Here is a 113,528-nt window from a genome sequence, read left to right as displayed (position 1 = left end):
GTTCAGGATATCGGTCAGCGGACCGTTGATTTCGTACTGAATGCCTCCGCAGAGACAGCTACCTGTTTGCTTCATGTACTACCTCCTTGTGTGATATCAGCTATAAGCGGCGGCTGAAAGCTGCTTGGTGAAGGAGCCTTAAGCCCAGTCCTTTGCGCATGCGCTTGTTGGACTTCATCGGTAAGCAACATTTACGTTCTAACGGGTAAGACCTGACCTCGATCCAGAAAGGTCATCATCAGCTCCTGGCCATTGATGGTAGGCCAATCGAATTATGGCTGCCTGTCATAGACTGCCACACCCTCAGGTATGGAATACCAGTCCTGCTTCTCGCTGACCCAGACATGGGCGGTCGGTTTGATGATGCTGGTATCGGACAGATTTGATGGTTTGAGCTTTATCTTGTCAGGCTGGTCGGGGTTAAAGTGATAGATGCGGTTACCACAGGTCGGGCAAAACATGGCCCCGTTTATATTGCCGCTTTCCGCAACCCGTCTCCACTCCACCATCTCGCCCTGAAACTCGATGGCGGTCGCATCCACAACCGCCGTGATGCTGAACGCACTGGTCGAGAGTTTCTGGCACTCCTTGCAGTGACAGGCCATCACCAACAGAGGCTCAGCGAGCAATTGATAGGTTACGCCCCCACACTGGCAGGATCCTTCGATGGGATAGTTCATGTCTGTCTCATCCTTCACAGTTCCGACTCAAAAATCCGGTTCAGTTCAGTCTGGGGTATCTGGTCCTTCGCATAGGAGAAGGTGCCGTGTTCCAGCATCTCCTGCGCGGCCGCGCGTAGCTGAAAATAGAGGGCACGGGCCAGGCTGCCACCGATGCTGACCCGGCGGACGCCCAGGTCACGCAATTGCGCGAGGCTTACGTCGCTGCCGCTCAGCCCCATGACCACGTTCAGGGGGCCGGTCAGTTCACGAACCAGCTCGCCCACGGTTTCGACATCACTGGCGCCGGGCGCGAACAGACAGTCAGCGCCCGCCTCCCGGTAGAGGTTGGCCCTTTCTATGGCTTCCGCCAGGCCACCCGGTTTCCCGATGTTGAAGCGATCGGTCCGGGCCACAAGCACAAACGGGATCCCACTCTCATCAATCGCGCGCCGCGCCGCTGCTATGCGCTCGACGGCGAGTGAGCGGTCGTAGAGAGGATGCGTCTCATCGCCTGTGTAGTCTTCAATGTTGCCGCCAACGGCTCCAGCCTCAATGGCACGCCGGATGGAGTCGGCAACCGCTTCCGGAGAATCGCCGAACCCACTCTCCAGATCGGCATTGACGGGCACTGACACGGATTCACAGATGGCTGAGACCTCCGCAAGCATGGCATCGCGGTCCATTCTTGCGTCGGGAGAGCAGAAACCATTGTCAGGCTTGCCCCGTGAAAAGGCGATGCCTGCGCTTGTGGTGCCGATAGCATCGAACCCGGACGCGACCAGCATCTTGGCACTGCCGGGATCCCAGGCATTGGGCATCAGAAAACAGCCATCGTCCTGATGGCGCTCCAGGAAGCTTTCCGCTTTTTGTTTCTGAGCGTCATTCATGCCTGGGCCTTCCTGTGTTGTGGAACTTCAAGCCGCAACAAGCTTCTTCACGTTGAGTTCCTTACGGTGTTGTTCGGCATGCCAAAGCTCATACTGGGACTGCTGATTCAGCCAGCTTTCCGCCGAGGTATCAAAAGCGATAGAGAGCCGAATAGCCATTTCGGGACTAATGCCCGCCTTGCCATTCAGAACAGCGCTCAGGGTTTTGCGGCTAACGCCCAACGCCTCTGCGGCCGCCGTGACGGAAAGGCCAAGGGGCTCAAGACATAGCTCCCGCAATACTTCGCCGGGGTGGGGAGGGTTGTGCATCAACATTGGTAGCACCTCAATGATAGTCTTCGTAATTCACGATCTCGGCATCTCCGTCCTCGAACCGGAAAGTCACTCGCCAGTTACCGCTGACGGTCACTGACCAGATTCCAGCACGATTACCAGAAAGCTCGTGCAAGCGAAGACCGGGCAGGTCCATATCCCTGGCATCCGACGCTGCATTTAGTCTACCGAGAATGAGCCGAAGCCTCTTGGCGTGCGCGGCCTGAATCCCTGCGGTATTGCCGGACTTGAAAAACTTCGCCAATCCCTTGTGTTTGAAGCTTCGAATCATTCCTTAAATGTAACCTGTAACGTATCGGGTGTCAAGGTCCGTAAAGCATAGGCTCAGGTATCGGTTGGGATCAAAATCTGGCAGATCCTCGACGGGCACCAGGCCACTCAAACCACCCGAACCAGTTCCCCCTTTTCCCAACCAAGACGTCCGGTTTCCACCACCTGCCGACGCATGCCCGGCACCGGGCGGATCATGAACAGGTCGCCGTTGCGGCCGAGCAGGGCCTTGGGCACGCCGCATTCCCGCGCCAGGCCGGCGTGGGCGTCCATGTGTTCGGCTTCGCCGTGTACGGGGATGGCCACGCCCGGCTGCACCCACTGGTACATCGCGCGCAGTTCGTCCCGGGCAGGGTGGCCGGAGGCGTGGATGGGCAGGTCGGCGGCTTCGGCGGTGATCACTTCCACACCCTGTTCCCTGAGGCTGGCGATGAGTGCATCGATGGCGTCTTCGTTGCCGGGGATGGCCCGGGCGCTGAAGATCACCCGGTCACCCGGCTCCAGCTCCACCTCGGGATGCGAGCCCATGGCCATGCGGCGCAGGGCGGTGCGCGGTTCACCCTGGCTACCGGTGGCGACGGCCAGCACCTCCTCCCGTGGAAGATAGCCCAGGTGGGCAGGGGGTATAAGGTGGTCGTCCGCGTTCCAGACGCCAGCGGCCTTTGCCGCGCCGGCCATGTTGATCAGCGAGCGCCCCAGCAGCCCCATGTAGCGGCCGGTGGCCCGGGCCACGTTGGCCAGGGTGTGCAGCCGGGCGATGTTGCTGCCGAAGCAGGCGACGATGACCCTCCCCGGCGCGCCTTCAATTGCAGCCAGCAACCCCTTCTCCAGCGTCGACTCGGACACGGAGTGCCCCGCCACCGTGGCGTTGGTGGAATCACACACCATGGCCGTCACGCCTTCGTTCGCCAGGGCCTTGAAGGTGCCCGACGTGTAGCCGTGGCCCACCAGTGGCTCCTCGTCCAGCTTCCAGTCGCCGCTGTGGAAGATATGGCCCGCCGGGGTGCGGATCATCAGGGCGTTGGGATCGGGGATGGAGTGGGTCAGCGCCAGCCACTGCACCTCGAACGGGCCGATGGTGCGACGTTCGTCCACGTCCACCACGTGGATCGGCACCCGGTGCAGCAGGTCGAACTCCGCCAGCTTGCGGCGCAGGATCTCGGCGGTAAAGCGGCTGGTGTAGATTGGACATTGCAGCAGCGGCCACAGGTAGGGCACCGCGCCGATGTGGTCCTCATGGGCATGGGTGATGATCAGCCCGGCGAGCTGCTCGCGGCGGTCGGCGATAAAGGCGGGATCGGCCATCTGCACTGGCGGTTCGCCACGCCCGTGTACCGTGCCGTCGGCAATCACCCGACCGGGCCGGGGAAAGGTCACCCCGCAGTCCACCATCAGCCACTGGCCGTCGTGGCCGTAGAGGTTGAGGTTCATGCCGATTTCACCAGTGCCGCCGAGGGGCAGGAACCAGAGGTCGTTGTGGTCGGGCGTCATGGGGGCCTTATTGCTTCCGGGAAGTGAGATCAACGGGCAGTGTAACCCAGAATCCTGCGGGGGCCGCGGCGTTTAAGCGAGCTCATACGGTCAGATCTTGCGTTTTGATGTCCTCCCAGTTCCGGGGCTGGCCGTGTGTGCTAGGCTGAAAACAGTTCTGCTGTCGGCCGGTACCGACAGTTCTGACCAACCGTTACGGCATCCCCAATGGCAGTCAGGGCAATGATCCGTTTCCCCCCAGTAGCTGTGCTGCTCCGCAATGTAGTAGCACTGGCTTTCGTGGTGTTGGTTCTCGCGGGATGTGCCAGCTACCGTCCTCCCGTACCTATGTTCAGCGCCAACTGCACCACCGCCTGGGAAGATGTCGACCGGCAGTTGCACCTGGCGGGTATCGAAGATGCCCAGGGTACGGAAATTCCGGGTTACCCCTATCTGAGGGTCAATCGGACCCTGGTGCATGTTGACCTGAAATCATTGGACCCGGGACAACGGCAGGACTGGTTAGATCACGCGCTGGCCAACGGTGAGAGCGCGTTGCGCGCACGCCTGAAACGCCTGGAGTCTCCCCACGGGTTTGATCCGGCCCGGCTGATGCAGTGTGCCCGGCGGCAGGTGGAGGCGCTGGCCGCCGATTCCCGCCGTTGGCAGGCACTGGTGCCTGAGGTACATCAACCGGATGCTTACCTTGACTGGCGCCGGGTTGTCGGTGTCTATCCGCTGGTGCGGCCGATATTGTCTTACCAGGTGGGTCAGCTTGAAGAGGAGCAGGTCGGGCTCTTCGGCACCTCCGTTGACGGTCCCGATGCTCGCCTCTTTGGCCCGGCCCCGTTGGCACCCGCCCCGGCGAAGGTAAGGGCCATTCTCGGCCGTGAGCAGGCATGGGACGACGTGGGGATGCCGTCGTTCGAGCCGGAGGAGCTATCACAGTTACTCGCTTATCATGCGCCCTACCTGATGATGGCAAGCAGCAAACCCTACGACATACCGGGCAGCCCCCATTGGAACGACAGCCAGTGGCAGGTGACGCCACCGGCCAGGGCCTACACCCTGCTTTCCCGGGTCCGCTGGCAGCACCAATGGCTGCCGCAGTTGGTGTATGTGTTCTGGTTCGACAGTCGGCCCCGGCCCCATTCCCTGGATCTGTATGGTGGTCGCCTCGACGGCCTGATCTGGCGGGTAACGCTGGACCGGAACGCCGATGTGCTGATGTACGAAAGTGTGCACCCCTGTGGCTGCTACCTGCAGTGGTACCCCAACCCGGACCGGCTCCGGCTGGTGCCTGAATCCGTGGGTGACGAGATCATGTCAGTTCTGCCCATAGTGCCACCCGCGAACGATGCCACCACTGCACGGGCAACCCTCCACCTTCAGAGTGGCACCCACTACGTCACCGATGTCCGGTTCGGGTCGCCATCAGCGTCGGGCAAAGCCGCGACCCGGTACCAGATGCTGGACTATGACCAGCTCCGCGCGTTACCGGATGGCCAGGGCGGACATCGGAGCCTGTTCCTCCCCAACGGTCTGGTGCCCGGTACCGCCCGCCTGGAACGGTTCCTGCTCTGGCCCACCGGCGTGCTTTCCCCGGGCGCCATGCGTCAGTGGGGGCACCACGCAACAGCCTTCATCGGCAAGCGCCATTTTGACGATCCGGATCTGCTCAACCGCTACTTCGAACCGGTGCCATAGGGCACGGTCGCTGCTGTCGTGGTGTTCGAGCGGGTTCCCTGAGGCAGCGGCCAGACGATGTGCCGGACACCCATCCCCAAGGCGCCACTTTCCCGGTATGCTGGTCTAGTGTCCCGTCTGGCTAATTCCTTAATCTACTGCAAGCCCTTCGGGAGCTCCTGAAAAGCCGAATAGCGTCGTTCTGCTGTCTCGACTTGGAACCACCAAACCTTCACCAGCACGTCTAGCTCTTCGGCTTTTCAGAAGCTCAGTAGGTTAAGGAATTAGCCAGACGGGACACTAGTTACTACAACAATCATAAGGAAAACAACGATGGCCGAGGCGTTATTCCTGCGTGATGGCGAAGCCTACCTGCCCACCGAGAATGCCAGCGGGCCCTGGAGCCCGGATTACCTGCACGGTGGTCCGCCCACCGGGCTGCTGGCGTGGGCGCTGGAGCAGGCAGCCGCCGGCAGTGGCCTGCGGCTGGCGAGACTGACCACCGACCTGCTTCGTCCGGTGCCGTCAAAGCCGCTCACCGTCAGGGTCGAGACGGTGCGCACTGGTCGCAGGCTCCGCGTGCTGCAGGCCGATCTGCTGGCGGACGACGTGGTGGTCAGCCGGGCCACGGCACTGTACCTGGAACAGGCGCCGCTGGACGTCCCCGGGCACGCCCGCTTTCCCGACGACACCCTGCCGGCCCGCGAGGGCCCGGCACAGACGCTGGTACAGATTTCCGAACGCGGCCGCGACGTGCCGCAGCTGACACTCACCGGGCTGCACACCACCGCCGAGGTCCACCTGATCGACGGCGTGCAGGGCCGTGGGGTAGGGCGGGTCTGGATGCGGTTGCCGATTCCGGTGGTGGCCGGCGAGCCCTGCTCAACCACCGTGCAGGCGGCCACCCTGGCGGACTTCGGCAACGGTATCGGGCAACTGCACGTGGCCGACAACGTGGGCAGTATCAATGCCGACATCAGCCTATACCTGACACGCCCGCCCTGCGGCGAATGGATAGGATTCGATGCGCGGGCCCGCATGGGCGACAACGGCAATGGCCTGGTGGAGACCCGGCTGTTTGACGACAAGGGGGGAATTGGCCGGGTAACGCAGGCTACGTTGGCTATGCCGGTTTATGGTGGTTGATGCGCTGATGGGAAAGTCGCCGGCTGGGGGCAAAATGCGTCGGCGACCTCTGTTGTTCAGTGAGAAATCATGAAAGTTGGAGCTAGACAGAATTTCTGTATTCAGGCCTTGGTTTTAATCTGTTGATCTTTCATTGCAACTTCCGAGAAAAACCCTCTCGGGAATTGCTCCGATACCGTCGTCACTATAGATCTCGAAGTAGTTTACCTGCTCCAAAGCCTGGGACTTGGTCCCAACATAGAGGCTCTTGCTGTAAATGTTGCAATGCCTGACCGGTTGAATCTCCGAAATGCCCCCGCCAAAGACATAAGTCTCCTCCTCGGCGCGATTTTCACTGGTGTCATGAAGGCTGGTTGTCCAGCGCCCGGTGATGGGGTGCAAGTCATCGTTTTCCCCGTCGTAGAAGAAGCGGATATTGTCGCTGGCTGTTCGCCCGGGGTTGGGGCCGCCCTGAGTAAGCAGAACGCCGCTGTCAGGGATCTGGTATACCCGGGTTCCGTCTTCCGTCAATGGAGGCTCGCCAGACTGGATGCCAAAGACGATATGGAACGATCCCACGTAGTCTTCCGGGATGACATAGCGTTCCGGATGCCGTGTTTCGTCCGACTGCGCACAACCTACTATAAAGATGGTGGCCAGAAAGATGCGGGCGGTGTGGCCCAGTAGGCGGTTTAGAAAGGCTCCGGTCATAGACGAGGGTGTTCCTTGTGCCTGTTATGCCTGTCCATTCTTTTGGTGTGTCTGTCCATCAATCACAGCTGATGTCTTTACCGCTTTAAGGCCAAAGCTCACTTGCCGCTTTGGAGCGTAGCGGAAAAGCGGTCAGTTGCAGCACCTTGTTGGGCGGGGCTACCAATCTACAAGCTCACCGGAACCACCACCTTCAGATGGAAAATCCTTAAAATGGGGTAGTTCATCAACGACAGGCAGGACGGCGTACTGACATTGAACGTGAAGTTGTGGATTGAATTCCCCCTTTGGCAACAGAAACGCATTCACGCTTCGAAGACCCGCTCTAGTGATCTCTGAGAACAGATGCGTACCGCAAGTCTTGCAACGCATTCTTTGAGTCGTCTTCACCACGATAGGAGCGGGAGTTCCGTGAACCACTTTAACTGCTGTCGCAGGGTAAGTGGACGATGCAACATACGCGGCACCATGGGCTACTCGACAATCATCACAGTGACAGTACGCTTGTACAACTGGTGGTTCTTCGATCTCCAGGCTAACTTCACCACAACGGCAATGTACCTCTAGTGTCTTCAAGTTCCTTTCCTCTCAGTGGTCACTGGCGTTCAACATTTGTATATAGGTCCCCACGACCACTTTTCCGGCGACTCATATCTCCATCAAGAATATCTCAAAATTAGGCAGAAAGGCACGCCAGGTCAATGCATTACCAAAGCCGGGTCAATCTACGACCCATGTAAAATGATCAACATCCCAAATTCTTGGTGTCGCCATAGCTTTCTGATTTAAAGAGGAAAAAGAATCCAGCCAACGAGCCCCCCAGTTCATGGTCGCCGCGACCGTTTTTCCAGCCGAGCGTGCTGATCAGGCCCTGGCCAGCAATGCCCGTATTTCGTCGTAAATAGCCGGCGCCGTAATCACGTTGTCCTTACCCCAAAGATCCTCCGGATACCCCTCAGGCACTTCCGAGAAATGCCCAGCCCTGGCCCCAGCCTCCCGAGCAATCAACTTAGCCGCCGCAAAGTCCCACGGACTCACAGTTTCATAGTAGGCATCCAGCCGCCCGCAGGCGACCCAGCAGATGTCCAGTGCAGCGGAGCCGATGCGGCGCAGGTCGCGGCAGTGGTGGATCATCACGTCCAGGCGGCGGACCAGGGGTTCCAGGTTGTCCTTGGTGTAGGGGAAGCCGGTGGCGAACAGGGACTGGCGCAGGTCGGTGGCGCCGCTGTGTTTGATGGGCTCGCCGTTGAGGGTGGCGCCCTGGCCTTTTTCGGCGCGGAAGGTTTCGTTGGAGAAGGGCGCGTGCACCACGCCCACCTGGACGCGGCCTTTCTCGGCCCAGGCGATGGACACGGCCACCTGGGAGTGGCCGTAGGCGTAGTTCACGGTGCCGTCGATGGGGTCGACGATCCACAGTGGGGTGTCCAGTTCCTCCGCCTGGGTGAGGTCGGGCATGGTTTCCTCGGAGAGGATGCGGTGGTCCGGGTAGGCCTGGCGGATGGCGTTGGTGATGTATTCGTCGGCCATCACGTCGGCGTGGGTGACCAGCTCGGTCTGCTGTTTGTAGTCGGTGCGCAGGGTGTTCTGTTCCCGTTCCCGGCGGATCAGTTCGCCGGCCTCACGGGCGATGAGTTCGGCGAAGTCGGCAATCTCGGACATGGGGCGGCTCTCCCTGATGGTGTGACGGAAAGGTCTCACCATTGCAGGAAGCGCCCCGGGAATCAATCGGCCGGCTGATCCGTGGCGATGGCGACCACCACCATCATGCCGGGGCTCAGCAGGTGGCGGTCGCCCTCGTCCACGGAGATGCGCACCGGGATGCGCTGGGTGACCTTGGTGAAGTTGCCGGAGGGGTTGGAGCTGGGGATCAGCGCGAACTCGCTGGTGGCGGAGCGGCCAATGGTCCGCACCTGGCCGGAGAAGTTGCGGTCCGGCCAGGCGTCCACGTGGATATTTACCTTCTGGCCCACGGCCAGATTGCGCACGTCGGTTTCCTTCACCTTCGCCTCGATCCAGATGTTGTCCGGCTGGTACATCATCAGGATGGGCTGGCCGGCGGACAGGTATTCGCCGGTTTCCACAAAGGTGCGGGCGACCACGCCGGCGGCTGGCGCGGTGATGGTCATGTCCTCCAGCCGGGCTTGCTGTTTGCGTACATCCGCCTTCGCTTCCGCCAGTTCCTGCCGGGTGATGGCGGTCTGGGCCTCCAGCAGTTCCGGGGTGGGCAGGGTCATGGTGCTGCCGGAGAACAGGCCGAGGGCGGCGCTGTCCCGCTGGGACTGGCTCAGGGCCACCTGCTGCCTGGCGGTCTCCAGCCGGGCCTGGGCGGCAAGTCGGTTGTAGTAGTCACGGTCCCGCTGCTGTTTCGACAGGGAGCCGGACTGGAACAGGGTGTCGGCCCGCTGCCAGGCCTGCTCCGCGTCTTCCAGTTCCACTTCCGCCACTTTCAGGTCGGCCCGGGCCGCGGCCAGTTGCTGTTCGGCGTTGGCGATGCCGCCCTGCAACTGCCGGCGTGCCTGTTCGGCCTGCTGCTGTTCAAAGGCCAGTTGTGCCTCCATGCGGGCCACCCGGGCCTGGCGCTGCTCCAGCTCCAGTTGTTCCGGCCGGCTGTACAGGTTCGCCACGGTCTGGCCGGCGTCCAGCTCGTCACCATTGTCCAGGGTGAAGGTGTCCACCCGGCCGGGCAGGCGGGAGGAGACGGTGACCAGGTCGGTGGTCACGCTGGCGTTGTCCTCCACCACGTGGGTGGTGCGGTACCACAGCCACTGGCCCAGCCATACCAGGCCGGCCACCACCAGCACGGCCAGCAGCAACAGCCGGGCCATACGGCCGGGGCGCATGGCGGGCCTGCGATTGCTGGCGGCGGGGTTGTTGTTATTGTCATCAACCATGGAGTAAGTCCGTGTCGGGGCAGTCTGTTGCGTGTTGGGGTGTCCGGCTCCAGCGGCTCAGCAGCCAGGCCGGGATCACCACGAAGGTGAGCGACACCATTACCAGCCAGAAGCCGTCCTGGTAGGCCATGATGGTGGCCCAGAACTGTTCAGTGGCGCCGAGTTTCTGGAGGGCGGCGGTGGTCTGCCAGGCGTCCGGTACGCCGGTGCCCGCCAGCAGGTCCCGCCAGTGGTCGGTAGTGGCCATGGCGGTGTCGTTGCCCGGTGTTACCGCGGTGCTGATATGGCTGCCGTGCCAGGTGATGCGCCGGTCCATCATCAATACCAGGGCGGCGGTCCCGAAGGCCCCGCCCATCTGCAGCATGAAGTTGATCACGCCGGAACCGTAGCCGGTCAGCGCCGGTGGCAGCGAGCCGATGGCCCCGGACAGTGTGGGCGGCGGAAACGAGGCCATGCCCATGCTCATCAGGGTCAGCGCCAGGGCCAGGTAGAAGAACGAGGTGTAGGCATCGGACAGGGAGAACAGGTACACCGCAAAGATCGCAAAGGCCAGCCCCGGCAGGGTCATGTAGTGGGCCGGGTAGCGGTCACTCAGGCGACCGACAATGGGCACCAGTACCGCCAGTACCAGGGTGGAGGGCAGGAACAGCAGTCCCGTGGTCACCGGCCGGAAGTGCAGGACGCCCTGGGAGAACAGGGGCAGCAGGTACATGATGGCGTAGAAGGCGCCGCCGAACACGAAGATGGCCAGGCAGCCCGCCACGAAGGCCCGGTGGCGGAAGATGCCCAGGTCCAGCAGCGGAAAGGCAGTGCGCCGCTGCCACCATACGAACCCGGCCCCCAGCAACAGTGACAGCGCCACCAGCCCCACCACCGCCAGGCTGTCCCAGCCCCAGCGCTGGCCGTTGGACAGGGCGGTAAGCAGGGCAAAGATGCAGGCGAACAGGCCCACGGCGCCGGGCCAGTCGAAGGGCGGCCGGGGGCCGGTCTCCTCCCGGGTCGGCAGGAACAGGTAGCCCATCACCATGGCCGCCAGGCACATGGGCGGGGTCACGAAGAACACATAGCGCCAGGTGAAGGTCTCCACCAGCCAGCCGCCGATGACCGTGGCCAGGGTCAGGGGCAGCCCCAGGCACATGCCGTAGATGGCGGTGGCCATGCCCCGTTCACCGGCCGGGAACACCGAGAACATGGCGTCCAGGGCCAGAGGGCGGATCAGGCCGGTCATCGCGCCCTGGACCACCCGGGCCGCGACGATGGCGGCCATACTGGTGGCCAGGCCACCGATGATCGATGCCACCACAAAGGTGGCCAGCAGCCCTACGAAGGTGGCCCGTTGACCAAAGGCCCGCACCAGCCAGGGTGCAACCAGCAGGGCCACGGTGGTGGCGGCCAGGAAGCCGGTGGAGATCCACTGCACCTGCACATCGCTCAGCCCCAGGGAGCCCTTGATATAGGGCGTGGCCACGTTGACGATGGTAATGGACATGCCCAGCGCCACCAGCCCCAGCAGCATGGTGAGGGTAACGAGCCACTTGTATTTGGGCCCGTAACGCTGGAACATCAATTCCACTTGAGACATGGGGCATCCGGATGGGTGTGGAATGAGCTGAAAGGTCAGGGTTTCTGGCCCATTGGATAGCGTAGATCCGGTGGTGCTGGCAGACTTCGTCGTTTCCGACGATTTAGCAAGCTGATCAATTATAGAGTAGAGACAAGCGCTTGAAAAACCAGGAACTGACACTGCTGTACATTTTCGACGCCATCATGACCGAGGGCTCCATCACCCGGGCGGCGGAGCGCCTGTCCATGACCCAGCCGGCGGTGTCCAACGCCGTGTCGCGCATGCGCCACGCCTGGAAAGATCCGGTGTTCGTCAAGAAGGGCCGTCAGATTGAGCCCACCTCCTACGCTCTCAGTCTGTGGGATCAGGTGCGCAACCCCATGCACGAGTTGTCCCGGGCAGTAAGTACCAGTGCTTTCGATCCGGCCAGTTCACGCCGCAAGTTCCGTATTGCCCTGGTGGACATGATGTTGGATCTGCTGTGGCCGGCACTGGTCGGCAAGCTGGAACGGGACGCCCCCGGGGTGGACCTGCACGCGGTGCCCTACACCCTGGGCGGCGCCCATATGCAGCTTCGGGAAGCCCACGTGGACCTGGCCATCGGCATGTTGGAGGAACACGACCACAGCCTGCGCAGTACCTGGCTGGCTGAGAGCGGCTATGTGCTGGCCATGCGGGAGGATCACCCGCTGGCTGGGCGCCCCATCAGCCTGGAGGAATTCCTGGACGCCCGTCACCTTTTGATCTCGCCGACCGGCGACACCCATGGCCCGGTGGACTCAGCCCTGGATGCCATGGGGCTCAGTCGGCGGGTGGCGGTAACGGTCAACCACTTTCCCGCCATTCCGCAGCTGCTGAAAACCTCGGACCTGGTCACCGCCCTGCCGGACGGCATGATGCAGGATGAACAGCTGCGGGAGGGGCTCTGGCTGACACAGCTCCCTATCGATGTCGACCCCATCAGCATGTACCTGATCTGGCACGCCCGACATGACCGGGAACCGGGGCTGATCTGGATGCGCTCGCTGGTGGAGTTCCTGGTTCGCGAACGGTGGCAGGACCTGGTGGAGAAATGACTGACCGGCGATAATCGGCCCTTTTATTCATCATTTAATATGATGTGACGAATACCGTTTAACAATTTTTTTGATTGGCGCAACTCCTCAATAATACAACCATCGAGATCAGCCAAGAGCTTCAAGCGCTGATACCCGACGAGTTCAATTATTCGTTTCTGAGGAGTTCAATCATGTTCGGTATCAATGCAAACCTGAAGAAAACCGCCGCCATCGCCGCTATCGCCGTTGCCGGTGTGATGGGCGCCGCTAATGCCAGTGCCCAGCAGTACTGGATGGAAGAAGTTCTGGAGCAGCAGCTCGCCGAAAAGGCCGCCCAGGAAGCCAAGGCAGCGGAAGCCGCTGACCAGCAAGCGGAAGAGAAAGCCGACAGCAACGCTTCATGAGTTGCTGAACGGGCCCTGACCAATCCGGCCAGGGCCCGACGTTTTTATTGCCCCTCTTTTTACAGTCCTTTCAGCCAGGATTCGATCCGCTCCATGGCCTTGACCAGCTTCGGGCTGGCCTGCTGGACGAAGTCCTCTCCCTCTGCAAGATCCTGGTCCGCAAACTCGCCGGCGGCGAGCTTCAGGGCCTCCGCACCATCGAAATCCACGAACGCCAGGCGCGCGCTGAGCTGATCCGGCACGAAACCGAAGTCGCTGGCCGGCAGCATGGCGACACCGGTGTCTTCCAGCAGTCGTTTGCAGAAGGCCGCACTGGTCTTGATGTCATGCCTTGCCAGGCCGTCACGATAGGCGGAGAAGTCCGGGAACAGGTAGAAGGCCCCCTCCGGCTTGCGCACATCCACGTCCATGTCTGTCAGCCGACGGTGGACGAACTCGCCGATGGCTTTCAGAACCCGACGGGAGTGCCTGAGGTACTCGTCAATGTCCTCGCCCCCATTGAAAGCGGTAATGCCCGCATACTGGATAGGCGCCGCGGTGGAGGTGAAGGTCTCGCTGGCGATAATCGCCATGGCATCCTGCAAGGGCCGCAGCTCCGGCGGGAAGATAAACGCCCCCAGGCGCCAACCGCCTGCCCCCAGCCATTTGCTCATACCGGTGCTGATAATGGTGCCTTCGGGGTAGTAGCGGGCAATGGACTTGTGGCGGCCATCGAACTGGACTTCCCCGTAGATCTCATCCGACAGCAGGATCAGCCGGTACTTGCGGGCGACGTTGGCAATGGCCAGCAACTGGTCGTCGGTGTAAGTGCATCCCGTGGGGTTGGACGGGTAGTTGAGGATCAGGATGCGGGGGCGGGTGGGGTCGTCCCGGCAGATGATGTCCAGCTCGTCGGCGGTAAGCTGCCAGTTGTTCTCGGCATGGGTCGGCAGCCAGTGCACCGACCGCCCGATAATCCGCGCCTGGGGTGCGTAGGACACCCAGCTCGGACGGGGGATCAGCAGGTCGCCGTAGTAGGCCAGTTGCAGGATGAACAGCAACTCCTTCGAGCCGGGACCAATCAGCACATCCTCCCAGTTGCAGCGCATGCGCTCGGCCCGGTTGATGTAGCCGGAAATGGCCTCCCGCAGGCCCTTCAGGCCCTTCACCGGTAGGTAGTCCTTCTCGGCGGCATGTTCCTGCAGCGCCGCCACCACCCGGTCAGGCACCGGGAAGGGCGACTGGCCCAGGCCCAGCTTGATGATATCCCGGCCCTCGGCACGCAGCTGGTTGCTCAGCTCGTTGATGCGAAGGGTGGCGGAGGGCTGGATGCCCCGTACGTTGAGGTTGATGGCGTAGCGGTGTTCGTTGTGGATATCCATGGGCCTATACTTGCGGTGATCGTTAAATGGCTGACACCCGCAGTATAGGCAACATCAGTTGTTGCGCGAGATGGTTTTCCGGTAGGTGATTGCCGAAGGTGGCACCGTTACGGGCTATTGGCAGTCTGCATTCAGGTCCCGGGTCAACTCTGCCAGTTGTCGGTTGAACACCCGGTCGTTCTCGCTGTAGTCCACGGGCACATCTACCAGGTGTACGCCGCCTTCCAGCATGGCTCGCTCCAGCGTGGGTTGCAGGTCGTCGGCGCGGGTTACCCGGTGCCCGCTGGCGCCGTAGGACTCGGCGTAGCGGACGAAATCCGGGTTGCCGTAGTCCAGGCCGAAGTTGGGGAATCCATCCTGGGCCTGCTTCCACTTGATCATGCCATAGGCGTTGTCGTTGATGATCAGGATCACCAGGTTCAGCTTCAGCCGCACGGCGGTTTCCAGCTCCTGGCTGTTCATCATGAAGCCGCCGTCGCCACAGATGGCCATCACCTTCTGTTGCGGATACAGCATGGCCGCCATCATGGCGCTGGGCAGGCCGGCGCCCATGGACGCCAGGGCGTTGTCCAGCAGCACCGTGTTGTTGTCGTAGGCCTTGTAGTTGCGGGCGAACCACAGTTTGTACATACCGTTGTCCAGGGCGATGATGCCATCATCCGGCATTACCCGGCGCACATCCCGCACAATGCGCTGGGGAATCACCGGGAATCCGTTGTCCTCGCAGCGGTCCTCCAAATGGGCTTCCAGGGCATCCTTGACCCGCAGGAATTCGGTGAAGTCGTGGTTGGCGCAGCGGCCGCAGTTGTCCGCCAGCCATTCCACGGTGTTGGCGATGTCCCCCACCACCTCGTGCTGGGGGAAGTACACCGGGTCCACGTCGGCACCGCTGAAGTTGATGTGGATGACCTGCTTGCCACCGGGGTGCATGAAGAAGGGGGGCTTTTCCACCACATCGTGGCCCACGTTGATCACCAGGTCGGCGTGGTCGATGGCGCAGTGGACAAAGTCGCCGCTGGAGAGGGCGGCGTTGCCGATGTAACGGGAATGGCGCTCGTCCACCACGCCCTTGCCCATCTGGGTGGTGAAGAAGGGAATGTCTGTGGTGTTCACCAGGTGGATCAGGGCCTGGGACACCCGCTTGCGGTTGGCACCGGCGCCGATCATGATCAGCGGGTGCCTCGCCTCGCGGATCATTTCCGCGGCCTTCTGCAGGCTCTTTTCACTGGCGGTGGGGCGGCGGGCGTCACTGGGCGAGAAGATATGGGTGTCCGGCGTGGCCAGCTCCGCGGCAATGTCCTCCGGCAGTTCCAGGTGTACCGCGCCGGGGCGTTCCTCCGCCGCCAGGCGGAAGGCCTCCCGCAGTTTGGCGGGGATGGTGTTGGCGTTGCTGATCTGCCGGGTGTACTTGGTCAGCGGCCGCATCAGGTCCACCACGTCGAGGATCTGGAACAGCCCCTGCTTGGACGACTTGATGGGCTTCTGGCCGGAAATCATCATCATGGGCATGGCGCCAAGCTGGGCATAGGCCGCGGCGGTGACCAGGTTGGTGGCCCCCGGGCCCAGGGTGGACAGACACACACCGACCCGGCCGGTCAGGCGCCCGTAGGTGGCGGCCATGAAGCCCGCCGCCTGTTCGTGGCGGTTCAGCACCAGTTCGATGGACGACTCCCGAAGGGCTTCCAGCAGGTCAAGGTTTTCCTCCCCCGGCACGCCGAAGATATAACGCACACCTTCTTTCTCCAGGACGCGGACAAAGAGCTGTGCGCCGGTGAGGGCTCCTTCGGTGCGGGTTTCGTCAGTCATGGATCCAGCCTCCTGATGGTCGTCGCTCAATTCGGATGTTCGTGGCGTTGATGCCCCGGTGGTCAACGTTACCGGTTACTGCTGGAAGCGGTGGGCCTGCAACTCGATGTGCTCCACCCGCTGCCCCAGCATGATGATACGGCCAAGATAACGTTCCTCACCCGTGGTGGTGAAATCAAACAAGAACCGCCGCCATACCCGCAACTGTCCCTGCCGGTCCCGCTTGAACCAGAGGCCCCGCAGGTACACGGCGTCGTCCAGCAGCATCACGTCCATGCGTTTGCAGTAGTTCCGGGCGGCGGCCAGCACGGAATCCTTGATGGCCTTGGCCCGCCACCAGTACCAGATGGCGAATCCGGCAATGAAGAGCCAGGTCAGGGTGGATAGGGTCACGGGTTGCTTCCATGTCTTGGGGTCATTCGAAAGCCTACACTCCCGCGCGGAAGGTGAAAAGACGGCAGCATGAAAGCGGCCCGGAATATGACGCGCTGTCATTCATCTGCCGCCCGGGGCGTGTAGAATCGGATCGGAACATACCGGAGAGACTCTGCATGCAATGGATTCTGGGGCTTGCGCTTGCCGCCCTGCTTTTCTATGTCCTCAAGCGATGGGGTGCCCTGGACCCCACACAGAAGAAAGCCGCCACCTGGAAGATCGTGCTGGCGGTGGCCGGTGTGCTGCTGGTGTTCATGGTGCTCACCGGGCGGGTGCACGTGCTGACCGCCGCGGTGGCGGCGCTGATTCCCCTGCTGCGCAAGCTGCCGTCGCTGCTGCAGTTCCTGCCCCATGTGCGGCGCCTGTTTGGTGAGGGTGACTCTGGTGAGGGCCCCGGGGAAGGGCAGCAGCGCCGGCATCAACAGGCAGCATCCTCCGGGCAGATGTCCGAGCGGGAAGCCTGTGAAATTCTCAACGTGGAGCCGGGCTGCAGCCGTGATGAGATCGTGGCGGCCCACCGGCGGCTGATGCAGAAGATCCATCCGGATCGTGGTGGCAACGATTACCTCGCCGCCAAGGTCAATGAGGCCAAGTCCGTGCTGCTGGGCAAGCGCGGCGCTCCTTAAACTCTGTTCACCTCCATCGGGACAGTGGCGGAGTTGCGCTGGGGTGACTAGTTTTAGGGAAAGTCAGCGAAATCAAGGATCGACGCCATGGGTTTGCTTGCGTTTGTGTTTGTGGTTCTGGGGCTGGGCCTGATTATTGGCGGCGGCTGGCTGCTCAGCCTGGGAGGCAGCCTCTATTACCTGGTGGCCGGCCTGGTGCTGGTGGTGGTTGGCATCATGGCACCCAGGCGCCGGACCGCGGCCCAGGGCCTCTACGCCCTGTTCCTGATCGCCACGGCAGCCTGGAGTGTCTGGGAGTCGGGCTATGACTGGTGGCCCCTGGCCACCCGCATCGGCTGGTTCCTGTTACTGGCCATTCCGCTGCTGATCCCGGCCTCCCGTAACGACCGGGGCCCGGCCCTGGGGCTGGGTGCGGTCTGGGCGGTGACCGGCGTGGCCCTGCTGGCCAGTATGCTGAACGATCCCCATCGTATCGAGGGGCGCCTGGGCGAGCAGGTGGTCATGGAGGAGCCCCGCCTCGGAGAGAGCCCGGAAGAGGACTGGCTGGCCTGGGGGCGGACCAACCTTGGCCAGCGCTATTCGCCCCTGGATCAGATCACCCCGGACAATGTCGACAACCTGGAACTGGCCTGGCGTTACCAGACCGGTGACGTCAAACAGCCCGAGGACACCGGCGAGACCACCTACGAGGTGACACCGCTCAAGGTGGGCAACACCCTCTACCTGTGCACGCCCCACAACTGGCTGGTGGCCCTGAACGCGGACACCGGCGAGGAGCGCTGGGTCTACAAGGCGGGCATCGAGCCTAACAACCAGCGCCAGCACCAGACCTGCCGGGGTGTTTCCTACCTGCCCCCCGAGGCTGGACCGGGCACCGCCCCCGCCGTGCGGACGGTCAGTGGTCCGGCCGAGGACCAGTCACCGGTGAGTTGCGATGCCCACCTGTACCTGCCCACCGCCGATGCCCGCCTGCTGGCGCTGGACCCGTCCACCGGGGCCCGCTGTCAGGACTTTGCGGACAATGGCGAACTGGACCTGCAGCACAACATGCCGTTCACCCAGTCCGGCTTCTACTACTCCACATCGCCGCCGGTGGTGGCCAGCGGAGTGGTGGTCGTCGCCGGTTCGGTGAACGACAACTACGACATCAACTCCCCCTCCGGCGTGATCCGCGCCTATGATACCCACACCGGGGAGCTGGTCTGGAACTGGGATTCCGGCAACCCGGAGCAGACCGATCCCATCGCCGACGACGAAACCTACACCACCAGTTCCCCCAACAGCTGGTCCGTGGCCAGCGCCGACGAGGAACTGGGGCTGGTCTATTTCCCCATGGGCAACCGTACCCCGGACCAGCTTGGCATGTACCGCTCCGAGCATGAGGAGCGCTTCTCCAGTTCGGTGGTGGCGCTGGAACTGGACACCGGCCAGGTGGCCTGGGTGCGGCAGTTCGTCCACCACGACCTGTGGGACATGGACACCCCGGCACAGCCCAGCCTGCTGGACCTGGAAACCGACGACGGTGTCCAGCCGGCCCTGGTGGTGCCCACCAAGCAGGGGGATGTCTACGTGCTAAACCGGGAAACCGGCGAGCCGATCCATCCGGTCACCGAGGAACCGGCGCCCCAGGGCGCCATCGAGGGGGACTACACCGCGCCGACGCAGCCGGTGTCCGCCCTCAATTTCAACCCGCCGCCGTTGCGGGAGGCGGATATGTGGGGGGCGACGCCTTTCGACCAGTTGGCCTGCCGTATCCAGTTCCGTTCCCTCAGGTATGAGGGGCGCTACACGCCACCCAGTGAGCAGGGCACCATCGTGTATCCCGGCAACTTCGGGGTCTTCAACTGGGGCAGTATCGCGGTGGATCCGAAGCGGCAGGTGATGTTCGGCATGCCCCTGTATATGGCCTTTGTCTCAAGGCTGGTTCCCAACGAGGAGGGTGTGACGCCGGAAGGTCCGGTCAACCAGGGTGAGCAGGGCCTGAACAGCAACACTGGAGCCCCTTATTCGGTGGAACTGAAACCATTGATGTCGCCCCTGGGCATTCCCTGCCAGCAGCCTCCGTGGGGTTATGTGGCCGGTGCTGACCTGCGTACCGGGGAGGTGGTCTGGAAGCATCGCAACGGCACCGTGCGCGACATGAGCCCCCTGCCGGTCCCCTTCAGGCTCGGCGTGCCGGGCATTGGCGGGCCGGTGATCACCGAGGGCGGCGTGGTGTTCCTGGCCGCCACCGTGGACGACTACCTGCGGGCCTACGACCTGACCACCGGCGAGCAGTTGTGGCGGGCCCGGTTGCCGGCGGGTGGCCAGGCCACCCCCATGACCTACCTGAACAGCCAGGGTGAGCAGATGGTGGTGCAGGTGGCCGGTGGTCACGGCTCCATCGGCACGACCCTGGGGGATTATGTGGTGGCCTACAAACTGGCGGAGGATGCAGACAACTGATCACCGGGTCTGCGTAATGGCCGCTAAAGCGTTATGATGATGTCCCCGTGGCAGGCAGTCTGCCCGCTACTCATACAATAACGTTTAGGGAGTCGCGGCCCCTTCCTTGCCGGTGGGCCGGTAGCAGGATTCTTTCACCTGCGCCGGCTGCCGGCCCGCGATTCCCGACAGGAACAGGAGGTCAGGACAACGCATGCCCAGCCAGGAAACACCCCAACGTCTCTACGGTGTACCCCATTCCCTGTACACCGGAATCGCCCGCTGCTACCTGAGGACCCAGGGCATTCCCTACACTGAGATTCCCACGTCCCACCCGGACTTTGCCGAACGCATCATGCCCGTTATCCAGCGCAGCATCATTCCGGTACTGGAAACGCCGGAGGGGGAGGTTGTCCAGGACAGCCTGGATATCATCGACCACTTCGAGCAGCAGGGCGTGCGTTATTCCGCCTATCCCCAGGGGCTCTTGCAACGGGTGCTGGCGGTGATCATCGCGTACTACGGTACCCAGGCGATGCTGCCCCACGCCATGCATTACCGCTGGACCTACCGGGACGACCAGGAGGGCTTCCTGCGGGACCAGTTTGCGGCGGGCTCCGGCGAGGCCCTGGCGGACAAGATCATGTCGCGGATGAACTCCTACCTGCCGCAACTGGGGGTGAATGATCACACCATTCCCGAGATCGAGGCTTCCTACGAGCAGTTGCTGGACACCCTGAACGTGCATTTCGCGGAGCACCCGTACCTGTTCGGCGGGCGTCCGTCCATCGCCGACTACGGCCTGATCGGCCCCATGTTCGCCCACCTGGGCCGGGACCCGGTGCCCGGCAATATCATGAAGACGCGGGCGCCCAAGGTGTTCCGCTGGGTGGAGCGGATGACCGCGCCGGGTCTGGATACCCCCGAGTTCCCGGGTTACGGCGACGACTTCCTGGCGGACGACGCCATCCCGGAAACCCTGGAGCCGCTGTTGCGCCAGATTGCCGATGAGATCTTCCCGATGCTGACGGACAAGCTGGCGTTCATGGACGGCCTGATCCAGGAGCAGCAACCGGAAGATGGCCAGCCGGTATCACCGAAGCCTCACCAGCGCTATGTGGGCGCGGTGGAAACCTCCTTCCGGGGCGTACCGGTGCAGGCGGGCATCCAGCCCTATCTGGTCTATGTGCTGCGCAAGGCGGATGAGGCGCTGGCAACGGCGCCGGGCGAGGACCAGCGGCGGGTGCACGAGGCGCTGGCCGACCGGGGCCTGGCCGGCGCGCTGCCCGGGGAGCGGGGCTACAGTGTCGACCGGCGCAACCACATCGAAGTTTGGGAACGCCGCTGAGGCCCCTGGCCGGTGTTGCCAGCCCTTGATGTGGAACCACCACATCGGCGGACTGGCGCCTTGGCCAGGGGCCTCAGTGCCTGGCCGGGACTGACTGTTACACCGCCAGTTCAGTGAGCAGGGCCTGGCGGCGTGCCTCCGGCATGAAGGCCGCCTCCAGGGCGTTGCGGGCCAGTTGGCGGAAGGTCTCCTGGCCCCAGCCGAAGGCGCTGTGGCAGGCCCGGTAGTTGTCCAGTACACCACCGCCGAAGTAGGCGGGGTCATCGGAATTGATGGTCAGGGTCAGGCCGGCCGCCAGCAGGCGCGGCAGCGGGTGGTCGGTCATCCGCTCCACCACCTTGAGGCGCACGTTGGACAGGGGGCAGACCGTCAGGGGGACGCGTTCCTCCTTCAGTCGCCGGACCAGGCCCGGGTCTTCCAGGCAGCGCACACCGTGGTCCACCCGGATCACCTGCAGGTCATCCAGGGCGCCTTGGATGTACTCCGGCGGGCCTTCCTCGCCGGCATGGGCCACACCCGGAATGCCCAACTCCCGGGCCCGGCGGAACACTTCTGCAAAGGGCCCGGGCGGGTAGCCCATTTCAGCACTGTCCAGCCCCACCGCATCGATACGATCCAGCCAGGGCTGTGCCTGCTCCAGCACCTCGGCGGCACTGGCCACCGGTTCATCCCGCAGGAAGCTCAGGATCAGCCCGGTACTGAGGTCCAGTTCCCTTTCCGCCTCATCCATCGCGCCGAGCAGCCCCTCCATCTGCACATCAAGACCGATACCCCGCTTAAGGTGGGCCTGGGGATCGAAGGACAGGTCCACGTGCACCACGCCTTCCGAGGCCGCCCGGCGGAAGTAGTCCATGGCCAGGTCATGGAAGTCCCGGGGTGTCTGCAGTACCGCCATGCCCTGGTAGTACAGGTCCAGGAAGGATTGCAGGTCGCTGAAATCGTACGCCGCCCGCACTTCCTCCACGGACTGGTAGGGCAGGTCGACGCCATTGCGCCGGGCCAGCCCGAACATCAGCTCCGGTTCCAGGGAACCCTCGATGTGCAGGTGCAGTTCGGCCTTGGGCAGGGCCTTGAGGAAGGTGTCCATGATGGTCTCCGCAAATTGACTATTCTGGCAGCCACGGTTCCGGCTGTCATCGCGTTCCGGGTTTATCAGGTGGCGTAGCGGCCGGACAGTTCTCGCAGTTCCTCCGCCAGTGCCGCCTGGTCACGGGTCACCTGGTTGATCTCCCGGGAGCCGGCCAGGGTCTGCTGGGAGGCTTCCCGGACACTGTCCATGCCACGGGCGATGTCCTGGGTCACCGCTTCCTGTTCCTCCGCAGCGGTGGCGATCTGGCTCGCCATGCCGGAGATCCGGGCCACGTCGCCGTTGATGGCGGCAAAGGTGTCGGCCAGCTCGCCGGCCTGCCGGGCGGTATCCAGGGCCTGTTGGTGACTGGTCCCCATGGCCTGGTGGGCGTTGTCGGCAATATTCCGGAAACGGGTAATGATGTCTTCGATCTCCACCGTGGATTCGTGGGTCTGGCGGGCCAGCGTCCTGACCTCATCGGCCACCACCGAGAAGCCGCGACCGTGTTCCCCGGCCCGGGCCGCCTCGATGGCGGCGTTCAGGGCCAGCAGGTTGGTCTGATCGGCCACTTTCCTGATCATGTCCACCATGTTTGTGATCTCCAGGCTGGCGGTGCGCAGGTCTTCCATGGTGCCGCTCACCAACTGGATGGACGCCGCCAGTTGCTTCACCTGGGCCAGGCTCTGTTGCACCACCGTCTGCCCCCGCTGGTTGCGCTCGGTGGCGGTATTCGCGGCGGTGGCCACGTCCTGGGTATTGCTCGAGATCTCGGCGGACGTGGCCGCCATCTGCTCGATGGCTGTCGCCGCCTGTTCCACTTCCCCTTGCTGGCGGCTGACCCGGTCCACGGCCTGGTTCGCCGTGGTGCTGGTCTGCTCGGTGGCACTGGCCAGTTGTACGCTGGCCTGGTCGATCCGGGTGATGGCCTCCCCGAAGGTTGCCAGCAACCGGTTGAGGGCGTGGCCGATACGTCCCATTTCATCCCGGCTGGTCACTGTGGTGCGGACACCCAGGGTGCGCTGTTCGGTGACGGTATCGATATCGGTGAGCAGGGTACGGACCTGTCGGCTGATACTGCGCATAAGCAGCAGGGCAACGGCAGCAAAGATCACCACGGCAATGACCGTAATTACCAGCAATTGCCGCTGCCCGGCCTTGGCCGTGGCCAGGCTTTGCGACGCCTGGGCGGCCATGGTGGTGACAACGTCGTTCTTGAGGGCGTAGAACTGGTCGATGCGGGCCGTGGCCAGGTCGAACCATTCGATACCGGCCATGCCGATGTACCCGAATTCCGACGACACCAGCTGCTCCCGCTGGCCAACAAAGGCCTGTGCCTCGTCGGAGGCGGCAAGATCCTTTAGGCGGCGGTCGGTTTCCGGTCCCAGCAGGTCACCGGTGGTTTCCAGCAGGGCCAGCTGTCTCCCGGCCAACTGGCTCAGGGCGGCGTAGGCCGCAAAGTCCGTCATGCCGGAGCGGATAATGGCGGCACCGGCGGCGCGTTCCCGGCCGGCCCATTCCGCGGCCATGGTCAGGGCGTGGTAACCGCTGAGCGTACGGCTGAGTCGCCCGTCGTGGATCCGGGCCAGGATGTCAGGGGTTATTCCGATCATGTCCATGATGATGGCGGAGTAGCGACCCGTCGCCTCGGGAATGGTCAGGCTGTTGCTGTCTGCCGCGCTGCGAAGCCCCGGCAGGCCGGCAAGCTCTGCCTGCACCGACTCCAGGCGCTCGCGGGTGGGGCTATCGGTTGGCAACAGCTCGATCAATGATGACCGTTCCTGCCGGAATGCCGCCAGTTGCTGGTCGGTGATCGCGCGCTGCTCCGCCAGACGTTCCACCGCGCGGGAATCGCTGCCACCGGAGGCCAGCATCAGGGCTGTGAGGCCCCGTTCCTTCTGCAGGTGTTCGATCAGGGGATCGGCGGCCTGGGTGATGGCCACCCGGTCCAGCAGGGCCCGGGTATTGTCCACCCTGACCGAGCTGGACCAGAAGGCCGACAGGGAAAACCAGAGGATGGCCACCAGGGCCGGAAGGATAAGCAGCAGTAGCTTTCCACGCATGGAAAGATGGTTCAGCCAGGACAAGGTTACCTCCATAACACGGTGACAACGCTCCAGGATGGAGCACAACCTGTGTCGCCTTGCTTCTGCGCCTTGTCCTGGTGCGTCTGTGGAGCGAGGGGATCCGCGACGAACCGGGGACAGGCGTGCCCCGGCGATGAGGCCGGGGCGAAAGAGCGACTCGCAAGGTAGGAGGCTAAGCAGTCATCGTGCCAGGTGGCTGCTTCAGAGGATGTCGACTTTCACTTCAAATTGCTGGTTTTCCTGGCGACTGCCGCCAACCTGGTAGGTGATGCCGGACTGCTGGCCCTGCTGGGTGGTTTCGGTGCCGCCCACGTCGACCCATTCACCGGGGGCGACCCGGCGCTGGGTGACTACCGCGTCGGTTTCATAGCCGTCCATGCCGGAGTCCGGCATGTTCTCGAAGGCGGTGATGCTGAGCTCCACCTGCTGGTCGGAAATGCGCTGGGGGGTGACGATAAAGCCACTGCGGATATCCACCTGCTGGTAGATGGCCGCCGGGTTGCGCCCGCCCCGGATGGCCAGCGGCAGGGTACGTACCTGGCCGGAGCTGATATGGGCGGATTGTCCGTCCTGTACCACCACGTTCCGTTCCTGGCGACTCTGGGTGCTGATGGTCCGGCTCTCACCCTGGATGGTGACCACGTTGCCGTGGCCGGTACTGACACCGCCGCCGGAGCGTTTGCCCTGGACCTGACCGCCGCTGCGGACAGTGATGCGTAGCTGTACCGGTGCCACGTCCATGGTCTGGATAAGCTGTCCGATCTCATCCAGCACCTCCGGGTCGCCACGGGTAACCAGTTGGCTGCCCTGGGCGGCCATGGTCAGTTCGCTCTCCGGGTAGAGGGACCTGAGCTGGTCCGCCACCTCCCGGGCCGGCCGGTTTTCGAGGGTGAAGGTGCGGTTCTCGGGCGCCGCCAGCACCAGGGCGGGCAACAGGGTCAGAAGCAGGATCAGGATTCGGGCAGGAGCACTGGCCATGGACATCTCCGCAGAAAATTGTAGGCAGCGGTTGCAAACCGGGAAAGCCGGGGAGTATATTGTTGATCATGAATACGACTAATGCACCCTGTCAATTGCACGCATCTCATCAACGGAGTGTCACGACACACTTCGGAGACAGCGCCCTGACACGCTTCGCGAATGCGACGGCGGGTGTTTCCGTGTTCTTCTGGTGGTTTTTTGGTTATGGCTTTTATTTTAGCCAGAGCCGAGGCCGCCTGTAGCACACGCAAGACAGATTCAGGAAAAGGCAGCCCGGCACCGACCCCAGGCTGCCACCGGACAAAAAAGCCCCGACTGGTAGCCTCCCAGCCGGGGCTTTTTCGTTTCCAACTGGCAAAAACGAGAAGGATTTGAACAACATGAACATGCCGCTGGAAGTCCGGACGACACAGGAGGCCAATCCCGTGGAAGCACCTGCGGATCCGCAACCCGATCCGTCGGGGAAAACCGCCACACCCTTGCCCACACCCGCCACATTGCGCCGGGACATTCCGGTGCCGGACTACCTGGCGTCCCAGATCGATCAACACCGCCAGGAGATCCGCGCCATTCTCAATGGTGACGACGACCGCCTGCTGATGGTGGTGGGGCCCTGTTCCATCCACGATGAAGTGGCCGCCCTGGAATATGGCGAGAAGCTGGCGGCGCTGGCGGACGAGGTCAGCGATCGCATGCTGATCGTCATGCGGGCCTACCTGGAGAAACCCCGTACCACCGTGGGCTGGAAGGGCCTGTTATACGACCCGGAGCGCACCGGCGAGGGCAACCTGGGCGAGGGGCTGGTGCGCTCCCGCCGGCTGCTGGTGAACCTGGCCCACCTGGGGCTGCCCCTGGCGACGGAGGCACTCAGCCCCCTGGCCATGGACTACCTGGACGACCTGGTGAGCTGGACCGCCATCGGCGCCCGCACCACCGAATCCCAGATCCATCGGGAACTGGTCAGCGGCCTGCCCATGCCCACCGGCTTCAAGAATGGCACCGACGGCTCTGTCGGTGTGGCGGTCAACGCCATGAAGTCCGCCGCCCACGGCCACCACCGGCTGGGTTTCGATGCCCATGGGCAGCCGTCGATGATCACCACCCGGGGGAATCGCGATACCCACCTGGTACTCCGGGGCGGGCGCGGTATCACCAACTACGATGCCGACAGCATTGGTACAGCCGTGGAGACCCTGACCGCCGCCGGTGTCCGTACCGCGGTGATGGTGGATTGCAGCCATGACAATGCCTGCAAGCAGCCGGAGCGGCAGCCGGGCATCGCCCGCGAGGTGGTGGCTCAGCGCCAGGCCGGTAACCGGGCCATCAAGGGCCTGATGATCGAGAGTTTCCTGCAGCAGGGCCGGCAGGACGATGGCGACGAGCTGGCCTACGGCCTGTCCATCACCGACCCCTGCCTGGGCTGGGACGAGACGGAAGCCCTGTTGCGGTCGCTCTGACCGCCCGGGCTGCCGTGGAGTGATTTGCTAGTTCCGGGCTGGGGTGCTGTCACCGCTATCACCGGATATGGTGGAGAACAGCAATTGCCCCGCCAGGACCAGCAGGACGCCGCCCATCAGCCGGTCCAGCCAGTGACCGAAGCGGTCAAACGCCCTCCGCATCCGGGGCAGGGTGAAGAACACCGCCACCCCGGCAAACCATAGGCCGGTGACGATGGCCATATAGAGCCCGTAGCCTGCCTGCACGGCAACCGGCGTACCGGGGCTGATTACCACGGAAAACAGCGACACGAAGAACAGCGTGGCCTTGGGATTCAGGGTATTGGTCAGGAAACCCAGCCGGAAGGCCGCCGGCCCGGATTGCGTCTTCACACCATGGGTGTCCACATGAACACCTCCCGCCCTTGATCTCAGACACTGTATCGCAATCCAGGTCAGGTAGAGTGCACCAATGACTTTAAGGATCGTAAACAGGGTCAGGGACTGCTGGATCAGCAGGCCGATGCCGAGCAGTGAGTAGGTTACGTGCACCAGGATGGCCAGGCCGATTCCCACGGCCGTCAGCAGCGCATTGCGGCGGCTCTGGCAGAGCGCCTGGCGCAGCATGATGGCAAAGTCGGGCCCCGGGCTGGCGACCGCCAGCAGGTGAACAATGGCAACGGTTGCAAATTCGGCCCAGTAGGCAGACACATTTCACCCCGCGTTTGAATTCCGGAAAAGTGGGCAGCATAGAGGTAAATATCGGTTTTCGCCACAGAACGGGGTTGAGTGGGCCGCCGTGCCAGCTATGTTTATAGGCGGGATCGTAGTCCAGACAGGAGAACGCCAGTGGTCAAACGCAGCAAGGTTGAAGTCGCCATCCTGGGGGCCGGCACGGCGGGCATGGGAGCCTATCGGGCGGCCCGCAAGCACACCGACAGCCTGGCCCTGATCGAAGGCGCCCACTATGGCACCACTTGTGCCCGGGTGGGGTGTATGCCCAGCAAGTTGCTGATCGCGGCAGCGGAGGCGGCCCAGGATACACGCCACGCGGACCTGTTCGGGGTTCGCACCGGCGGGGTTACCATCGATGGCCCGGCGGTGATGAAGCGGGTGCGGGCGGAGCGCGACCGCTTCGTCGGTTTCGTGCTGGAGGCGGTGGAGGGCTTCCCGGAAGCCCATCGTTTCCGGGGCCATGCCCGCTTCCTGTCTCCCCATCGCCTGCGGGTGGGTGATAACCATGAGATCGAGGCGGACCGGATTGTGATCGCCACCGGCTCCCGTCCCAATATCCCCGGCTTCCTGAAGGCGGCGGAAAACCGGCTGGTGGTGAATGATGACATTTTCGAGTGGCAGGACCTGCCGGACTCCGTGGCCGTGTTCGGTCCCGGGGTGATCGGACTGGAGCTGGGTCAGGCCCTGAGCCGTCTGGGGGTACGGGTACGGATGTTCGGTGCCGGCGGCGCCATCGGCCCGATCCAGGATCCGGAGATCCGCCAGTGTGCGCTGGACACCTTTAACGACGAATTTCCCCTGAACCCGGATGCCGACACCCGCAAGATCGAACACCGGCCGGATGGCGTGGCCATCACCTTTGTTGACGGGGACGGGGACGTGGTCACGGAAACCTTCGATTACCTGCTGGCGGCCACCGGTCGGCGGCCCAATATCGACGGGCTCGATATCCAGAACGCCGACCTGGAACTGGACGACCGGGGCACCCCGGTGTTCGATCGTTACACCCTTCGTTGTGGCGACAGCCATATCTTTATTGCCGGTGACGTCAACAACGAGCTGCCACTGCTGCACGAGGCGGCGGACGAGGGGCGTATTGCCGGAAATAACGCAGGACAGTACCCGGAGGTGAGGGCCGGGTTCCGCCGGGTACCGCTGTCCGTGGTGTTCACAGACCCGCAGATCGCCACCGTGGGCAAGACCATCCAGCAGGTGGACAAGGACTGTCGCGGTTGTTTCGCCGTAGGGTCCGTATCCTTCGAAGGCCAGGGGCGTAGTCGGGTGATCGGTCGCAACAGGGGGCTGCTACGGGTCTATGGCGAGCATGGCACCGGCCTGTTCATGGGGGCGGAGATGTTCTGCCCGGCGGCGGAGCATATCGGCCACCTTCTGGCCTGGGCGGCGCAGCAACGCATGACCGTGTCCGCGATGCTGGACATGCCGTTCTACCATCCGGTAATCGAAGAGGGCGTGCGGACCGCGCTCCGGGACCTGAACCGCCGGCTGAGCATGGGCCCTGAGGTGGTGGAGAATTGCCTGGATTGCGGACCGGGAGGCTGATCGGCGGGCATGAAAAAGCCGGCGACGGAGCGCCGGCAAACCTGGGGCCGCCACATTTCGGGGTAGGAAGGGTCAGGCCGTGGTCACGCCCTGGTGATCATACCCGGAGGGTTGCGCCTGGCGACACTGTGCCCTGCTGGCCCAGATTTTCTCATGGAAGAAGTAGGCCACGGTGTTGATCGCCGGCTCAACCATCGCGATCAGGCTGCCGATCAGGATATCACCGGTCAGTACAAAGGCGACGGTGAACGCCACGGTGAAGTGTGTGATGGCGAAGGTGATGGTCTTGGTCAGGGAGTTGTCACCCTCCCGACCGTGGTCGTGGAAAAACAGCTTCAGAGCACTCATGGCCAGCTCCCGCCTGATGATTGAACACACTCCCATTGAAAGACAACGGATAATCACTGTTAAGTAAATTAATTCTTGGAGCCTGATAGTGTGAGGTAATTGATTCGAGGCGACCTGGGTGAAGTTATGGTTTATCGGTGCTCTTTCGCCCATTGTCAAAACCTATCAAAGGTATTGTAAGACTCTGCTTTTGCAGGAAAAACCGCTGGGGTATATTGAACGTAATCAAGTGAGACAATCACCAAGGATCAAGGAGTTAACTCTATGGGTACAAATTTCATCGGCCTCGACACAGCCAAGACGGAAAAGCTGGCGGCGACACTCAACGAACTGCTGTCGAATTACCAGATCTTCTACATGAACGTGCGCGGCTACCACTGGAATATCAAGGGCGACAACTTTTTCGAACTGCACGCCAAGTTCGAGGAGCTGTACGACGACCTGCTGCTGAAGATTGACGAGATTGCCGAGCGGATCCTGACGTTGGGGCATCGTCCCGCCCACGCCTACAGTACCTACATTGAGAAATCGGACGTTCCCGAGCGCAAGGATGTCTCCGATGGCAAGGAGGCGGTGGAGAATATCGTGGAAAGTTTTGCCAAGCTGATTGGCAAGCAGCGGGAACTGCTGTCACTGGCCGGTGATGCCGATGACGAGGGCACCGTTGCCCTGATGAGCGACTACATTTCCCAGCAGGAAAAGACCGTCTGGATGTATCGCAGTTACCTGGGCGAGTAAGTCGGGTTCCCGAACTTCCCTTTCGCAACACCCCTTCCCTGGCGGCCATTCGGCCGCCTTTTTTCTGACATGAATCTGCAGCCTTGTTGACCCTCTCCTGTCACATTTGGTGAATATCCTTGCCGGATCTACATATCTGAAAAGGCGATAGTTTATGGTTTTCAGGGCGTATCTGGTTTGCGGGTTTCTGGCGGCGACGGTGGGAATGTCGGGTTGCGCGAGCGATAAGGCGTCGCATCCGACGGGGTCTGTTGACGGAGGCCGGACAATCGAACTGGAAATGCTCGGAACCTGGCAGTCCGGGGGCGATGTCTTTGATGAATCCGCCGCTGAGATCGTGGCCCATGACCCCATGAATCAGCGTCTGTTTGTTGTCAACGCCAACGACAAGACCGTGGATGTGCTGGATCTGCGGGACCCCGCCCACCTGACCCGGGTAGCCACCATCGATGCGACCAGGGAGGGCGGCGCCGCAAACAGCGTCGCGGTAAGGAATGGACTGGTTGCGGTGGCTATTGAAGCCTCTGACAAACAGGCTAACGGCAAGGTGGTTTTCTATGATGCCGATACCCTGGGCAAGCTTGGCGAGGTGAAGGTCGGCGCACTCACCGACATGCTGACCTTTACACCGGACGGCACGAAAGTGCTGGTCGCCAATGAGGGCGAGCCCAATGACGCCTACGACGTTGACCCGGAAGGATCGGTCAGCGTGATCGATCTCTCCGGCGGCGTGGCCTCGGCCCGGGTCGACACGGCTGACTTTCGGGGATTCGATGGCCGGGAGGAAGAACTCCGCCGTCGGGGCGTCCGTATTTTCGGGCCGGCGGCCCGGGCATCACAGGATATGGAACCGGAATACATTGCGGTCTCCCCGGACGGTGACCATGCCTGGGTTACGCTGCAGGAAAACAACGCTATCGGGGTATTGGACATCAACAGCGCCAGTATCGTCGACGTGATTCCTCTTGGCTTCAAGGATCACAGCCTGCCGGGCAATGAACTGGATGCCAGTAACCGGGACAACGGCATTGATATCCGCAACTGGCCAGTCAGGGGGATGTACCTGCCGGATGCCCTGGCCAGCTACAGCATCCAGGGAAAGACCTATTACATCACCGCCAATGAGGGCGACTCGAGGGATTATGACGGATTCGGTGAGGAATACCGCGTTGGTGACCTGCGCCTCAAGGATGGCGTATTTCCGGAGGGTATCCAGGACGATGCCCGGCTGGGCCGACTGAAGGTGACATCAACGCTTGGTGTGGCCAACGGCTGTCAGCCTTCAGACCCCGCGACCGACGTCGAGGCGGACTGCGTTTTCGATGAACTCTACGCCTATGGTGGCCGCTCATTCTCGATCTGGTCCGAGGATGGTGACCAGTTGTATGACAGCGGCAGCGAGTTTGAACGGATTACGGCGGAACGGTTGCCCAACGGTTTCAACAGCACCAATGACGAGAATGCCTTCGATAACCGGTCCGACGACAAGGGGCCGGAACCCGAGGCCGTGACCATCGGTACGATCGACGGACGGGTCTATGCCTTCATTGGTCTGGAGCGCGTGGGCGGACTGATGGTTTATGACGTGACCGATCCGGAGCACCCGGCGTTTGTCCAGTACATGAATAACCGTGATTTCGGGGCGACGGACGAACAACTGAAGGAGGGTCATGCCGGAGATCTGGGGCCGGAAGGGCTCGCCTTCATAGCGGAGTCGGACAGCCCCACCGGACATCCGATGCTGGCGGTTGGCAATGAAGTCAGTGGTACCACAACCCTGTATGGAATCCGGTTGATGAATCAGGATGAACGCTGATTATTTCGAAGTGATATCCCTGTAAATCCTGATTCATAGAAAGACCATGGCCGGAGAGTATTATTCTCCGGCTTTTTTGCCATTATTCTTTCATTTCACGTTATTTTGCATTTCGAGATGTTTATTTAATTTATCTGTAACTTTGGTTTTTAATAATGAAGTTGAAGTTTTGGTGTCGGGCTTGTGATTGCGTCTTTCTGCAGTAAAGAACGGCTTTTGGCAACTCCGAGCGACTTCAGAATGTGATTATTTGAGTTGACTTTGTTTCCGGAGCTATGCTCCGGATTTTTTTGGGCACATGTCCTTTTTATGATGAAATAATTCGTTAATAAACAGTGTATATGATCTCTCGAGATTGAGTTATTTCCTGACTGGCGTAAGTATTGATGTCTTATTGTTCAAGGTTTTTTCCGGCAACGTTATTCACCTTTATTTTAGTTTTTGTCGCGCCTGTTTATGCCGACGTGACGCTTCGCCTCGGTGAGGGCGTGGAGCTAAAGGCCATTAATGGCGGGCTTTCTGGGCGAGAAGGGCGTGAGCTTTCCCTCCGGAATGGTCCCAGTCAGATCCTTGTCGAGTATACGACGGAACTTGGCCGTAATGACGACGACAGCGTTCTCGATACATCGGATGCTTTCGTGATTATTTTCAATTCCGAAGACCAGTATTTGACCCTTGAGGCCCCGGATATATCCACCCGTCACGAAATGAGGGCGTTCAATGATTCTGCCAGATGGATTTTGAAGGATGCCGATGGTAACCCTAACCCGTTCAAATCCGATGTTCTGGATAAGGATGGTTTTCAGTTTGCCAGGAATTATGAACAGGAATTGTCTGATTATAATCGGGCCGGCTCTGGGTCGGCTGCTATTGTCGGCCTGAAAGGTAGCGATAACCGGTTTTTTGATAACCCTGATCGTAACGATGAATTTCCAGTGGCTCGGGACCAGGAAATGGTGAGGGAAATGCTTCGCTATTGGTACTTGAAAGCCGATGAGAATACTAAGCGTGAGATGAAGCGCTGGATTAATTCCAGCGATTAAATAAACCGACGTACCCAAACCAAATGGAGTATCAATAAATGAAGAAACTTCTCCTGGCTGTCGCTGTGACTGCCGCCGCCGGTTCCGCTAACGCCGTCACCGTATACGAGAATGATGGCTTCACCTACAAGCTCAATGGCGACCTTCAGGTTCAGCTGCGTCGGGACATCGGCGAAGACGAGAGCGAATACGTTGATTTCGACGACCTGGAGCTGAAGAACTATTTCAGCTACGACCTGAACAACGACATGACCGCCTTTGGTCGTGTGGATTTTGATTTCAAGGACGAGGCCAACGGCAAGGATAACGTTACCCCCCTGGAGGAAGCCTATGTCGGTATCCGCTACGGTGTAACCTCATTCTCCTTCGGTAAGCAGAACTTTGCTTCCGATGAGTTCGGTGTCGAGGAAGCCTACGAGGCGCCGCTGGATGAAGATCAGTTTGATGCGGTAGGCACTGATGGCGATGACACCTTCCGTGTCGACGTGGAGCTGGAGAACATCTACCTGGTATCCAGTTATGAACTGGAAGCTGAGGACAAAGGTGGCATTGAAGGTGAATTCTTCGACATTTTTGCCTTTACCGACATTGCCGGGCTGAAACTGGGCGGCGGTTACCAGAAGCACACCCCGCTGGGTGGCGATTCACTGGATACCTGGGGTCTGAGCGCCGGTTACGATTTTGGTATCTTCGGGCTTGCTGCGGACTACAGTGTCACTGATGACGGCAACACGGATCTGGATACCGAACTGTACAACATTGCCGCCACCCTTGATGTAACCAACACCACTGGCGTCGCTATCGGTATGCAGAACCAGGAACAGGATGAAGCCGATGACGTAACAGCCTGGTATGCCAACGTCACGTACAAGTTCCCGACCCAGAAGAACGTCAGCGTGTTTGCCGAAATCGCCGACAATGATATCGACGACACCGACCTGGGCATGCTGGCCGGTATGCGGGTGAAGTTCTGATCGTTGGAGTCATCCAACGTTCTTGCATGAAACGTGCGATTTGAGTTGACGACACTTCGCCGGGCCCCGTGGCCCGGCTTTTTCGTTTTCAGGCCGGTCGCCAGTAGGCGGTTTCCCGACCGGCGACGGTGGGTTGGGGCAGGTCCAGGGGCGGCACCTGCTGGTGGAGGAACCAGCGTTCCGCCACCACCCGGCGGGTGAACCAGTGGGATTTCATCAGGCTGGCGGCCAGGGGCATCTTGACCCAGTCGGGGACCTGTACCGGCGTGTCCCGGTGCATGGACCGGGTGCCGAAACGCCTGGCGATGGCCTCGCCGTAGGGTTGCAGGCTGCGGGCGGAGAGGTCGGGTTCCGAGCGAATCACGTTGGCGGCCATCAGCGCCGATTCCACCGCCGGGCGGATACCCTCGCCGCTCTGATTGAAGGCCAGGCCGGCGGCATCCCCAAGCAGCATGACGCCGTCGTCCACCAGCGGTCGTTCGGCGTGGTCGTAGAGCAGGTAGGCGTGGTCCTTGAACTGGCCGGGCAGGTTATCAGGTATACGGCCCTGGGCCTGCATATGGGTGACAAAGCGCTCCAGGTGTCGGGATAGCCCGCGGGAGTCCTCCCGTCCCAGCCCCACGTTCAGGTGGTTGCCCTTGCGAAAGATCCAGGCGTATCCCTTCAGGTCACGGCAGAACCACAGCTCCGGGCGGTCGCCCCGGGCATTGCAGGTGTTGGCCTGTTCCGGGGTCATCCCGAACTCCATCTCCCGGGCGCTGACCACGGTCTCGTGGCTGCCGGGGCCGGCTCCCAGGTATCGTGCCACCGGACAGGCATGGCCCCCGGCGCCAATAAGCAGTGGGGTTTCCCAGCGTTCGTTGATTGCCCAGTTGCCGTTGGCCTGGCGCAGGGAACTGATGGGCATGCCCAGTGCCTGGTCGGTGTGGGCCCGGCTGAGCAGGTAGTGGTCAAACTCACTGCGGCGCACGCCATAGCTGACGTTTTCACCATGGTCGTTCTCCACCGCCCGGTGGCCGATCATGCCGATGCGGAAACCGCGGATGGGTTCCAGCAGGTGGTCCCGACCGTAGTCGGTGGGATCGATCTGGAGGGCATCGAACACAGCGGGGGTGACCCAGCCGGCACAACTCTTGTCCCTGGGGAAGTGGGCCTGGTCGATCAGCAGGATACGTTTGCCGGTATTCTGCAGGGCCCACGCCAGGGTGGAGCCCGCCGGCCCGCCACCCACGATGATCAGGTCGTAGTAGTCCATCAGTGGGACCCCGTCCACGCCAGGCACAATAGCGACATCGGATCTGCTCCGGTATAGGAGCCCCTGAACAGGCAAGGTGTTGTTCAGAGGTTCCTTTATTCTTGTTGGTTATGTTCGGCGGCCCGGAGATCGGTTTATTCCCGCGCACGCCGATGCCTGAACAGTATAGAAAATGATCGCCGTTTGTCACCTGTTACCTGATGGCCGGGTACGGCTTCACCCTCCTCCCAACCGACTGAACCAGGCGACAACCAGTCCGGTGGCAAGGGACAGGGCCATGGGGGCGCCTACCTGCCAGCCCAGGCGACGGGTGCCGATGGTAGCCGCCATGATGGATTTGACCAGATTGTTCACCGAGGCGGCGATCACGATGCCCAGGACAGCGGTGCCAGCGGCAATGCTGCCGAGGGACATGCGGGTCAGGGACAGGGTGATGGCATCCACGTCGGTAATCCCCGAGGTGGCGGCCAGCACGTAGATGCCCAGGTTTCCCAGCCATTGTCGCAGCCACTCCCCGAGCACCAGGATAACCGTCAGCAGGACCCCGAAAACCAGCGCGAATTTCAGGTCCAGCGGGTTCTGGTTCAGCTCCGGCTGGGCCACTCGGATATGGTGGCGGTGCCGCACCCAGATCACCCCGGCGCAGGCATAGAGCACCACTGCCATGGCGGTGACCGGCCACACCAGTGCGGGCAACAGGGCGCGGTTGATAATGGCGCCGTAGATCAGGATACGGGGGAACATCGTGCCGCAGGCGATCAGGATGCCAGCCGCGTACATGGGCGTCAGGGTATCGGACAGGCGGGACTGGCGGGAGAAATGCAGGGTCAGGGCGGTGGACGAGCTCAGGCCGGCGAACAGGCTGGTAAATAGGATGCCCTTCTCGGCGCCGCCCACGCGGATGGCGAAATAGCCCACGAAGGAGACCGAGGCAATCAGCACCACCATCCACCAGATCTGGTAGGGGTTGAGGACCTCCCCCGGGCCCATGCCCTGGTCCGGCAGCAGGGGCAGCATGACCACGGTGATCAGCAGCAGTTTCAGGGCGGCGCCCAGTTCGTGGGACTGGAGACGCCTGAGGATCCCGTGGATCTCCTCCTTGTTGTCCAGGATGATGGCGGTAATAACGGCGGAAGCGGCCGCCACGGCCATGTCCACGGCCACCACCATGGCGCCGAAACAGAAGGTCAGCAACAGGCCGACGATGCCGGTGATGCTGTAGTCACCGCTTGTGGGGGCCCGGGCGCGGTAGGACACCAGGTTCAGGCCCACCAGGCCGAGGAACATTACCGGGAAGGCCCAGGCCGTCAGGGCCTGATTCAGCAACGCGGCAATGGCACCCAGCAGGCCGACCAGGGCATGGGTACGGATGCCGGCAATACGTTCCCCGGGTTCCCGGTGGCGGGCTTCCCAGCCCCGTTCCAGTCCGATCAGAGCCCCCAGCAGCAGCGCGACGGCGAGTTGGATGGCCACCTGGTTGCTGTCGAGGAATGCAGTTGCGAGTTCGTCCATTTTTTCTGCTTGTCCAATGGCATAGACAGTGTGTGGTACTGTTACTGGCAGTATAGCGGCTGTATCGGTCGCCTGAACGCTGCCCGATACGCGGAACGGGACGGCACGAATACCACGAGGACAGCCATGACCCTGCCGGATCTCGGTATTATCGAAGGTTTCTATGGCCCATTGTGGACCATGGACGAGCGACGGGCCCTGGTACGCCAGCTCGGGGCCCATGGCTATGGTTTCTATCTGTATGCCCCCAAGGCGGACCCTTACCTGCGGCGCCGCTGGGAGCAGGACCATCCGGAGCACCTGGCCCGGGAACTGGCGGCGTTCGCCGGCTTCTGTCGGGAGCAGGGGGTGCGCTTCGGCATCGGCCTGAGTCCGTTCGAGATTTTCAACCGGTTCGACGATGGGGCCCGTCAGGCGCTGGCCCGCAAGCTGGCGTTCCTGGACGGCATGGGCATCGATGAGCTGGCCATCCTGTTCGATGACATGCACAGCGACACCCCGGACCTGGCCCGTACCCAGGCGGAGATCATGCATTGGGTCATGGCCCATTCCGGGGCAAACCGGTTCATCATGTGCCCCAGCTACTATTCCGACGACCCGGTGCTGGACCGGGTGTTCGGCCAGCGCCCGGACGATTACCTGGAGGTGCTGGGGGAGACGCTGGATCCCGCCGTGGATGTGTTCTGGACCGGTGAGGAGGTCTGTTCCCGGGAAATTTCTCCCGGCCACCTGCGCCGGGTGGCAGGTCAGCTCCGCCGCAAGCCGCTGCTGTGGGACAACTACCCGGTCAACGACGGTGACCGCATGTCCCGGCATCTGCACCTGCGCGGGTTCACCGGGCGCCCGGCCGCCAATGCCGGGGAGATTGCCGGCCACGCCATCAACCCCGCCCTGCAACCCACGCTGACCGCCATCCCGGCCCTGACCCTGGCGCAAAGCTACGGCCAGGGAGAAGACTACTGTTATGGTGAGGCCTTCAGGACCGCCGCCCGGGAGGTGGTCGGACCTGACCTGGCGGAGCAACTGCTGGCGGACCTGCTGGTGCTCCAGGACGCAGGCCTTCACCGTATCAGCGAGGAGCGGATGGCCAGCCTGACGGCCGCCTACGGTGAGGCGGAACACCCGGCGGCCCGGGAAATCCTGCGCTGGCTCGCTGGGGAGTACCAGGTGACCGATGAGATGGTGCAGACCCAGTAGGTTGTTCGGCTAGTCGCAGGTCAGTTCACGGGCCCGGCCGAAACGCTCCATCATCGCTGCCTGTTCCCGTTCCCCGTCCCGGTACCGGACCGGCAGGGGCCAGAGATCGTAGCGGAAGTCGCCAGCGGCGATGGCCGGCAGGGGCTCCAGAGATCCATCGTCCACGGGCATGTACGGGGTAATTACCCGGATATCCAGCTCCGGGGCCTGTTGTTCCAGCACGGCTACCAGGCCCTGGCGACCCTCGCTGTGGAAGGCGCCGGCCACCATCAGTACCTGGTGGTCCGGGTGGGTTGCCAGGGCCTCCAGGATCCGGTCGGCCATGGTGCTGTCCCGCAGCAGTTGCGCCTGGTAGGTGTTGTCCAGTCGCCGCTTCCCTTCTTCCGTCGATTCCCCATGGCCGCTGTGCCCCAGGGTGTCCATGAACCGTTCCCGGTAGCCCGGCACCTCGGGAAAGGGCTGTTCCGGCAGGGCGTCACGTTCCGTTTCCGGCAGGGTGTCCAGGTAGGACGCACCCTCCCGCCCGACACAGCGCACCACGCCGGATGGCGCATTGGCGGCGACCACCGGCAGGTCATGGCGACGGGCGAACTCCACCAGGGGGCGGTACGACGCCTGGTAGTTCTCCCAGGCAGCAGCGTCCTCCATCATTTCCTCCTCGCCCAGTTTCCCCGCCAGATACTGATCAAGATGGGCCTGGTGGTCCAGGTTGAAGGCTTCCAGGGCCAGGATCTGGTCAGGGTTGCGGTGGTACAGGGCCGCCTGCAGGCGGGCCTCGAGAAGGTGGGCGCCCTGGTGGCCATGGAGCTCCCCGATCACGACCACATCGGCATGGTCCAGACGAGAGGCCAGCCCGGGAGTGGTCAGGGGCTGGCCCGAGGCGTCCGCCAGGCGGGTGTCATAGAACGTCGCCGGTGGTGTATCGGGCGGCGAGTGGTGCACGGCGCAGCCGGCGAGGAAAGCGGCAGCAGCAATGCAGGACAGCTTGGTCAGCGGAAATGGCAGGCTCATGGGTGGCAACCGGGCTGGTCAGGGTTTGCGGCCATGTTACGTAAACGGGCCGGTCCGGCGCCAGTATACGAGGCAGGTGGCGTGTCCGCGATGGTCCACTGAGGGGACGTTTACAGCGGCCAGTGAAGTTGCAGGTTGCCACCCCCGAAGCCTGCGGTGTGCAGGTAGAACGTCGGGTTGATGGTCAGCACGGCGTTATCGGAAGCCGATAGCTGGATGTCGATCGGCAAGGCCAGTTTGCCGAGAAAACCGGAGTGCTGGAGGTCTTTTTCCTGTTCGAAGGATTGCCGGATGTCCGGTGCGCTGAGGTAGAGCCCCGGGCTGATGACGGTGTTGGGGGCGGCCTGTACGGAGAATTCGCCGAACAGGGTGGGTTCCCGCCGGCGGATGTCCCCTTCGTCGTCCAGGGCCCGGCCGAAGAAGCCGTTTTCATCCAGTCGCACGTAGGCCAGGCCGACGGTTGGCGTCAGTCGGTGGCTGGTCAGGGTGGCGGAGCCGAGGGCCTCCAGGTGGTCCCGGTCAAAGCCCGCCGGGCGATTCCCGTCGTCTCCCTGCAACTGGTATTCGCGCCGGGTGCGTTCGCCCTCTAGGTGCAGTTCCAGCAGCCAGTCGCCCTGGTGTTGCCGGTGGGTGAGGGCCGCCCGGAGGCTTTCGTTGTCCACGGTCAGGTCTTCCTGGCGGCTGATGAACCGTGATTCCGGGGACAGGCTCAGGGACAGGGTGGTGCCGCCCATGTTGCCGGCTCCCTGCCGGTGCCATTGCAGGAAGAAGGTCTGCGGTTTGTCCTCGAAGGCATCCTGGGTGTCGGTCTTGTCGTTGAAATAGGCGTCCGGGAGTATCCAGCTGGCGTGGATCCAGCTATCGTCGGTCAGGTGGTGACGGGCGCTGAAGTACACATCCGCTTCCGACTTGTCCGAGAAGACGTCACCCTGCAGCCAGATTTCCGAATGGTCGCCCAGGTTCTGGCGGAACCCGATCAGTTGCCGGTCGTAGGCGCCGTCCAGGTCCTCGCTGCGCTGGATGTCCAGCAGGAAGCCATTACGGCCCTCCCGGAACCCGAAGTCCTGGCGGAATCGGAAATCATAATACAGGCGGTCACTGCTGACGCTGCCTGCGGTACCGCGAATGCCATCGTCCGTGACGCCGGGGGTGGCTAACCGGTGGCGGAAGGTCAGTTCGTGGAGGAAGCGTTCCTTGTCGTAGGTCTCGTCCCGACCCATGACCACGGCATCCGCACGCCAGGGCTGGGGCACATGGGCGGTGTCGGCAACCGTGGCCGTCGCCAGTGTAAGGCCCAGGCAGGCCGTCATCAGGTTGGTATGCCGGTACAGTCCGGACATGATGGTCGCTCACCTCCAGGATGAACTTTCAACTATGCTAGGAGCCAACATGACATTGCGCAAACGAACTGTCACAGAAGGGCGTCCATGCTTCCATTTCGCATAGTTGATCGGATCAAGTTTGTGGTTGAGCGCCAACTGGTGAAGGGCGCCGGTTTCCAGCTTCTGGTGGTGGCCGCGTTTATCGCAACCATCTCCCTGGTTGGGGGGATTCTGGTGGCGCCTCTGGACGGGGAGTTCGACCATGTGGGCAATGCCATCTGGTGGGCGTTCCTGAGGCTGACCGATCCAGGCTACCTGGGCGACGACGTGGGGGCCTGGCAGCGGTTCGTTTCCACGTTGCTGACGGTCAGTGGCTACGTGGTGTTCATGGGTACCCTGGTGGCCATCCTGACCCGCTGGCTGATTGCGCGGATGAACGAGCTGGAGCGGGGATTGACGCCGGTCACCCTGAAGAACCATATCGTGGTGCTGGGCTGGACCAGTCAGACCCTGCCGCTGCTTTCCGAACTGCTGGGCTCCACCGGCCGCATGCGCCGGTTCCTGGAGAAACACGACACCTCACGGCTGAACCTGGTGGTGTTGACCGAGGAAGCCAGCGCCGCACAGGTTCATGAACTGCGGACCGAACCGGGTATCGGGGCCCGGGCCCGCCAGGTGATCCTGCGGTCCGGTCTGCCGATCCAGCCGGACGCGCTGCACCGAGTGGCCTGCCTGGATGCGGCGGCCGTGATCGTGCCCAGTTCCGCCCACGAGGCCACCAGCCTGCTGACCGCCGACGTGGAGACCGTCAAGGCACTGTTGTCCATTTCCGCCCAGGCCCGCCACTACCGTACCGGGCTGCCCTTCGTTGTCGCTGAGCTGCAGGACATCCGCAAGCTGCCAGTGGTGGAGCGGGCCTACCCGGGGCCTGTCGAGGTGGTGGCCGGTGACGCCACCATCAGCCGGCTGATGGTTCAGAACCTGCTCCATCCCGGTCTGTCGGAGGTCTACAACGAACTGCTGGCCGGTGAAGACGGCAACGAGCTCTATATCCGCAGTGGCGACTCGGTGGGCGGGCTGACACTGGGGGAGCTGGCGGCGCAGCGCCCCGCTGTTATCGTGCTGGGTATCCTCAAACCGGACGGGGCGGGCTGGCAGGTGAACCTGCTGGCGCCCTCTGACACCCGGATTGGCGCCGATGACCGGGTCGTGCTCATGGCCCGCACCTACAGCGAGACCGAACCCGACAGTCGTCAGGAACCCCTGCCGGTCATCCCCCGGGCAACAGCGACCCCCCGGGCGTATCCAGTGACCGGCAGCCAGCACCGGGTGCTGGTACTGGGCTGGAACCGCCGGGTGCCCAGCCTGGTGGCGGAGTTGTCCAGCTACCCGGGCAAGGGCTTCGAGGTGGAGGTGGTATCGGTGGTGCCGGTGGCCGAGCGGGAGCGGGCCATTGACCGGTACTGCGGGCCGGAATTCTTCGTGCCCTGCCGGCATATCGAAGCGGACTACATGGTGGAGGAAGAGCTGCGCCGCATGACTCCGGCACGGTATGACAGTATCGTTCTGGTCAGCAGCGACCGGTTGACCTCCGGCGAGGAGGCGGACGCCAGGGCCATGGTGGGTTACCTGCAACTGGAGGACATTCTGCAGGAAAGTCAGCGCCGGCCCCAGCTCATCATGGAGCTGAGCGATCCGGATAACCGCCAGCTTCTCTATGGCCACCAGAGCGAGATGATGATCAGCTCCATGATCCTCAGTCATGTGCTGGCCCAGGTGGCCCTGAGGCGGGAGCTGCGTGCCGTGCTGGACGAACTGTTTACGGCCGGCGGTGCCGAGATCCAGTTCCGGGACCCGGACGACTATCCGCTGCCGGCCAGTGCGGATTTCCATGTGCTCGAGAAGACCCTGGCGAGCGGGGGCGAGGTGGCGCTGGGGGTATATCGTGCCCGGGCCGACGACAGGGGCCACCGGTTACAGCTGAATCCGCCCCGGCGGGAGTACCTGGAGTTGAAACCGGGAGACCGGTTGGTGGTGTTGACTCATACCGCCGACAGCGGCGGTGGCGCCTTGTAAGTCAGGGGGTTATGGTGAATGATGTGGTATTCACCAAAAAAATGCCGGAAATAGATAATATAAATTTCAATTATGCGAGCGGAGTGTCTAAAGTAGGGCGCAATCTTCGGTGATCTGCTCAAATTTTGAGCGGGATGCTGGTTCACTGAATGATCCTCAACCCTAAACAGCAAGGACTGAGACCATGCCTTACGCACAAGACGTTGACCAGATTGCTTCCATCCTGAAGCAGAACCCGACCTGGAACGCTATCAATCCGAAGCACGCCGCCCGCATGCGTGCCCAGAACAAGTTCAAGACTGGCCTGGACATCGCCAAGTACACCGCCAAGATCATGCGCGAGGACATGGCGAACTACGACAAGGACACCTCCCAGTACACCCAGTCCCTGGGCTGCTGGCACGGTTTCATCGGTCAGCAGAAGATGCTGTCCATCAAGAAGCACTTCGGTTCCACCAAGCGTCGCTACCTGTACCTGTCCGGCTGGATGGTTGCCGCCCTGCGCTCCGAGTTCGGCCCGCTGCCGGACCAGTCCATGCACGAGAAGACTGCCGTGTCCGGCCTGATCGAAGAGCTGTACACCTTCCTGCGTCAGGCTGACGCCTGGGAACTGAACCACCTGTTCCGTGCCCTGGAAGAAGCCGAGAACGCCGGCGACACCGCCAAGGCTGAAGAACTGATCAAGCAGATCGACAACCACGAAACCCACGTGGTACCCATCATCGCCGACATCGATGCCGGTTTTGGTAACGCCGAAGCGACCTACCTGCTGGCCAAGAAGATGATCGAAGCCGGTGCCTGCTGCATCCAGATCGAGAACCAGGTCTCCGACGAGAAGCAGTGTGGCCACCAGGACGGCAAGGTCACCGTTCCCCACGCCGACTTCCTGTCCAAGATCAACGCCGTTCGTCTGGCGTTCCTGGAGCTGGGTGTGGATGACGGTGTTATCGTTGCCCGTACCGATTCCCTGGGTGCCGGCCTGACCCAGAAGCTGGCCGTTACTGACGAGCCGGGCGACCTGGGTGACCAGTACAACAGCTTCCTCGACGGCGACTACATCGAAGACGCTTCCGAGATCAACAACGGTGACGTTGTGATCAAGTCCGACGGCAAGCTGATGAAGCCCAAGCGTCTGCCTTCCGGTCTGTTCCAGTTCCGCCCGGGTACCGGCGAAGACCGCGTTGTGCTGGACTGTATCACCAGCCTGCAGAACGGTGCTGACCTGCTGTGGATCGAAACCGAGAAGCCCCACGTTGGCCAGATCGCCAGCATGGTTAACCGCATCCGCGAAGTGGTGCCCGATGCCAAGCTGGTCTACAACAACAGCCCGTCCTTCAACTGGACCCTGAACTTCCGTCAGCAGGTATTCGATGCCTGGAAGGAAGAAGGCAAGGACGTATCCGCCTACGACCGCGACAAGCTGATGAGCGAAGAGTATGACAGCACCGAGCTGGCCCAGCTGGCCGACGAGTGGTGTCAGAACTTCCAGCGCGACGGTGCTCGCGAAGCGGGTATCTTCCACCACCTGATCACCCTGCCGACTTACCACACCGCGGCCCTGTCCACCGACAACCTGGCCAAGGGCTACTTCGGCGACGAAGGCATGCTGGCCTACGTTGCTGGCGTACAGCGTAAGGAAATCCGTCAGGGTATCGCTACCGTGAAGCACCAGGATATGGCCGGTTCCAACATCGGCGATGACCACAAAGAGTTCTTCGCAGGTGACGCGGCCCTGAAGGCCGGTGGTAAGGACAACACCATGAACCAGTTCGGCTAAGCCGACGGTTCAGGCGTCCGGCAGCACCTCCCCACGGGGCGGTGACTGCCAACCGGAAAAGCCGGGGGATTCAGTCCTCCGGCTTTTTTTGTGTCCGCATGGGTGACGTCGTTAAAGGCGAGCTCGCCAATCGGGAGGGCTGTGATGTCGCAGAATAGTATTCCTGAGCACGGGAACGGGTCGAAGGAATCGGTTATCACGGCTGTGCAGCGTTACGGAATCGCTCAATCCGTTCCGAGGTCAGCGGGTGGGTGGAGAACAGGCCTTCCAGATGTTGTCCCAGGCCACCGCTGTCTTCGTCGGTGGGCTCGTCAACCCCGGCGAGGGAATCGGACTCCCGGAACGGATTATCCAGCCGGGTCATCAGATTCACGAAGTCCATCGGGTCCAGGTCGTTTTCCCGGATGACCTGCAGGGCGTAGTCGTCAGCCTCCCGTTCCATATCCCGGGAGTAGGCCAGGTTCATCATCACGGCGGGCAGGCCCACGGAGGCGTCGGAGACGGCCGACAGGTCGCCGGTCATCAGGACCATGATCCAGGCGCTGAGGGAGCTTTGCACGATGCGCTGCATGCCGTGCCGGTGGACCACATGGCCCATTTCGTGGGCCAGCACGGTGATCAACTCCTGATCGCTCTCGGCCAGCTCGACGATACCGTCCGTGAATACCAGGGTGCCGTCCGGCAGCGCAAAGGCATTGGCGCCGAAGCCGTCACGAAACAGGATGGTGAATTGATAATCCGGCTCGGTGGCCATTATGGGTTGAAAGGCCTCACGAAGCGCCTGCTGTCGCTCCTCGGGCAGGGTGGATGGTTCCAGGGCAAATTCGTCCAGTTGCGCCATGGTGCCGTCTGACAGGGCCGTCACGGTCGACGGTGGCAGGGTCAGCGCGACGGTGCGGGCGGCCAGGGGGATGCCATGGGTAAAGGTCAGGATGGTCAGCAGGACCGTGACCGCCGTTGCAAACAGGATCAGCCCGATGTGGTTTTCCAGCCGGTGCACCAGCCGTGCCACCAGCCCCTGGTGGAAGTGCCCGGCAATGGCGTCGACCCCGTCATTGTCCGGGGTCTCGAAGACCTGGTTGTCGGGGAGATAGACATAGCGGGGGGCATTGCCGACCCGGGGGGCGATACGGATCTCGTACCACTCAAGGTCCTGGGAGGTCGTGTCGCTCTCCAGGGCGAGCCGGTCCGCCTGACGGATCAGGCGGGCCGGGAAGCCCTGGGAGGAGGTGCCGGTATAAAGACGTCCCTCAACCACCTCAGACCGGGAGGAAGCTTCCGACATCGAAAGCCTCTCCCATCTCATCGCCCAGGGCATTGGTGTGTTGCGCTTCGGCGGCGACGAAGTTGTCCAGGTTGCCGTGGATCGCCATATGGGTCTGGGAGGCCCGGTAGCTGGCGAGGCGGACCTTGGCCCAGGGGATGAACAGGCCCAGGGTCAGGGCGGTCAGGATGCTGTTGCTGACGATCAGCCAGACCATCCGGCCGGGTGCCAGTTCTGAACCGAAACCGTGGGACTGCAGTTCGGCGTGGTTCATCAGCAGGTTGGTCATGCCCGCCTGGAAGTAACCGAACAGTGCCAGGTAGCCGGCCGTCATTACCAGGAAGGTAAGGATCGGGTGGATGACGCCACCGGCGACGGCGGCGCCGACCCCGAACGCGAGAATCAGCAGCAGCGCCTTGCCGAAGAAGCGGTAGTAGGTGCCGTCGGTGCCGGTCCAGCTAAAGGCCGCGGTACCGTAGCGGGCGTTCTCCACCATGAACTTGTGCATCCGGCGGGCCGCCATGGGCGCCAGCAGGCCAAGGGTGAACAGCGTCAGTACCGGCCACACGAACAGCACCATGAAGGCCTGTCCGTAGGTGCCCTGGAAATCGAACCGGATGTTGCGGTAGGCGCTGTTGATGGCGTGGAACTTGAGGCCCCGCACCACCATCCAGGGCATGGCAATCAGCAGTAGCAGGACCAGCAGCAGGCCGGCAATCGGGAACAGTTCCGTGATGAGGGTGTAGATCACCAGGGCGACAAAGGCGACGATCCGCCCCTTGAGGATGGCGATGGGACTCGCCAGGTACTGGAAGCTGGCTCCCTCCAGTTCGGTGTTGCCGTAGAAATACTGGTTGTTGCGGACCTTTGCCCAGGCGGAATAGATACCCAGGGTCACCACGGTCAGCAGGATGTTGACGATCCAGATGCCGAAGTATTCCTTGCCCGTGCCATGGAAGCGGAAACCGGAGGTATGGATTTCCGTGCCGTCCGGCTCGGAGGCCTGGTCTGCCCGGTTGACCGGCGGCCTGGGCGGCTGGCCGGAGGACACTGGCGCCCTGGTGGTCATGGGAATCATTTCGGCGATGACACCGGCCTCACGCAGGCGGCTGACATATTTCTCGGCCTGGACCCGGTTGATACCGGATTTCATGACCACCGGCTGGCCGCTGAACAACTGATTGATCCGGGCCTCGGGGATCCGGAACAGGGACTGGACGTTGGCCCTCGCCGTGGCTTCCTCCACACCGTCGGCAGTGTGCCCCTCGAATACGATCTTGTACTGTTGATCTGACATGGCATTCCCTTGCTGGCAGGTTGGCAACACAATGGCTCATCGGAACCATTACAGCTTGTCCATGTTAACCCATATTTATTCTTATCCTGTGATGGGTTGCACACTTTCCTGATGTTCCCTGGTTTTTGTCTGAATGCGGAGCCGCGGCCGGTGCCGGGGGCGCCTGACAGGGCCCCATGTATAGATTCTTTACAGTGCCTGTCCTGTGTCAGGTTTATGAATTGTCTTGGGAAACGGTTCTTTGGCGCTTTCTGGCGCAAAAACCTGTTTCAGGGATGAAACAGAATGGCCGGCAGGTTTCCAACGATCTCCCCGCCCAATGGGAAAATTCGTCGATAAAACAAGCCATTATTCTCCGTTCCCGGATCTGGCACAGAAATCGCTCTACCACGACTGAGGGCCTGGTGTGTGGTGTATTGGTAAGCGCCCCGGTGTCAGAGGCCCCAAGCAGGTAACAACCAACTGTGTAGAGGGATCGATATCATGAATACCAAGAAGAGCTTGTTGGCCGTGGCCATTGCCCTGGGACTGGGAGTTTCCGGTTTTGCCTATGGAGACCAGGGAGGCGACGGAGATCCAAACACCAACGCGGATGACACATCCACCGCCAATAACGGCTATTCCGGCAATACCGACTCCGGTAATGACAATTCCACTGACAACTCGAACAACTCGGATAATTCCGACAGCAGTACCGATGTCGCCGATTCGTTCAAGATCGCCGACAGTGGCAATGACATGTCGGATAACTCCGACAATTCCGACAACTCGGACAATTCGGACAGCAGCACTGACGTCACTGACTCGTTCAAGATCGCGGACAGTGGCAATGACATGTCGGATAATTCGGACAACTCCGATAATTCCGATAACTCCGATAATTCGGACAATTCCGACAACAGCACCAATGTCAGCGATTCATTCAAAGTCGCCGATAGCGGAAACGACAACTCGGACAACTCTGACAATTCGGATAACTCCGACAGTTCCGACAACAGCACCAATGTCAGTGATTCCTTCAATATTACTGACAGTGGCAACAGCGACAGTTCGGACAATTCCGCCAACGCCACTGATTCCTACAACTCTGACAGCAGCACTAACACGCTGAACCTGAGTGTCAGCGCGTTCCTGAACAATGCAGAGCTGGACGGCAGTGTATCCGGTGTTACCACCACCTATGGCAATGCTAACGGTGGCGGGTCTTACACCAGTGTCAGCAACAATAATGAGATCTCTGGTGGTTCTGCCAACTTCACCGGTGTCGGTGCCTTTGCCCAGAACGTCGGCACAGGAAGCGTGACCCAGGCTAACGTCAGCGTCATGTCGAACCTGTCCACCGGCAACTAGGGAAGAGGGGGGCCGCTGCTGACGTGGTGGCCCCGTTTCAGGAGAACCGCCATGGGTAAAATCATCAGTCGGATTCCGCAGGTCGCGGTCTCGCTGTTTCTGCTGACCGGACTGCCGCTGGCACTGGCGGACGAGCCGTGGATGAACGCCTCCGCACTCACGGATGACCAACTGGCCGGCGAGAGCGGACGCCAGGGCGTGTCCATGCAGTGGCAGACGAATAATACCGAGCAGAACGGTACCGTTGCCGAAAATGTGCTGACAGGCGATGTGGTTACCGGTGACAACCACCTGTCCGATCAGGCGTTCGGGCAGATGAGCGGGATTGCCACGGTGATTCAGAACACCGGTAACCAGGTGGTGATCCAGGACAGCACCCAGATCAACATACTCATCAATCAGTAGCGGGAGGTGGGGCATGGGCAGGTTGGCAGCGCTGGTAGCCGTCATGATGTGCAGCCTGCCCTGGTCCCAGGTCCAGGCGGGTTCGGTGACCGTGCCTGGCATTGGCGGGGATCTCTCCATTCCGGTGGAGAGCTACCAGGAAAAACGCTTCCATCAGGTGATACGCCAGCAGTATGACTTCAGTTGCGGGTCTGCGGCCGTGGCCTCCCTGTTATCCCACCATTACGGCCATCCGGTGTCCGAGCAGGAGGTGTTCAATTCCATGTTCGCCGTTGCGGACGAGGAGAAGGTGCGTCGCGAGGGGTTCTCCATGCTGGACATGAAGCGTTACCTGGAGATGGAGGGTTTCCTGGCGGACGGCTTTCGCATGCCCCTGGCGGACCTGAGGGAACAGGTGCGGCTGCCGGTCATCGTATTGCTCAATGTCCATGGCTTCCGTCATTTCGTGGTGATCAAGGGGATCAGTGACCGGGAAGTGCTGGTGGGTGATCCGGCGAGGGGGCTCAAGGCCTACAGCCGACAGCAGTTTGACGAGTACTGGGACGGCACGGCTTTTGTGATCCGCAGTCACCTGCAACAGGGGCGGGCCTCGTTCCTGGGTGACGGCGACTGGCCGGATCTGGCCCGGGCGCCGGTGGAACGGGGGTTCCGGGAGCTGCCCGGTGCCCACACATTGCCTTACTGGCCTTCATCGAGGGAGTGGTGACCATGGACCTGAAACAATGGTGCTGGCTGCTGGTTGCCGGCGTGGTGCTGCCCGCTCCGGTCTGGTCCGCAGACCCGGTGCCGGAGGAAGCTGCCCTGTTCGGGGTACCCCTGGCGGATGAAGAACTGGACCGGCTTCGCGGCGGATTTCTCCAGGACGGTCTGGAGATTGCCATCGGGCTGGACCAGATTGTATCGATTGATGGCCAGGAGATGATCGTCAACCGGCTGACCATTCCCAACCTGAACCAGCGGGTGCGGGGGGAGGCCGTGGATCACACCATGGAAACAGTGGTGCAGGTCCTGCAACCTGACTCGTCCGGCGGTTCACGGGTGGCCACCAACCTTGGCAGCGGCACGGATGGCTGGACCACCATCATTCAGAACAATCTCAATGCCACGGTGATCCAGAATATCCACCAGCTCAATATCGAACTGAACAACCTGGGTGCCAGGTACAGGGTGCCCCAGCACCTGGGGGATCACCTGAACCACTTCCTGAGCCGCTGAGAGCCTTGATAGCCGCGTTGCGCCGGCTCGATTTGGACCGCCAAACTTTCGCCACCCCGCCTTGCTCTCAAGACTCTCAGTGGCTCTGTCACCTCGACGCGCCTCAGAGGTTGATGGGCAGGCGCAGGGTGATCTCGGCGTTGGGCGCATTTTCCGTGACCCCAACGCTGACCGTCGTGCTCAGGGTGGTGTCCGTGGTCAGTCGCTGGGACAGCCCGAACGTCAATGACCCCACGTGGACCCGGTCAAAACGGGCATCCAGCAGGCTGTTGTCCACTTCATAGTCGGCATGCCCGATAACGGAGTGGTCGTATCCCAGGCTGAAGGAGGTGCGCTCGTTGAAGGCGAACCCCATGCCGAAGCCGAAGCGGATCACGTCCCCCGGGTCGACGGTGCCGCCGTTTGCCAGCCCCTCGTCCTCCTCCATGGTCCAGACATAGCTCAGGTTGCCGAACAGGACGGCCGGGTCGGTGGGATAGATAAATGAAAACCCCGGCTCCACGGACCAGAACCCCGAGCCGGTGGGGCGTTCCCTGAGCTCCACCCCGATCGGGTTGCCATCGCTGTCGCGGACAATCCGTTGGGGAACGTCATAGGGGCCTTCGCCCGTTGGCGCTTTGACCCGCAGGCTGCCGATGATATAGGGCCAGCCATCCAGGCCGTCGTTGAGTTGGTAGCGGGCGGAAACCTCGACGTCCCCCAGCCCTTCGCCAGAGGATTCCCGGACCGTATCCAGAGGTGTGCCCTCGAAGACCTCCCGCTGCCGCAGATCCTCGTTGATGATCAGGTAGGGGACCCGCACGCCCGCCTCGAACCGGCTGGTGAAACCATATTTCATGGACACTGCTCCGGTCAGGATATCCCGCTGTACTTCCGAGATGTTGATCAGCCCCACCAATAGCGCGGGTATCACCGTGTAACCCTCGACGGCCACCACGGTGGAGTTGCTGTGGGCGTAGGACAACGACGGTTCCAGGGTCACCCGGCCCGGTGAGGTGACAATGCCCCGGTCGTAGGTGATGGAGGCAACGTCGGAGGCCTGCTCGGCGGCAACCCGACGTGCATCCTCGCCCACGGTGGTTTCCTGCGGTTCCTCCTGGCACAGGGCCGTGGCGGGCAGCAGGCCCAGGGTCATGAACAGAGACACCTGTTTCAGCGTATACATGACGATTCCTTACCGACGACTGTAACGTCCGGTAGTGCTGGGTGTGTGGATGGTGTCCGACACTGACACCTGGTACTTGTCGATCAGGCGATAGAAGGACGCCCGGGAAATCCGCAGCAGCCGTGCTGCCGCGGAAACGTTCTGGCGCGTCAGGGCCAGGCTGCAATGGAGGGCCTGCCGTTCCGCCCGTTCCCGGAACCGGGCCAGGCTGAGATCGTGCTGGTCATGGACATCGTCCGCGACGTCATGAAGCGCCAGGTCCATGGGTTCTATCCGTGAATTCCCGCTGAGCAGCAGGGCCTGGCGCAGACGGTTCTGCAGCTCGCGCAGGTTGCCCGGCCAGGAATGGGACATCAGCTGCTGTATGGCGGCAGGGCTGAGATGCTTCGAGGGCAGGTTCGGCGGCAGGCGTGTCAGTAACTGCTCCGCCAGTAGCGGTATGTCTTCCGGGCGCTCTTTCAAGCGCGGCAACCTGACCGACATTTCCCCCAGTCGGAAAAGCACGTCGATGCGGAAACGGCCCTGGTGCACAAGGTCCGGCAGGGCAGTGGATGCGGTGGCAATAATCCGGACACGGACCTGCCTGGACCTGTTGGACCCGACCCGCTCCACGATCCCCTCCTGGAGGAACCGCAACAGTGACGACTGTTGTTGCAGGGACAGCTCATCAATGCCGAGGAGCAGCAAGCTGCCTCCATCCGCCGTTTCGAGACGGCCAACCCGGAGCTCCGTGGCGTTGGTAAAGGCGCCTTTTTCATGACCGAACAGCTCGCTCTGGGTCAGTGACGAGGGCATTGCAGCGCAATTGACGATCACCAGTGGTCCATGGCGGACCGGCGATTGATCGTGTACAAAGCGGGCTGCGGCTTCCTTGCCGGTGCCGCTGTCGCCGTATATCAACACCGGTTCCGAGGTCCGGGCGAAGCTCTTGAGTCGTGCGGTTATCTGGCGTATGGCCTCCGATACCCCGGTCAGGGCAATCTGCTGGTAGTCGTTGTGGGAACTCCGTGGAATGTCCTGCCGCAGTTGGGCCATTCCCCAGAAATGCCCGACTGCCAAGGCCAGCCGGTCCCAGTCCATGGGCAGTGTGTGGTAGTCGGAGCAATGGAGTGACGTCAGGTAGCCCAAGTGCGGATTGGCTGCCGGCGCTCCGGGCAGGATGCCAATCCAGAACGTCATGCCGGACTGGGCGATCCAGCGTTCGAGGAAGGGGGCACCGGTATCCTGCGGGTAACCGGTCAGGTCTATAATGCCGACATGGCTGTGATGTCGTTGCGGCAGTCCAGGCGGGGGCCTGGCCGTATAGTCCAGTTGATGCACGTGCCACCGGGAGGTCAGTGTGGCCGGTGGTACGACACGGTTGTTACCTGCGGTCAGCCAGGTCAGGTCGCGTCTTGTTGTCATGGTTGGCGATCTTCGGTCCGTGATGCCAGGTCCGGTGGCAATTGTTATTGGTGGATACCGGACAGAGTCTGACCCGATGGGAGTGGCCTGGGCATCGGGTCAATGCCGGAGACAAACAGGTTGCGTGCCACTTGCTGAGAACTGCTTCTCATTTAATGTGTTAACTTGGTCACGAAGATGACGTTGGTAGCGGCGTGTAAAATAACTGGACAGTCAACTGGGCGTTGGCCCGCGCCGTGGCTCCATCCGCACCGTCGGTGGTGCGCCCCTCGAATACGATCTTGTCGTGTTGGTCTGACATGGCATTCCCTTGCTGGTTGTTGTCGACGCATGATTTATTGATGTGGACAATATAATTAACTGAGCGTCATAAATTAATCGTGGTGTCGAGCACGTTTTTTGACATCCTTATCGTTTACAGCAACATTTACCTGGCACTTCAGGATGGAACTCGGATTTTGACAACAGATCAGGGAATTGTTTTCGCCGTATTGCTTACCACGCTTGGCCTGTTTGTCTGGAACCGGATCCGCTTCGACCTGGTGGCCATGCTGGCGCTGCTGGCGGTTGCCGTGGCAGGCCTGGTGCCGACGGATGAGCTGTTTGCAGGCTTTGGTCACCCGGCGGTGATTACCGTTGCCGCCGTGCTGGTGATCAGCCAGGGCCTGGTGAACGCGGGGGTGGTGGACAGTATTGCCCAGGTTCTGGGTCGGGTAGGCGATCGCCCGGCGGTGCAGGTGGCCACGCTGACGGCTGTCGTGGCCCTGTGTTCAGGCTTTATCAATAACGTGGGGGCCCTGGCCCTGCTGATGCCAGTGGCGATCTGGATGGCACGGCAGTCCGGGCGTTCACCGTCCTACCTGCTGATGCCCCTGGCTTTCGGATCGCTGCTGGGCGGCACCATGACCCTGATCGGCACACCGCCGAACATTATTATTGCCTCTTATCGCGAGGGTGGCGCCAACTTCGGCCTGCTGGACTTCTTTCCGGTCGGATTCGCCATCACCCTGCTCGGCGTCGTATTCATCGCCCTGGTCGGCTGGCGGCTGACACCCCGTCGTGGTGAGGCCGATGATGGCGAAAAGCTGTTCAGCGTCGGCGACTATGTCACCGAACTGCGGATTCCGGAAGCGTCCGACTATGTGGGCCGCACCCTCCATGACCTGCTGACGGACAGCCGGGATGACGCCGACCTGGCCGTGCTGGGGCTCATCCGCGACGACAGCCGCAAGCTGGCGCCATCCACCTACCAGGTCCTGCAGGCCGGCGACCTGCTGCTGGTGCAGGCGGATACCGAAAGCCTGCAGGCTGTGGTGGACAAGGCCGGCCTGGAGCTTGGCAGTACTCCAGAGGACGCGGCGCTGGAAGAGGGTGAATCCCGCATTGTCGAAGCGGTGGTCACCACCGAGTCAGGCCTGATCGGCCAGTCCGCCAACCGGCTGCGCCTGCGCGAGCGCCATGGCCTGAATATCATTGCTGTTGCGCGGCAGGGGCACCGTGTCGACAAACGGGTAGGTCAGGTGGCCCTGCGGGCCGGGGATATCCTGCTGGTGCAGGGGCATGATGATGACGTTGATGGTGCATTGCGGGAGATTGGTTGCCTGCCCCTTGCCGAGCGGGGGTTGCGGTTTGGTACCCAGCGCCGTATCTGGATTGCTGGCGGCATCTTTCTGGCGGCCATCGGTCTGATACTGGGCGGCCTGCTTTCCGCCCCCGTAGCGCTGGTTGCTGCGGCTGTGGCGATGGTTCTGGTCAACATTCTCAATACGACCGAGGCCTACCAGGCCATAGACTGGTCCATCATTGTGCTGCTCGGGGCCATGATACCGGTGGGCGGCGCCCTGGAGTCCTCCGGCGGCGCCGGGCTGATTGCCGGCCAGTTGCTGGCGATGGGGCAGGGGCTGTCACCGGCGGTGCTGCTGGCGGTGCTGATCACGGGCACCATGCTGCTCTCCAATGTAGTCAACAATGCGGCCGCCGCCATCCTGGTGGCCCCCATTGCCCTGAGCCTTTCGGGGCAACTGGACATCGCCTCGGATGCCACCCTGATGGCGGTTGCTGTGGGGGCTTCTTGCGCCTTCCTGACTCCCATCGGTCACCAGTCCAACGCCCTGGTCATGGAGCCGGGTGGTTTCACATTTGGTGACTACTGGCGTCTGGGGCTGCCCCTGTCCGCGCTGGTCGTGGCTGTCGCGGTGCCAATGATCCTGCTGGTCTGGGCATAGAATACAGGCGTACCGGACCTGATTTACCTGCCGCGCTGATCCACTGTGGTAGTCTTTGGGTAGATACGATGACGCTCCCTTTGAAAGGTCAGGTATGTACGACAAAGACTGGCTGTTGCAACGGCTGTACGAGACCCGCGACCGGACCCTGGCGCTGGTGGATACCCTGTCGGAACATCAGTTGCAGGTGCCCTACCATCCGGGCGTAAACCCGCCCCTGTGGGAGATGGGGCATTCGTCCTTCTTTTACGAGGTCTTTGTTCTCAACCTGCTGGATGGCACCCCGAGCTACGACCCATCCATGGACGACCTGTGGGATTCCTTCCACATCGATCACCGGGACCGCTGGAGCCGGGAACTCTTCCCCGGTCGGGAGCAGACCCGGGACTACATGCTCACCATCTATGACCGCATGGCCCGGCGTATCCGGGAGCAGCCGCTGGATGAGCAGGCGCTCTACCTCTACCGCTATGCCATCTACCACCAGCACATGCACATCGAGTCCATGACCTGGTGCCGGCAGACCGTGGGTTATCCCGCCCCGCCGGCGGTCACGGATCCTCGCTCCGACGGCCTTTCGGGCAGTTATGAGCCCCTGGGTGATGCGGAGGTTCCCGCCGGTACCTGGCGCATCGGCATGCCCGGCGAGTCGGACATGTTTGCCCGTGAGGACTTTGCCTTCGACGGCGAAAAGCCCTGCCATGACGTGACCCTGGATGCCTTCCGGATTTCCCGCAGCCCGGTGAGCAACGGCCAGTTCCTGGCCTTCGTGGAGGACGGTGGCTACCGCCGCCCGGAACTCTGGTCCTTCGGCGGTCGCAAGTGGCTTCAGACGGAAGTGGACGCGCTGGTACATGGTGAGTCCGGGTCGGTCATGCAAACGCCCCGGCATCCGCTGTACTGGCGGTGGCACGATGGCCAGTGGCAACAGCGTCTGTTCGACCACTGGCGCCCCCTGGACCCCCATGCCCCGGCCATCCACATTTCCTATTGGGAGGCGGAAGCCTGGTGCAACTGGGCCGGTCGTCGCCTGCCCACGGAGGCGGAATGGGAAGTGGCCGCCCTGGGTAACCGCCCCGGTGAACCATTCCGCCGGTTCCCCTGGGGCAACGAGCCGCCCACGCCGGAGAGGGTGGATATGGACGCCACCGGGATGGGCCGGCAATCGGTGAGTGACCTGCCGGCGGGCGAAAGCCCGTTTGGCTGTCGCCAAATGATCGGCACCGCCTGGGAGTGGACCAGCGACCAGTTCCTGCCCTATGACGGGTTCCGGGTGGACATGTATCCGTTTATGTCTACCCTCCAGTTTGGGGACCACAAGGTCACCCGGGGCGGAGGGTGCGCCACGTCATCCATGCTGATCCGTGGCACTTACCGACAGGCCTATCTGCCCCAGCGCAACGATGTCTACACCGGGTTCCGCACCTGTGCGGTGTGATACCCGGGAAACCCGGAGGGTTTGCCCATGAATGTCTACGAAACCGATGAATTGCTGGGGCAGTACCTGGCCTTCCATTACGGTGACAGCCATTTTGGCGTCGGTAACTATCCGGCCCGGTGCGCCAACACCTGCCTGGAGGTCATGGCGGGGCGGGAAAAGCACCGCGCCCTGGACTTGGGCTGCGCTGTCGGTCGCACCAGTTTCGAAATGGCCCGGATTTTTGAGGAGGTGGTGGCACTGGACCTGTCACAGCGATTTATCGATGCCGCCAACACCCTGAAGACCCATGGACAGATGGAGTATTTCCTGCGGGCACAGGGGGAGCTGGGCGATACGGCGGTGGCGAGCCTGGAGGGGCACAACCTGGCCAAGCATGTGGACCGGGTCACCTTCGAGGTGGCGGATGCGTGTAACCTGGGGCCGTCGTACCGTGGCTTTGATCTGGTCTTCGCCGGCAACCTGATCGACCGCCTGCAGGACCCCGGGACTTTCCTGTCCGGTGTACACCAGTTGCTGAACGACAGGGGAGTGCTGGTGATCAGTTCCCCGTACACGCTGCTGGAGGAGTTCACCCCCCGGCCAAAGTGGATTGGTGGCTTCCAGCGCAATGGTCAGCCGTTCACGGTGCTTGATGGCATGAAGGAGATCCTGGCGCCCCACTTTGAGCTGATGCGGGATCCGGTGGATGTCCCTTTTGTGATCCGGGAAACTGCCCGGAAGTATCAACATACTATTGCTGAATTGACGGCCTGGCAGAGGAAGTAGATCACCATGGGAGAGGGGCTCCCTAGCCTGCATGTTGAGGTGCGGGGCCTCGGGGTGGTGGTACTTTCTCCGCTGCAATTCACGGTACGTCCTGTACCGACCTTGCACCGCGCCATCCCTGGCGCTGCTACGAAAGCACCACCACCCCAAGTCCCACAGAGCTTGTCGGTGACCGCAATGAGCGTTTCTGTGACGCTTCACCCACCGGTAGTGAAAGAAATTCCGCGACTGTAATCGAGATTCATTGAGGTAACTGCCAGGTTAGGCGGGGACGTGGTGGGGGACCTTTTGGAGCAGCGCCAGGGATGGCGCGGTGCAAGGTCGGTCCATGGACGGGCCGTGAATTGCAGCGGAAAAAGGTCCCCCACTGCGGCCCAGGCACCAGACCTGGATCGCCCACTCCAAACGAAGCGAATACCGGTCTTCAGGCCCGGGGCATCGGCAAATCCGGCAACCCGGTTTCCTTGACGAGGCCCTGCATCAACAGCCGCATGCTGGCCTCCTCATCGCCCATGTGGGCGTTCAATCGACTGAGTTCCGCCAGGGTTTCCTGATTGCGGCGCAGGTGCAGGCTGGTCTCGAAATACTCCCGGGCCTTGCCCCAGAGCTCATTGCGCAGGCTCAGGCGGCCCAGGGCCAGCAGCAGGTCCGGATTGTTGGGGCGGTCCTGCAGCCAGCGTTCCGCGGCCAGGAGTTGCTCGTCGGGCTTGGCACCGCAGATGCGACCATAGAGGCGGATCAGCTCATCGCTCCAGTGATTGCGCAGCACCTTCCGCAACAGGGTTTCCGCCTGGTCCTCGTCGCCGGCCCGGGCCAGCAGTTCCGCGTATACCCGGATAGTGTGCTCATCCCGCCGCATGGACCCCGGCAGCTCGTCCCACAGGCGGGTCAGGGGTGTCATATCCTGGTTACCCTGGCGCTGGCACTCGTCCGCGGCCCGGTGCAGCAATTTGTGCCAGGCCGTGCGTTCCAGCCGGTCCAGTTCCGAACTATCACCGAGCTGACGCTTGCGCAGTTCCGGCAGCAGTCGGGACAGCTCCCGCCAGTCCTCCAGGCGCACATACACATTCTTCAGCAGTTTGAGCACGAACGGATGATGGGGGGCCTGCTTGCGCAGCCGTACCAGCGTCGCCAGCGACTGTTCCAGCCGGTTGGCGTTCAACTGCAGTTGCGCCTGGGTGATGCCCACCGCCAGGTCGGAACCGGGGGTGCTTTCAAAGGCCTTGCGCAGCAGTTCGTCCACATCGTCATGGTCGCCGGATTCCGAGGCGGCCTGGGCGGCGGCCAGGTAGTTGATCAGGGGCGTGTCCGCCTGCTCCGCTGACGCCTCCAGCTTCTTGCGGGCCTGGGGCCAGTTGCCTTCCGCCAGGGCCAGCAGGCCTTCCGTGGTGCGGCGGCGGGCGCGGCGTTGCTGGCCCCTGGCCAGCCAGTTGGCCATGATACCGGTCTGCTGGGTCAGGCGGCGGATAAACCAGATAGCCGCCAGCAGGACCAGCACCAGTGCCACCAGCAACACCAGACCCACCCAGAAATTGGTCTCGATCAGGTAATTGCCCAGACTGACGCGGATGTAGCCCAGGTCATAGTGGAGGCCCTGGCTGAGCCCCAGCCCAATCAGCAGGGCAACGACGAGGATGATCGCAAGGCGGATCATGACTCACCGTCCCCGCTGTCGGCAGGCTGTTCCCGGGTCTCCCCGTCCGGGGCATCCGTGCCGTCCATGGGCGCCTCGGTGTTGGCGTGACGACCGGCAATGCGGCCCTTGAGGAGCGTCAGCGAGCGGCTGATGTCCGGCAGCTCCGGGTTGATGTCGCGCCCCTTCAGTTCCGTCAGGGTGTCCCTCAGGGCGGTGATGTGGTTGTTGCTGCTGTCGTACCAGGTGTCCAGGGAGGTGAGGGCCTTGTCCAGGGCCTGCTGGTACAGGGTGTCGTGGCCACGGAGCACCGCCAGTTCCGCCTGCTCGATCATCAGTTGCAGGTTCAGCCGTGCCCAGGCGCTCTGGTCCGGGGACAGCAGTGGCTTGACCGGTTCATCCAGGCGGCGGATGGACACCACGTTGCTCAGGCTGGACTTGACCCGTTTCCAGGCCCGGGAGAGGGCACTGGATTCCTCGCCGGTGCCGACGGTATCGCTTTGCGGGTCGTCGCCGGCATCGGTGAAGTCAGGGGCCCGCTCGATCAGGGCCCGGTCGGTGAGCTGGGTGACGGTATTCCGGGCCGCTTCCAGTCTCAGGTAGAGGCCGGTGCGGTCGACATCAGTCACGCTGCGCAGGGTCATGATTTCCCGTGCCAGTTGTTCCCGTACCGGGTAGACGCCCACGTCGTCGGTTTCCCGCAGCACCTCATCGGCGGATTCCAGGGCCGCCAGGGCGCCCCGGATGTCCTTTTCGATCTGCAGGCGCTGGTTGGCGATGCGCATCAGGTATTCCGCCTCCGCCAGCAGCCAGTCCGTGCGGGTGCGGTTGCCGGCATCCAGCAGCTCGCTGGCGGTATGGTCGATCTGCCGTTGCTGCTCGTTCAGGCGTTGCTGCTGTTCCCGCAGGGTTGTCTCCAGGGATTGCAGTCGTTCGGTGCGGCTGTCCCGGCCCTGGTTCAGCCGCTGGTCCAGTTGGCTGTTCATCTCGGTAACGTGTTGCAACGACTGCTGGAGCTGTTGCTGGGTCTGCCACTGCTGCCAGCTCCACAGTCCCAGGGCGATCAGGCCCGCCAGCAGTATCAGGCAGACCAGCCAGACCGGCCAGAGGGCGGCACGGCGGGTCTCCGGATTGGCGGGTATGGTCGCGGGAAGCTGGTTCTCGTTGTTGGATTCGGTCACGGGCATCCTTACTGGCTGTCAGGGCGATCCGGGCGTCGGGGCTGGTCCTGTCTGGTGAGGAGGATAGCAGCCAATCACCCGGTTCACGATGTCCTCGTCTGCCATGCCGCTGGCGCAGATGACCCGGTCGAACCCGGCCTCCCGGGCCTGTCGGGCCACCCGGTCGGTCGGAACCAGCAACAGACTTTTCAGGCAATTATGGCTGCTATTCTCACTCAGTGCGATGAAATTGTTCAATGTTTCCCCGGACAGCGCGATGATGACGTCGGGTGCGAACCGCTCCAGGCTGTCCGCCAACTGCTCTGGTGACGGGGTTGTTCGCTGGCGACGGTAGAGTGGCAACTGGGTGACCGACGCGCCCCGCTTTTCCAGGGTCTCGCGGATCAGGTCGCGACCGGTCTCGCCCCGGGCCAGCAGTACTTTCTCGTGGGTCAGGGTCTGTAGCGATGGCAGCGCCAGCAGGGCCTCACTGGTGAAGCCTGCCGGTGGATGCCCGGGGCTCAGTCCAGCGCTCTCCAGTACCGCCGCGGTACTGGCCCCGACTCCATACCAGTGGACGCCGGTGGGGAACTGGGGCCACCAGGTGTCCACCCGGTCCAGCAGTTGCCGGGCGGCATAGGGGCTGACGGCAATGATATGCTGGAACAGGTCCAGGTCGAGGATGACCTGCCGGCTTTCCGGGGTTTCCGGCAGGGGCACCCGTTCCATCACGGGCAGGGTGCGGGTATCGGCACCGGCTGACCGGAACGCCCCTGACAGTCGGGTGGCCTCCGGTTCCGGCCGACAAATCAGCACCCGCACGCCGGTCAGGGCAGTCACTTCCTCAGGTCGGGGTGTGTCCATAGATATCGGCCAGTATCCGGTCGGCGCCCATCCTGAGCAGGTCCTCGGCCAGTTCCCGGCCCAGGGTCTCTCCCTCGGCCCGGGCGCAGCGGCCTTCCACCCGCAGGATTTCCTTGCCGTTGACCGTGCCCACCAGGCCCCGCAGCCACAGGGTGTCTTCGTTTTCCAGCAGGGCATAGGCGGCGATGGGCACCTGGCAGCCGCCTTCCAGGCGTCGGTTGAGGGCCCGCTCGGCGCTGACCCGGTCCCAGGAGTCCCTGTGATTGAGTGGCGCCAGCAGGTCGATCAGTTCCTGGTCGTCCAGGCGGCACTCGATGCCCAGGGCGCCCTGGCCAACCGCCGGTAGCGACAGGTCGTCCGGCAGGGTGTAGCGGATGCGGTCATGGAAACCCAGGCGCTTGAGGCCGGAGGAGGCCAGCACGATGGCCTGGTAGTCACCGGCATCCAGCTTGGCCAGGCGGGTGTTGACGTTGCCCCGCAGGGTTCGGACATCCAGGTCCGGGCGGTAGTTGCGCAGCTGGGACTCGCGACGCATGCTGGCGGTGCCCACCACGGCGCCCTGGGGCAGGTCGTCCACGGTGTTGTAGTTGTTGCTGATGAAGGCGTCGGTGGGGTCTTCCCGTTCGCAGATGGCCACCAGGCCGAGACCTTCCGGGAATGCCATGGGCACGTCCTTCATGGAGTGCACGGCCAGGTCGGCGCGCCCGTCCAGCATGGCCTCTTCCAGTTCCTTGACGAACAGGGCCTTGCCGCCAATCTTGGCCAGGGGCACGTCGAGGATCTTGTCGCCCTGGGTCTTGATGCCCACCAGCTCCACCTCGACATTGTCGTGCAGGCGCTCCAGCTCGGCCTTGATGTGTTCCGCCTGCCACAGGGCGAGGGCGCTGGTACGGGTTGCGATGCGAAGGGTTCGTTTTGCCATGGTGTCCGTGTTTGTTGAGCGGAATGAGAGGAGCGGGAGACGGATTGACCCTATCCCGCCTGACTGTTTGCACAAGCCTAACCCGATGGCGCTGAAAAGTCCCGTCAGTGGGTGTTGATTACAGCTCCCGGAGCCATTGCCTGACCCGGGCCACATGGCGGCGGCTTACCGGCAACGCCTCATCGGTGTCGGCCACCCGGACCTGGCTGGAGCCATCCTCAAGGCGCTCCAGCGAGCGGATGAAGTGGGTGCCTACCAGGGTGTGCCGGTGGATGCGCAGCAGGTGCTCCGGGAACCGGCTTTCCAGGGCCTTCAGGCTCAGGTCGGTCAGTGTCTCGCCGTTGTCGTGGTGCAGGGTGACGTACTTCTGGTCGGCTTCGCAATACCTCACCCGGGTCATATCCACCAGTTCGGTACCCCGGGCGCTGCTGACACTGAGGTGGTGGCTGTCGGTGTCCGGTTGCCCCTGCAGCGCCTGGAGCTGCACCCGGTTCAGCCGTTCCGCCTGGCTCAGGGCACCGGCCAGCGCCTCCCGGCGCACCGGTTTCAGCAGGTAGGCCACCGCCTGTACCTCGAACGCGCGGACGGCGTAGTCGTCGTAGGCGGTACAGAAGATGATGGCCGGCGGATTGGGCTGCCGGGTTAACTGTGCGGCCACCTCCATGCCATCCCTGCCGGGCATGCGGATATCCAGCAGTACGATGTCCGGCATGTCCCGGGCCATGGCGTCGAGAACCTGGTCCCCGTTGGCCGCCTCACCGCTGACCCGGTAGCCGTCCAGGTCATCCACCATCCGGATAAGGCGTTCCCGTGCCAGGGGTTCGTCGTCGGCAATCAGTACGCGGCGCTGGCTGGTCATCATGTGGTACCCGTGGTTTGCCATGGGAGCCGCAGGGTGACGGTGTATAGATCATCCTGCTGGCTGTGCTTGAGCACGGCGGTTTCCCCGAACAGGGTCTGGATCCGCGCCTGGGTGTTGCTGAACGCGACCCGGTTGCCCTGGTGCTGACGGGCGCCGTCCTCCGGTTTCGGGTTCTGTACCAGCAGGTAAACGTACTGGCCGCTGCGCTGGCTTTCAATAACCACCGTGCCGCCCTCGGCCCGGGGCTGGATGCCGTGGTAGATGGCGTTCTCCACCAGCGGCTGCAGGGTCAGTGGGGGGATGGCCTGGGTGTCTAGGGCCGGGTCGGTGCGCCATTCCACCCTGAGCCGGTCGCCCAGCCGCAGTTTCTCCAGGGCCAGGTAGCGTTGGCACAGGCCGAGTTCTTCCTTCAGGGGGACCACGCGCTCCGTGGTCCTCAGCGAGGCCCGGAACAGTTCCGACAGGTCCAGCACCGCATCCTCCGCCTGTTCCGGGCGGGTACTGATCAGGCTGGCAATGGTGTTCATGCTGTTGAACAGGAAATGCGGATGGATGCGCGCCTGCAGGGCGGTGAGCCGGTAGGTCATCTCCGCCTGTTTCTGCAGCCGCCACTGGTGTTGCAGGTAGAAGTAGCGCAGGGCCATGAGGGTGGCGATAACGGCAATCAGCAGGCTCTTGCCCATGGCCTGCCCGTGTTCTGCCATGGATTCCGGGTAGAGGAAGACGCCGGCGAGTCCACTGAACAGGAGGACGTCCAGTGCCACCAGGGTCACCATGGCCAGGGTGGCCCGGGTGGTGGTCAGGCTCGACAGCCAGGGCCGGGCCAGGCAGATCAGCGCTGCGCTGGTGAGCACGGTCCACTGCACCAGCAGTGACACCAGGCCGAAATAGTTCCAGTCCAGCCACTGGCCCCGGGCATGGGCCATGGCCAGTAGCAGCACCATCAGTTCGCTGGTGATCACCAGCATGAACACGGAGCGTACCCGGCACAGGTCCGGCACGAAGAACCCGTTGAGCTGCGAGCCGGGATCATCCTGCTGACGGTTTCTGGTACTGCTGACAGTCATGCGGGTGAGAGTCCTCTCCGGAGTGTTATAATCCGCACACATTTTTTCGCACCGGATCATTCTGCCGGGCCGTCAGCAGGAAAGATACACCATGACCGACCAGAACAAGAGCTCTGAAAAACCCTGGGGAGGCCGTTTCAGCGAGCCGACCGACGCATTTGTGGAAAGGTTCACGGCCTCCGTGGATTTTGACCGGCGCCTGTACCACCACGACATCCGCGGATCCATCGCCCACGCCACCATGCTGGCGGAGGTGGGCGTGCTGACCGCCGACGAGAAGGATCAGATCATCCAGGGGCTGGAAGAGGTCCGCGCCGATATCGAGCAGGGCAGGTTCGAATGGTCGGTGAGTCTGGAAGATGTGCACATGAACATCGAGGCCAAGCTCACCGAGCGTATTGGCATCACCGGAAAGAAACTCCATACCGGCCGCAGCCGCAACGACCAGGTGGCCACGGATATCCGCCTCTATCTGCGGGATGAGATCGATGCCATCGCCGCCGAGCTGGCCCGCCTGCGGGGCGGCCTGCTGGATCTGGCGGAGCGGGAGGCGGAGACCATCATGCCCGGGTTCACCCATCTGCAGACCGCCCAGCCGGTGACCTTCGGTCATCACCTGCTGGCCTGGGCGGAAATGCTGGAGCGGGACGCCGAGCGCCTGCAGGACTGCCGCAAGCGGGTTAACGTGATGCCCCTGGGCGCGGCGGCCCTGGCCGGCACCACCTATCCCATCGATCGCACCATCACCGCGCGGCTGCTGGGTTTTGACCGGCCCACCGAGAACTCCCTGGATTCCGTCAGCGACCGGGACTTCGCCATCGAGTTCTGCAGCTTCGCGGCCCTGCTGATGACCCACCTGTCCCGCTTCAGTGAGGAACTGGTGTTGTGGACCTCAGCCCAGTTCGACTTTATCGACCTGCCGGACCGCTTCTGTACCGGCTCCTCCATCATGCCCCAGAAGAAGAACCCGGACGTGCCGGAACTGGTGCGGGGCAAGACCGGGCGTGTCAACGGCCACCTGGTCAGCCTGCTCACCCTGATGAAGAGCCAGCCGCTGGCCTACAACAAGGATAACCAGGAGGACAAGGAGCCGCTGTTCGATACCGTGGATACCGTCAAGGGCAGCCTGCGGGCCTACGCCGATATGATCCCCGCCATCACCTCGAAGGCGGACAACATGCGTGAGGCGGCCCGTCGCGGTTTCTCCACCGCCACCGACCTGGCCGATTACCTGGTCAAGAAGGGGGTCGCGTTCCGGGATGCCCATGAGATCGTGGGCAAGGCGGTGGCGTTTGGGGTTGCCGAGAAGAAGGACCTGTCGGAAATGACCCTGGTGGAGCTGCAGCAGTTCTCCGATACCATCGGTGAGGATGTCTTCGACGTACTGACCCTGGAGGGGTCTGTGCAGGCCCGGAACCATATGGGCGGCACGGCGCCGGATCAGGTGAGGGCGGCGGTGGTCCGCGCCCGGTCAAGGTTGGGCTGACCGGTTACCGGTCGCGCCGGTGGGTCGTCGATTCAGGCGATCGCGCCGGTCGACCAGTTGCCCTGGTCGGGGGTGCCCAGTTCCTTCAGTGGGCGGGGTGCGCTGACCAGTCGGCCCTGGATCAGGTGGATGCCCAGGTTCTGCACCCGCTGACGGGCAATGTCGTTCTCAACGGCGGTGGCGATGGTGATCTTGCCTGAGGCATTGGCGATTCGCTGCAGGGCTTCCATCATCACCAGGTGGGTGGGTTCGTCTTTCAGTCCCCGCAACAGTTCCGGGGCGAGTTTGATGTAGTCCACCGGCAGGCGGCCGGCAAGCCGGTAGCTGTCCATACTGTTGCCGGCACCATCCAGGGCGGTCTTGCAGCCCAGGCGTCGCAGCATGCGGCAGATCTGGCGGCAGTCGGCGGTGTAGGCGACGGCATGGTGGGCCGGGATCTCGAAACACAGGGACTCGGGTTTCAGGCCGGTCTTTTCCAGTGCCCTGGCAATAAATCCGGGAAACGTGCGGTCCTGCAGGGACCCCAGGGACAGGTTGAAACCGCAGTAGCCCATTGAGCCGGCCACCTGCGGGTGGCGATACAGGTGACACAGCGCCTGCTTGATAACCTGCCTGTCCAGGCGCCGTGACAGTTCGAAGCGCTCGATCAGGGGCAGGAACTGTGATGGCGTCATGGCGGATTCGGCACTGTCGGCGCCGCGCAGCCGGGCCAGTACCTCGAAACACCGTCCGTTTGTCCTGGCTGTCAGGGCTTCGATGGGCTGGAACTCCAGTGGCAGGCCACCATCGGCCAGGCACGAGCGGATATGGGCCAGCATGGCCTTTGTCTGGGCAATGTTTTCCCGGTGGGGGGATCGACCAGCCCGCTGGACGGGAGCCTGCTTGGGAACCACTAAGGTATCTGCGGTCTGTGAGCGGGTCGCTGACTTGGGAGCACTGGCCTTGCGCACGGTCACTTTCGCTGCCATAAAGTAACCACGGCCATGGCGCAGGGTGACGGTGAGGGGGCGGCCACTGTCGTGGTAGCCGGCATAGTCCGGGCTTAGCGGATTATCCTCGGCAGAGGCAATCAGCTGCTTGAGGGGGCGACCTTCGATGTCACCGCTGCTGTACCCAAGAACCACGGGAAGGTTGGGGTCCGTCGCGGTTACCACGCCGTCCTTATCGACGGTCAGTATGGTCGTCACGCCCTCGCCGGCAACCGGTCGGTGGCGGCAGATGACGAGCTCATTCACGTCAGAGTACTCCTGTCTCAGTCCCTGTTGTCGCTCCGTAACAGGTCGGCGGCCGGACTGCGTTATTATTCTTTCCAGTATTGCTTTGCTCTGGCGTCCAGTGCCGGGAATCCGAGGCGGTCAGTACCGGTGACCAGCTCAGTTAGATCTTCTGTTAGGCTATCCAAATGCCAACCCGATCACATTGTACAGATAATACGCGGAAAGGAAACGTCTCGATTCCGGAGTCGTGTCGATGACACCCGAACATCCTGTCTCGGTAGACTTTTCCGAAGGTGTTGACCGCAAGGTCCTGAAGCGAATTACCGATCGTTTCTGCACCCTGAACCAGCTACGGCTGGACCGTGCCCGTTCGGCGCTCACCTGGCGGCAACAGGTGGTGCTGGATTTGCTGCCACTGGCGTTCCATCTCAACCACCCGGCCCTGCCGGGTTACCATTCCACCGACTGTCCCAGGGGGCTGGACCGGTATCAGCCCTCGGACCAGGCCATGCATGCCGCCCAGCGCCTGGCCCGGTCATTTCGCTTCGGCTCCGGAAAGAAGGGGGCGACGGAGCTGACCGGTCTCTACCTGATGGGTAGCCCCGGATCCCTGGGGCATTCCGTTGCCAGTGACCTGGATGTGTGGGTGTGCCACCGGGAGGACCTGGCTCCCGAGCGGGTGGTCGCTCTGAACGAGAAAGCTGTACGGCTTACCCGCTGGGCGGAGGACTACGGCCTTGAGCTGAACCTGTTTGTGTTCAGCGCCGAGGATTTCCGCCAGGGCCGGCAGCAGGCGGAAGTCACCACGGAAGATTGCGGCAGTGCCCAGCATTACCTGTTGCTCGATGAGTTCTACCGCACCGCCATTCACCTGGGTGGGCGATACCCTCTGTGGTGGCTGATTCCGGTGGAGGACGAAGCGCGCTATGGGGAACTGACCCGGTTCCTGCAGGACAACCGCTTTATCCGCCCGGATGAGTACCTGGATTTCGGTGCTGTGCCCTCTATTCCTGTCACTGAATTCCTGGGGGCCGGCATCTGGCAGCTCTACAAGGGTATCGATTCCCCCTGGAAGTCGCTGCTCAAGCTGCTGCTGATTGAATGCTACGCCCGTGATCGGGACAACGGCCTGTTGTCCGGGGATTTCAAGCGCGCTGTCTACCGTGGTGAGACCTCGGTGGATGCGGTGGACCCCTACGTGATGCTCTACCGTCGGCTGGAGCGCTGGCTGACGGCCATGGATGCCCCGGAACGGCTGGACCTGGTGCGGCGCGCCCTCTACCTGAAGACCGGTCTTCCGCTGACCCGGGCCGGGGAAACCGCCAGCCGCTGGCAGGGGCGCATCCTGCGGGAGCTGGTATCGGAATGGGGCTGGCAGCGCGAGATCCTGTCCGAGCTGGACGCCCGGCATCAGTGGCGGGTGGAACTGGTAATGGAACTGCGCCGGCGAGTGGTGTCGGAACTTACTCACAGCTACCGGCTGCTGTCGCGTATGGCCCGCAGTGACAATGTCCGAGCCAGTATCAGCAAGGCTGACCTGGACCTGCTCGGCCGCAAGCTCTATGCCGTCTTCCAGCGAAAGGCGGGTAAGGTGGAGATCATCAATCCCGGGATTGCCCCGTCCCTGGCCGAGGAGAACCTGTCGTTCTGCCGGCGCACCGCCTCCGCGCGCCAGTCCACCCCGGACGGGTGGCTCCTCTTCCGTAACCTCGAGAGCCTGGCGGACATCGTCTGGCAGTCGCCGATCCGTCGGGCCGGCAGCCTCGTGGAGCTGGTGGTCTGGTGCCAGTGCAATGGCCTGATGTCGCCGGCGACCCGGCTGAACCTGCGCCAGGAATCCCCGGAGCCGGATGCCCCGGTCCCGGTGCTGACGGTCAAGGACCTGCGGGCCATGGCTGCGTTTATCGGGCAGCATCTGGGCATCCCCCAGCCCCCCTCCCGTGAGGCCCTGATGGCCCCGGTGCGCCCGGACACCCATCTCCTGCTGGTGAATGTCGGTGTCGATCCCCTGGCCAGGCTCACCGAACGCGGCCTGCACAAGCTTAGCGGCCAGCACGACTCCCTCGGGTTCAGTGGTGGTCGTGACAACCTGGTGGCCACCATTGAACAGGTCACCATCAACAGCTGGCGGGAAGTCAGCCTGCAGCGTTACGTGACCGGTGATGCCCTGGTGCAGTGCCTCAAGAACCTGCTGGCGCTGGTGGCCCGGGACCCGGCCCATCCTCCGGCGGTGAAGGTGTGGTGTGCCGGTGGCAGCCACGCCACCGCCATTTCCCGGCGTATCCGTGAGCTGGTGGAGGACGTTACCCGGCAGTTTTTCGCCGGTGGAACCGGGCCGCACCCGTTGCGTTACCTGCTGAAGGTGGACCAGCGCTGGTTCGTGCTGCGTTTCGAGGGTCTGGAGCCCGGATTCATCGGCCTGGCGTCGGATCAGGAACTGATGGACTACCTGGCCCGGCCCCAGGAGGAATATACCCCGGTGGTCCCGGACCGGTACGCGCTGCAACAGGATCCGGCCTTCCGCGCCGTGTGCAATGGCTGCCAGCCGGATGTCATCCAGATGTTCTGGCAGCGGGGCAGCGGCCGCCTGCGTTTCTGGGTCACCGATGAAACCGGCTCCCTGTACGGCTGGAGCCAGCCCTGGTCCGGCAGCCGGCGCCAGTCACTGCTGCCACTCATGCGGTTCCTGGAAAACCTGACGGAGCGTAGACAGCTCCGCCAGATGGCCGGAGCGGAGAGTCCGGTCGCGGGGCTGATCTGTACCGAGGTGATTGTCGAGGCCGGCGAGGCCCGCCTGGAGCGCACGCCCCTGGCGCCGGAATCCCTGTCGCTGGATGGTATTGAGCTGCAGGCGGTGGGGGTGCAGCAGGGGGATGGCAGCCTGTGTTTCGACCTGTACTGCGATGAGCAGGAATTCAGCCATGCCGAGTACGGCGACCGGCAGATGGCGGCGGTTGCCCATTACGTCCGCCAGCTCCGGCGCAGTGATGAGGATTACCCGGTCTATCTCACCGACCTTCATCTGCCCCACGATCTGGACCCGCAGATGTGGCAACAGGAACTCCAGACCTGCCAGTACCTCTGGTACCGCCAGCAGATCCAGCAGGCCCTGAACCGGGAGATAGGTGTTCCGTCTGGGCTGGTATGAGCGGCAACCGGCCGGCGCTGCGGCTCGCCCTCGTCGGGCTCCCTCAGGTATACTGCCCCATTGATTTTTTCGAGGTGCAGCCCTGTGGTGACAGGGCCATCGCCGGATGAGGCAGGAAGGTCTGACCATGAGAACTGCGATTTACCTGGCTGTGCTGGTACTGATGTCCGGCCTGGTGGCCGGTTGCGGCCAGAAGGGACCGCTGGAGCGCCCCCAGCAAACCACCACTGCTGTCTCGCCGGCGGATGAAGACGCCGAGACCCGTTAACAGGATTTATTCATGGATCAGTTCAACTATCGCGACGGCCAGCTGTTTGCGGAACAGGTGGCCGTGGCCGACATTGCCCGGGAGCATGGTACCCCGGCCTACGTATACTCTCGGGCGGCGTTTGAGGACCACTACCGTGCCTATGACAGCGCGCTGGCGGGTCGGCCCCACCTGATCTGCTATGCGGTCAAGGCGAACAGCAACCTGGCGGTGCTCAATGTGCTGGCCCGTCTTGGCGCCGGTTTTGATATCGTCTCTGCCGGTGAGCTGGAGCGGGTGCTCCGTGCTGGCGGTGATCCGGGCCGGGTGGTGTTCTCCGGTGTGGGCAAGCAGCCCTGGGAAATGCGCCGGGCCCTGGAGGTAGGCGTACGCTGCTTCAATGTGGAATCCGACACCGAGCTGGACCGCCTCAACGAGGTGGCCGGCGAGCTGGGCGTGAAGGCGCCGGTGTCCCTGCGGGTGAACCCGGATGTGGACGCCGGTACCCACCCCTATATCTCCACCGGTCTGAAGGAAAACAAGTTCGGCATCGACATTGCTGATGCCCCGAGGGTCTATGCCCGTGCAGCGGCCTTGCCGCACCTGGACATCCAGGGCGTGGACTGTCACATCGGTTCCCAGCTCACCACGGTGTCGCCGTTCCTGGACGCCATGGACCGGGTGCTGGCCCTGGTGGACCGGCTGGCGGAGGACGGCATTGTCATCCGTCACCTGGATATGGGGGGTGGCCTGGGCGTGAGCTATGATCAGGAACAGCCACCGGCACCGGAGGACTACATCAGCGCCATGGTGGAGCGGCTGGGCAACCGCAACCTGGAGCTGGTGCTGGAGCCGGGTCGCTCCATCGCCGCCAACGCCGGCATCATGCTGACCCGGGTGGAGTTCCTCAAGTGCACTGACCAGCACAACTTCGCCATTGTCGACGCCGCCATGAACGACCTGATTCGTCCGGCACTGTACAGCGCCTGGCAGGCCATCGTGCCGGCCGCGCCCCGTTCCGACGTGGAGGCCAAGCCCTGGGATATCGTTGGCCCGGTGTGCGAGACCGGCGACTTCCTGGGCAAGGACCGGGCGCTGGCACTGGCGCCGGGCGATCTGCTGGCGGTCCGGTCCGCCGGTGCCTATGGTTTTGTCATGAGTTCCAACTACAACTCGCGCAACCGCCCGCCGGAACTGATGGTGGACGGAGACCGCGTGCATGTGATCCGTGAGCGGGAAACCCTGGACGACCAGCTCCGCCACGAACACTGCCTGCCGCAATGAGTGAGCACGGGATGAGTCGACCAGCACGCAGCCAGGGCCCGACGCTGTCATTCACCAAGATGCACGGCCTGGGCAACGATTTCATGGTGGTGGATGCCATCAGCCAGCCGTTCCGGTTGAGCCCGGAGATGATCCGCAAAATGGCGGACCGGAACTTTGGCATCGGTTTCGACCAGTTGCTGGTGGTGGAGCCGCCCGGGTTGCCGGACGTGGATTTTCGCTATCGGATCTTCAATGCCGATGGCACCGAGGTGGAACAGTGCGGCAACGGCGCCCGCTGCTTTGCCCGTTTTGTACGGGACCAGCGACTGACCAATCGCCGGGTGATCCGTGTGCAGACCGCCGCCGGGGTGATCGAACTGCGTGTGGGGCGGGACGGCTGGGTTACTGTCAATATGGGCGTGCCGGAGCTGAACCCGGCGGCCATCCCCTTTGCGGCGGAATCCCGCCAGTCAGTCTACCCCGTTGAGGTGAGCGGCCAGACCCTGGAGCTGTCCGCAGTATCCATGGGCAACCCCCACGGGGTCCTGCTGGTGGATGATGTGGACACGGCGCCGGTGGAGACCCTGGGCCCGGCCCTGGAACGGCACCCACGGTTTCCGGCCCGGGCCAATATCGGCTTCCTGCAGGTGTTGGACTCCGGCCGCGCCTGGCTGAGAGTGTACGAGCGGGGCGCGGGTGAGACCCTGGCCTGTGGCACCGGTGCCTGCGCCGCGGTGGTCGCCGGGCAATTGCGGGGGGTGCTGGGCAAGCGTGTCAGGATCACACTCCCGGGGGGCGACCTGGTGATCGAATGGCAGGGGGAAGGGGCCCCTGTTATGATGGAAGGACCAACCGCCCGTGTCTTTGACGGCCAGATCCGCCTGCCTGGCGAAAATCGCCGCCGGGGTCGCCGTCATTCCTCCGCACGCGAGCCGGAACGTCGGCCCGCGGACCGCTGAGCCGGGCGACCACAGGAACCGTGACACGACGCCGTGACACACATCGCCGTGACACACAACGGCCCGGCAGAAGGCCGTCGCAATAACAGGGGAACCTTCAGTGGATGCAACCTTGACCGCCGAGCAGGTGGCCGATTACCTGCGGAACAATCCGGATTTCTTTGTCGGCCGGGACGAGCTGCTGCGCGCCCTGACCCTGCCCCACGACAGCGGGCGGGCCATTTCCCTGGTGGAGCGACAGGTGCACCTGTACCGGGAGCAGAGGGATACCCTGCGCCACGAACTGGTGGAGCTGGTCTCCATCGCCCGCCAGAACGATCGCCTGTTTGAAAAGAGCAAACGTCTGCTGATGCAGGTGATTGAAGCCCGCAACCTCACCGAGATGGCCTCCGCCATCGACGACAGTATCCGCGGCGACTTCGGCCTGGACGCCGCCTCACTGATGCTGGTGGGAGGCTCCCTGCCGGCGGGCAGCACCACCGGCGCCCTGCACGTGGTTTCCGACGAGGATGCCAACCGCCAGCTCGGGGCCCTGCTCGACGGCGAACGCGCGGTCTGCGGCCAGTTCCGCGAGTCCGACCGGAATTTCCTGTTCCCCGGCCGCGACGAGCCGGTGGCCTCGGTGGCGCTGGTGCCCCTGCGTACGGATCGCCTGGTTGGAGTCTTTGCCGTGGGGAGCTGTCAGCCGGGTTACTTCGACCAGAGTATGGGGTCGCTGTTCCTGTCCTATATCAGCGACACCCTGAGCCGGCTGTTGCCGCCCCTGTTGCAGCGCCATCGCCAGGTGGAACCGGTACTGGATGCGGTGGCCGAATCCCGCTGACGCGACTGGCACCGGTGGCGGCACGACCAACCGGTTAGTGGCGTCGGGCGCCGGCCATGGTGTCGGCTGGACAGGATCGGGAGGATATCTTGAGCCGCAATAAGTCCGACAGACAGGCCCTGCCCGACAGCCTGACCGAGGGAGTGGCTGCGTTCCTCCACCACCTGTCCACCGAACGTCGCCAATCCCCCCACACCTGCCAGGGCTACCAGCGTGACCTGACACGGCTGATGCACTGGGCTTTTGAACAGTCACCTCCCATCGACCAGTGGCCCATGCTGACCGTGGCGGATGTACGGCGCTATGCCGCCACCCTCAACCGGGAAGGCCTCTCGGGCCGCAGCATTGCGCGGGCACTGTCCGCCATTCGCCGTTTCTACGATTACCTGATCCGGGAAAACCGCGCCAGAAGCAATCCGGCCCTGGATGTGAGGGCGCCAAAAAGCGGTCGCCGGTTACCGGTGGCGGCCGATGCCGATCAACTGGGGCACCTGCTGGACGCCACCCCAGACGATCCGCTGGAAGTCCGGGACCTGGCCATGTTCGAGCTGTTCTACTCTTCGGGCCTGCGGCTGTCGGAGCTGACCGGTCTTGATCTGCTACACCTGGATCTGCGGAGCAGCGAGGTGCGGGTACGGGGCAAGGGCAACCGGGAGCGGGTATTGCCGGTAGGCCGCAAGGCGGGTAAGGCCCTGAGGGAATGGCTGGCACTACGGCCGACGCTGGCTGGCGCAGGCGAGAACGCGCTGTTTGTCAGTCGGCGGGGCCAGCGGCTCAGCGCCCGTAGCGTGCAGCAACGGTTGGCGCGCTGGGGGCTCCACCGTGGCGCGGACCAGCACCTGCACCCACACCTGCTGCGACATTCCTTTGCCAGCCACCTTCTGGAGTCCAGTGGCGACCTGCGGGCGGTGCAGGAGCTGCTGGGGCACGCCGATATCGCCACTACCCAGGTCTATACCCATCTGGACTTCCAGCACCTTGCCCGGGTCTATGACCATACTCACCCCCGGGCAAGGCGCCGGAAGGCCCAGGTGCCGGAAAAGGGCTCCGGGCCCGGGGATTCGCTATAGTGATCATGGGGTTTATGACGTTTTCAGGTTCAAGCGGTCCGGTCGGGGCGTATTGATTGAGAGACGGAATTCAGCAGAACGGGATTGGATATGACATCAAGAACAGGTGGTCAGCCCATGTCCGCCACCGATGAAACCGAGCTACGCTATCTGATTGAACGCCTGCTGGCCCGTACCAGTCTGGCTTCGGAGGGCCAGGATGAGCGCCTGGATGCGCTGGTGTCGGAGCTGCGCCAGTACCTGCGGGGGCGGGACCGTGACCTGGACATCCTCCGGGACTTCCAGGAGCGCCTGGACGATGAGCTCGAGCGCCTGGATGACCAGGTGGCCGGGGATGCCCGCCAGGCAGGACGGATCCTGGGCGAGTTGCTGTCGGCGGTAGAGGGGAATGACCTGTTCCAGATGGTTGGTTCCGACCTGAAAAGGCTGCGCAAGAAACTGGGACCTCGTGGATTGTCCCGTCAGCAACTGATTCCCTGGCTGGAGGGTTTCTGCGCGGCAACCGAGAAGGCCCTGGCCCACCCGACGCCGGGCAATGGCCGGGAGCGGGGGTTGCTGGACCGGCTTTTCAAGCGTGGCGACGAGGCAGTGGTGGATACCGGGCCGGACCGTCACAAGCCGAAGGCGGAGGACGAAGGGCACGAACTGGACACCGGGGCAGACGATCCCCTCACCACCGTGCTGGGAGACGGGGAGCAGCGCCTGCGTATTGCCCGTCGGGTGGGTGAACTGATGGAGCGGATCATGCAGCAGGTGGATCTGCCACCGGACACCCATAAGCGGGCTGTCCTCCTGAGATCACGCCTGTCCGACCTCCATGATTGGGACATGCTGCGCCAGAGCCTGGATGAAACCGCGGACCTGGTGATTGCCGTGGTCACCCACAGCCAGCGGGAGTTCCAGAGTTTCCTGCAGCGTCTCGATGAGCGGCTGTCCTCACTTCATGGCCATCTCAGTGACCATGCGGACGTTATTGAAGGACGGCGGACATCCGCCGCCGAGCTGGAGAGGGCTCTCCGGGCGGAACTGTCGGAACTGGGGGGCAGCCTGGAAACCAGCTCCGACCTGTCGGAATTGCGAACATCCGTGTCAGGTCACATCGAGCGGATCGCCCGGACCGTGGAGGCGTTCCGGACCCAGGAGGATCGGCGGGAGCAGCAGGTGTCGGAGCAGATGATGCTCATGCGGGAGAAGGTCGTGGCTATGGAAACCCATTGCGACCAGGTTCGTGAGCAGCTCGAGCGGGAACGGGCCCGGGCACTTACCGATATCCTGACCCAGCTACCCAACCGTGAGGCCTGGGACGAGCGGCTCCGGTTCGAACACCAGCGCTGGCAGCGGTATGGCCGCCCGGTTACCCTGGCCATGATTGATATCGACTACTTCAAGCGAGTAAACGACTCGTTTGGCCACAAGGCGGGGGACCGGGTGCTCCAGCTTGTGGCCAAGGCGATCCAGGAACGTCTGCGCTCTACGGACTTTCTGGCACGCTACGGTGGTGAGGAGTTCGTCGCCATACTGCCAGAAACCTCACCCGAACAGGCTGCCGGCATGCTGAATGAAATCCGCCGCCATGTGGCGGACATGCCATTCCACTTCCAGGGTCAGCCGGTCAGGGTAACCGTGTCCTCGGGCTTCTCCGGGTTTCGAGAGAACGTCGAACCCGATCTCATCTTCGACGAGGCGGACAAGGCCCTCTACCAGGCCAAGACCCATGGCCGTAATCGTGTGGAGTATGCCGGGGAGCTGGAACTGTAGTGAGACTGGCCCTTTTCCTGACCCTGGTACTGACTTTCCCGGCCATCCCCCATGTGGTGGCGGAGCCCGATACACCCTTGCCCTGGCCGGTGCTGGGCGCCGATGAGCTGGCCCTGGTGGAAAGCATTGATGAGATTGAAGTGGGGGTACGGGCCGGACAGACCCCGCTGGCCTTCGTGACGGCGGAAGGCTGGCTGGCCGGCACCTATGTGGACTATCTGACCCTGATGGCCGCCAAGCTCCGCATTGACCTTGACGTGACCTCCCTGGGTACGGAGCGGGTGGTGACGGAGGAACAGGGCGCTGACCAGCCGGACCTGCGGGTCAGTACGCGGCGGCCCGAGGAGTCTCAGGAGGATGGCTGGCTGCGGACGCAGCCATTCATGCAGCTTACCTATGGCATCTTTGCCGACCCCGGGGATGCCGGTATCCGCCGCCTGGCGGACCTCGAACGCCGGCGGGTGGCCCTGGTGGGCAAGGACAGCAACCAGTACGCACTGCTGGACTCGGTGGACAACTTCACCCCGGTGCCTGTAGCCACCATCAGCGAGGCGGTCAGCATGGTGCTGTCGGGCCAGGCTGACGCCTTTGTGGGGCCGGTGCCGGTGGTGTCGGATTACCTGCAGTCGGCACTGATCAACGGCGTTGGCCTGATTGTCCTGCTGGACGAACATCCGGTGGATGTGGTGCTGGAAGTCAGGGAGGAACGGGCCGAACTGATTCCTGTCCTGAACAGCACCATTGAGGCCATCAGCCATAATGAGCACCGGGGGATCCGCTCCGCCTGGTTGCCCGATCCGGTGGTGGAGCGGGATACCTCGGAGGGTCTGGCGCTAAGCTCCATCGAAAGGGAGTGGCTGCGTCAGCACGGCCCCTTGCGGGTGGCCTATCGGGAGAACTGGCCTCCGTTCGAGTTTACCGAGAACAACAGCCCCCGGGGGCTGGTTCCGGACCTGGTGCAGAGGCTGGGGGCCAGCCTGGGGACGGATGTTCAGCCTCGTTCCGTCTCCGACTGGGCCACGGCTGAGAAGATGCTGCGCAATGGCGACATCGACATTCTCCCGGCGTTGCCCCGCACACCCCGACGGGAAGAGGATTTCCTGTTCACCAGGGCCTACCTCACCCTGCCCATCGTAGTGGTCATCCGTGAGGATGGCCGGTTTATCGGTGACCTGCGGGAACTCCGCCAGGAACGGGTGGGGGTGGTCAGCCAGCACGCCGCCCACGACTACCTGCTGATCAACCATCCAGACCTCAACATCTTCCCGGTCAATACCGTCCAGGACGGTCTGCTGGCCCTGTCCAACGGTGACCTGGATGTGATGGTCACGCATATTCCCGGGGTCAGCTACACCGTGGCCAAGCTGGGGCTGTCGAACCTGCGAATCACCAGCATCACTCCCTATGAGTACGAGTTCCGGATGGCGGTGAACCGCAAGCGGGGCGACCTGGTGCGCATCCTCAACAAGGGGCTGGGCAACATCGATACCGCCGAGAAGGACGCCATCTACAACCGCTGGGTGTATCTGGATATCGAGCAGGACCGGGACTATACCGCCATCAAGCGGGTGGTGCTGATCGCGGTGGTCGTGGTGCTGATCTTCCTTTACTGGAACCGCAAGCTATCCCGGGAGGTGGATGAGCGCATCCGCTCCGAACACGCCCTGCGGCGCAGCGAGGACGAACTGCGGGCCGCCAAGCTCGAGGCCGAGCGGCTGGCCCGGGAGGCGGATAGCGCCAACCGGGCCAAGAGCGAGTTCCTGGCCAACATGTCCCACGAAATACGGACCCCCATGAACGCGGTGATCGGCTACAGCGACCTGCTCAGCAAGACGGTGACCGATCCCCGCCAGAACCACTACCTGGATGCGATCCGTGCCAGCAGTCGCAGCCTGCTGATGCTGATCAACGACATCCTCGACCTGTCCCGCATTGAGGCGGGCAAGATGCGCCTGGAGTTCGGTCCCGTGAGCCTGCGCCGGATGTTGCAGGACGTGCGGCACATCTTCGATCTGCGGGCCCGGGAGCACAATGTCAGCCTGGAGGTCAGCGTGGCGCCGGATATGCCGACGGGCATGGTGCTGGACGAGACCCGACTGCGGCAGGTGCTGTTCAACCTCGTGGGCAATGCCATCAAGTTCACCCATGAAGGCGGGGTGACCCTGCGGGCGACCGTGTCCGCCATGGAGCAGCGGGATGACCAGGAGTTCTGTCGCCTGACCATTGCGGTCACCGACACTGGTATCGGTATCGCGGACGACCAGCGGGAGCGCATCTTCGATGCCTTCGAACAGCAGGAGGGCCAGAGCAGCCGGAAGTACGGTGGCACCGGCCTGGGCCTGGCCATCAGCCGTAAGCTGGCGCGCATGATGGGGGGTGAGCTCAGCGTCGAGAGTACCCAGGGACAGGGTTCCACCTTCACCCTGGTGCTGCCTGAGGTACAGGTGGTCCCCATGGCGGAGGAGCCTGAAGACCAGCCCCAGGCCCGCCAGGCGCCCATGACAGAAACCCTCGACATGCAGGAGCGGAGCTGGCTCAAGGAACAGTTGCGGGACGATTTCGGTGACGAGTGGCGTACCGTCCGGGAAAGTGGTGATCCGGAGCAGATGCGTTATTTCGCGGCGCGGGTACTGAGCTGGGGCCAGCGCTATCGGTCACGGGCAGTGACCCGTTATGCGGAAAAGCTGATGGCGGATGTGGACGCCTTCAACCTGGATGCCATCAACAGCGAGCTGGAAGCCTTCCCCTCACTGCTGGGCAATGCGCCGCAGTCCGACGGGGGCGATGCCTGACGGCGTCAGGGCAGGCAGTCGTACTGATAGTCGCGGTCGAACGCCACGCTCACCATGTCGTACCCCTGGTGGGTGAGGTCCTGGATCAGGTCCAGGTTGCCCAGCAGGGTGGTGCAGATTTCGTGGACCCGGGCTACCTGGGTCTCGCGGTTGGCATCCTGGCGGCTGCGGAAATCCACGATCAGGTACTTGCGATCGACGTTGGAGGCCTCCGGAATATCGGCCCGCTCGACACTGTCAAAACCAATGTAGGTGAGTTCATCCTGCGGAAACAGCCGGTTCATCAGCATGTCGATATTCTCTGCCGTGGCCGCCAGTGGCGTCAGGCCGATCAGCAGGCCTGCGGCATAGCTTAGTGAATGGTGAGCCATTCCGGATCTCCTGCAGGGAGTCTTCCCTGTTACATTCTGTTACGAAAATTATCGCAGAAAAAGTATGGAAGCATCGGCAAAACAGGCCGCATTTTTCAACTTTTCACAAATGCGCCGTCCAGTGTTCCGGTTGGATCATGCGATACGTGCCAATTCCGGGCCCGGGGCGCCAGGGAGCCTCTGAATAACTCCTTGCTTGCTCAGGCTTTCAGGCTGGCCCACAATCTAGGCGTGATTTCGAAGGTGTGTGTCCACCCATCGAGAAATTGCAACGACGAGTGTGGGCCAGCCTGAAAGCCCCGGAGGGCGCGACCTGAAAGGCCCATCTGCTGCGCTTTGCCGCTAGGAAAGGGAACCACCCTGACCGTCGCGACAAAACACAACAGCTGAACCTTTCAGGTCACGCTGAGCAGGCAAGGAGTTATTCAGAGGCTCCCTAAACTACATCAAGAAACCGCATCCGTCATGGTGTACGGGCGGACAAAGGGCAACCGTAAGGATCAGGACATGTTTCAGTTGATTTTCCGGGGCGAGTGCCAGCCCGGCACCGACGTCGAAACCGCCCGCAACAATGCGCGTGCACTGTTCAAGGCGTCCGTTGAGCAGGTGGACCGCATGTTCAGCGGACGCCCGGTGGTGATCCGCAACCGGCTGGAAGAGGATCAGGCCGAGAAATACCGCACCGTGCTGGCCCGACACGGTATGGTTGCCTATGTGGAGCCCATGGCGGACAGCAAACCGGTCAGTCCACCGCCGTCACCATCGCCTGCCCCAGAGAGGGTGAGCGCGGGCGAGCCTTCGGCAAAGCCCGCTGAAACCGCCTCCGGTGAACCCGCCGCGTCTGGCCCGGGGCCACAGGTGGAACCCGGTGATCGTCTGCCGGTGGCGGGCGACCGGGTGGATACCCTCCTGTCAGGCTCCAGCCTTGGCCTGGAGCCCGCCGGCACCCGTCTCAGCGAGGAGCGGCACGACCCGGAACCGATGTTCGAGCACCTGGATGAGTGGAGTATTGCCCCGGCCGGGACGGACCTGGGCGTCAAGCGGGAAATCCCGCCACCGGTGGTACCGGATGTCAGCCATCTGTCGCTGGCCGAGGATCCGGACGACAGGGACTCCGCCGACTAGGAGTCTGCGCGGTAGAAATCTCGCCAGGCGATCGCAGCGGTAAGATTGCTACCGCGCAGACCCCCAGGTTGTCCCGGAACAGGACCATTATCAGGGAGTGACATTGTGCCCCACCTCGTCCGTCTGTTGTTCGCCGGCCTTGCCATGCTGGCCATCTCCGCTGTTGTCCCCGTGGTCGCCCAGGAGGCTGCCTTGCCCACCACGCCGCAGGATAAGGACAGGCCGTTGGTGGGGCTGGTGCTCAGTGGTGGCGGGGCCAAGGGCCTTGCCCATGTCGGGGTATTGCGGGTGCTGGAGGAAATCCGGGTGCCAGTGGATATGGTGGTGGGCACCAGCGCCGGGGCGGCCGTGGGTGCCCTCTATGCCCAGGGCATGACGGTGACGGAAATCGAGGATCGGTTGCTGGAGATGGACTGGGTGTCCAGCTTCCGGGATAACCCGGGGCGCCGGTACGAACCGGTGCGTCGCAAGGAGGACAACTGGCGCTTTCCCATCCGTCCCGGGCTGGGAGTGGGGCTGGACGGGTTCCGGGTGGGGCGAGGCCTGATTTCCGGTCAGAATCTGGGTTTCATCCTCAATGAACTGACCGAGGATGCCGCACTGGTGCGGAGCTTCGACCAGCTTCCCATTCCGTTTCGTGCTGTCGCCACCGATCTGGAGACCGGTGAGGAGGTGGTGCTGTCCGACGGCAGCCTGGCCGAGGCCATTCGCGCCAGCATGAGCATTCCCGGCGTCTATGCCCCGGTCCGCCATGATGGCCGCCTGCTGGTTGACGGTGGTGTAGCCAACAACCTGCCCGTCAGCGTGGCCCGGGAAATGGGGGCTGAGGTGGTGATCGTGGTGGACATCTCGGACAAACCGGGGGAGGGGCAGTCCCTGAACCAGGCCTTTTCCGTGGTCAGGCAATTGACCACCCTCATGACCCGCCGCAGCGTGGAAGAGCAACTGGCCTCCCTGACCCCGGATGATGTGCTGATCAGCCCTGACCTGACCGGTCTGGGGTCGGCGGATTTCTTCCAGGTGCCCCTGTTGATGGAACTGGGGGCAACTGCCGCCCGTGACCAGTCTTCAGCCCTCAACAGATTGTCGGTAGGCGAGGAACGCTGGCGTAATGAGGCCGCCCTGCGCACCGAGCGCAGTTTCCAGCCGGGGGTGATCAGCCAGGTGGTGATCCGTCAGGACAGCAGACTGTCCGACCGTTTCCTGCGCGACCGGATTCGTCAGAAAACCGGAGAGCCCCTGGACCAGCAGAAGCTTGAGGAAGATCTGAAGTGGATCTATGGCCTGGGCTATTACGAAACCGTCAGTTACAGCCTCAGCCCGGGGGATGAGGGCACCGTGCTGGAAATCCTGGTGCGGGAGAAGAGCTGGGGGCCGAACTACCTGAGTTTCGGTCTGGGCTATGAGGAAAATTTCGAGAGTGATACCCGGTTCAATGTGGCGGCCTCCCTGCGCATGACCGAGCTTAACCGCCTTGGCGGGGAATGGCAGACCGGCCTGCAACTGGGTACCCAGCCCTGGGTGAGGACGGAATGGTTCCAGCCGCTGGACTACGGCTATCACCGGTTCCTGGTGGCGGGCGCCGAGTATGAGAAGGATCGATACAGTGTGTTCGACCAGGACGGTGACCGGAAGGCGGAGGTGGATGTGTCCAGCCGGCAGGTGGATCTGGCTCTGGGGGCCGATCTGGGTAGCAACGCGGAAATACGCTTCACCGTGGAGCGGGGCTATGCCCGGGTGGATGATCGTGTCGGCGACAGCCAGGCCACCGGCGACCGTATTGACCAGGGGAGCTGGAACCTGCGTTACGTGTACGACTCCCTGGACGACCCCTTCCTGCCGGAAAGTGGCTCCTTCGCTGGACTCCGGGGTCGTTTCGAGCGTCCGGGCCTGGGGGCGGACCGTGATTTTGATCAGGCGGTACTGAGACTGGCCAGTGCCGGTAGCCGTGGTGACTGGGTCGTGTCGGGGGAGTTCTTTGCCAGTGTTGTGACCCGGGGTGAGGCAGGTATCGAGAACAGTGTGGTGCTGGGCGGCTTCCGTCGCCTGTCGGCCTATGGCCAGGGTGAGGTGACTGGCCAGGATGCGGTCATTGGCTCGGCGGTGGCGTACCACAAGTTCGGCGGTCCCATCGTGCCCTTCTTCCTCGGGGCGGGTGTCGAGGCTGGCAACGCCTGGGAGGATATTGGTGACGCCGAGCGGGACGACCTGCTTACCTCCGGCACCATACTGGCCGGCATGGACACGGTGATCGGTCCGATCCAGGCGGCCCTGGCTTACAACAACGATGACCGCTGGGGCATCTACCTGAACGTGGGGTATTCGCTGCAGCAGTTGTTTGACTGATCACGGTCCGTCGGGCCCCGGCCCCGCTACAGCAGGGGCGCCATCAGCCGCACTGACCGGCAGGCCAGCCGGAACAGCAGGGAGCGGTCCTCATAGTCGGCCCGTTGCAGCACCCGGCTGTTTGCCAGGTCCGCCTCCAGCATGGCTTCCACCTCGGCCACGAAATCGGGTGCGGTGGACAGGGCCGTGATCTCGAAGTTCAGTCGCATGGACCGGTTGTCCAGGTTCGCCGTTCCCACTGCCGCGTAGCGATTGTCCACCAGCACCACCTTCTGGTGCATGAAGCCTGGCAGGTACTGGCAGATGCGGATGCCGCACTCGTTGGCGCTTACCAGGTAGGAGTAGGCGGCCAGGCCGATCAGGATGTGATCGGACTTCTCGGGGATCAGGATGCGCACGTCCACGCCGCGCATGGCCGCCAGTTGCAGGGCATTCATCACCTGGAAATCCGGCACGAAGTAGGGCGAGGCAATCCAGATCCGTTCCCGGGCGTTGTTGATGCAGTTGAGGAAGAACAGGGTGCAGGTTTCCCACAGGTCTGCCGGACTGCTGGGCAGCACCAGCACCTGCTGATCGCTATCGCTGGCCCGGTGAGGCTGCCAGCTCAGCGTCGGGTTCTCCTCGGCGGCCCAGTTCCAGTCCTCCAGCCAGGCCAATTGCAGGCCCAGCACCGCCGGGCCCATGATGCGGCAGTGGGTATCCCGCCAGGTTTCCTGGTGATGGTCCTTGCCCAGGTACTCGTCACCCAGGTTGATGCCGCCCACGAAACCCACCCGACCGTCGCAAACCAGGATTTTGCGGTGGTTGCGGAAATTGATCTGCAACCGACGCCGGCGCACATTGCCGTTGCCGAAGGAGATCACGTGGGCCCCGGCGCTCTTCAGGGCGTTGAGGTAGCGGCCGGGCAGGGACAGGCTGCCGATGTCGTCGTAAAGGAAGTAGACCCGGACGCCCTGGGCCAGCTTGCGCCGGAGGATGCTGAGGATGCGTTCCCCCACGCGGTCGGAACGGACAATGTAGAACTCCAGCAGGATGTATTCCGTAGCGTTCTCCATGGCATCAAACAGTGCCTCGAAGGTGGCGGAGCCATTGCGCAGCAGGGTGCAGTAATTGCCACCGGTAAACGGTTGTCTGCCAAGCTTGCACAACACGCCCAGTTCATCCGCGTTGCCGGGATAGTCCACCGGGTAGGGCACCCCCTCGGCCTGCTGCTCGTAGCGGGTGAGCAGGGGCTCCAGGGTACGGTCGTTCAGCCGTCTGGCCCGCACGTAGCCCGAGAAACGGTTGCGGCCGAACAGCAGGTACAGGGGAACGGCAATCCAGGGCATGCCGATCAGGCTGATGATCCACGCGATGGCGCCCTGGGCGGTCCGGTAGCTGAGAAGCGTGCGGTAGACACAGATCAGGGCCACGCCGTAGAGCGCTGTAACCACAATGGCCAGCAGTGAAAAATCCAGCATGTACTGTACTCTTGCAAACAGACCCTGCAACAATAGCAAATTGTGAGACTGAGCAAACTGTGAGCCTGCCCGGCAGAAAGTCACGCAGGCGTCTTCCAGAAGCAGAAAGAGGTATCAATGAGCGTCAGGCTACACCATCGGATCACCGGCGAAGGCGAGCCACTGGTATTGCTCCACGGGCTGTTCGGTTCCCTGGAGAACCTGGGGGGCGTCAACCAGAGACTCCAGGACGGATGGCAGGTGCACGGGCTGGACTTGCGTAACCATGGCCGTTCAGCCCATACCGACACCATGGATTACCCGGCCATGGCGGAGGACGTAGTGGCCTATCTGGATGAGCAGGGTATCGACAGGGCCTGCCTGCTGGGGCACTCCATGGGCGGCAAGACCGCCATGCAGGTGGCCCTGACGTACCCGGAGCGGGTGAAGCGCCTGATTGTAGCCGACATTGCCCCGGTCACTTACCATCCCCGTCACGATGCCATCCTGGAGGGCATGAAGAATCTTGACCTGTCCTCGGTCAAGTCCCGGAGCGACGCCGACCAGGCATTGCAGGAGTACGTGGAGGTTCCGGAAGTCCGCATGTTCCTGCTGAAGAATCTGGTGCGGGTCTCTGCGGAAGAGAAAGCCGATAACCCGGACACGTTCCGCTGGCGCCTGAATCTGCCGGTCATCGACGCCTGCTACCAGAACCTGGCGGATGCCCCGGAGGGGGAAGGCCCGTTCGAGGGACCGGTGCTGTTTATCAAGGGGGCGGAGTCGGCCTATATCCAGCGCAAGCACCGGGAGCGCATCGATACCCTGTTTCCGACCGCCCGCGTTGAGGAGATCGAGGGCACCGGTCACTGGCTGCATGCGGAGAAGCCGGATGAGTTCGCCCGCCGGTGCCGGGATTTCCTGACAGCCTGACTGCATCGCCATGTTCACCGGTACAGGAACCGTTCCATGAAATGGCTGCTGATACTGTTGCTGATCACTTTTGTCGTCCTTGGCGGTTTCCTGCTGAGTCCGTCACCCATTGAGAGCCAGGGCTGGCAGCCGCCTTCGGCCCCGGCCATGACGGGGGCGCTGTCCCCCAATGAGCGTCTGAAGCTGTCGGATATCCTGGCCAGGGGACACCTGGAAAATCCCGAGGATACCGCCATGGACGAGCAGGGCCGGCTCTACACCGGAACCAGTGATGGCTGGATCATGCGGATGGCGGATGGCGGCAGCGGCGAGCCGGAACGCTGGGTGGACACCGGTGGCCGTCCGCTGGGGCTGGTCTTCGACAAGCAGGGCAACCTGATCGTGGCGGACGCCAGGCGGGGGCTGCTGGAGGTGTCTCCCGCCGGCGAGGTGCGGGTGTTGACCCGGGAGGCGGAGGGCCTGCCGTTCCGCCTGACCGACGGTGTGGACGTGGCGGCAGACGGGGTGATCTACTTCACCGATGCCAGCTCAAGGCACTCCCTGGCCAACCACCAGCTTGACCTGCTGGCCATGCGGCCCAATGGCCGTTTGCTCTCCTACCATCCGCGGACCGGGCAGACCCGGGTATTGTTGCGCAACCTCTATTTTGCCAATGGAGTGGTCGTCTCCCCCGACAACGATTACCTGCTGGTGGCGGAAACGCCCCGCTACCGATTACTGCGTTATTGGCTGACCGGGCCGGAGCAGGGCCAAGCGGAGGTCTTTGCCGACAACCTGCCGGGGTTTCCCGATAACCTGGATGTGGATGGCCGGGGCCGCTACTGGGTGGCCCTGCCCGCACGCCGGCGGGCGACGCTGGATCTCCTGCATCACCAGCCCTGGCTGAAGGATGTGGTGGCCCGCCTTCCCGAATCCCTGCGCCCGGGCCCCGGCCGGTACGGCCTGGTGCTGGCCCTGGATGGAAACGGCGAGGTGATCACCAGCCTGCAGGATACCCGCGGGGATTACCTCTGGGGTCTTACTTCCGCCCGGGTGCATGACCATGAGCTGTTCTTCGGCAGCCTGTACAGCAACCGTCTCGGTCGGTTGCCCCTGTCCGCCGTGCCGGGCCTGGAAGAAGCCGAACCGTCCGCAGCCAACGACTGAACTGAAGGAGCAACCGATCCATGAAAGACGACAAGGGGGCCGACCTGGCCTGGGACCTGCCCAACCCCTTCACCCTGGACATCCATGTCAGCGATGATGATACCGACCGCCTTGGCCACGCCAACAACGTGGTGTATGTGCGCTGGCTGGAGGACATCAGCTGGGCGCACATCGACAGCGAGGGCATGACCTGGGCCCTGCATGAGCAGACTGGCAAGGCCATGGCCATCACCCGTACCGAGATCGACTACCTGGCGTCCGCCAATGCCGGTGACCATCTGGTGCTGGGCACCTGGTTCACGGATTTCGATGGCCGCATCCGCTCGGCCCGGCAGTTCCAGCTGATCCGCCCGGCGGACGGCAAGACCCTGGTGCGGGCGGTGTCCACCCATGCCTGTGTGAACATGGCATCGCAGCGGCCGTCGCGGGTGCCGCCGGAATACGCCGAGATATTCCAGCGTATCCGGGTGGACGGGGGTTATACCTTTGCAGGGGACGCTGGTTGAATGGGTTTCTGCTAACCTGAAATGTCAGGGCCGTCCGCAAAGGGAGGCTCGAGCCCCGGTCCTGGCCGGGCAGTTATTTTGCTCCGGGTTACCGGTTGGGAGGCAGTCATGGATCCACGAGCAGTCACGACCATGAAACACCTGGTTTACCACCAGTTTGGTGAACCCGATGTGCTGACGGTGGAGGACGCCCCGGTGCCGGAACCCGGGCCGGAGGACGTACTGGTGCGGGTGGTGGCCGCCGGCCTCAACCCCATCGACTGGAAGACCCGTCGGGGCCTGGGTTTCGCCGCCCGCCAGATCGAAAACCGGTTGCCCTGGACGCCGGGTTACGACATGGCCGGTGAGGTGATCGCGGTGGGGGAGAAAGTGGCCACCCTGGTGCCCGGCGACCGGGTCATGGGGATGGTCGGATTCCCCACCAGCGGCGGAGCCTGCGCCCAGTTCCTGGTGGTTCCGTCGGCGGACCTGGCCATTGTGCCGGAGGAACTGGAGCTGCTTCCGGCCGCCGGGCTCCCCCTGGCGGGCCTGACGGCCTGGCAGGCGCTGTTCGATGTGGGCGAGCTGGAACCCGGCCAGAAGGTGCTGATACACGCCGGCGCCGGCGGGGTCGGCCACCTGGCGGTCCAGTTTGCCCTGGAACGTGGTGCCCATGTTATTGCCACGGCGTCCGCGGACAACCGGGACTTTCTGGCCGGTCTGGGCGTGCACGAGGTGATCGACTACCACCAGGAGGATTTCGCGGATGAGTGCTACGGCCTGGACCTGGTGCTGGACCTGGTGGGCGGCGACACCGGCAAGCGTTCCCTGCATACCCTCAGCGAGCACGGCGTGCTGGTCACCATCCCCACGGTAACCGCGGACGAGATCGTCAGTGAGGCGGAGCGGATGGGCCTGAAGGCCCACGGCATGACCGTACGGCCCGATGTGTTCCAGCTTGAGGAAATCCTGGAGCTGATCGAGGACGGTGACGTCAGAGTCCATGTGGACGGTGTGTTCCCGCTGTCGGATGCAGCGGCGGCCCACCGGCTGCTGGAAGGCGGCCACGTTCGCGGCAAGCTGGTGCTGGACCTTCGGGAAGACTGAGTCGCCGCTGTCCCGGATCAGCCGTTGGCGGCGCTGGCCTTGCGGGCAATGCGGTTGATCAGGCGCGACGCGGCAATGAACCCGAAGCTGGCGGTCACCGGCGACGAGGCTCCGAACCCTGTGGCGCAGTCCAGCCGCACCGGTCCGCCGGTATCCGGCTTCTGGTGGCAGACACCGCCATCCGCCGTGGGGTAGATCAACTGCTCCGTGGAATAGACCGCCTCCACCCCGAACCGCCGTTTGGGGTTACGGGAGAAACCATACTCCCGCCGTAACAGGTTGCGGATCTTGGCCAGTAGCGGGTCCTGGGTGGTACGGCTGAGGTCGGCCACCTGAATCTGCGTCGGGTCAATCTGGCCACCGGCCCCGCCAGCCACCACCAGGGGAATCTTCCGGCGCTGGCAGTGGGCAATCAGCGCCGCCTTCGACTTGACGCTGTCGATGGCATCCACCACCCCGTCCATGTCAGGGGTGATCAGTTCGTCAACGTTGCCGGTGGTGACAAACCCGAAGTGAACGCGGATATCCGCCTGGGGGTTGATGGCCCGCAGGCGATCGGCCATGGCGTCGGTCTTGGTGCGACCATACTGGCCTTCCAGGGCATGGAGCTGGCGGTTGGTGTTGGACACGCAGACATCGTCCATATCGATCAGCGTGATGGTGCCGATGCCACTGCGGGCCAGGGCCTCGGCGGCCCAGGAACCAACGCCACCAAGCCCGGCCACGGCGATATGGGCCCGCCGCAGGGCCTCGCTAGCCCGTTGGCCGTAGAGGCGCTGGATGCCGCCGAAACGGAAGCTGTAGTCGTCACTGCTCATGGAAAAATGCCGGCTCAACCGTTGCTTAAAAACGCGTATTCTACAGCATGAGACGACCTGAACTACCGGGGATTTCACGGAGGAGGGCTGGCCCCGGGGTGTCAGGGCCAGTCTGGCAGCCCAGTGTGCCGCACGGCACACTAGCGAATAAAGGGGTTCAGCAGGCGACCGAAGGTGCCTGTCAGCTTGAGGGGAGCGGTCAGTACCGACAGGGTAATGCAGTCATCCCCTTCCAGGGCCACGGGCTTGTGCTCGTCTTCCTGCCCCAGCACCACGAAATCCCACTGGCTGAACACGCCCCGATTGTCGGCAAAGGCGCCCTGGAGTACCACCGTAGTTTCCTCGCCGCGATGGGTGTGGACCGGGGCCTTGCCGCCGGCACACAGCTTTTGCAGGATCACCTGGTCATCCTGGCCCGGGAAGCGGTCGGTAATGTCGAGCACGCTCACGTCCCGGAGCTGTCGTTTCCAGGGCAGGCTGTTCAGGTCGTCGCCCAGCAGCTTGCTCAGCGCGGAGCGGCGGGGGGTGCGGGATACCGGTCGGGGCTCGGGCTCGCCGTCGATGCGGGCCATGATGCTATCGAAGGTGGCCTCGGCAACCGCCACGTGGGACTGCTGCTCCATCATCACTGCCCCGAGGCTGTCCAGGGCATCCACGCGGCTTCGGCAGTGGGGGCACTGGTCCAGGTGAAGCCGGATGCACAGGGCATGGGGCTCACTCAGGTTGCCTGCGCTGTATTCCATCAACATCAGGCTGTCGGGGTGGTGGTGGGTCATACGTTCTGGTCCTGCAGAATTACCTTGAGCTTGTTCAGCGCCAGTCTGACGCGACTCTTGACGGTGCCCAGGGGGATATCCAGTTCATCGGCCACCATCTGGTGGGACTTGTGCTCCATGTAGACCTTGGCGATGACGGTGATCTGCTCCTCGGGCAGGTGCCGGAGCGATTCCCGGACCCGACGCTCGGACATCAGGCGATGAAGCGAGGTGACCGGTTCGTCCTCATTGTCGCCGGGAATCTGCCACAGATCCTCGGTTTCCACGGGCATTTCCACGCTGGTGCGCCGCATCTTGCGAAGCATGTCGATACGCTGGTTCCGGGCGATAGTGAAGATCCAGGTGGACGCCGCCGCCTTGCGCCAGTCGTACAGGCAGGACCGGCGCCAGATGGACACAAACACTTCCTGCACCAGTTCCTCGGCATGGCTCGACAGACCATTGGCCATGGCGTAGTACTTGATCTGGGGGGCAAAGTGCTCGAACAGGGCGTGATATGCCTGACGGTCCCCGTGCTTGCCGACCTTCTCGAGCAGCTGGCTCCAGGGATCCCGGCGACGCTCTGCCCGGGAAGGTTTCTGGTCCAGTGTGGTCACCGGGCGCTCCTTGACAGCAGCCTGGGCTGAGGTGTTTTTCATCATGATTGTAGCACTCGTCCAGCGATTGTCAGTCGCGGGATATACGCCCGGGCGCCGGAACCGGATCATGATGTCGGCGGAATTCTTCCAGGGGTGGCCTGCGCGGCCTTATTCCTCCAGGTAGGTGTAGCCCCCCAGGCCCGCTTCCAGCTCTGCCAGCAGGGGAGCCTGGTCATCCGGCGCCAGGCCGCTGGCGGCGAAGCGGGCCCGGTAGGCTGCCAGCAGGGCCTGGGGGTCGAAGTTCACATAACGCAGGATATCCGCCACGGTGTCGCCCTCGGTGGGCTGGCTGATGTCGTACCGGTCGTTCCCGTCCAGGCGCACATCCACCGAATGGGTGTCGCCGAACAGGTTGTGCATGTCACCCAGGATCTCCTGGTAGGCCCCGGTCATGAAGAAACCGATCAGCAGTGGCTGGTTGTCGTCCTGTTCCGGCAGCGGCAACGTGGCTTCCACCCCCTGACCATCCACGTAGCGATCGATGCGCCCATCGGAATCACAGGTGATGTCCTGGATCACCGCGCGACGGGTAACGGCCCGGTCCAGCCCACTGATGGGCAATACCGGGAAGATCTGGTCAATGCCCCAGATGTCCGGCAGCGACTGGAACAGGGAAAAGTTCACGAACAGCTTCTCCGCCAGCTTCTCGTTGAGTTCATCCAGGATCTCCCGATGGGCCCGATTGGCACCGTCCAACTGCTGCTGGAGCAGCCGGCAGCCGGCGGTGTAGATGCGCTCTGCCTCGGCCCGGTGGGCCAGGGACAGTACGCCGTGGGCAAACTGGGCATGGACATCGCCCATGGCATGGAGCAGATCGTGGTAGATCTCGATCCGGGAACGGGGACTGTCGTCGTCCACCAGGTGCCGGTAGTCCCGCCACAGGTCAAGCAGGGGGGCGGGGGCATCGTCGGCGGGGGGCGTTGGCGTCCGGGATTCCGGCTGGTCCCGGTCGATCACGTTGGTGACCAGCACCGCGTGGTGGGCGGTGAGGGCCCGGCCGGATTCGCTGATCAGGTCCGGGTGGGGCACACCGGCCCGGTCGCACTCCCCCTGCAGGGTGTGGATCACGTTCCAGGCGTATTCCCGCATGCTGTAATTCATGGAACAACTGCTACGGGAGCGGGTGCCTTCGTAGTCCACCCCCAGGCCACCACCGATATCCACGGTGTCCACCGGAGCACCGAGTTGTCGCAGTTCGCTGTAGAAGCGTGCACATTCCCGCAGGCCGGTCTGGATATCGCGGATGTTGGCGATCTGCGAGCCCAGGTGGAAGTGCAGCAGTTGCAGGGTGTCGAGGGCATTGGCGGCTCGCAGCCTTTCTACCACGTCCAGCACCTGCCCGGCGGACAGGCCGAACTTGGACTTCTCGCCGCCGGTGTTCTGCCAGTTGCCCTTGCCGATGGTGGCCAGCCGGGCGCGGACGCCGATCAGCGGTCTGACCCGCAGGCGCTCGGATTCCTCAAGGATCAGCTTCAGCTCCGAGGGTTTCTCCACCACGATAAACACCCGGTGGCCCAGCTTCTGGCCGATCAGGGCCGTGCGTACGTATTCCCGGTCCTTGTAACCATTGCAGACGATGACCGCCCCCGGTGACGACAGGGCCAGTACCGCCATCAGTTCCGGCTTGCTGCCCGCTTCCAGGCCGATCTGGCCGTTGCTGGCCGCGGGTTCCGCCCGCAGCAGTTCCTCCACCACGCCCCGCTGCTGGTTTACCTTGATAGGGTAGACGGCGGTATAGCGGCCGCCGTAGCCATGTTCCGTGGCCACCTCGTTGAAGGCCTGACACAGGCTGTTTACCCGGTCGTGGAGGATATCGGTGAAGCGGATCAGTACCGGCAGCGCAATGCCGCCAGCGGTGATCCGGCTGACCAGTTCCGGCAGTCGGATGCGTGCACCCCGGGCCTGGCGGTGGGGCTGGATCAGCACTTCGCCGTCGGTACTGACGTCGATGTAGCCGTCGCTCCAGTGGGGAATGTTGTAGACCTGGCTGGCGGTGGTTTTGGTGGCCATACTGAACTCCATAAGTCGTCCGGTGCCGGCGTCCGGCGAGCCCATTGTAGGCGTCTGGCCCGTGCTGGACCAGCGCACAATGGCCAATCGGCACAGGTTTCTCAAGCCAGTGCTTTGGCCTGCCGGCAACTGCCCATACAATGGCGGCATGACAGCCGGAGCCGTCGGTTAACAGGCCAGGCAACAGGCATCCGGAGCCGTAACAATTGGAGGTATGGGATGAGTACACTCGATAACAACTGGTTTACCGAAGTCTTCCAGGACCAGGGAACCGCGTTTTCCCTGCAGGTGAAGCGCAAGCTCCATGAGGAGCAGACTCCCTACCAGAAGCTGGAGATCTGGGAGACCGAAACCTTCGGCAACCTGATGGTGCTGGATGGCTGTGTGATGCTCACCAGCCGTGACAATTTTCTCTACCACGAGATGATGACCCATCCTGCGCTCTTCACCCACCGGAACCCGAAGAAGGTGGTGATTATCGGCGGTGGCGATTGTGGCACCCTGAAGGAAGTGCTCAAGCATCCCGGTGTGGAGGAAGCCTGGCAGGTGGAAATCGATGAGCGTGTGACACAGATGTCCGAGAAGTATTTTCCGGAGCTGTGTGAGTCGAACCGCGATCCACGGGCCAACTTCTTCTTCGGCGACGGCATCCAGTGGATGCGCGACCAGCCGCCGGGCAGCGTGGATGTGATCATTGTCGACAGCACCGACCCGGTGGGACCGGCGGAGGGCCTGTTTGCCCTGGATTTCTACCGGGACTGCATGATCGCCCTGAGGGACGGAGGCATCGTCGTGCAACAGAGCGAATCACCTCTGCTGCATACCGACAGCATCATCCGTGACATTCACCAGGACATGAAAAAGGCCGGGTTCGACCACGTCCAGACCCTGCCGTTCCCGCAACCGGTGTACCCCACCGGCTGGTGGAGCTGCACCATGGGGGGCAAGGATGTGCATACCAGCTATTTCCGGGAGGAAGACGCTGCTGACCGTCCGTTCGTGACCCGCTATTACAACGAGGGTGTCCATCGCGGTGCCCTGGCCATGCCCCAGTTCATGCTGGAAGCCCTGGAAGATCCGGTCAGGCCTGCCGAGGGCTGATTCCGGCGGTCAGCATCAGCGGACAAGGCCGCAGACAGAAAAGGGCAGCCCGAGGGCTGCCCTTTCTGGTTGGATCCCCGGAGAGGGGATCCGGCCGATCGTGCGATCTTACTGCTTTCCGGAAACGAACTCCGGATAAGCTTCCATGCCGCACTCGGACAGGTCGACACCTTCGTACTCTTCCTCTTCGGTGACGCGGATACCCATGACGGCCTTGAGGATACCCCAGACCACCAGGCTGGCCACGAAGACCCAGACGAAGATGGTGATGGCACCGATAACCTGGCCGCTGAAGGAAGCACCGTCGTTGGTGACCGGCACCAGCAGCAGACCCAGCAGGCCACACACACCGTGGGCGGAGATGGCGCCGACGGGATCGTCGATGCGCAGCTTGTCCAGGGTGACGATGCTCAGTACCACCAGGATACCACCCAGTACACCCCAGATGGTGGCGACCAGTGCGCTTGGCGTGGACGGCTCGGCGGTGATTACCACCAGGCCGGCGATGGCGCCGTTGAGCAGCATGGTCAGGTCGGCCTTGCCGAACATCACGCGGGCGGTGATCAGGGCGGCGATGGCGCCACCGGCGGCAGCGGCATTGGTGTTCAGGAACACCATGGCCACGGAGTGGGCACTGGCCACGTCACCCAGCTTCAGCACGGAACCGCCGTTGAAGCCGAACCAGCCCAGCCACAGGATGAAGGTACCCAGGGCGGCCAGCGGCATGTTGGCACCCGGGAAGGCGCGGATCTCGCCGTTGGGGCCGTACTTGCCCTTACGGGCACCCAGCAGGATCACGCCAGCAAGGGCGGCGGCCGCACCGGCCATGTGCACGATGCCGGAGCCGGCAAAGTCGGAGAAGCCCAGGTCACCCAGGTTGTACATGCCGAACACATCGGCACTGCCCCAGGTCCAGGAGCCTTCCAGCGGGTAGATAACGCCGGTCATGACCACGGCGAAGATCAGGAAGGCCCAGAGCTTCATGCGCTCGGCCACGGCACCGGAGACGATGGACATGGCGGTGGCCACGAACACGACCTGGAAGAAGAAGTCGGACGCACCGGAGTAGATGGAGCCGCCTTCGAAGTCACCGCGCTCGGCGAATTCGCCCATCACGCCGCCGACGTCAACGCTGCCCATGCCGCTGAGGAAGATGCTGCCATCGTACATGATGGCGTAACCGCAGATCATGTACATGGTGCAGGCCACTGCGAACAGGGCCACGTTCTTGGTGAGGATTTCGGTGGTGTTCTTGGCGCGAACCAGACCGGATTCCAGCATGGCAAAGCCTGCTGCCATCCACATGACTAATGCGCCGCACACCAGGAAATAAAAGGTGTCTATCGCGTACTGTAAATGAAATACACTGTTTTCCATTGGAAGCCCTCCGCACGAGGCTTAACAGGATGTTGGATTTTTTGCGTTGGCCTGACTGCTTAAGCGCCCGGGATCAGACGGCTTCTTCGCCGGTCTCGCCCGTCCGGATACGGATGGCCTGTTCCAGCTCGGTCACGAAGATCTTGCCGTCACCGATCTTGCCGGTATTGGCCGCCTTGGTGATGGACTCGATGACCTGGTCCAGCAGGTTGTCACCGATGGCCACTTCCACCTTCACTTTGGGAAGGAAGTCGACCACATACTCGGCACCACGGTAGAGTTCGGTGTGCCCTTTCTGACGGCCGAAACCTTTCACTTCGGTTACGGTTACGCCCTGAACGCCAATCTCGGATAGTGCCTCACGGACATCATCCAGCTTGAAAGGCTTGATGATCGCTGTCACAAGTTTCATTGCTGTCTCCTTGGATTTAGCCGTCCCGGTTTTCTGGCCACTGCATCGTGGATCGACCGGGTTCGGGATGCTGCTACCTCGCACACCAATTGTGCGGATTGCGTGCAAGGCTCAAAGCATCGTGTGTGCCAACGCAAAAAAATATTTTAAAAACAGTGTATTACGATATTGGTGAACCAAAATGGTTCCAAAGTGTGCGCCATTATAGCGCAGCGATATGGAGCGAGAACCAATTTGGTGCAACTGCTCAAGACAGGTGCGCCCAGTTTGATAAACGTCCATTCCCTTTGGGCGGTTATCCACTGAAACCGTCACCGACGACGACGGGGTGTCAGCCAGCTTCAGGGGACTTCCTTTGAATAGTATGGCAGGGACCGGGCTGTGTTACACTCCCGGCGAACAGAAGGCCTCCAGCCCCACCGTTGTGGTGCGAGGCTGGTGACCGGGAACCCACAGAAGACAACGGAGAGAATGCGGTGAAGATTCCCAACGATCTGCTGGGCCAGGTCCAGCAACAGTTCGGTCAGTTCGTTCCGGACATGGCGCGGGCGGCCCGGGACGATGTTGAGAACCATGCCCGCGCTGCGGTCATGTCCGTTGTTTCGAAGCTGGAACTGGTGACACGGGAGGAGTTCGATGCCCAGCAGGCAGTGCTGCTTCGCACCCGCGAGCGTCTGGAGCAACTGGAGAAGCGGGTTGCCGAACTGGAGCAGACACACAGCGCCAACCCGGCACAGGACTGAATCCCCCATAAAAGGCGGCACAGGCAGTACCGCCGGGGCCTATAACATCAAGGAAGATCTTCATGCTTGCCACCATCCATACCCGTGCACGACTGGGCGTCAGCGCGCCGGCCGTGACCGTTGAAGTCCACCTGTCCGGTGGGCTGCCGTCCCTGTCCATTGTCGGATTGCCGGAAACGGCGGTCCGTGAGAGCAAGGACCGGGTCCGTAGCGCGCTACTGAACGCCGGTTTCGAATTCCCTGCCCGACGTATCACCATCAACCTGGCCCCGGCGGACCTCCCCAAGGAGGGCGGCCGTTTCGACCTGGCCGTGGCCCTGGGTATCCTGGTGGCCTCGGAGCAGTTGCCGCCGGAACCGTTGGCCGGCCTGGAATGCCTGGGAGAGCTGGCGCTGGACGGCACCCTGCGACCGGTGCGCGGTGTGCTGCCGGCGGTCATGGCGGCCCGGGACGCCGGCCGGCGTATCCTGGTGCCCTCCGATAATGCCGACGAGGCGTCCCTGGCCGGCGGCGATGATGTGCTGGCCACCGACCACCTGTTGCGGGTGTGTGAGCACCTGGCGGGTACCGATACCCTGTCTCCCGTGCCTCCAATGGAAGCGGTGGACAGTGCCAGCGGGGTGGCGGACCTGGCGGATGTGCGGGGCCAGCATGTGCCCCGGCGGGCGCTGGAAATCGCCGCGGCCGGCGGCCACAACCTGCTCCTGTTCGGCCCTCCGGGAACCGGCAAGAGTATGCTGGCAAGCCGCTTGCCGGGTATCCTGCCGCCACTGACGGACCGGGATGCCCTGGAGGTGGCCAGCGTCCATTCCATCGCCGGCCTGCCGGTGCGGGCCGGGCAGTGGCGTCAGCCGCCCTATCGCGCGCCCCACCACACCGCCTCCTCGGTGGCCCTGGTGGGTGGCGGCAGCAGTCCCCAGCCCGGCGAGATTTCCCTGGCCCATCGCGGGGTGCTCTTCCTGGACGAACTGCCGGAGTTCGACCGCAAGGTGCTGGAGGTATTGCGTGAACCCATGGAATCCGGCGAAATCATGATTTCCCGGGCTGCCCGCCAGGTGCTGTTCCCGGCCCGCTTCCAGGCCATTGCTGCCATGAACCCCTGCCCCTGTGGCTACCGTGGCCACCCCACCATTGAGTGCCAGTGTACGCCCCACGAGGTGTCCCGCTACCGGCGCAAGCTGTCCGGTCCCCTGCTGGATCGTTTCGACCTGCATGTGGAAGTGCCCGTGCAGGATGGTGACGTGTTGTTGCGGCGGGACGGTGAGGGAGAGGGTAGTACCACGGTGCGGCAACGGGTAATGCAGGCCCGCGAGCGCCAGCTTGCCCGGCAGCGCCTCAACGCGGGCCTCTCGGGGGCGGCGCTCCATGAGTCCTGTCGCCTCGACTCGGCCAGCGAGCAACTGGTGAGCCAGGCCATCGAACGCCTGGGGTTGTCTGCCCGGGCCATCCATCGGATCCTGCGGGTGGCCCGCACCATCGCCGATCTGGCTGGTGACCAGGCGCTGGCGAAGCCCCACCTGGTGGAAGCCCTGGGCTACCGCAAACTGGACCGCCAGCCGGCGGCACAGGGGGTTTCAGCGATCTGAGGCATGTCCCGGCGGAGGTTGCCTCTGACTGGTGACGGGATTCTGGTAAACTGTGAGGCCTATCGAATCGTACCCGAGAGTTATCAAGACCGTGGCCTGAGGACACAAGATGACTGATCACCAGAACCAGACGGACTCATCCCCCATCACTACCCGCCGGGGGGTGCGCAGCTTCGTGATCCGTCAGGGTCGCATGACCGACGGTCAGAAGAAGGCTCACGAGCGCCTGTGGCCGAAATATGGGCTGACCCGGGAGCAGGGTGTTATCGACCCCCGGGAGATCTTCGGTCGCGAAGCCTGGCTGAACCTGGAGATCGGGTTTGGTATGGGCCAGTCCCTGGTGGAAATGGCCGAGGCGGCGCCGGAACAGGACTTTATCGGCGTGGAAGTGCATGCCCCCGGTGTGGGCGCGCTGCTCAAGGAAGTGGAGGAGCGGGGCCTGGAGAATGTCCGGGTGTACGCCATCGATGCCAATGATGTGATCGACCTGTGCCTGCCGGACGCCGGCCTGGACCGGGTCATGGTGTTCTTTCCGGACCCCTGGCCCAAGAAGAAGCACCACAAGCGCCGGTTGATCCAGCACGAGTTCGTACAGCGCCTGCGCCACAAGCTCCGTGTCGGTGGCATCCTGCACCTGGCCACGGACTGGGAAAACTATGCCGAGCACATGCTGGAAGTGATGGACGGGTCGGAAGGCTTCGTCAACGCCCGGGAGGAGGGCGGCTACTCACCACGCCCGGAGCACCGGCCCATTACCAAGTTCGAGAAGCGGGGGGAGAAGCTGGGTCACGGTGTGTGGGACCTGGTGTACCGGCGGACCAACTAGGCCGTCAGGCGTGGTGGGTGTGGATCGGATGGCGCCGCGCCGCCCGGATCACCACCAGGCCGGCAATGCCCAGCAGCAGGGCGGTGTAGTTGATCAGTGCCAGCAGCGTGGCGGACAGGCTCAGGCGGTCACTGGGCGAATCCAGGTTCACCAGCATCAGGGAATACTCGGCAACATGGGTCATGCCGGCGGCCACGAACAGGCCCCGCACCCATCGCCCCGCCTTACGCTCCCGGATGCCGGGCCGGTCCACCAGCAGGTGGTTGGTGAACAGGATCAGCAGCGCACTGTAGAGGAAGGCAAACACGAAGCCGCTCCACAGGGAGGTCCGGGCCCAGCCGAGGCCGGCCCCGGCCCAGCTCTCGATGATGGCGGCCGCGTTCTCGCCGGTGGTGGCCAACTGGAAGTTGAGCATGCCCTGGGGGGAAACCGGGGTCTGGAGGGGCTGGTTCAGCCCCAGTTGCAGTACCAGCACGACGGCGGTCACGCCCCCGAGCCAGCGGATCCTCGCCGGGATCGGTCTGCGGGTGGTGTCGTTCATGACAGAAAACGCTCCAGCACACTGTTCAGGACCTGTCGCCCCCGCTCCGTGGCCTGCAGGCGGTGAGGGTCCAGTAACCCGTCTGTTCTCAATTGGTTCAGTATTGCAGTAATTGTAGTCAATGGTAAACCGGTGCGTTCCCGGAACAGGACCTCGTCGACACCATCCTTCAGCCGCAGGGCATTCATCATGAATTCCAGGGGGCGTTCCTCCGGATCGATGGACTGGGTGCCGGCGGTGCGGCTGCCGATGCGTCTCAGGTAGGCATCGGGCTGACGGGTCTTCCAGTATCGCAGGATGTCCCCATTCGCCAGTGACACTTTGCCGTGGGCACCGGCTCCCACCGCCAGGTAGTCGCCGAAGGTCCAGTAGTTGAGGTTGTGGCGGGAGGCGCGATCAGGCCGAGCCCAGGCGGATACTTCGTAGTCGTCAAATCCGGCCGCCAGCAGCCGCTCCCGCCCCGCCTGCCAGATGCTCCAGAGGGTGTCGTCCTCGGGCAGCGCCGGGGGGCGGCTATAGAATTCGGTATTGGGTTCCAGGGTGAGCTGGTACCAGGACAGGTGGGGCGTCTGCCAGGACAGGGCTTCTTCCAGGTCCGCCAGTGCCTGCTGCGGGCTCTGGTCCGGCAGGCCGTGCATCAGGTCCAGGTTAAGGTTGTCGAAGCCGGCCTCGAAGGCGGCCTCGATGGCCCTTCGGGCGTCGTTGTCGTCGTGGATTCGCCCCAGCCGTTGCAGGTGGTGTGGATTGAAACTCTGGATGCCGATGGACAGCCGGTTGATGCCGGCTTCCCGGAAGCCCCGGAACCGGCCCTGCTCCACCGTACCCGGATTGGCTTCCAGGGTGATCTCGGCGTCCGGGGTAAAGGTGATCCACTCACCGATCCGGCGGAACAGGCGCTGGTAGAACGCCGGGGACATCAGCGACGGGGTACCACCGCCAATAAAGACGGTGGACACCGGGCGGCCGCGGACCAGCGACAGGTCCTGCTGCAGGTCCTCCAGCAGCGCGTCCAGGTACTCGTCTTCCGGCAGTGGCCCGGTGAAGCTGTGGGAGTTGAAGTCGCAGTAGGGGCACTTGCGCACGCACCAGGGCACGTGGATGTAGAGGCCCAGTGGCGGGCAGGGTGCCCCGGTATCGGTGGTGGCGGGGATCACGTCTGTTCCAGCTGTTCCACCAGCAGGCGCAGGGCGCGACCCCGGTGGCTGACGCGGCCCTTCTGCTCGCGGGTGAGTTCGGCGGCACTGAGGTTGAACTCCGGCGCCAGGAACACTGGGTCATAACCGAACCCGCCATCCCCCCGGGGGGCCTCCAGGATGTGCCCCGGCCAGCGGCCGTGGCAGATTACCGGGGTCGGGTCGTCGGCATGGCGCAGGTAGACCAGCACGCAGTGGAACTGGGCCGAGCGCCCCGCCTCGGGCACGCTATCCAGTGCCCTGAGCAGTGCGCGGACATTGTCTTCGTCGCTGGCATCGGGGCCTGCATAGCGGGCGGAACGGACGCCGGGCTGACCGCCGAGGGCATCCACCGCCAGGCCCGAATCATCCGCCAGGGCCGGCAGGCCGGTTTCCCGGGCCGCGTGCCGTGCCTTGAGCAGGGCGTTCTCCACGAAGGTGACGGCGGGCTCCTCGGCTTCGCCGACCCCCAGTTCCCCCTGGGCAACAGGGCTCAGTCCAAGGGGGTGTAGCAGTTCGCCCAGCTCCCGCAGCTTGCCCGGGTTGTTGCTGGCCAGGACCAGTCGCTGGGTCATGGTGCCTCCGGAATTCTGGTCAGTCATTGAACAGTGCCTGGGAGAAACGGATCGGCAGATCCTGGGCGTGGCCACTGGGGCGGGCGGTGATCTGGAAGGTCATCAGTTCACCGGCACTGTACTGGTACTCGGCAATGAAGTACACGGCGTCCCCCTCCTGGATTCGGCGAAACGCCAGGAAGCTGGGCTGGCCGACATCATTGAGTGCCTTGCCCTCCACCTGGCCCGGCACTGTCCTGAGGCCGCCATTGTCCCCTTCGGTCATGATGGCGATGTTGACGATACCAATGCCCTTGCTGCGATTGAGGTTGTTGGCGACCGCTACTTCCGGTTGCAGGAAGGTGCTGGGGAATACCGAGTAGTGAACCTGATATTCCCCGAAGTCGACGCTCTTCTCCTGGGCCGTGACGGGGCCGGCAAGAGTCAGCAACAACAGCGCCAACGTGATTGCGAGCTTCATGGTCAGTCTCCCCGTGTAATGCGGTAGATGGCAATCTGGCCCAGCAGGTTGGGCCACAGGCGGCTTAGCCAGCGGTCCTGGTGCTCACCGTCCACTACCGTACGATTACGGATGCGGAAGTTCTTCTGATGACACAATGCCTCAAAATCCTTGAAGGTGCACAGGTGGATATTGGGCGTGTTGTACCATCGGTGGGGCAGGGTTTCCGATTCCGGCATCCGCCCCCGCCACATCAGGTACCAGCGTAGCCGCCAATGGGCGAAGTTGGGAAAGGTGACGATGCCTTCCCGCCCCAGGCGCATCATTTCGTCCAGCACGATGTCCGGGCGTTGCACGGCCTGCAGGGCCTGGGTCATCAGCACCGTGTCGAAGCTGTCGTCATCGAAATTGGACAGCCCCTGGGTGTCCAGGTTCTGTTCAATCACCGGCACGCCCTTGCCCATGCACTCGGTGATATGGTCCGGGTTGATCTCCAAGCCGAAGCCGGTGGTCTGTTTCTCCTGTTGCAGGTACTGCAGCAGGGTGCCATCACCACACCCCAGGTCGAGGACATGGCTGCCGGGACTGATCCATTGCTGGATGATCTCGAGGTCGGCCCTCATGCCCCCACCTCCCGTGCCACCCGGTTCATGTAGGCGGAAAACACGGCATTGTACCGGGGGGTCGGAATCAGGAAGGCATCGTGCCCCCAGGGCGCGTTGATTTCCGCATAGCTCACCCGGCGCCGGGCGGCCAGCATGGCGTTCACCAGTTCCTCCGACCTGGCCGGGGTAAAGCGCCAGTCGCTGCTGAAGGACAGCACCAGGAACTCGCAGTGGGCCTTGGCCATGGCTTTCACCAGGTCGTTGTCGGTTTCATAGGCCGGGTCGAAGTAGTCCAGGGCCCGGGTCATCAGCAGGTAGGTATTGGCATCGAAGGTCTCGGAGAAGCGTTCCCCCTGATAGCGCAGGTAGCTCTCCACCTGGAATTCCGCATCGTAGCCGAACTGGTAGGCCTGGTCCCGCAGTTCTCGGCCGAATTTTTCCCCCATGGAGGCATCGGACAGATAGGTGATGTGCCCCACCATGCGGGCCAGCATCAGGCCGCGCCGGGGCAGGGTGTTGTGCTTGTAGTAATGGCCGCCGTGAAAGTCGGTATCGGAGGTGATGGCCCGGCGCGCCACTTCGTTAAAGGCGATGTTCTGGGCCGTGAGCCGGGGTGTGGACGCAATCACCACGGCATGTCTGAGCCGGTCCGGGTAGCTGATGCTCCACTGCAGTGCCTGCATGCCCCCCAGGGAGCCACCCACCACGGCGGCCCAGCAGTCGATGCCCAGACGGTCGGCGAGCACTACCTGGCTGTCCACCCAGTCCCGCACCGTCACCACCGGGAAGTCCGGACCGTAGGGCTCGCCGGTGTCCGGGTTGATGGTGCTGGGGCCGGTGCTGCCGTGGCAGCCGCCCAGGTTGTTGATGCTCACCACGTAGAAGTGGTTGGTGTCGATGGGCTTGCCCGGCCCGATACAGGCATCCCACCAGCCTGGTTTGCGCTCGTCCATGGAATGGTACCCGGCGGCATGGTGGTGGCCACTGAGGGCATGGCAGATGAGCACGGCATTGCTGCGCCTGTCATTCAGGGTGCCATAGGTTTCCACCACCAGGTCCCACTGCTTCAGGGTCCGGCCACAGGCGAGCGTCAGGGGCTCGTCAAAATGCAGGGTTTGTGGGGTAACCAGGCCTACAGAATCCGAAGGCAGGGAGTCGGGCATCGATGCGGTTGAGTCCTTGATTGGTCGTCTCGGGTCGTTCGTCCAGCCGTCTTCCGGGCCGGTGCAAGCCCTTCAGTTTAAAGGGGCGACGACACCGCTGCAACCGAACTATGGCAGCGGTGTCGCCTGCTGCCATAGTGGGGATTTTCTGGCTAGAGCTGCGTCAGGCAATGCCGGAGATGTTGACCACCTTCTGCTGGCTGAGGGTTGGGGCGGGGCGGCGAATCTGGCGCTGCATGGTGTCCGCCAGTTCCAGCTGCTTGCGCAGGTCGGTGATGGTGTTGGTGAGGCGCTCCCGCTCGGCCTTGCTGTCGCGGTCACTGCGGACCATGTCGCGGATGCGACGCACTTGGTGCTCTAGCAGCTGCTTCTGCTCCATGGAGTACTGCATGATTGGCAGCAGGGCTTCGCCGGGCCAGCGCTCCACGTCACGACGGACCCGGTCATGCAGGGTGCGGGCCTCGGTCACCATGACCTGGAAGAAGCGACGGATCAGCTGGTTCTGTTCCCGCAGCAGGTTGCCGGGTGCACGGCGGAAGCGGGTGGCCCGCTTGCGCAGTTCACGGATGGCGATCACATGGCGGCCCGCCCGCAGGGGGACTGGTTCCAGGTGTCGGGCCCGGGTGTCCTGGTTGTAGCGTCGGTAGATGGCTTCCACCATGCGCTCCGCCAGGCGGCCTTCCGCCAGCAAGTTCTGCAGGTCGCTCTCCAGCAGTTCGAAGAAATGGTCCATGGCCTGACTCATGCCGGTGGAGGTCCAGCTTTTGGTCATCATCTGGCGGACGGTGGCAGCATGGGCATTGAAGCGCTCTTCGCTCACCATGTCCGTCAGGATGTCACCCTGGGACTGCATCAGGCGGCGGCTGGAGCGCAGGGTGATCAGCTTGCGGTAATAGAAGTCGTAATCGGTCTGGGCGCGGTCCGCCAGCCGACGCAGGGCTTCCCGGTCAACGGCGCTGCCGGCGCAGGCCTGGCGTTCCTCCTCCAGGCTTTCCAGTCGGGACTGCATCGCCGCCTGGCTGTTCTGCAGCATGCCCAGCAGGTCATTGATCAGGCTCTGGGTGATCAATTCTTCCTTCTGCTTGAGAATGCGGCCTACCAGCAGCCGCTCCAGCTGCGGCAGTTCGCTGCGGCCAAGCAGGGCATCGTCGCCCCGCGCCTTCGCGGTCAGGCCCTGCTTGGCGGAGATCGGGATAACGTCGTTATCGTCCAGGCCCAACTGATTGGCGGTGTTGTGCCGGACCCGGTCGATACCCTCCTGGACCTGCTGCTCGGACTGGAGTTCATCCCACAGCGTATCGATCTTGTTGAGCACCGCGAAGCGGCCGGCGCGATGGTCGGCGTCCTCGGTATCGATGTGCTCCTTCCAGATGGTCATGTCGCTGGCGGTTACGCCGGTGTCGGCGCTGAGCAGGAACAGGATGGCATGGGCCGCCGGCAGAAGGCTGACGGTCAGTTCCGGCTCCGAGCCCAGGGCATTGAGCCCGGGGGTATCGAGGATGCGCAGGCCCCGCTCGAAAAGCGGGTGGCGGATGCTGATCTGGGCGCTGCGCCAGGACGGGATCAGCACCTGCCCGGGATTGTCGAGATCGGCTTCCAGCATGGATTCGCTAAAGCCGAACTTGCGGGCCTGCTGTGGGGTAACGCTGCGTACCCGGGCCACTTCGGCGAGCACGGCCCGCATGGTATCCGGATCGTCCTCGTCCAGCTCGTAGCGGATCCAGTGTTCCGGGTGGCGGCGAAGTTCCTGCAGTGACAGGTCCCCCTCGCGGGTCTCGATGGGCAGAAGTTTCAGGTAGTTGCTGCCGTTGGCCCGGTCAAAGAACAGTTCCGTGGGGCACATGGTGGTGCGGCCTGCCTGGGAGGGCAGCATGCGCTGGCCATACTCGGAGAAGAACAGGGCGTTGATCAACTCGGTCTTGCCGCGGGAGTACTCGCCCACGAAGGCAATGGTCAGCTCGTCCTCGATCAGCAGCTCGACACCCCGGCGGATGCGCTCGCTGACATCCTCGGAGTACAGGTCGTTGTCCTGCAGCCACAGCCGGTAGCGACTGATCTGGCGAATGAGTTCCTTCTTCCACTGGTGATAGGCTTCAACCTGGTGCGCCAGGATAGCTGGTCCGTTCATGGTACTTGCCCTGTCCGCTTGGCAGACTTCCCCAAGAGCGTCTGCGGTGATCTGAGTGCTTGTCCGGTGGTCCGTTCCGGGCAGCGTCAGGTGGTGGTCCCGACAGGCCTGTCGGCATCTCTGCAACGGTCGCGCGTAGAATTGTCGCAGATTAACAATCGATAAGGTTTAGCGTATGTCGGTTTAATCGTCAGATCTGTTAAACCGGTCACAGGTGTTCAAACGCACGCTGACCCTGTGACCGTTGACGTGATCAGACCGGCATGCCCACCGCAGCACCCAGGTGATCCACCACCACCCGCAGCACGTTGAGGATCAGGAAGACAAAGATGGGGGACAGGTCGAGGCCGCCCAGTGGGGGGACGATATTGCGGACCGGTCGCATCACCGGCTCGGTAATCTGGGCCACCAGGGCGATGGCGGGATGGTCGCTCTGGGGCGCCACCCAGCTGATGATCACCACCGCCAGCACACTCCAGAAGTAGATGTTGATAATCAGGTCCAGCACATAGACCCCGGACCAGGCCAGCAGGGCCACCGGGTTCAGTCGCATGATCGAATAACCGCTGGCCACCCATAACAGCGCGAAGAACAGGGCGCTCACCAGCACCGCCAGCACCAGCGAGGCGCCATCGACACCGCCGATGCCCGGAATCACCCGGCGCAGGGGGCGCAACGGGGCGTTGGTGGCCTTGACCACGAACTGGGAAATGGGGTTGTAGAAATCGGCCCGTGCCAGTTGCAGCAGAAAGCGCAGCAGCACCACGGTCAGGTAGAACATGGACACGAACTGCAGCACGGTGATGAATATCTTGGCCAGCATTGGGGCAGTCTCTCCGTTATAAACCTGGGTGTCTGGGTGGTCGCTGGTGGTTATCGGCTGGCATCAGCCAGTTCTTTGGCCATTTCCCGGGAGCGGCTCATGGCGGCGTTGTAGGCCTTTTCCACCAGGGGGCGCAGGCCGCCGTCCTCGAAGGTGTTGATGGCCTGCTCGGTGGTGCCGCCGGGGGACATGACGTTGCGCTTGAGCTGTGCCGGATCGTGCTCGCTGCGGGCGGCCATTTCGGCGGCGCCGGCCATGGTCTGGATGGCCAGGTCCCGGGCGGTTTCCGTCGGGATGCCGGCCTCGCTGGCGGCCGCTTCCAGGGCCTCAAGCATCAGGAAGAAATAGGCCGGTCCGCTTCCGGACAGGGCCGTCACCGCGTGGAGCTGGTTTTCATCCTCCAGCCAGAGTGCCTTGCCGATGCTGTTGAAGATGGACTCGACGGTCTGCTTCTGCTCGTCGCTGACCTCGGGGTTGGCGTACAGGCCGGCGGCGCCCATGCCCACCAGGGATGGCGTATTGGGCATCACCCGTACCATCGGCAGGCCGCCACCCAGCCAGCCATCCAGAGTGTCGGCGGTCAGGCCGGCGGCGATGGAGACCATCAGCGGGCGGGTGTTCTGGGCCACGGGGGTGATGTCCCGGCACACGTCCGCCATGATCTGGGGCTTTACCGCCAGGATGAGTACGTCTGCCTGTTGGGCGCAGTAGCGGTTGTCGGTGGTCACACTGACGCCGAACTTGCGGCGGATGGCCTGCAGGTGGTCATCGTCCGGAGCGCTGACCCAGATGCCGTCGGCCTGGAAGCCGCTGTCCAGCATGCCGCCAATGATGGCGCTGGCCATGTTGCCCGCGCCGATAAAGCCGATTGTCGGTGATGTACTCACAGTTCACTCCGCATCATAAGAATGGTGATCGCAAATCATACCAGTTAAATCGAGCGCTTACCCGCTCGCCCGGGAGTCCGGGCCACTCTGGCTGGTACCGCTGGAATAGTCCCTGGCGCCGAACAGGGCCGTGCCCACCCGCACCAGGGTAGCGCCCTCGGCGATGGCCAGTTCCAGGTCGCCGGACATGCCCATGGACAGGGTATCCAGTGGGCCGTTCACGTTGTCCCGCCTTTTCAGGTCCTCCAGCGCGCCAGCCAGCGCCCGGAAGCTGGCGCGCAGGTCGTCCTCCGGCTGCTCCGGGTCGGGAATGGCCATCAGTCCCCGCAGGGTCAGGCCGGGCAGTTCACTGATGGCGGCGGCGAGTTCCGGCAGTTCTTCCAGGCGGCAACCCGACTTGCTGTCTTCCTCGTCCACATTGACCTGCAGGCAGAGGTTCAGGGGCGGCAGATGGACCGGGCGCTGTTCGCTCAGGCGCCAGGCGACCTTGAGCCGGTCCACGCTGTGCACCCACTGGAAATGCTCGGCAATGGCCCGGGTCTTGTTGGACTGGATGGGCCCGATAAAATGCCATTCCACATCGGGCAGGTCCGCCAGGGCGTCGATCTTCTCCAGGGCCTCCTGCAGGTAGTTTTCACCGAACGCCCGCTGGCCGGCAACGGCAGCTTCACGAAGGTCTTCCGCCGGTTTTGTCTTGCTGACTGCGAGCAGGCTCACACTCCCGTCGCTTCGTCCGGCTGCCTTTGTTGCTTTTTGTATGCGTCGGGTTACGCTCCTGATGTTGTCTGCTATGCTGCTCATAATAATTTCTGACTGCCGCTGGCTGTGCTGTATAGGGGCCTCACGTTAACCCCGGGGTTGGAAAAAACCAAGCGGGCCAGGGCATAAAAGAACCGCCTTCCGAGGAACCCTATGGATATTACTGAACTGCTGGCCTTCTCGGCTAAACAGGGTGCGTCTGACTTGCACCTGTCCGCCGGGCTGCCCCCCATGATCCGTGTCGATGGCGATGTACGCCGGATCAACCTTCCGCCCATGGAACACAAGGAAGTTCACGGGCTGATCTATGACATCATGAACGACAAGCAGCGAAAGGATTTCGAAGAGTTCCTCGAGACCGACTTTTCCTTCGAAGTGCCAGGTGTGGCCCGTTTCCGGGTCAACGCGTTCAACCAGAACCGGGGCGCCGGCGCCGTGTTCCGGACCATCCCCTCGAAAGTGCTTACCATGGAAGATCTGGGCATGGGCCAGGTTTTCAAGGATGTGTCATCGGTGCCCCGCGGCCTGGTGCTGGTGACCGGCCCCACCGGTTCCGGCAAGTCCACCACCCTGGCGGCCATGCTCGACTACATCAACGATTCCCGCTACGAGCACGTGCTGACCATTGAAGACCCCATCGAATTCGTGCACGAATCCAAGAAGTGCCTGGTGAACCAGCGGGAAGTCCATCGTGACACCCTCGGGTTCAGCGAGGCCTTGCGCTCAGCCCTGCGGGAAGACCCGGACATCATCCTGGTGGGTGAGCTGCGGGACCTGGAGACTATCCGCCTGGCGCTGACCGCGGCCGAAACCGGTCACCTGGTGTTTGGCACCCTGCACACCACCTCGGCGGCGAAGACCATTGACCGGGTGGTGGATGTGTTCCCGGCGGAAGAGAAATCCATGGTCCGTTCCATGCTGTCCGAGTCGCTGCAGGCGGTTATTTCACAGACCCTGATGAAGAAAATGGGTGGCGGCAGGATAGCGGCTCACGAAATCATGATCGGTACCGCAGCAATCCGTAACCTGATCCGCGAAGATAAGGTGGCCCAGATGTACTCCGCCATACAGACCGGTGGTTCCCTGGGTATGCAGACCCTGGATCAGTGTCTCCAGCGGCTGCTGCAGAAGGGCCTGATCAGCCGCGAGGCGGCACGGGCCAAGGCCAAGATTCCGGACAACTTCTGACACTGACAATGATAGGGCGCCGGCGATAGCGGTGCCGGCAAACGCGACTGAATGCTGGATGTACTCTCATGGAATTCGAAAAACTGCTGCGATTGATGGTCGAAAAGGGCGGCTCGGACCTGTTCATCACTGCCGGGGTGCCGCCCAGCATGAAGGTAAACGGCAAGGTGCTCCCGGTCACCAAGAACGCCCTGACGCCGGAGCAGACCCGGGAGTTTGTCTATGGCTCCATGAACTCCAAACAACAGGCGGAGTTCGAGGAAAGCCACGAGTGTAACTTTGCCATCAGTGCCCGGGGCATTGGCCGTTTCCGGGTCAGCGCCTTCTTCCAGCGCAACCTGTGCGGTATGGTGCTGCGGCGGATCGAGACCAAGATTCCGCAGATTGATGACCTGACCCTGCCGGACATCATCAAGGATCTGGCCATGACCAAGCGTGGCCTGATCATCTTCGTGGGGGCCACGGGTACCGGTAAGTCCACCTCACTGGCGGCCATGCTCGGGCACCGTAACCGCAACAGCCGCGGGCATATCATCTCCATTGAGGACCCCATCGAATTCGTGCACCAGCACCAGGGCTGTATCGTCACCCAGCGGGAAGTGGGCATTGACACCGACAGCTTCGAGACCGCCCTGAAGAACACCCTGCGGCAGGCGCCGGATGTCATCCTCATTGGTGAGGTCCGGACCCGGCAGACCATGCAGTACGCGGTGCAGTTCGCCGAGACCGGTCACCTGTGCCTGGCCACCCTGCACGCCAACAACGCCAACCAGGCCCTGGACCGGATCATCCAGTTCTTCAACCCGGACCAGCACAACCAGACCTGGATGGACCTGTCCCTGAACCTCAAGGCCATTGTGGCCCAGCAACTGATCCCGACCCCGGATGGCAAGGGTCGGCGGGCGGTTATCGAGGTGCTGATCAACACCCCGCTGGTGGCGGACCTGATCCGCAAGGGCGAGGTGCACAAGCTCAAGGAACTGATGGCCAAGTCCACGGAGGCGGGCATGCAGACCTTCGACCAGGCGCTGTACACCCTTTACTCCGAGGGGGCGATTACCTACGAGGACGCCCTGGCCCACGCCGACTCCGCCAACGACCTGCGCCTGATGATCAAGCTGGGCGCCGATGCCAAGGGCTCCGATCAGCTCTCATCCAGCGTCGACAAACTGTCCATCCAGAACGACTGAAGCCCCCCCCCGGCACCGCCCCCTGTCACCTGGACAGGGGGTGCTTTGCCTTCCCTGTACCGGTGCGTGATGCATTGTCCAGCCTTGATACATTGATATTTCGTATATTAATCATAAGCAGACGATATTTTTCGGTGGTTGTCCGTGCTTCGTATACTCCGCGCGCGCTAATAGAGGAGATACCATGCACAAATTACATAACACACTCGCCCGCTCCATCCGTCTCGTTTCTTTGACCGCCGCCCTGACGCCCGCCGGTGCCCTGGCCGGGGGCTTTTCCCTGAACGAGCAGAGCGCCAGCGCCATGGGTACCGCCAATGCCGGTGCCGCCGCGAACCCTGAGAACGCTGCCATTGTCCTGTTCAACCCGGCCGGTATGAGCCAGTTGTCCGGCACCAATGTGTCCCTGGGGGCGGCGGTGCTTGATATCGATGCCGAGGCCAAGGGTGACTCCATCGCCGTGAGCCGCCAGAATCCGTCAGTGCCGGTCCAGCCTGCGTCTGACGGGGGCGACATCGCGGATCCCGCAGTGCTGCCCCACCTGTACCTGACTCATGAGATCAATGATTCCGTTGATGTGGGCTTTGGTATCCATGCCCCCTACGGCCTGGCCGCCGACTACGACAATGACTTTGCCGGTCGTTTCTTTGCGGACAAGACCGAACTGACGGCAATTGCCTTTACCCCGGCCATCTCCGTAAGCAATGGGGAAGGGCTGTCCATGGGTGCGGGGCTGAACGTGATCTACGCCGAGGGTCGGCTGACCCGCTTCCAGGACCTGAGCGCAACGGCCGGTGCGGGTGCACTGGCGCTGCCCGAACCCTATGCCGATATCGAGGGCGATGATGTTGGTGTCACCTTCCGGGTGGGTTTCCTCTACGAACTGTCGGACAGGACCCAGTTTGGCCTGACCGCCCAGACCGGTACCGAGCTGGAGCTGGAGGGCGACGCTGAGATCCGAAACGTGCCGGTAGGGCCCACCTACACCCAGACCACCACACTGAATGAGAAGGTCACGGTTCCCCTGGCCATCCCGGAAACCGTCACTGTCGGTGCACGGCACCGGCTGACTGACGATGTCACCCTGCTGGCCGGTGCCACCTATGCCAAGTGGAGCCGCTTCGAGGAGCTGGACGTTATCAGCCGTGACCCGAATGGCGATATTACTGCCGGCCCCGGGGAGTACGTCACCCATATCACCGAGAAGTGGAAGAATACCTGGCAGTTCAACCTGGGTGGCATCTGGCAGGCCACGCCGGCCTGGGCCTTCAAGGCCGGTTATGCCTGGGATGAATCCCCGGTGGATGGTTACGTGACTGCCAGGATACCCTCGGAGGACCGCCACTGGCTGACCCTGGGATCCCAGTGGAAGGATGTGCGCAGCGGATGGTCCGTCGATGCTGCTGTGGGTACGCTGATCTTTGCAGACGATGCCGAGGTCAGCGATCGGGAGTACAGTCATGCCAACCCGACCGTGCCGGCGTCGTCCGCCAGCTATGACGCCACCTACGAGCTCAGCGCCTGGAGTGCCTCACTGCAGGTCAACAAGGCATTCTGATATCCGGGAGCTAGCCTACCACCTGGCCCCGGTAGATCATCTTTGGCTTCCGGGGCTGGGCCCCCTCATCCTGTGAGCTGCTCGTCGGGGTTTCGGGGTCCGGGAGGGATTGTCCCCGATAGGTTCGTTTGCTGTCGCCGGACGAGGACTCGCTCAGGACGTCCGCCAGTTCCGGAACACTGTCCTTAAGTTCGGTCCAGGCTCGTGTCAGGGCATCGGATCGGGAGCGGCCGGCAAAGCTGGCCAGTTGCTCAACCAGTGACTCTTCCGTCAGGTGCAGCTTGACCCCGAATTCCATCTGGATCAGCCGCCGGCACTGCTGGATCTTCTTCATGGTGGAGGGGTTGAACAGCCAGTTACGTTCACTCGCCAGAGATGCCATGGAAGCCTGCCTCATGTCTGGAAACGGATAAGTGGCTAATATCTAAGCGAGAATCGTGCCATGGCGTCCGAGCCACCCACGGCAGCAACAGACAGTCTGTGGGGTCACCCCCTGGCACCGGACGAGGGTGGGGAGAGGGAGCAGAGACGGTGCATACCTGGCCCGGAGTGCACCGTATTGGGGCGACGGTCAATGACGGTTTTACGGTCGAACAGGCTGTCGGTGGTCAGTGGGCCTCGTCCCAGTTGTCGCCCACTCCGGTTTCCACCAGTAGCGGCACCTTAAGCTCCGCCGCGGCCGACATGCGTTGCTCCAGGCCCTTGCAAATGGTGTCCAGGGCATCGTCCCTCACTTCCAGGATCAGTTCGTCGTGCACCTGCATGACCATGCGGGCCTCGTCGGCATGGTTGGCGGTCAGCCAGTCCTCGACGGTGATCATGGCCCGCTTGATGATGTCGGCGGCGGTGCCTTGCATCGGGGCGTTGATGGCGGTGCGCTCGGCGGCCTGCTGCATCTGCTTGTTGCGGGCGTTGATTTCGGGCAGGTAGAGCCGGCGCCCGGCCAGAGTCTCCACGAAGCCGTCGTCATGGGCCTGTTTGCGGATCCGTTCCATGTACTCCAGCACCCCCGGATAGCGGTGGAAGTAACGGTCGATATAGTCCTGGGCCACCTTGCGCTCCACTTCCAGTTGCCGGGACAGGCCGAAGGCGGACATGCCGTAGATCAGGCCGAAGTTGATGGCCTTGGCGCTGCGGCGCTGGTCGGCGGTGACATCGCCGGTACTGACGTCGAACACCTCGGCGGCGGTGGCCCGGTGGATGTCCTCGCCTTTCTCGAAAGCGGTCAGCAGTCCCTTGTCACCGGACAGGTGGGCCATGATCCGCAATTCGATCTGGGAGTAATCAGCGGCCACCAGCTTGCGGCCTTCCGGCGCCACGAAGGCCTGGCGGATACGTCGGCCCTGTTCGGTCCTGACCGGGATGTTCTGCAGGTTGGGCTCCGACGATGACAGGCGTCCGGTGGCGGCCACGGCCTGATGGTAGGAGGTGTGGACGCGCCCGGTGCGGGGGCTGATCAACTCCGGCAGGGTATCGGTGTAGGTGGACTTGAGCTTGCTCAGGCTGCGGTGCTCCAGGATCAGCCGGGGCAGGCGATGGTTGTGGGCCAGCTCCTGCAGCACCGGTTCCGCCGTGGACGGGGCTCCCTTGGGGGTTTTCTTGACCACCGGCAGCCCCATCTTGTCGTAGAAGATGGCCTGCAGTTGCTTGGGCGAGCCCAGGTTGAAGCTCTCTCCGGCCTCCTCGTGGGCTTCCTGCTCCAGCTCTGCCATGCGCTCCGCCAGTTCCTGACTGTGGCGTCTCAGGGTCGGGGCATCAATCAGGGCACCCCGTTGTTCCATATGGGACAGTACCGGCACCAGGGGCAGGTCGATGTCCCGGTAGACTGCCTCTAGCCGACCGGTGTCCGCCAGTTGCGGGCGCAGGACGTGGTGCAGGCGCAGGGTGATATCCGCATCCTCGGCGGCGTACTCGGAAGCCTGTTCCAGGGCGATCTGGTTGAAGGTGAGCTGCTTGGCCCCCTTGCCGGCAATCTCCTCGAACTTGATGGTCTTCTCGCCCAGGTACTTCAGGGCCAGGCTGTCCATGTCATGGCGGGTGGCGGTGGAATTGAGCACGTAGGACTCCAGCATGGTGTCCTCGGCAATCCCCTCCAGCGAGATGCCGTGGTTGGCCAGCACGTTCTTGTCGTACTTGAGGTTCTGACCCACCTTGCGGTGTTCCGGGCTCTCCAGCAGTGGCTTCAGCCTGTCCAGGGTGGCGTCCCGGTCCAGTTGCTCCGGCGCGCCCATGTAGTCGTGGGCCAGGGGCAGGTAGGCGGCCTGGCCGGGTTCGATGGCAAAGGAGAGGCCGACAATTTCCGCCTCGCTGTAGCGCAGGCTGGTGGTCTCGGTGTCGAAGGCAAACAGGTCGGCCTTCTCCAGGCGGTCCAGCCACTGGTCCAGTTGCGAGGTGGTGAGGATGGTGTCGTATTGCCGTTCCGGCGGGGTGTTGTCCGGTTGCTCGGAGGTGCTATCACTGCTGGTGCCGTTTTCCCCGGAATACTCGGCAATCCAGGTCTTGAACTCATACTCTTTGAACAGCGCCAGCAACTGCTCCCGGTCTTCCGGCTCCGGTGCGACTTCCTCGATACCGAAGGCCAGTTCCACATCGGTGCGGATGGTGGCCAGTTCCCGGCTCAGGGGCAGGTGGTCCAGGGCCTCCCGCAGGTTGTCGCCAATCTTGCCGCCGATGTCATCGGCGTGTTCCATGAGGTTGTCCAGGTTGTCGTACTGCTGCAGCCATTTGACGGCGGTCTTGGGGCCGCACTTGGTGACGCCGGGAATGTTGTCCACGGTGTCACCCACCAGGGCCAGGTAGTCCACCACCTGTTCCGGTTTGATGCCGAACTTCTTCTCCACGCCGTCCCGATCCATGGCGGTTTCGGTCATGGTGTTGATCAGGGTGACGTGGTCACTGACCAGTTGCGCCATGTCCTTGTCGCCAGTGGAGATCACCACATCGACGCCCTTGCTGGTGGCTTCCGTGGCCAGGGTGCCGATCACGTCGTCCGCCTCCACCTCGGGGATGATCAGCAGTGGCAGCCCCATGGCCCGGACAATCTCGTGGATGGGGTCGATCTGGACGCCCAGGTCATCCGGCATGGGGGGGCGGTTGGCCTTGTAGTCTTCATACAGGTCGTGGCGGAAGGTCTTGCCCTTGGCATCGAAGACCACCACCACCTTGGAGCCAGGGAAGTCCTGTTCGAGCCGCCGCAGCATGCTGATCACACCCTTGATCGCTCCCGTGGGGTGCCCCTTGCTGGTGGTGAGCGGGGGCAGGGCATGGTAGGCCCGGAACAGGTAGGAGGATCCATCGACCAGGACTACGGGGGGCGTCTTTTGCTGACTCATCTCTAGTGTCCCTTAACATAAGTTCGCAGCGTTTCAGCGTGCCATACAAAGCCCCTGGCGAGGCGCGGCTCGCCGGGAATGGTGTGTCCCTTGCCAAGAGTCGCAACACTGCCAGGGGCTTTGTATGGCGCG

Annotated in this window: 100 protein-coding genes (1 of these 100 running past the window's edge); 45 read left to right on the top strand and 55 right to left on the bottom strand. The window is 62.9% G+C overall.

Going from position 1 to position 113,528, the window contains the following annotated elements; all coding sequences use genetic code 11:
• The 6 genes from ACJO3T_RS03545 to ACJO3T_RS03520 all read right to left on the bottom strand — a co-directional run.
• Nucleotides 1–75, bottom strand: partial view of a GFA family protein gene (locus ACJO3T_RS03545; protein WP_406966067.1) — the start only. 324 nt of this gene lie to the left of the window's left edge; 75 of the gene's 399 nt are visible here — the first part of the coding sequence; it begins with the start codon at nt 73–75; its stop codon lies beyond the left edge, outside the window.
• A 197-nt stretch (nt 76–272) separates the two neighbouring features.
• Complete coding sequence (locus ACJO3T_RS03540) at nt 273–680, bottom strand: GFA family protein (protein ID WP_406966068.1); 408 nt, start codon at nt 678–680, stop codon at nt 273–275.
• A 14-nt stretch (nt 681–694) separates the two neighbouring features.
• Nucleotides 695–1,549, bottom strand: a complete 855-nt coding sequence (locus ACJO3T_RS03535; RefSeq protein WP_406977790.1) for an isocitrate lyase/PEP mutase family protein — start codon at nt 1,547–1,549, stop codon at nt 695–697.
• Between the two features lie 27 nt (nt 1,550–1,576).
• On the bottom strand, nt 1,577–1,864 hold the full coding sequence (locus ACJO3T_RS03530; RefSeq protein ID WP_036148342.1) for a HigA family addiction module antitoxin: 288 nt from the start codon (nt 1,862–1,864) through the stop codon (nt 1,577–1,579).
• 10 nt (nt 1,865–1,874) lie between these two features.
• Complete coding sequence (locus tag ACJO3T_RS03525) at nt 1,875–2,153, bottom strand: type II toxin-antitoxin system RelE/ParE family toxin (RefSeq protein ID WP_406966070.1); 279 nt, start codon at nt 2,151–2,153, stop codon at nt 1,875–1,877.
• Nucleotides 2,154–2,260: 107 nt separating this feature from the next.
• Entirely contained in the window at nt 2,261–3,643 is a 1,383-nt protein-coding gene (locus ACJO3T_RS03520; protein WP_406977788.1) for a ribonuclease J, read from the bottom strand.
• 207 nt (nt 3,644–3,850) lie between these two features.
• Between ACJO3T_RS03520 and ACJO3T_RS03515 the strand changes: the two genes are divergently transcribed.
• Both ACJO3T_RS03515 and ACJO3T_RS03510 read left to right on the top strand, forming a co-directional pair.
• Nucleotides 3,851–5,329: a hypothetical protein gene (locus ACJO3T_RS03515; RefSeq protein WP_406977786.1), complete on the top strand. Its 1,479-nt coding sequence runs from the start codon at nt 3,851–3,853 to the stop codon at nt 5,327–5,329.
• Nucleotides 5,330–5,641: 312 nt separating this feature from the next.
• Nucleotides 5,642–6,454: a thioesterase family protein gene (locus ACJO3T_RS03510; RefSeq protein WP_406977784.1), complete on the top strand. Its 813-nt coding sequence runs from the start codon at nt 5,642–5,644 to the stop codon at nt 6,452–6,454.
• 114 nt (nt 6,455–6,568) lie between these two features.
• Here the strand turns inward: ACJO3T_RS03510 and ACJO3T_RS03505 are convergent, their stop codons facing one another.
• The 5 genes from ACJO3T_RS03505 to ACJO3T_RS03485 form a co-directional block, all read right to left on the bottom strand.
• Nucleotides 6,569–7,144: a DUF6843 domain-containing protein gene (locus ACJO3T_RS03505; protein WP_406977782.1), complete on the bottom strand. Its 576-nt coding sequence runs from the start codon at nt 7,142–7,144 to the stop codon at nt 6,569–6,571.
• A 159-nt stretch (nt 7,145–7,303) separates the two neighbouring features.
• Nucleotides 7,304–7,720: a GFA family protein gene (locus ACJO3T_RS03500; protein WP_406966076.1), complete on the bottom strand. Its 417-nt coding sequence runs from the start codon at nt 7,718–7,720 to the stop codon at nt 7,304–7,306.
• A 288-nt stretch (nt 7,721–8,008) separates the two neighbouring features.
• Nucleotides 8,009–8,803 (bottom strand): inositol monophosphatase family protein, encoded by a 795-nt coding sequence (locus ACJO3T_RS03495; protein WP_406977780.1) that lies wholly within the window; start codon nt 8,801–8,803, stop codon nt 8,009–8,011.
• Between the two features lie 62 nt (nt 8,804–8,865).
• Nucleotides 8,866–10,035 (bottom strand): HlyD family secretion protein, encoded by a 1,170-nt coding sequence (locus ACJO3T_RS03490; RefSeq protein ID WP_406977779.1) that lies wholly within the window; start codon nt 10,033–10,035, stop codon nt 8,866–8,868.
• On the bottom strand, nt 10,028–11,617 hold the full coding sequence (locus tag ACJO3T_RS03485; protein WP_406977777.1) for a DHA2 family efflux MFS transporter permease subunit: 1,590 nt from the start codon (nt 11,615–11,617) through the stop codon (nt 10,028–10,030). Before ACJO3T_RS03485 ends, ACJO3T_RS03490 begins: the two co-directional genes overlap by 8 nt.
• A 140-nt stretch (nt 11,618–11,757) precedes the next feature.
• Between ACJO3T_RS03485 and ACJO3T_RS03480 the strand changes: the two genes are divergently transcribed.
• The gene (locus ACJO3T_RS03480; protein WP_406977776.1) at nt 11,758–12,675 is read left to right on the top strand and encodes a LysR family transcriptional regulator; all 918 of its coding nucleotides are present in this window, start codon (nt 11,758–11,760) and stop codon (nt 12,673–12,675) included.
• Between the two features lie 173 nt (nt 12,676–12,848).
• Entirely contained in the window at nt 12,849–13,061 is a 213-nt protein-coding gene (locus ACJO3T_RS03475) for a hypothetical protein (RefSeq protein ID WP_406966081.1), read from the top strand.
• Nucleotides 13,062–13,120: 59 nt separating this feature from the next.
• Here the strand turns inward: ACJO3T_RS03475 and ACJO3T_RS03470 are convergent, their stop codons facing one another.
• From ACJO3T_RS03470 to ACJO3T_RS03460, 3 genes are all read right to left on the bottom strand, one after another.
• Entirely contained in the window at nt 13,121–14,422 is a 1,302-nt protein-coding gene (locus ACJO3T_RS03470) for a pyridoxal phosphate-dependent aminotransferase (protein ID WP_406966083.1), read from the bottom strand.
• A gap of 114 nt (nt 14,423–14,536) precedes the next feature.
• Complete coding sequence (locus tag ACJO3T_RS03465; RefSeq protein WP_406966084.1) at nt 14,537–16,228, bottom strand: acetolactate synthase large subunit; 1,692 nt, start codon at nt 16,226–16,228, stop codon at nt 14,537–14,539.
• A 75-nt stretch (nt 16,229–16,303) separates the two neighbouring features.
• Entirely contained in the window at nt 16,304–16,621 is a 318-nt protein-coding gene (locus ACJO3T_RS03460; RefSeq protein WP_328185171.1) for a DUF3301 domain-containing protein, read from the bottom strand.
• 158 nt (nt 16,622–16,779) lie between these two features.
• Between ACJO3T_RS03460 and ACJO3T_RS03455 the strand changes: the two genes are divergently transcribed.
• From ACJO3T_RS03455 to ACJO3T_RS03445, 3 genes are all read left to right on the top strand, one after another.
• The gene (locus ACJO3T_RS03455) at nt 16,780–17,289 is read left to right on the top strand and encodes a DnaJ domain-containing protein (protein WP_406966085.1); all 510 of its coding nucleotides are present in this window, start codon (nt 16,780–16,782) and stop codon (nt 17,287–17,289) included.
• An 87-nt stretch (nt 17,290–17,376) separates the two neighbouring features.
• The gene (locus ACJO3T_RS03450; protein WP_406966086.1) at nt 17,377–19,734 is read left to right on the top strand and encodes a glucose/quinate/shikimate family membrane-bound PQQ-dependent dehydrogenase; all 2,358 of its coding nucleotides are present in this window, start codon (nt 17,377–17,379) and stop codon (nt 19,732–19,734) included.
• 193 nt (nt 19,735–19,927) lie between these two features.
• Nucleotides 19,928–21,061: a glutathione S-transferase family protein gene (locus ACJO3T_RS03445; RefSeq protein WP_406966087.1), complete on the top strand. Its 1,134-nt coding sequence runs from the start codon at nt 19,928–19,930 to the stop codon at nt 21,059–21,061.
• 97 nt (nt 21,062–21,158) lie between these two features.
• On the opposite strand, the gene ACJO3T_RS03440 is transcribed toward ACJO3T_RS03445, so the two are convergent.
• The 3 genes from ACJO3T_RS03440 to ACJO3T_RS03430 all read right to left on the bottom strand — a co-directional run bounded on the left by ACJO3T_RS03440 (nt 21,159) and on the right by ACJO3T_RS03430 (nt 25,192).
• Complete coding sequence (locus tag ACJO3T_RS03440; protein WP_406977775.1) at nt 21,159–22,148, bottom strand: adenosine deaminase; 990 nt, start codon at nt 22,146–22,148, stop codon at nt 21,159–21,161.
• Nucleotides 22,149–22,213: 65 nt separating this feature from the next.
• Entirely contained in the window at nt 22,214–24,214 is a 2,001-nt protein-coding gene (locus ACJO3T_RS03435; protein WP_406977774.1) for a methyl-accepting chemotaxis protein, read from the bottom strand.
• Nucleotides 24,215–24,415: 201 nt separating this feature from the next.
• Nucleotides 24,416–25,192, bottom strand: coding sequence for a secretin (locus ACJO3T_RS03430; protein WP_406966091.1), 777 nt, complete (start codon nt 25,190–25,192; stop codon nt 24,416–24,418).
• A 383-nt stretch (nt 25,193–25,575) separates the two neighbouring features.
• Between ACJO3T_RS03430 and ACJO3T_RS03425 the strand changes: the two genes are divergently transcribed.
• Nucleotides 25,576–26,652 (top strand): 3-deoxy-7-phosphoheptulonate synthase, encoded by a 1,077-nt coding sequence (locus ACJO3T_RS03425; protein ID WP_406977772.1) that lies wholly within the window; start codon nt 25,576–25,578, stop codon nt 26,650–26,652.
• A gap of 27 nt (nt 26,653–26,679) precedes the next feature.
• Here the strand turns inward: ACJO3T_RS03425 and ACJO3T_RS03420 are convergent, their stop codons facing one another.
• Nucleotides 26,680–27,342: a LysE family translocator gene (locus tag ACJO3T_RS03420; RefSeq protein ID WP_406977771.1), complete on the bottom strand. Its 663-nt coding sequence runs from the start codon at nt 27,340–27,342 to the stop codon at nt 26,680–26,682.
• Between the two features lie 138 nt (nt 27,343–27,480).
• On the opposite strand from ACJO3T_RS03420, the gene ACJO3T_RS03415 reads away from it, so the two are divergent.
• On the top strand, nt 27,481–28,926 hold the full coding sequence (locus ACJO3T_RS03415; protein WP_406977770.1) for a dihydrolipoyl dehydrogenase: 1,446 nt from the start codon (nt 27,481–27,483) through the stop codon (nt 28,924–28,926).
• A gap of 72 nt (nt 28,927–28,998) precedes the next feature.
• On the opposite strand, the gene ACJO3T_RS03410 is transcribed toward ACJO3T_RS03415, so the two are convergent.
• Complete coding sequence (locus ACJO3T_RS03410; RefSeq protein ID WP_406966095.1) at nt 28,999–29,274, bottom strand: DUF2061 domain-containing protein; 276 nt, start codon at nt 29,272–29,274, stop codon at nt 28,999–29,001.
• A gap of 264 nt (nt 29,275–29,538) precedes the next feature.
• On the opposite strand from ACJO3T_RS03410, the gene ACJO3T_RS03405 reads away from it, so the two are divergent.
• From ACJO3T_RS03405 to ACJO3T_RS03390, 4 genes are all read left to right on the top strand, one after another.
• Nucleotides 29,539–30,012, top strand: a complete 474-nt coding sequence (locus ACJO3T_RS03405; protein WP_406977768.1) for a Dps family protein — start codon at nt 29,539–29,541, stop codon at nt 30,010–30,012.
• Between the two features lie 280 nt (nt 30,013–30,292).
• Nucleotides 30,293–31,828: a choice-of-anchor I family protein gene (locus tag ACJO3T_RS03400; RefSeq protein ID WP_406977767.1), complete on the top strand. Its 1,536-nt coding sequence runs from the start codon at nt 30,293–30,295 to the stop codon at nt 31,826–31,828.
• 386 nt (nt 31,829–32,214) lie between these two features.
• Complete coding sequence (locus ACJO3T_RS03395; protein WP_406977766.1) at nt 32,215–32,871, top strand: YccT family protein; 657 nt, start codon at nt 32,215–32,217, stop codon at nt 32,869–32,871.
• Nucleotides 32,872–32,909: 38 nt separating this feature from the next.
• The gene (locus tag ACJO3T_RS03390; RefSeq protein WP_406966101.1) at nt 32,910–33,845 is read left to right on the top strand and encodes a porin; all 936 of its coding nucleotides are present in this window, start codon (nt 32,910–32,912) and stop codon (nt 33,843–33,845) included.
• 88 nt (nt 33,846–33,933) lie between these two features.
• Here the strand turns inward: ACJO3T_RS03390 and ACJO3T_RS03385 are convergent, their stop codons facing one another.
• Both ACJO3T_RS03385 and ACJO3T_RS03380 read right to left on the bottom strand, forming a co-directional pair.
• The gene (locus ACJO3T_RS03385; RefSeq protein WP_406966102.1) at nt 33,934–35,100 is read right to left on the bottom strand and encodes an NAD(P)/FAD-dependent oxidoreductase; all 1,167 of its coding nucleotides are present in this window, start codon (nt 35,098–35,100) and stop codon (nt 33,934–33,936) included.
• Between the two features lie 216 nt (nt 35,101–35,316).
• On the bottom strand, nt 35,317–36,612 hold the full coding sequence (locus ACJO3T_RS03380) for an MgtC/SapB family protein (RefSeq protein WP_406977765.1): 1,296 nt from the start codon (nt 36,610–36,612) through the stop codon (nt 35,317–35,319).
• Nucleotides 36,613–36,738: 126 nt separating this feature from the next.
• On the opposite strand from ACJO3T_RS03380, the gene ACJO3T_RS03375 reads away from it, so the two are divergent.
• Nucleotides 36,739–37,809 carry a beta-N-acetylglucosaminidase domain-containing protein gene (locus ACJO3T_RS03375; protein WP_406977764.1) on the top strand — a complete coding sequence of 357 codons (1,071 nt, stop codon included), beginning with the start codon at nt 36,739–36,741 and terminating at the stop codon, nt 37,807–37,809.
• Between the two features lie 9 nt (nt 37,810–37,818).
• Here the strand turns inward: ACJO3T_RS03375 and ACJO3T_RS03370 are convergent, their stop codons facing one another.
• Nucleotides 37,819–38,820 carry a ChaN family lipoprotein gene (locus tag ACJO3T_RS03370; RefSeq protein WP_406977763.1) on the bottom strand — a complete coding sequence of 334 codons (1,002 nt, stop codon included), beginning with the start codon at nt 38,818–38,820 and terminating at the stop codon, nt 37,819–37,821.
• A 110-nt stretch (nt 38,821–38,930) separates the two neighbouring features.
• Nucleotides 38,931–40,160, bottom strand: coding sequence for a hypothetical protein (locus tag ACJO3T_RS03365; protein WP_406977762.1), 1,230 nt, complete (start codon nt 40,158–40,160; stop codon nt 38,931–38,933).
• A gap of 87 nt (nt 40,161–40,247) precedes the next feature.
• On the opposite strand from ACJO3T_RS03365, the gene ACJO3T_RS03360 reads away from it, so the two are divergent.
• Nucleotides 40,248–42,218 carry a CASTOR/POLLUX-related putative ion channel gene (locus ACJO3T_RS03360; protein WP_406966108.1) on the top strand — a complete coding sequence of 657 codons (1,971 nt, stop codon included), beginning with the start codon at nt 40,248–40,250 and terminating at the stop codon, nt 42,216–42,218.
• Nucleotides 42,219–42,402: 184 nt separating this feature from the next.
• Nucleotides 42,403–43,995, top strand: a complete 1,593-nt coding sequence (locus tag ACJO3T_RS03355) for an isocitrate lyase (RefSeq protein ID WP_406977761.1) — start codon at nt 42,403–42,405, stop codon at nt 43,993–43,995.
• A 196-nt stretch (nt 43,996–44,191) separates the two neighbouring features.
• Here the strand turns inward: ACJO3T_RS03355 and ACJO3T_RS03350 are convergent, their stop codons facing one another.
• Both ACJO3T_RS03350 and ACJO3T_RS03345 read right to left on the bottom strand, forming a co-directional pair.
• On the bottom strand, nt 44,192–45,280 hold the full coding sequence (locus ACJO3T_RS03350) for a M48 family metallopeptidase (RefSeq protein ID WP_406966110.1): 1,089 nt from the start codon (nt 45,278–45,280) through the stop codon (nt 44,192–44,194).
• On the bottom strand, nt 45,255–46,556 hold the full coding sequence (locus ACJO3T_RS03345) for a YjgN family protein (protein ID WP_406977759.1): 1,302 nt from the start codon (nt 46,554–46,556) through the stop codon (nt 45,255–45,257). Before ACJO3T_RS03345 ends, ACJO3T_RS03350 begins: the two co-directional genes overlap by 26 nt.
• A gap of 483 nt (nt 46,557–47,039) precedes the next feature.
• Between ACJO3T_RS03345 and ACJO3T_RS03340 the strand changes: the two genes are divergently transcribed.
• The 4 genes from ACJO3T_RS03340 to ACJO3T_RS03325 are packed head-to-tail and all read left to right on the top strand — an operon-like array spanning nt 47,040 to nt 49,526.
• Entirely contained in the window at nt 47,040–47,906 is an 867-nt protein-coding gene (locus tag ACJO3T_RS03340) for a dentin sialophosphoprotein (protein ID WP_406977758.1), read from the top strand.
• 51 nt (nt 47,907–47,957) lie between these two features.
• On the top strand, nt 47,958–48,311 hold the full coding sequence (locus ACJO3T_RS03335; protein WP_406977757.1) for a hypothetical protein: 354 nt from the start codon (nt 47,958–47,960) through the stop codon (nt 48,309–48,311).
• A gap of 13 nt (nt 48,312–48,324) precedes the next feature.
• Nucleotides 48,325–49,017, top strand: a complete 693-nt coding sequence (locus ACJO3T_RS03330) for a C39 family peptidase (protein ID WP_406966114.1) — start codon at nt 48,325–48,327, stop codon at nt 49,015–49,017.
• Between the two features lie 2 nt (nt 49,018–49,019).
• Complete coding sequence (locus tag ACJO3T_RS03325; RefSeq protein WP_406966115.1) at nt 49,020–49,526, top strand: hypothetical protein; 507 nt, start codon at nt 49,020–49,022, stop codon at nt 49,524–49,526.
• Nucleotides 49,527–49,629: 103 nt separating this feature from the next.
• Here the strand turns inward: ACJO3T_RS03325 and ACJO3T_RS03320 are convergent, their stop codons facing one another.
• The 3 genes from ACJO3T_RS03320 to ACJO3T_RS03310 all read right to left on the bottom strand — a co-directional run bounded on the left by ACJO3T_RS03320 (nt 49,630) and on the right by ACJO3T_RS03310 (nt 52,396).
• A complete protein-coding gene (locus ACJO3T_RS03320; protein WP_406977756.1) occupies nt 49,630–50,691 on the bottom strand; it encodes a transporter in 1,062 nt (353 codons plus the stop codon).
• Between the two features lie 9 nt (nt 50,692–50,700).
• A complete protein-coding gene (locus tag ACJO3T_RS03315; protein ID WP_406966117.1) occupies nt 50,701–52,095 on the bottom strand; it encodes a sigma-54-dependent transcriptional regulator in 1,395 nt (464 codons plus the stop codon).
• Nucleotides 52,096–52,264: 169 nt separating this feature from the next.
• A complete protein-coding gene (locus tag ACJO3T_RS03310; RefSeq protein WP_406977755.1) occupies nt 52,265–52,396 on the bottom strand; it encodes a hypothetical protein in 132 nt (43 codons plus the stop codon).
• 157 nt (nt 52,397–52,553) lie between these two features.
• Here ACJO3T_RS03310 and ACJO3T_RS03305 point away from each other — a divergent pair, with 157 nt between their 5' ends.
• The 3 genes from ACJO3T_RS03305 to ACJO3T_RS03295 all read left to right on the top strand — a co-directional run bounded on the left by ACJO3T_RS03305 (nt 52,554) and on the right by ACJO3T_RS03295 (nt 56,526).
• Nucleotides 52,554–54,320, top strand: a complete 1,767-nt coding sequence (locus tag ACJO3T_RS03305; RefSeq protein WP_406966119.1) for an SLC13 family permease — start codon at nt 52,554–52,556, stop codon at nt 54,318–54,320.
• Between the two features lie 94 nt (nt 54,321–54,414).
• On the top strand, nt 54,415–55,758 hold the full coding sequence (gene senA, locus ACJO3T_RS03300) for a selenoneine synthase SenA (protein WP_406977754.1): 1,344 nt from the start codon (nt 54,415–54,417) through the stop codon (nt 55,756–55,758).
• A 27-nt stretch (nt 55,759–55,785) separates the two neighbouring features.
• Nucleotides 55,786–56,526, top strand: coding sequence for a putative 4-mercaptohistidine N1-methyltransferase (locus ACJO3T_RS03295; protein ID WP_406966121.1), 741 nt, complete (start codon nt 55,786–55,788; stop codon nt 56,524–56,526).
• A 424-nt stretch (nt 56,527–56,950) separates the two neighbouring features.
• Here ACJO3T_RS03295 and ACJO3T_RS03290 read toward each other — a convergent pair whose 3' ends face one another.
• The 6 genes from ACJO3T_RS03290 to ACJO3T_RS03265 all read right to left on the bottom strand — a co-directional run bounded on the left by ACJO3T_RS03290 (nt 56,951) and on the right by ACJO3T_RS03265 (nt 63,034).
• Complete coding sequence (locus tag ACJO3T_RS03290; protein WP_406966122.1) at nt 56,951–58,180, bottom strand: heme biosynthesis HemY N-terminal domain-containing protein; 1,230 nt, start codon at nt 58,178–58,180, stop codon at nt 56,951–56,953.
• Nucleotides 58,177–59,346 (bottom strand): uroporphyrinogen-III C-methyltransferase, encoded by a 1,170-nt coding sequence (locus ACJO3T_RS03285; RefSeq protein WP_406977753.1) that lies wholly within the window; start codon nt 59,344–59,346, stop codon nt 58,177–58,179. The genes ACJO3T_RS03290 and ACJO3T_RS03285 overlap by 4 nt, the downstream gene beginning before the upstream one ends.
• Before the next feature lie 12 nt (nt 59,347–59,358).
• Nucleotides 59,359–60,183 (bottom strand): uroporphyrinogen-III synthase, encoded by an 825-nt coding sequence (locus tag ACJO3T_RS03280; RefSeq protein WP_406977752.1) that lies wholly within the window; start codon nt 60,181–60,183, stop codon nt 59,359–59,361.
• On the bottom strand, nt 60,164–61,105 hold the full coding sequence (gene hemC / locus ACJO3T_RS03275) for a hydroxymethylbilane synthase (protein WP_406966126.1): 942 nt from the start codon (nt 61,103–61,105) through the stop codon (nt 60,164–60,166). Before hemC ends, ACJO3T_RS03280 begins: the two co-directional genes overlap by 20 nt.
• A 118-nt stretch (nt 61,106–61,223) precedes the next feature.
• A complete protein-coding gene (locus ACJO3T_RS03270; protein ID WP_406966193.1) occupies nt 61,224–61,964 on the bottom strand; it encodes a LytR/AlgR family response regulator transcription factor in 741 nt (246 codons plus the stop codon).
• Nucleotides 61,964–63,034 (bottom strand): sensor histidine kinase, encoded by a 1,071-nt coding sequence (locus ACJO3T_RS03265; RefSeq protein ID WP_406966127.1) that lies wholly within the window; start codon nt 63,032–63,034, stop codon nt 61,964–61,966. Before ACJO3T_RS03265 ends, ACJO3T_RS03270 begins: the two co-directional genes overlap by 1 nt.
• Nucleotides 63,035–63,125: 91 nt before the next feature.
• Between ACJO3T_RS03265 and argH the strand changes: the two genes are divergently transcribed.
• Nucleotides 63,126–64,520: an argininosuccinate lyase gene (argH, locus tag ACJO3T_RS03260; protein WP_406966128.1), complete on the top strand. Its 1,395-nt coding sequence runs from the start codon at nt 63,126–63,128 to the stop codon at nt 64,518–64,520.
• A gap of 32 nt (nt 64,521–64,552) precedes the next feature.
• Here argH and ACJO3T_RS03255 read toward each other — a convergent pair whose 3' ends face one another.
• Entirely contained in the window at nt 64,553–65,755 is a 1,203-nt protein-coding gene (locus tag ACJO3T_RS03255) for an EAL domain-containing protein (RefSeq protein WP_406966129.1), read from the bottom strand.
• A 235-nt stretch (nt 65,756–65,990) separates the two neighbouring features.
• Here ACJO3T_RS03255 and ACJO3T_RS03250 point away from each other — a divergent pair, with 235 nt between their 5' ends.
• From ACJO3T_RS03250 to ACJO3T_RS03215, 8 genes are all read left to right on the top strand, one after another.
• Nucleotides 65,991–68,885: a class I adenylate cyclase domain-containing protein gene (locus ACJO3T_RS03250; protein ID WP_406966131.1), complete on the top strand. Its 2,895-nt coding sequence runs from the start codon at nt 65,991–65,993 to the stop codon at nt 68,883–68,885.
• A gap of 127 nt (nt 68,886–69,012) precedes the next feature.
• Entirely contained in the window at nt 69,013–69,153 is a 141-nt protein-coding gene (gene lptM, locus ACJO3T_RS03245; RefSeq protein ID WP_406966132.1) for an LPS translocon maturation chaperone LptM, read from the top strand.
• Nucleotides 69,154–69,165: 12 nt separating this feature from the next.
• Nucleotides 69,166–70,416, top strand: coding sequence for a diaminopimelate decarboxylase (gene lysA / locus ACJO3T_RS03240; protein ID WP_406977750.1), 1,251 nt, complete (start codon nt 69,166–69,168; stop codon nt 70,414–70,416).
• Nucleotides 70,417–70,427: 11 nt separating this feature from the next.
• Complete coding sequence (dapF, locus tag ACJO3T_RS03235; protein WP_406977749.1) at nt 70,428–71,357, top strand: diaminopimelate epimerase; 930 nt, start codon at nt 70,428–70,430, stop codon at nt 71,355–71,357.
• Between the two features lie 100 nt (nt 71,358–71,457).
• The gene (locus ACJO3T_RS03230; RefSeq protein ID WP_406966135.1) at nt 71,458–72,180 is read left to right on the top strand and encodes a DUF484 family protein; all 723 of its coding nucleotides are present in this window, start codon (nt 71,458–71,460) and stop codon (nt 72,178–72,180) included.
• 89 nt (nt 72,181–72,269) lie between these two features.
• Nucleotides 72,270–73,250, top strand: a complete 981-nt coding sequence (gene xerC / locus ACJO3T_RS03225) for a tyrosine recombinase XerC (protein ID WP_406966137.1) — start codon at nt 72,270–72,272, stop codon at nt 73,248–73,250.
• Nucleotides 73,251–73,340: 90 nt separating this feature from the next.
• Nucleotides 73,341–75,008: a diguanylate cyclase gene (locus ACJO3T_RS03220; RefSeq protein ID WP_406977748.1), complete on the top strand. Its 1,668-nt coding sequence runs from the start codon at nt 73,341–73,343 to the stop codon at nt 75,006–75,008.
• Nucleotides 75,008–77,800, top strand: a complete 2,793-nt coding sequence (locus ACJO3T_RS03215) for an ATP-binding protein (protein ID WP_406977747.1) — start codon at nt 75,008–75,010, stop codon at nt 77,798–77,800. The genes ACJO3T_RS03220 and ACJO3T_RS03215 overlap by 1 nt, the downstream gene beginning before the upstream one ends.
• A 5-nt stretch (nt 77,801–77,805) precedes the next feature.
• On the opposite strand, the gene ACJO3T_RS03210 is transcribed toward ACJO3T_RS03215, so the two are convergent.
• The gene (locus ACJO3T_RS03210) at nt 77,806–78,171 is read right to left on the bottom strand and encodes a hypothetical protein (RefSeq protein WP_406966141.1); all 366 of its coding nucleotides are present in this window, start codon (nt 78,169–78,171) and stop codon (nt 77,806–77,808) included.
• 507 nt (nt 78,172–78,678) lie between these two features.
• Here ACJO3T_RS03210 and ACJO3T_RS03205 point away from each other — a divergent pair.
• A complete protein-coding gene (locus ACJO3T_RS03205) occupies nt 78,679–79,296 on the top strand; it encodes a hypothetical protein (protein ID WP_406966142.1) in 618 nt (205 codons plus the stop codon).
• Between the two features lie 105 nt (nt 79,297–79,401).
• Complete coding sequence (locus ACJO3T_RS03200; RefSeq protein WP_406977746.1) at nt 79,402–81,642, top strand: patatin-like phospholipase family protein; 2,241 nt, start codon at nt 79,402–79,404, stop codon at nt 81,640–81,642.
• Nucleotides 81,643–81,668: 26 nt separating this feature from the next.
• Here the strand turns inward: ACJO3T_RS03200 and cls are convergent, their stop codons facing one another.
• A complete protein-coding gene (cls, locus tag ACJO3T_RS03195; protein WP_406966144.1) occupies nt 81,669–83,102 on the bottom strand; it encodes a cardiolipin synthase in 1,434 nt (477 codons plus the stop codon).
• A 117-nt stretch (nt 83,103–83,219) separates the two neighbouring features.
• Between cls and ACJO3T_RS03190 the strand changes: the two genes are divergently transcribed.
• The 4 genes from ACJO3T_RS03190 (at nt 83,220) to ACJO3T_RS03175 (ending at nt 86,749) form a co-directional block, all read left to right on the top strand.
• Nucleotides 83,220–84,011 (top strand): alpha/beta fold hydrolase, encoded by a 792-nt coding sequence (locus tag ACJO3T_RS03190; RefSeq protein WP_406966145.1) that lies wholly within the window; start codon nt 83,220–83,222, stop codon nt 84,009–84,011.
• A 36-nt stretch (nt 84,012–84,047) separates the two neighbouring features.
• Nucleotides 84,048–85,157 carry an SMP-30/gluconolactonase/LRE family protein gene (locus tag ACJO3T_RS03185; RefSeq protein ID WP_406977745.1) on the top strand — a complete coding sequence of 370 codons (1,110 nt, stop codon included), beginning with the start codon at nt 84,048–84,050 and terminating at the stop codon, nt 85,155–85,157.
• Between the two features lie 20 nt (nt 85,158–85,177).
• Nucleotides 85,178–85,663 (top strand): acyl-CoA thioesterase, encoded by a 486-nt coding sequence (locus ACJO3T_RS03180; RefSeq protein ID WP_406966147.1) that lies wholly within the window; start codon nt 85,178–85,180, stop codon nt 85,661–85,663.
• Between the two features lie 108 nt (nt 85,664–85,771).
• Nucleotides 85,772–86,749 (top strand): NADP-dependent oxidoreductase, encoded by a 978-nt coding sequence (locus ACJO3T_RS03175; RefSeq protein ID WP_406977744.1) that lies wholly within the window; start codon nt 85,772–85,774, stop codon nt 86,747–86,749.
• Between the two features lie 17 nt (nt 86,750–86,766).
• Here ACJO3T_RS03175 and tcdA read toward each other — a convergent pair whose 3' ends face one another.
• The 4 genes from tcdA to speA all read right to left on the bottom strand — a co-directional run bounded on the left by tcdA (nt 86,767) and on the right by speA (nt 90,991).
• Nucleotides 86,767–87,567: a tRNA cyclic N6-threonylcarbamoyladenosine(37) synthase TcdA gene (tcdA, locus tag ACJO3T_RS03170; RefSeq protein WP_406966149.1), complete on the bottom strand. Its 801-nt coding sequence runs from the start codon at nt 87,565–87,567 to the stop codon at nt 86,767–86,769.
• Between the two features lie 140 nt (nt 87,568–87,707).
• Nucleotides 87,708–88,343, bottom strand: a complete 636-nt coding sequence (locus ACJO3T_RS03165; protein ID WP_406977743.1) for a ChrR family anti-sigma-E factor — start codon at nt 88,341–88,343, stop codon at nt 87,708–87,710.
• Nucleotides 88,340–88,939: a sigma-70 family RNA polymerase sigma factor gene (locus ACJO3T_RS03160; RefSeq protein WP_406966194.1), complete on the bottom strand. Its 600-nt coding sequence runs from the start codon at nt 88,937–88,939 to the stop codon at nt 88,340–88,342. Before ACJO3T_RS03160 ends, ACJO3T_RS03165 begins: the two co-directional genes overlap by 4 nt.
• Before the next feature lie 150 nt (nt 88,940–89,089).
• The gene (gene speA, locus ACJO3T_RS03155) at nt 89,090–90,991 is read right to left on the bottom strand and encodes a biosynthetic arginine decarboxylase (RefSeq protein WP_406977742.1); all 1,902 of its coding nucleotides are present in this window, start codon (nt 90,989–90,991) and stop codon (nt 89,090–89,092) included.
• A 219-nt stretch (nt 90,992–91,210) separates the two neighbouring features.
• Here speA and speE point away from each other — a divergent pair, with 219 nt between their 5' ends.
• Nucleotides 91,211–92,092 carry a polyamine aminopropyltransferase gene (speE, locus tag ACJO3T_RS03150; RefSeq protein ID WP_406966152.1) on the top strand — a complete coding sequence of 294 codons (882 nt, stop codon included), beginning with the start codon at nt 91,211–91,213 and terminating at the stop codon, nt 92,090–92,092.
• 108 nt (nt 92,093–92,200) lie between these two features.
• Here speE and amtB read toward each other — a convergent pair whose 3' ends face one another.
• Both amtB and glnK read right to left on the bottom strand, forming a co-directional pair.
• Complete coding sequence (gene amtB / locus ACJO3T_RS03145; protein ID WP_406966153.1) at nt 92,201–93,469, bottom strand: ammonium transporter AmtB; 1,269 nt, start codon at nt 93,467–93,469, stop codon at nt 92,201–92,203.
• 73 nt (nt 93,470–93,542) lie between these two features.
• Nucleotides 93,543–93,881 (bottom strand): P-II family nitrogen regulator, encoded by a 339-nt coding sequence (glnK, locus tag ACJO3T_RS03140; protein WP_004578958.1) that lies wholly within the window; start codon nt 93,879–93,881, stop codon nt 93,543–93,545.
• Between the two features lie 476 nt (nt 93,882–94,357).
• Here glnK and ACJO3T_RS03135 point away from each other — a divergent pair, with 476 nt between their 5' ends.
• The 3 genes from ACJO3T_RS03135 (at nt 94,358) to trmB (ending at nt 97,036) form a co-directional block, all read left to right on the top strand.
• Nucleotides 94,358–94,624 carry an accessory factor UbiK family protein gene (locus ACJO3T_RS03135; protein ID WP_406966154.1) on the top strand — a complete coding sequence of 89 codons (267 nt, stop codon included), beginning with the start codon at nt 94,358–94,360 and terminating at the stop codon, nt 94,622–94,624.
• Between the two features lie 62 nt (nt 94,625–94,686).
• On the top strand, nt 94,687–96,210 hold the full coding sequence (locus ACJO3T_RS03130) for a YifB family Mg chelatase-like AAA ATPase (protein ID WP_406966156.1): 1,524 nt from the start codon (nt 94,687–94,689) through the stop codon (nt 96,208–96,210).
• Between the two features lie 109 nt (nt 96,211–96,319).
• The gene (gene trmB, locus ACJO3T_RS03125; protein WP_406966157.1) at nt 96,320–97,036 is read left to right on the top strand and encodes a tRNA (guanosine(46)-N7)-methyltransferase TrmB; all 717 of its coding nucleotides are present in this window, start codon (nt 96,320–96,322) and stop codon (nt 97,034–97,036) included.
• A gap of 4 nt (nt 97,037–97,040) precedes the next feature.
• Here trmB and ACJO3T_RS03120 read toward each other — a convergent pair whose 3' ends face one another.
• The 10 genes from ACJO3T_RS03120 to ACJO3T_RS03075 form a co-directional block, all read right to left on the bottom strand.
• Nucleotides 97,041–97,577 carry a hypothetical protein gene (locus ACJO3T_RS03120; protein ID WP_406966158.1) on the bottom strand — a complete coding sequence of 179 codons (537 nt, stop codon included), beginning with the start codon at nt 97,575–97,577 and terminating at the stop codon, nt 97,041–97,043.
• Entirely contained in the window at nt 97,574–98,731 is a 1,158-nt protein-coding gene (gene hemW / locus ACJO3T_RS03115) for a radical SAM family heme chaperone HemW (RefSeq protein ID WP_406977740.1), read from the bottom strand. The genes ACJO3T_RS03120 and hemW overlap by 4 nt, the downstream gene beginning before the upstream one ends.
• Complete coding sequence (rdgB, locus tag ACJO3T_RS03110; RefSeq protein WP_406966160.1) at nt 98,728–99,324, bottom strand: RdgB/HAM1 family non-canonical purine NTP pyrophosphatase; 597 nt, start codon at nt 99,322–99,324, stop codon at nt 98,728–98,730. Before rdgB ends, hemW begins: the two co-directional genes overlap by 4 nt.
• Before the next feature lie 19 nt (nt 99,325–99,343).
• Nucleotides 99,344–99,784: a DUF4426 domain-containing protein gene (locus ACJO3T_RS03105; protein WP_406966162.1), complete on the bottom strand. Its 441-nt coding sequence runs from the start codon at nt 99,782–99,784 to the stop codon at nt 99,344–99,346.
• A gap of 2 nt (nt 99,785–99,786) precedes the next feature.
• Nucleotides 99,787–100,386, bottom strand: a complete 600-nt coding sequence (gene metW, locus ACJO3T_RS03100) for a methionine biosynthesis protein MetW (RefSeq protein ID WP_406966163.1) — start codon at nt 100,384–100,386, stop codon at nt 99,787–99,789.
• Nucleotides 100,383–101,531 (bottom strand): homoserine O-succinyltransferase MetX, encoded by a 1,149-nt coding sequence (gene metX / locus ACJO3T_RS03095; RefSeq protein ID WP_406966164.1) that lies wholly within the window; start codon nt 101,529–101,531, stop codon nt 100,383–100,385. The genes metW and metX overlap by 4 nt, the downstream gene beginning before the upstream one ends.
• Before the next feature lie 163 nt (nt 101,532–101,694).
• The gene (locus ACJO3T_RS03090) at nt 101,695–103,659 is read right to left on the bottom strand and encodes a dynamin family protein (protein ID WP_406977739.1); all 1,965 of its coding nucleotides are present in this window, start codon (nt 103,657–103,659) and stop codon (nt 101,695–101,697) included.
• A gap of 253 nt (nt 103,660–103,912) precedes the next feature.
• Complete coding sequence (locus ACJO3T_RS03085; RefSeq protein WP_406966166.1) at nt 103,913–104,482, bottom strand: YggT family protein; 570 nt, start codon at nt 104,480–104,482, stop codon at nt 103,913–103,915.
• Between the two features lie 50 nt (nt 104,483–104,532).
• Entirely contained in the window at nt 104,533–105,369 is an 837-nt protein-coding gene (gene proC / locus ACJO3T_RS03080) for a pyrroline-5-carboxylate reductase (protein ID WP_406977737.1), read from the bottom strand.
• Between the two features lie 57 nt (nt 105,370–105,426).
• A complete protein-coding gene (locus ACJO3T_RS03075; protein WP_406977736.1) occupies nt 105,427–106,170 on the bottom strand; it encodes a YggS family pyridoxal phosphate-dependent enzyme in 744 nt (247 codons plus the stop codon).
• A gap of 111 nt (nt 106,171–106,281) precedes the next feature.
• On the opposite strand from ACJO3T_RS03075, the gene ACJO3T_RS03070 reads away from it, so the two are divergent.
• The 3 genes from ACJO3T_RS03070 to ACJO3T_RS03060 all read left to right on the top strand — a co-directional run bounded on the left by ACJO3T_RS03070 (nt 106,282) and on the right by ACJO3T_RS03060 (nt 110,064).
• On the top strand, nt 106,282–107,316 hold the full coding sequence (locus ACJO3T_RS03070) for a type IV pilus twitching motility protein PilT (protein WP_406966169.1): 1,035 nt from the start codon (nt 106,282–106,284) through the stop codon (nt 107,314–107,316).
• A gap of 68 nt (nt 107,317–107,384) precedes the next feature.
• A complete protein-coding gene (locus ACJO3T_RS03065; RefSeq protein ID WP_406966170.1) occupies nt 107,385–108,506 on the top strand; it encodes a PilT/PilU family type 4a pilus ATPase in 1,122 nt (373 codons plus the stop codon).
• 184 nt (nt 108,507–108,690) lie between these two features.
• Nucleotides 108,691–110,064: an OmpP1/FadL family transporter gene (locus ACJO3T_RS03060; protein WP_406966171.1), complete on the top strand. Its 1,374-nt coding sequence runs from the start codon at nt 108,691–108,693 to the stop codon at nt 110,062–110,064.
• Nucleotides 110,065–110,074: 10 nt separating this feature from the next.
• On the opposite strand, the gene ACJO3T_RS03055 is transcribed toward ACJO3T_RS03060, so the two are convergent.
• Nucleotides 110,075–110,446 carry a hypothetical protein gene (locus tag ACJO3T_RS03055; protein WP_406966172.1) on the bottom strand — a complete coding sequence of 124 codons (372 nt, stop codon included), beginning with the start codon at nt 110,444–110,446 and terminating at the stop codon, nt 110,075–110,077.
• A 226-nt stretch (nt 110,447–110,672) separates the two neighbouring features.
• The gene (polA, locus tag ACJO3T_RS03050; RefSeq protein ID WP_406966173.1) at nt 110,673–113,396 is read right to left on the bottom strand and encodes a DNA polymerase I; all 2,724 of its coding nucleotides are present in this window, start codon (nt 113,394–113,396) and stop codon (nt 110,673–110,675) included.
• Nucleotides 113,397–113,528: the final 132 nt, after the last annotated feature.

This window comes from Marinobacter shunpengi, assembly GCF_045449715.1.
Classification (GTDB): Bacteria; Pseudomonadota; Gammaproteobacteria; order Pseudomonadales; family Oleiphilaceae; genus Marinobacter.
This window is presented reverse-complemented; position numbering and strand designations above follow the sequence as displayed.

What these genes read in the sequence shown, in the direction of transcription:
- ACJO3T_RS03540 (WP_406966068.1), bottom strand. Translation starts at nt 680, where the DNA reads ATGAACTATCCCATCGAAGGATCCTGCCAGTGTGGGGGCGTAACCTAT.
- ACJO3T_RS03535 (WP_406977790.1), bottom strand. Translation starts at nt 1,549, where the DNA reads ATGAATGACGCTCAGAAACAAAAAGCGGAAAGCTTCCTGGAGCGCCAT.
- ACJO3T_RS03530 (WP_036148342.1), bottom strand. Translation starts at nt 1,864, where the DNA reads ATGTTGATGCACAACCCTCCCCACCCCGGCGAAGTATTGCGGGAGCTA.
- ACJO3T_RS03525 (WP_406966070.1), bottom strand. Translation starts at nt 2,153, where the DNA reads ATGATTCGAAGCTTCAAACACAAGGGATTGGCGAAGTTTTTCAAGTCC.
- ACJO3T_RS03520 (WP_406977788.1), bottom strand. Translation starts at nt 3,643, where the DNA reads ATGACGCCCGACCACAACGACCTCTGGTTCCTGCCCCTCGGCGGCACT.
- ACJO3T_RS03515 (WP_406977786.1), top strand. Translation starts at nt 3,851, where the DNA reads ATGGCAGTCAGGGCAATGATCCGTTTCCCCCCAGTAGCTGTGCTGCTC.
- ACJO3T_RS03510 (WP_406977784.1), top strand. Translation starts at nt 5,642, where the DNA reads ATGGCCGAGGCGTTATTCCTGCGTGATGGCGAAGCCTACCTGCCCACC.
- ACJO3T_RS03505 (WP_406977782.1), bottom strand. Translation starts at nt 7,144, where the DNA reads ATGACCGGAGCCTTTCTAAACCGCCTACTGGGCCACACCGCCCGCATC.
- ACJO3T_RS03495 (WP_406977780.1), bottom strand. Translation starts at nt 8,803, where the DNA reads ATGTCCGAGATTGCCGACTTCGCCGAACTCATCGCCCGTGAGGCCGGC.
- ACJO3T_RS03490 (WP_406977779.1), bottom strand. Translation starts at nt 10,035, where the DNA reads ATGGTTGATGACAATAACAACAACCCCGCCGCCAGCAATCGCAGGCCC.
- ACJO3T_RS03485 (WP_406977777.1), bottom strand. Translation starts at nt 11,617, where the DNA reads ATGTCTCAAGTGGAATTGATGTTCCAGCGTTACGGGCCCAAATACAAG.
- ACJO3T_RS03475 (WP_406966081.1), top strand. Translation starts at nt 12,849, where the DNA reads ATGTTCGGTATCAATGCAAACCTGAAGAAAACCGCCGCCATCGCCGCT.
- ACJO3T_RS03470 (WP_406966083.1), bottom strand. Translation starts at nt 14,422, where the DNA reads ATGGATATCCACAACGAACACCGCTACGCCATCAACCTCAACGTACGG.
- ACJO3T_RS03465 (WP_406966084.1), bottom strand. Translation starts at nt 16,228, where the DNA reads ATGACTGACGAAACCCGCACCGAAGGAGCCCTCACCGGCGCACAGCTC.
- ACJO3T_RS03455 (WP_406966085.1), top strand. Translation starts at nt 16,780, where the DNA reads ATGCAATGGATTCTGGGGCTTGCGCTTGCCGCCCTGCTTTTCTATGTC.
- ACJO3T_RS03450 (WP_406966086.1), top strand. Translation starts at nt 17,377, where the DNA reads ATGGGTTTGCTTGCGTTTGTGTTTGTGGTTCTGGGGCTGGGCCTGATT.
- ACJO3T_RS03445 (WP_406966087.1), top strand. Translation starts at nt 19,928, where the DNA reads ATGCCCAGCCAGGAAACACCCCAACGTCTCTACGGTGTACCCCATTCC.
- ACJO3T_RS03440 (WP_406977775.1), bottom strand. Translation starts at nt 22,148, where the DNA reads ATGGACACCTTCCTCAAGGCCCTGCCCAAGGCCGAACTGCACCTGCAC.
- ACJO3T_RS03430 (WP_406966091.1), bottom strand. Translation starts at nt 25,192, where the DNA reads ATGGCCAGTGCTCCTGCCCGAATCCTGATCCTGCTTCTGACCCTGTTG.
- ACJO3T_RS03425 (WP_406977772.1), top strand. Translation starts at nt 25,576, where the DNA reads ATGAACATGCCGCTGGAAGTCCGGACGACACAGGAGGCCAATCCCGTG.
- ACJO3T_RS03410 (WP_406966095.1), bottom strand. Translation starts at nt 29,274, where the DNA reads ATGAGTGCTCTGAAGCTGTTTTTCCACGACCACGGTCGGGAGGGTGAC.
- ACJO3T_RS03405 (WP_406977768.1), top strand. Translation starts at nt 29,539, where the DNA reads ATGGGTACAAATTTCATCGGCCTCGACACAGCCAAGACGGAAAAGCTG.
- ACJO3T_RS03400 (WP_406977767.1), top strand. Translation starts at nt 30,293, where the DNA reads ATGCTCGGAACCTGGCAGTCCGGGGGCGATGTCTTTGATGAATCCGCC.
- ACJO3T_RS03395 (WP_406977766.1), top strand. Translation starts at nt 32,215, where the DNA reads ATGTCTTATTGTTCAAGGTTTTTTCCGGCAACGTTATTCACCTTTATT.
- ACJO3T_RS03390 (WP_406966101.1), top strand. Translation starts at nt 32,910, where the DNA reads ATGAAGAAACTTCTCCTGGCTGTCGCTGTGACTGCCGCCGCCGGTTCC.
- ACJO3T_RS03385 (WP_406966102.1), bottom strand. Translation starts at nt 35,100, where the DNA reads ATGGACTACTACGACCTGATCATCGTGGGTGGCGGGCCGGCGGGCTCC.
- ACJO3T_RS03380 (WP_406977765.1), bottom strand. Translation starts at nt 36,612, where the DNA reads ATGGACGAACTCGCAACTGCATTCCTCGACAGCAACCAGGTGGCCATC.
- ACJO3T_RS03375 (WP_406977764.1), top strand. Translation starts at nt 36,739, where the DNA reads ATGACCCTGCCGGATCTCGGTATTATCGAAGGTTTCTATGGCCCATTG.
- ACJO3T_RS03370 (WP_406977763.1), bottom strand. Translation starts at nt 38,820, where the DNA reads ATGAGCCTGCCATTTCCGCTGACCAAGCTGTCCTGCATTGCTGCTGCC.
- ACJO3T_RS03365 (WP_406977762.1), bottom strand. Translation starts at nt 40,160, where the DNA reads ATGTCCGGACTGTACCGGCATACCAACCTGATGACGGCCTGCCTGGGC.
- ACJO3T_RS03360 (WP_406966108.1), top strand. Translation starts at nt 40,248, where the DNA reads ATGCTTCCATTTCGCATAGTTGATCGGATCAAGTTTGTGGTTGAGCGC.
- ACJO3T_RS03355 (WP_406977761.1), top strand. Translation starts at nt 42,403, where the DNA reads ATGCCTTACGCACAAGACGTTGACCAGATTGCTTCCATCCTGAAGCAG.
- ACJO3T_RS03350 (WP_406966110.1), bottom strand. Translation starts at nt 45,280, where the DNA reads ATGTCGGAAGCTTCCTCCCGGTCTGAGGTGGTTGAGGGACGTCTTTAT.
- ACJO3T_RS03345 (WP_406977759.1), bottom strand. Translation starts at nt 46,556, where the DNA reads ATGTCAGATCAACAGTACAAGATCGTATTCGAGGGGCACACTGCCGAC.
- ACJO3T_RS03340 (WP_406977758.1), top strand. Translation starts at nt 47,040, where the DNA reads ATGAATACCAAGAAGAGCTTGTTGGCCGTGGCCATTGCCCTGGGACTG.
- ACJO3T_RS03335 (WP_406977757.1), top strand. Translation starts at nt 47,958, where the DNA reads ATGGGTAAAATCATCAGTCGGATTCCGCAGGTCGCGGTCTCGCTGTTT.
- ACJO3T_RS03330 (WP_406966114.1), top strand. Translation starts at nt 48,325, where the DNA reads ATGGGCAGGTTGGCAGCGCTGGTAGCCGTCATGATGTGCAGCCTGCCC.
- ACJO3T_RS03325 (WP_406966115.1), top strand. Translation starts at nt 49,020, where the DNA reads ATGGACCTGAAACAATGGTGCTGGCTGCTGGTTGCCGGCGTGGTGCTG.
- ACJO3T_RS03320 (WP_406977756.1), bottom strand. Translation starts at nt 50,691, where the DNA reads ATGTATACGCTGAAACAGGTGTCTCTGTTCATGACCCTGGGCCTGCTG.
- ACJO3T_RS03315 (WP_406966117.1), bottom strand. Translation starts at nt 52,095, where the DNA reads ATGACAACAAGACGCGACCTGACCTGGCTGACCGCAGGTAACAACCGT.
- ACJO3T_RS03310 (WP_406977755.1), bottom strand. Translation starts at nt 52,396, where the DNA reads ATGTCAGACCAACACGACAAGATCGTATTCGAGGGGCGCACCACCGAC.
- senA (WP_406977754.1), top strand. Translation starts at nt 54,415, where the DNA reads ATGTACGACAAAGACTGGCTGTTGCAACGGCTGTACGAGACCCGCGAC.
- ACJO3T_RS03295 (WP_406966121.1), top strand. Translation starts at nt 55,786, where the DNA reads ATGAATGTCTACGAAACCGATGAATTGCTGGGGCAGTACCTGGCCTTC.
- ACJO3T_RS03290 (WP_406966122.1), bottom strand. Translation starts at nt 58,180, where the DNA reads ATGATCCGCCTTGCGATCATCCTCGTCGTTGCCCTGCTGATTGGGCTG.
- ACJO3T_RS03285 (WP_406977753.1), bottom strand. Translation starts at nt 59,346, where the DNA reads ATGCCCGTGACCGAATCCAACAACGAGAACCAGCTTCCCGCGACCATA.
- ACJO3T_RS03280 (WP_406977752.1), bottom strand. Translation starts at nt 60,183, where the DNA reads ATGGACACACCCCGACCTGAGGAAGTGACTGCCCTGACCGGCGTGCGG.
- hemC (WP_406966126.1), bottom strand. Translation starts at nt 61,105, where the DNA reads ATGGCAAAACGAACCCTTCGCATCGCAACCCGTACCAGCGCCCTCGCC.
- ACJO3T_RS03270 (WP_406966193.1), bottom strand. Translation starts at nt 61,964, where the DNA reads ATGACCAGCCAGCGCCGCGTACTGATTGCCGACGACGAACCCCTGGCA.
- ACJO3T_RS03265 (WP_406966127.1), bottom strand. Translation starts at nt 63,034, where the DNA reads ATGACTGTCAGCAGTACCAGAAACCGTCAGCAGGATGATCCCGGCTCG.
- argH (WP_406966128.1), top strand. Translation starts at nt 63,126, where the DNA reads ATGACCGACCAGAACAAGAGCTCTGAAAAACCCTGGGGAGGCCGTTTC.
- ACJO3T_RS03250 (WP_406966131.1), top strand. Translation starts at nt 65,991, where the DNA reads ATGACACCCGAACATCCTGTCTCGGTAGACTTTTCCGAAGGTGTTGAC.
- lptM (WP_406966132.1), top strand. Translation starts at nt 69,013, where the DNA reads ATGAGAACTGCGATTTACCTGGCTGTGCTGGTACTGATGTCCGGCCTG.
- lysA (WP_406977750.1), top strand. Translation starts at nt 69,166, where the DNA reads ATGGATCAGTTCAACTATCGCGACGGCCAGCTGTTTGCGGAACAGGTG.
- dapF (WP_406977749.1), top strand. Translation starts at nt 70,428, where the DNA reads ATGAGTCGACCAGCACGCAGCCAGGGCCCGACGCTGTCATTCACCAAG.
- ACJO3T_RS03220 (WP_406977748.1), top strand. Translation starts at nt 73,341, where the DNA reads ATGACATCAAGAACAGGTGGTCAGCCCATGTCCGCCACCGATGAAACC.
- ACJO3T_RS03210 (WP_406966141.1), bottom strand. Translation starts at nt 78,171, where the DNA reads ATGGCTCACCATTCACTAAGCTATGCCGCAGGCCTGCTGATCGGCCTG.
- ACJO3T_RS03205 (WP_406966142.1), top strand. Translation starts at nt 78,679, where the DNA reads ATGTTTCAGTTGATTTTCCGGGGCGAGTGCCAGCCCGGCACCGACGTC.
- cls (WP_406966144.1), bottom strand. Translation starts at nt 83,102, where the DNA reads ATGCTGGATTTTTCACTGCTGGCCATTGTGGTTACAGCGCTCTACGGC.
- ACJO3T_RS03190 (WP_406966145.1), top strand. Translation starts at nt 83,220, where the DNA reads ATGAGCGTCAGGCTACACCATCGGATCACCGGCGAAGGCGAGCCACTG.
- ACJO3T_RS03185 (WP_406977745.1), top strand. Translation starts at nt 84,048, where the DNA reads ATGAAATGGCTGCTGATACTGTTGCTGATCACTTTTGTCGTCCTTGGC.
- ACJO3T_RS03180 (WP_406966147.1), top strand. Translation starts at nt 85,178, where the DNA reads ATGAAAGACGACAAGGGGGCCGACCTGGCCTGGGACCTGCCCAACCCC.
- ACJO3T_RS03175 (WP_406977744.1), top strand. Translation starts at nt 85,772, where the DNA reads ATGGATCCACGAGCAGTCACGACCATGAAACACCTGGTTTACCACCAG.
- tcdA (WP_406966149.1), bottom strand. Translation starts at nt 87,567, where the DNA reads ATGAGCAGTGACGACTACAGCTTCCGTTTCGGCGGCATCCAGCGCCTC.
- ACJO3T_RS03165 (WP_406977743.1), bottom strand. Translation starts at nt 88,343, where the DNA reads ATGACCCACCACCACCCCGACAGCCTGATGTTGATGGAATACAGCGCA.
- speA (WP_406977742.1), bottom strand. Translation starts at nt 90,991, where the DNA reads ATGGCCACCAAAACCACCGCCAGCCAGGTCTACAACATTCCCCACTGG.
- speE (WP_406966152.1), top strand. Translation starts at nt 91,211, where the DNA reads ATGAGTACACTCGATAACAACTGGTTTACCGAAGTCTTCCAGGACCAG.
- amtB (WP_406966153.1), bottom strand. Translation starts at nt 93,469, where the DNA reads ATGGAAAACAGTGTATTTCATTTACAGTACGCGATAGACACCTTTTAT.
- glnK (WP_004578958.1), bottom strand. Translation starts at nt 93,881, where the DNA reads ATGAAACTTGTGACAGCGATCATCAAGCCTTTCAAGCTGGATGATGTC.
- ACJO3T_RS03130 (WP_406966156.1), top strand. Translation starts at nt 94,687, where the DNA reads ATGCTTGCCACCATCCATACCCGTGCACGACTGGGCGTCAGCGCGCCG.
- trmB (WP_406966157.1), top strand. Translation starts at nt 96,320, where the DNA reads ATGACTGATCACCAGAACCAGACGGACTCATCCCCCATCACTACCCGC.
- ACJO3T_RS03120 (WP_406966158.1), bottom strand. Translation starts at nt 97,577, where the DNA reads ATGAACGACACCACCCGCAGACCGATCCCGGCGAGGATCCGCTGGCTC.
- rdgB (WP_406966160.1), bottom strand. Translation starts at nt 99,324, where the DNA reads ATGACCCAGCGACTGGTCCTGGCCAGCAACAACCCGGGCAAGCTGCGG.
- ACJO3T_RS03105 (WP_406966162.1), bottom strand. Translation starts at nt 99,784, where the DNA reads ATGAAGCTCGCAATCACGTTGGCGCTGTTGTTGCTGACTCTTGCCGGC.
- metW (WP_406966163.1), bottom strand. Translation starts at nt 100,386, where the DNA reads ATGAGGGCCGACCTCGAGATCATCCAGCAATGGATCAGTCCCGGCAGC.
- metX (WP_406966164.1), bottom strand. Translation starts at nt 101,531, where the DNA reads ATGCCCGACTCCCTGCCTTCGGATTCTGTAGGCCTGGTTACCCCACAA.
- ACJO3T_RS03090 (WP_406977739.1), bottom strand. Translation starts at nt 103,659, where the DNA reads ATGAACGGACCAGCTATCCTGGCGCACCAGGTTGAAGCCTATCACCAG.
- ACJO3T_RS03085 (WP_406966166.1), bottom strand. Translation starts at nt 104,482, where the DNA reads ATGCTGGCCAAGATATTCATCACCGTGCTGCAGTTCGTGTCCATGTTC.
- ACJO3T_RS03075 (WP_406977736.1), bottom strand. Translation starts at nt 106,170, where the DNA reads ATGAGCAGCATAGCAGACAACATCAGGAGCGTAACCCGACGCATACAA.
- ACJO3T_RS03070 (WP_406966169.1), top strand. Translation starts at nt 106,282, where the DNA reads ATGGATATTACTGAACTGCTGGCCTTCTCGGCTAAACAGGGTGCGTCT.
- ACJO3T_RS03065 (WP_406966170.1), top strand. Translation starts at nt 107,385, where the DNA reads ATGGAATTCGAAAAACTGCTGCGATTGATGGTCGAAAAGGGCGGCTCG.
- ACJO3T_RS03060 (WP_406966171.1), top strand. Translation starts at nt 108,691, where the DNA reads ATGCACAAATTACATAACACACTCGCCCGCTCCATCCGTCTCGTTTCT.
- ACJO3T_RS03055 (WP_406966172.1), bottom strand. Translation starts at nt 110,446, where the DNA reads ATGGCATCTCTGGCGAGTGAACGTAACTGGCTGTTCAACCCCTCCACC.
- polA (WP_406966173.1), bottom strand. Translation starts at nt 113,396, where the DNA reads ATGAGTCAGCAAAAGACGCCCCCCGTAGTCCTGGTCGATGGATCCTCC.